Below are 113,602 nucleotides of genomic sequence, written 5' to 3' on the forward strand. Positions count from 1 at the left end.
AACGGATACTTTGCGGAATTCACCTGACCAGACATCTGTGAGCTTGCTGTAACGGTTTCCACATCGCCCAATAAACCAAGCACTTCGTCACCTACGAGTAGTGAATATGTCACCCCCTTTAACGGAACATTCAATGCTCCACGGATATGCACCCCGCTAATGGTGACAATGATGTGGTTGGTTTGAAAACGAGTTTGATACAGCAGAACGGGTATCTCATTTTCCGTATTTCTTGCGGGAGTAAGCAGCAAATTTGTATCAGCAATCACCGGAATTTGCTTAAGCAAGATCCGATTACCTGGCAGTGACGTACACCAAAGCTTCCCCTGTCGGATAATGATCAGCGTCCGCAAATGAGGGCGAAGTGCAGCTTCAGTTCCAAGTTGGTATTGCCCCTCCAGATCGCATTTTTTTTCGGCGATGTGCATAGCGGTTCGAGTTGCCTGGAAAGCTTCATCCAGTATGTTATCCATATTTTTGGCGGCATATCTGGCTCCTCCAAGGGTTTCTGTCGAAGAGGAATACCAAAGCTGCATATTAAGAATAAAAACACCTATCAAAAAAAGACACACCGCAGCGGTTACCGGTAAAAGTACTTTGCGCATTCTCATGTCCCGTGGCGAAAACTGATCAGTCGTTGCGATGAGCATTGACGTGTTCTAGTTTATCTCTACAGAGCATGGTAGATAGAATCAAAAGTCGCCATGCGCCCAGTCACACTTCCAAAGCCACAACATAAGAAATTGATTTTTATATAAAATTAACCCTGAAAAGATCATAACAATAATGACATCCCTCCTTCCGATTTTGCTATCATATGAATGTACTAATAAGAGGTAAGCAAATGAAAATCTTTATCACTGACAATGAAGGGAATCTCATTCCTGTTGACGGAAAAAGCGTCGTGATCGAATTGAATAGCGGCGGAACTATTGAGATCGCCGAGGAGTACAGTCGGGACGATGTTCCTGAAGGTATTAATCTGTGGGGAGGACGAGAACCTTCCCCTTCACTCTCATTCGAGGAAATTAAAGCTCGAACAGAAGGCCTTGGTGTTTACCCCATTGCAGCCAATGCCCTGCACGTATTCCCATACAAACTTTCATCAAAAGAATGATTGCATTCAGCAGGCGAAGCGTTTTTCTCAAACCAAAGTAAGGCCATTGTTATCATAAATACCTCTGGCCTTGGGGGGAGTCAACTCGCTAATATCTGTTACTTCTGATTGCAGTCCATGCTGGCGCTGCATTATTTCATCACTATATACAGAAAGAAAATAGGCTTTTGAGAGTGATTCCTGAGCATAAGCATTTGAATAATTAATAAATGATTATAATGTTAAGAAAATAAGCACTAAAGACAGTATGTACGTGGTCTAAAATATTAATCGTCATCATAATGCTTATGTTTCTTGCGATCACTCATAGACTCTTTAAAAGCTTCTGCTTGTGTATTAGCAGCCTGCAGTCGACTCATATTAGCACTGTAATTATTCCAATATTCTTTTTCTTCGTGATAACAAACATCACGGCTAATTCCCTTCGCTTCGCACTTTGCTAAGCGTTGTTCTTCTGATACGCAACCAGACATCAAAGAAACAGTAGAAAACGCAACCAGTATTATCATTAATTTATTCATATAGTAAGTTACATACATAACAAGGAGTCATGCTTTGAATTTTATTTCTCAAACATGTCGCCAAGATAAAAACAGAAAGGTAATAAAAAATCAATCGGGAAAAATGTTCTTTTTTGGACATTATTAGCATTCAGAATAATAATTTATCATAACATGTTGATAAAAACGGATTTAACATTAGAGTAAAATAACATTAAAACGCCACCACCTTTAATATACCCCCAATATTTTCTTGTTTTTAAAACGACTGTTTTACATATAATAATTAATAATATACAAACTCCGCTCAATTATATTTAGTTCTCATACCCGGATCGGTTTAAATAAATATTGAAAGATATGGATATTTTTTATCAATAAATAGAATTGTAATGACAAAGATAAAAATTAAATCTTTAGTGCTATTAAAATGAGTTTAATAGTCTGAGTGCCAGGAAAGCACTTTGCAGGTAAAAAAACGGGAACCAATCGGCTCCCATTCTTATACAACTCAGAATCTGGATTACATGTTTTCGATGATCGCGTCACCAAACTCTGAACATTTCAGCAAATTAGCGCCGTCCATCAGACGTTCGAAATCATAGGTTACGGTCCTGGCGTTGATCGCGCCTTCCATACCTTTAACAATTAAGTCAGCCGCTTCGGTCCAACCCATGTGGCGCAGCATTACATTGCTAAAATCATAGCAACCATTTGATAAAGTTGAAATTATCATCCTCTCTACTTTCAAATCAGCCAGTAGCTACCATTATAAACTCATTGATTGTCTAAACTTTGGTTTTAGTTTTGGGGAAGAGTTTTCGCCAAGAATCCAAGTTTTTCACGCCAGCACATTCATCACACTACCGCTAATGGCAAGCCTCGATGGTAAAGCTGTTGCTGCCGCAGAGGTCCGATTTGAGCGAAAACCGGACGCCCGCATAGCGTGAACAGACATCCGGTATTTTGAAGTGGCAGATTACTTAATCTGCTTACCCGTTTCGTCAATGACCTTCTCGCCATCCTCTTTGGTAAACGCTCCTTTCTGACCTTCCGGTAGGATATCCAACACTATTTCTGAAGGGCGGCAAAGACGAGTGCCAAGCGGCGTAACGACTACCGGCCGATTAATCAGGATCGGATGTTGAAGCATGAAATCAATTAACTGCTCATCACTAAATTTCTCTTCATCAAGACCCAGGTGTTCATAAGGCTCAACATTCTTACGCAGTAATGCACGCACCGTAATTCCCATATCTGAAATAAGTTGAATCAGCTCATCACGGGTCGGTGGCGTATCGAGATAATAAATTATCGTTGGTTCGTTGCCGCTGTTACGGATCATCTCCAGCGTGTTGCGAGAAGTGCCGCAGGCAGGGTTATGATAGATGGTAATGTTGCTCATATCTGTATCTCATTACAAAGTGATGGAGAGCCGCAACGCCAGCGCGGCCAGAGTGACAAACAGCACGGGCAGAATCATGATAATACCCGTGCGGAAGTAATATCCCCAGGTAATCGTTATATTTTTCTGGGCAAGCACATGCAGCCAAAGCAGGGTTGCCAGACTGCCAATCGGGGTGATTTTCGGGCCTAAATCGCAGCCAATCACATTGGCATAAATCATTGCCTCTTTGACGATGCCAGTCGCCGTGCTCCCGTCAATCGCCTGTGCGCCAATCAGCACCGTCGGCATATTGTTCATCACCGACGACAGGAACGCGGTCAGGAAGCCGGTGCCGAACGTTGCTGCCCATAACCCCTTTTCTGCCAGTAGGTTCAGCACGTCAGACAGATACTCCGTAAGCCCTGCATTGCGCAGGCCATAGACCACCAGGTACATACCCAACGAAAAAATAACGATCTGCCATGGCGCACCGCGGAGGACTTTTCCGGTGTTGATGGCATGACCTCTTTTCGCCACTATAAACAGTATTGCTGCGCCACTAGCCGCTATCGCACTGACCGGGATACCCAGTGGCTCCAGAACAAAGAAACCGACAAGCAGCAATAACAGGACAATCCAGCCCGCCCTGAACGTTGCCGGATCCTTTATCACACTGGCAGGCGTCTTCAGCAGCGAAACGTCATACGTCGCCGGAATGCCCCTGCGGAAGAAGAGATGCAGCATGACCAGAGTGGCCGCAATCGCTGCCACATCTACGGGGATCATAACGGAGGCATACTGCGTAAAGCCCAGACCGAAAAAGTCCGCCGAGACGATATTCACCAGGTTAGAAACAATTAGCGGCAGGCTGGCCGTATCTGCAATAAATCCTGCGGCCATGACAAACGCCAATGTCGTGCCCTGGCTGAATCCCAGTGCGAGCAGCATCGCAATTACAATCGGCGTTAGGATCAGCGCAGCGCCGTCATTGGCAAACAACGCAGCAACAGCGGCACCAAGCAAGACTATCCAGGTAAACAAAAGGCGGCCACGTCCGTTACCCCAACTGGAGACGTGCAGTGCGGCCCATTCAAAGAAGCCGGACTCATCGAGCAACAGGCTGATGATGATGACCGCAATAAATGCCGCTGTCGCGTTCCAGACGATATTCCAGACAACGGGAATATCTGCGATATGGATGACTCCGGTTCCCAGCGCCAGCGCAGCTCCGATACTCGCGCTCCAGCCAATACTCAGGCCTCTGGGTTGCCAGATCACCAGTACCAGCGTCAGTAAAAATATACTCCCTGCCAAAAACATTTCAGGCTCCGTTATATATGATTATGTAAATATGTTTTCCTGCCTCAGCAGGAGGTACAGGCCGACTTTGCCAACCATTCCCGCACATCCTCCCGAAGGCACAGCCAGGATGTCGTGATTGTCTCAGCGGCCCACGCCGGAATATGAGGTGACAGACGATAGTGGATCCATTTCCCTTCCCGACGATCAAGAACAAGCTTTGCCTCGCGCAGGACGGCCATATGGCGTGATATTTTGGGCTGTGATTCGGCGGTAGCTGCACAAATATCGCACACGCACAGTTCTCCGGACTCCCGCAGAAGCATGACAATGGCGAGACGTGTTTCATCTGACAGGATTTTGAAAAGCTGAACAGGTTGTAGCATTTTTCTCTCCGCTCCCTTTAGAATACACATATGGTAAATCATATGTATCAACTTTGAAATCATCTGCTCTCTCTGGAGGAGAAAAATGGAACAATTTCCTGCCCTGAATACTGCATGCTTTGATCAACACATCGCTGAACGCCTGAACGTGCAGGAGCCACCACGGATTCTGATCCTGTATGGTTCAGTGAGAGAGCGCTCCTACAGCCGCTTTGCCGCGGAGGAAGCCGGTCGCCAGCTGACGGCGATGGGCGCGGAGGTGAAACTGTTTAACCCCTCCGGTTTACCCCTGCCGGATGATGCGCCGGACACGCATCCCAAAGTCACCGAGCTGCGCGGTCTGGTCAGATGGTGTGATGGGATGGTGTGGAGTTCTCCGGAACGGCACGGTGCTATGAGCGCAGTCATGAAGGCGCAGATTGACTGGATCCCCTTAAGTGAAGGAGCGATTCGTCCTTCGCAGGGCAAAACACTTGCGGTAATGCAGGTCTGCGGTGGTTCACAGTCCTTCAATGCCGTGAACCAGATGCGTATACTTGGTCGCTGGATGCGGATGTTTACGATCCCCAACCAGTCCTCTGTAGCCAAGGCATGGCAAGAGTTCGACGAAAACGGACGAATGAAACCTTCTTCATGGTATGACCGCATCGTCGATGTAGCCGAGGAGCTGTTTAAAATCACGCTGCTGCTTAAGGGACAACCCAGTTATCTTGCAGATCGTTACAGCGAGCGAAAAGAGAGTCATCAGGAGCTTTCATCCCGTGTCAATCAGGACAAAATATAACGTATGTTCTTCGTGAATCCATACTGCATGAGCTTACCAATGTCCGCTTTGGCAGATTGATTATGCCGGATGATCTCTAAATGTGAACGGCACGATTATGCGGGCTACTTACAATTGCACATATCAGCAATGAGCCATCGCAGGCAGTAAGTGACGCATCCACAACAAACAGCGCCCCCTGAAGTATTCCTTCCCTGAAATGTGAACGCGATGCCCGCATGAAATAAGTCGCTGCGGGCTGGCTGATTAGTTGCTGATCGAGGGAGATTCGTGTTTCAACATAATCTGCCGCAGGTGAAGGAAAGCCCATGTTTATGCCCTCTGTTGAATACCGGATAAAAATACAGCACAAACACTGTATATCCATCCAGCAAAGAGGCGATAAGCAATGTTCGTGGAACTCGTTTATGACAAAAGGAATTTTGATGGTCTGCCCGGTGCAAAAGATATCATTCTGGGCGAATTGACCAAGAGGGTTCACCGGATTTTCCCCGAAGCTGATGTCCGGGTTAAACCGATGATGACATTGCCGGCGATCAACACTGACGCCAGCAAGCACGAGAAGGAACAGATAAGCCGTACTGTTCAGGAAATGTTTGAAGAGGCTGATATGTGGCTGGTTTCAGATTAAGTGCGTTCGATTCATCTTCCTTTACCCTATCCCGCTCAACTGTATTCTGCTGCTATACGCAGATAGCTGTCACAGCCGGGATTAAGTGCAGCAGTCAGTAATTCATCTGTGTTGAGGCCTGATTAAGCCGTATCGCGGTTAAATAGCCAAGGAACCTTAACTGGAGAAGCATTGATGGAGTGGGTAAACGCGTTGATGAGCCATTTCGCGCTTCATCCTTTCAGCCTGTGGGGCCTGCTTTTTGGAATAGCATTCGCAAAATCTACGTTCCTCATTTCAGCTGTATTACCGCCAGCATCTGTTATGTTGGTTGCTGTAATTTCCGTCGGCAAGGCGACTATTGCGCCATGGGAAGCGGGAATTGCTGTAATGATTGGCGCATGGTGCGGGACAATTGTTAATTATCACCTTGGAATGATGATGGGACATCTACCCTGGCTTGCACGCATCATGTCGCGTCATGCCGATACAGTAGTACGGGTTCGACGCCGGTTGCAAAACAGTTCTGTACCGATACTTTTTACTTCGCGCTTTATTGCCGTGCTGCGTTACATTGTGCCATTAGTTGCTGGAATGTTGCATCTTCATCCAGTGAAAGTGTATGCAGTCAGTCTGATCTCTGCGGCGACCTGGTCAGCGCTTTATGTCGGAGGCTTTAGTCTCGTTTTGCCTTTTTTTAGCTAAACCAAACATAAATAGACTACAACAAGCCCTGATACCCCCCTGGTACTGGGTGGATAAAAAGACAGGGAAAGAATTTATCAGGCACAAAAAAACGGGAACCAATCGGCTCCCGTTCTCATATAACCCAGAATGTGGATTACATATTTTCGATGATCGCGTCACCAAACTCTGAACATTTCAGCAGTTTAGCACCATCCATCAGACGTTCGAAGTCATAGGTTACGGTCTTGGCGTTAATCGCGCCTTCCATACCTTTAACAATTAAATCAGCCGCTTCGGTCCAACCCATGTGGCGCAGCATCATTTCAGCAGACAGAATGATAGAACCTGGGTTCACTTTATCCTGACCTGCATACTTCGGTGCAGTACCGTGGGTTGCTTCGAACAGTGCGCATTCGTCACCGATGTTTGCACCCGGCGCGATACCAATACCACCAACCTGTGCGGCCAGCGCATCGGAGATGTAGTCACCGTTCAGGTTCATACAGGCAATCACGTCATACTCAGCCGGACGCAACAGGATCTGTTGCAGGAATGCATCGGCAATGACGTCCTTAACCACGATCTCTTTACCGGTTTTCGGGTTCTTGATTTTCACCCATGGACCGCCATCGATCAGTTCGCCACCAAATTCTTCACGCGCTAACTGGTAACCCCAGTCTTTGAACGCGCCTTCGGTGAACTTCATGATGTTGCCTTTGTGTACCAAGGTAACTGAATCACGATCGTTGGCGATGGCGTATTCAATCGCTGCACGTACCAGACGTTTAGTCCCTTCTTCAGAACACGGTTTGATACCAATACCGCAATGTTCCGGGAAGCGTATTTTCTTCACACCCATCTCTTCGCGCAGGAATTTAATCACTTTCTCAGCATCGGCAGAGTCAGCTTTCCACTCGATACCCGCGTAGATATCTTCGGAGTTTTCACGGAAGATGACCATATCGGTCAGTTCAGGGTGTTTAACCGGGCTTGGTGTACCCTGATAATAACGCACCGGACGCAGGCAGACATACAGGTCAAGTTCCTGACGCAGAGCTACGTTCAGAGAGCGAATACCGCCGCCAACAGGGGTGGTCAGAGGGCCTTTAATGGCAACACTATATTCACGAATAAGATCTAAGGTTTCAGCAGGCAGCCAGACGTCCTGGCCATAAACCTGAGTGGATTTCTCGCCGGTGTAGATTTCCATCCAGGAGATTTTACGCTCGCCTTTATAGGCTTTCTCGACAGCAGCATCGACAACTTTGATCATCGGTGGGGTTACATCAACGCCGATACCGTCGCCTTCAATGAACGGGATAATCGGATTTTCAGGAACGTTGAGTTTGCCGTTTTGCAGGGTGATCTTCTTACCTTCCGCCGGAACAACTACTTTGCTTTCCATTCACCTCTCCTTCGAGCGCTTCTGGTTCTGCTCGTCTGTCATCGCGCTGCATGTGCGTTTGCGTCCTGCTGCACGAATGCGTTAGAGCAATTTTTTGTTAATGTTTTGTAATGAGCATGTCAATACTACCCTAATGTTCGCCGCCATGAAAGACACTCGTTCTTAGGCTATAATGCGGCAATTGATATAATCTGAAAATACCATGCAAAAAACTTCTTTTAGAAATCACCGGGTTGAGCGATTCAGCTCACGACAAGTCACTAAGCAGCGTAAAGAAAACCAGCCAAAACGCGTGGTTTTGTTCAATAAACCCTACGATGTTTTGCCACAATTTACTGACGAGGCTGGCAGAAGCACGTTAAAAGATTTTATTCCCTTGCCGGGAATTTATGCGGCGGGCCGACTCGACCGGGACAGCGAAGGGCTTTTGGTGCTGACCAATGACGGCGCACTGCAGGCGCGGTTAACGCAACCCGGTAAGCGTACCGGGAAAATTTATTACGTCCAGGTTGAAGGCGAGCCGACGACAGAAGCGCTGGACGCCCTGCGTACCGGAGTAACGCTCAATGATGGCCCCACGCTACCCGCAGGCATTGAGGTAGTAGAGGAACCCGTATGGCTGTGGCCGAGAAATCCGCCGATTCGGGAACGAAAAAACATTCCCACCAGTTGGTTGAAAGTCACCTTATATGAAGGCCGCAACCGCCAGGTACGTCGTATGACCGCGCATGTTGGATTTCCTACGCTGCGCCTCATCCGCTATGCCATGGGTGATTACACGCTGGAAAATCTCGCTAACGGCGAGTGGCGGGAACTGAAATCATAACCGTACGGTTTAACGTGAGTGTTAACAGGGAAGAATGAAAAATATGGATAAACAGCTTTTTGCAGCATTCATCCTGCTCGGCGTGTCACCGTTTTGTTCAGCAAAACTGGACTGTGAGGCGATTGCCGGAATTGCAGCAGGAGAGGCAAACTACCTTTATGAGTCTGCCAAAGTAAAAACCGACTCACGTCTGCATTTCTATTCTGCACCAGCAACAGAGTGTCAACTCCCCGCGTTCATGGTCAATGGCGACACTGTTGAGGTGCTCAGGAGTTCACAGCGCTACAAAAGCACGGGCATGCTTTCCAAAGATGAGCCTTATCGTTACGTACGTTATCGGGACGCTAAAGGAACCTTTGCCACCGGGTGGGTCTCGGCTGATGGATTAACACTGTTATCCAGCCCGCTTGCAGCAAGCGCGTCTTGCCAGTCATGGGCAAATAAAGAGATGTCACAGCGTGGGTACTTGCCCTACTCCTTCGCAAACCACTATCAGGTAATGGGAGACGCCCGCGCATGGTTCTATGCGATGCCAACCGAACAGTGTCGCAGCCCATCCGTATTTTTAGTGCCCGGCGACCTCGTCTCTGTACAAGAACAATCCAACGATGATTTTATGGAAGCGGTCTACTACACCACCGATCGCCATATCGTACGCGGCTGGTTAAAAAAGTCGCAGTTACAGGCTTTAAACAGCGGTGACCGCTATCGCGACGACATCAACCCGCTGTCGACAGACAAGGCAACGAGAGTCGCCACCCTTGGGCTACGTCACGACTATCAATGTATTTTTTATGAAAGCTGGAATGCTAAAAAGGCCATTGAGATTATCGTACGCGAGGATCATCAAACTGCATTGTGTCGCGGAGGGGCCGACCCACAAACGTCGCCTCCTGTGGCTTATATCAGTATCGACAAGACCAGCGGTGAAATTAGCTGGCCAGATGTTGCCGAAGGTTTTGCTGAGGAATAAGGGGGAAACATGTTCAAACCGCACGTCACGGTCGCCTGCATTGTGCATGCAGAAGATAAATTCTTAGTCGTTGAAGAAACGATCAATGGCAAAGCCTTGTGGAATCAACCCGCAGGACACCTGGAAGCCGACGAAACGCTGGTGCAAGCCGCAGCACGCGAACTATGGGAAGAAACGGGCATTAAAGCACAGCCACAGCATTTTGTTCGTATGCATCAATGGATTGCACCGGACAGAACGCCCTTTTTGCGTTTTCTTTTCGCTATCGAGCTTGCCAATATGTGCGCTACTGAACCCCATGACAGCGATATTGATTGCTGTCGTTGGGTCAGCGCAGAAGAGATTTTCTCTGCGCCAAACCTGCGTTCGCCGTTGGTTGCAGAGAGTATTCGCTGTTACCAGAGCGGCCAGTGCTACCCGCTGTCCATGATCGGTGAATTTAACTGGCCATTTACAGAGGGTGTCAAGTAAAGGGCTGCGTGCTAGAATATGCCGCCTTGAAGTTCAATGTTGTGAGTATTCCTATGTCTGAAAGCCCAAAAAAAGTGATCGTCGGCATGTCCGGCGGTGTCGATTCCTCCGTTTCTGCCTGGCTGTTACAACAACAGGGCTATCAGGTAGAAGGCCTGTTCATGAAGAACTGGGAAGAGGACGATGGCGAGGAATACTGCACAGCGGCCGCCGACCTTGCGGATGCACAGGCTGTCTGTGACAAACTCGGCATTGAACTGCATACCGTCAACTTTGCCGCAGAATACTGGGACAACGTCTTTGAACTGTTCCTTGAAGAGTACAAAGCGGGCCGTACGCCGAATCCGGATATTCTGTGTAATAAAGAAATTAAGTTTAAAGCCTTCCTTGAGTTTGCCGCCGAAGATTTAGGTGCCGATTACATCGCCACCGGTCACTATGTGCGTCGCGCAGATGTCGACGGCAAAAGTCGCCTGCTGCGTGGGCTCGATGGTAATAAAGACCAAAGTTATTTCCTCTATACGCTCGGCCATGAGCAAATCGCGCAAAGCCTGTTCCCGGTCGGTGAACTGGAAAAACCGCAGGTGCGTAAAATTGCCGAAGACCTTGGTCTGATTACGGCCAAGAAAAAAGACTCCACCGGCATCTGCTTCATTGGCGAACGTAAGTTCCGCGAATTTCTTGGTCGCTACCTGCCGGCTCAGCCAGGCAAAATCATCACCGTTGATGGTGAAGAGATTGGCCAGCATCAGGGGCTGATGTACCACACTCTGGGTCAGCGTAAAGGTCTGGGTATTGGCGGAACGAAAGAAGGGACAGAAGATCCATGGTATGTAGTGGATAAAGACGTTGAGAACAACATTCTGGTTGTCGCTCAGGGTCATGAACATCCACGTCTGATGTCTGTTGGCCTGGTGGCGCAACAGCTGCATTGGGTCGATCGCGAACCGTTCACTGGTACCATGCGCTGTACGGTGAAAACCCGCTATCGTCAGACCGACATTCCGTGCACCGTTAAAGCACTGGATGCTGAGCGTATTGAAGTCATTTTCGACGAGCCAGTCGCGGCGGTTACGCCGGGTCAGTCGGCTGTCTTTTACAATGGCGAAGTGTGCCTCGGCGGCGGCATTATCGAACAACGATTGCCTCTGCCTGTATAATTACTTACACATTTGATACAAGGAAGCAGTGAACGTGGCAAAGAATTATTATGACATCACCCTCGCCCTGGCAGGCATTTGCCAGTCGGCACGCCTGGTGCAGGAACTGGCGCACCAGGGGCATTGTGATGCCGATGCATTACACGTTTCACTGAACAGTGTCATCGACATGAATCCCAGCTCTACGCTGGGCGTGTTTGGCGGCAGCGAGGCCAACCTGCGTTTGGGGCTGGAAACAATGCTCGGCGTACTGAACGCCAGCAGTCGCCAGGGACTGAACGCTGAACTCACTCGTTACACGCTAAGCCTGATGGTGCTGGAGCGTAAGCTGTCAGCGGCCAAGGGCGCTATGGACACGCTGGGAGACCGTATCAGCGGCTTGCAGCGCCAGCTGGACCATTTTGATTTGCAGTCAGAAACGTTGATGAGTGCGATGGCTGGCATTTATGTTGACGTCATCAGCCCACTCGGCCCGCGTATTCAGGTCACGGGTTCCCCGGCCATCCTCCAGAGCCCGCAGGTACAGGCTAAAGTACGCGCTTCGCTGCTGGCTGGCATCCGTGCTGCCGTGCTCTGGCATCAGGTTGGTGGAGGCCGTCTGCAACTCATGTTTTCTCGTAATCGCCTGACGACTCAGGCAAAACAAATTCTTGCTCATTTAACCCCGGAGTTGTGATCTATGGAATTATCCTCACTGACCGCCGTTTCCCCTGTCGATGGACGCTACGGCGATAAAGTCAGCGCGCTGCGCGGGATTTTCAGCGAATACGGTTTGCTGAAATTCCGCGTACAGGTTGAAGTACGCTGGCTGCAAAAACTGGCCGCGCACGCAGCGATCAAGGAAGTTCCTGCTTTTGCTGCCGACGCAATCGGTTTCCTTGATGCGATCGTCGCTAACTTCAATGAAGAAGATGCTGCGCGCATCAAAACCATTGAACGTACGACCAACCATGATGTGAAGGCAGTTGAGTATTTCCTGAAAGAGAAAGTAGCGGATATCCCGGAACTGCACTCCGTTTCCGAATTTATCCACTTTGCGTGCACCTCAGAAGACATCAACAACCTGTCTCACGCGCTGATGCTGAAAACCGCACGCGACGAAGTGGTTCTGCCGTACTGGCGCCAGCTTATCGACGCGGTGAAAGATCTGTCTGTACAGTATCGCGATATTCCTCTGCTCTCCCGTACCCACGGTCAGCCAGCCACCCCGTCTACGCTGGGCAAAGAAATGGCTAACGTGGCCTACCGTATGGAGCGTCAGTATCGCCAACTCAATCAGGTTGAAATTCTTGGTAAGATCAACGGTGCAGTCGGTAACTATAACGCCCATATCGCCGCTTACCCGGAAGTTGACTGGCATCAGTTCAGCGAAGAATTTGTCACCTCGCTGGGCATCCAGTGGAACCCGTACACCACGCAGATTGAGCCGCACGACTACATTGCCGAGCTGTTCGACTGCATCGCCCGTTTCAACACCATCCTGATCGACTTTGACCGTGATGTCTGGGGCTACGTGGCACTGAACCATTTCAAACAGAAAACTATCGCGGGTGAAATCGGCTCTTCCACCATGCCACACAAAGTGAACCCTATCGATTTCGAAAACTCTGAGGGTAACCTGGGCCTGTCTAACGCGGTTCTGCAGCACCTGGCGAGTAAACTGCCGGTTTCCCGCTGGCAGCGTGATCTGACTGATTCTACCGTTCTGCGTAACCTGGGTGTGGGTATCGGCTATGCGTTGATCGCCTATCAGTCTACGTTGAAGGGGGTTAGCAAACTGGAAGTGAACCGCGATCATCTGCTGGATGAACTGGATCATAACTGGGAAGTTCTGGCAGAGCCGATTCAGACCGTGATGCGTCGCTACGGTATTGAGAAGCCGTACGAGAAGTTGAAAGAACTGACCCGTGGCAAGCGCGTTGACGCCGAAGGTATGAAGCAGTTTATCGATGGTCTGGCACTGCCGGAAGAAGAGAAAACTCGCCTGAAAGCAATGACGCCTGCCAATTATATTGGTCGCGCCATCGCCATGGTTGATGAACTGAAGTAATCAGCAACTCCCCAGATGCTGAACAGAAGCCGGATAAGCGTAAGCGATTCCGGCTTTTTATCGCCCGCTACATTATCCCTTCCCCCCCACCACATTTGCCCCCAAATAAGTAACAATCTATGGTGGTCTAAGCTACCACTAATTTATGCACGATCTGAAACTGCAGCCACCCGCAGAATGTTTAAACCACTCTGGCAGCATGGCCGTGCAATTTTCTTTGCTAATGGCTGGTACGAATGGAAAAAGGAAGGCGACAAGAAACAGCCCGGATTGCCGGAAAGGCCCCGTAAGTGATAATAAGCATCAAAACATTCACGTAAGGTCATTGGAATAACAATTTCTTAATCTCTCAACGAAAATAAGGATTTGTTAAGCTTCATACTTTATGGTCGATGCAACACACCCTTTGAGGAAACAATAATGATGAAATTCTCAAAACTTCAGATTCGCTTACACTGGCTGACTCTGATGTTAATAGCGATAACCTATGCAGCTATGGAGCTACGCGGCTGGTTTCCTAAAGGCAGCAACACCTACCTGCTCATGAAAGAAACACATTACAATGCCGGGGTATTTGTCTGGTTTTTAATGATAATACGATTAATTATTAAACATAAGTATCATGACCCAGCCATCACTCCGCCCCCACCGACCTGGCAGATGATGGCTGCTAAAATAATGCATATCCTGCTATACATTTCTTTTTTGACTCTGCCATTATTAGGTATTGCAATTATGGCTTACGGTGGGAAGGACTGGAGTTTCTTAAGTTTTAACATTGCACCTTTCGTTACTCCTGACGGGGAAACAAAATCACTTATTAAAGATATTCACGAAACACTGGCAAACGTCGGATACTTTTTAATTGCAGCGCATGCAGGTGCAGCGTTATTTCATCACTACGTCCAGAAAGATAACACTCTTTTGAGAATGATCCCTGACTGTAACGATAAAAAATAAATACAAATTTTAATGTTTAACATTACAGCAGGCACTCAGTGAATGCCTGCTGTAATCCTGGAGAATTGGTATCGCGCCTTTTGGTAGTTCTTTAGTGCGATCAATGGCTAATTCAACTCTCATAATTACCTCCGATGCATATACTGTTTTTTTATACAGCCCCCCCCCTGTAAGCAGAAATGATCAACGATTTAAGAGCACAAATTATTAATTTTTTTACGTAATGTATTTACACATCAGACATTCCGTTTTTTCGGGTCCTACACATTCTTGCCGCGACATTGGATTTAAATTACCAGGCTCATGCTCAACTTAATGTTAACATAATGTTGACTCGCCATACTGGTAAGACGCTAAAAGAGGTCTTCCTATGCGAATATTATCTCCTTATACGTTGCGCTGGCTTCCAGGTGAACGTGAGCAAAATGATATTTCAGAGTTTATTCGTGAAAGTTATTCTCAGTTTTATCATGCTTCTCTTCCGCGCTGCATGCCATGGTTGCTTGGAATGTTCGATGCTAACGGAGAATTAAAAGCAGCCTGTGGCGTCCAGCCGGCCTCAATGGGTAAGATATATCTCGAACACTATCTTGATGTCCCGGTTGAAGCCGTGCTGTTTGCACGATTGTCACATCCCGGTTCACGCGACTCGATTGTTGAAATTGGTAATTTTGCCGCGAGCGATGGGGCAAGCGCCCGAATAATGTATGCGGCTCTATGCCTGCTTCTCAATCAATACTGCTATTCGTGGATTGTCTTTACCGGAACTAAAAAAATACGCAATACCTTTTTCCGCCTGAATCTGCAACCAATCACATTGATGCCTGCTGACTCGACAAGGCTTGGCGAAGCTGCGCGTGAATGGGGGAGCTATTACGAACATGACCCGCAAATTATGGCGGGGGAGTTACATGGTGGGCAAACCACACTAAGTCAGAACAGCCTGTTGCTGGGAATGTTTGCTGATCCGCCTTCTGCTCCCTGGATAACCCCTTCCGGAGGATCTTATGCTTCTGAACACGCTTGAGAAACAGGCTGCGCTTCAACCAAATGCCATCGCCCTGCAGGGCGATTCTCGCTCGTGGAGCTGGCAGCAATACCATGATGCCGTTAAGGCAGTGGCCGAACAATTATCTGCCCTCAAGGTAAAACGGCTGGCACTTGAAATGGATAACAGCCCTGAATGGGCCATCATCGATCTCGCATGTCTGATAAGTGGAGTGGTGATCATCCCTGTCCCCTCCTTTTTCAGCGGGCAACAGAAAACTTGGGTACGATCATCAGCCTCAGTGGATGCACAAATCGGTGGGGAAATCCTGGCGGATTGGCAGGAACACGATTTTGTGCTCGGAAGACTGCAAATCCGTGCAGTAGAGGACCCCGTGACTCTGCCGGCAGGAACGGCAAAGATAACGTATACCTCCGGTACAACCGGAGAGCCAAAAGGCGTCTGTCTGAGTCTGGATGGTATGGTATGGATGGCTCAAACGTTAGCGACCGTATTGCACTCCCTGAAATTGGAAAAACACCTGGTGACACTGCCCCTCAGTATTCTGCTGGAGAATCTGTGCGGCGTTTACATCCCTCTGCTACTTGGCGCTGAGACGGTGATTCTCCCACCCTCCCGGATTGGGTTTGAAGGTTCCAGCCGCTTTAATCCAGCCCAGTTTCTTCAGGCGCTGGCCACCTGGTGCCCACAAAGTCTGGTGCTGGTACCAGAGTTGCTACGTGTGTTACTGCATCTGCACAAGCAGGTACCGGGCAGTACGCAATCTTTACGGTTTGTCGCCGCAGGCGGTGGCAAGGTTCCGGCTTCATTGCTGACGATGGCGATAACGAGTGGCTTACCTGTATATGAAGGATACGGTCTCTCCGAATGTGGCTCTGTCGTTGCCCTCAATCTGCCCGACGCTATAAAAGAGAACAGCGTCGGTCGGCCATTGCCAGGTATCCAGATCAATGTTGATGACCAGCAACAATTGTGTGTCACCAGCCCAGCCAACGCTTTGGGATATCTGGGATCCGCACCAGCCTCCCCAACAGTTGCTACCGGCGATCTTGGCAGTGTTGATGAACACGGGTTTGTTCGTATTCAGGGTCGCCTGAAGAATGTCCAGATAAACGCTTTTGGTCGTAATTTTTCACCTGAATGGCCTGAGGCAGAGGCCATGACCTGTCCAGCTGTACGCCGGATAGTGATTTTTGGAGAAGGCTTAAGGCATAACGTTGCACTCGTCGATGTCTTCGAGGGGCAACAGATGCAGGCCCGCGAGCAGTTGCTGGCCCTTTCAGCTCGCCTGCCTGATTATGCGCAGTTCCATCGCCTGTTATTCACTTCAGCTATATCAGAGCCTGGCATGCTCACTGCAAATGGCCGCCCACGCCGGGAACTCATCCGGCAATCCCTCTGGCAACACATTCTCACCTGTAGTGAAGAGGAGTCATCATGAGCTTTTATAACAAATTACAACAACAGACTGAGGCCGAACGCCGAGGTTTACTCTCCTCGCCTGTCATCGCACGCTGCCAGACTGGTGACATCTCGCGCGACCTGTATATCGCTTTTCTGACACAGGCTTACTATCACGTCAGCCATACCGTCCCCTTGTTGATGAGTGCTGGCAGCCGTTTGCCAGCCTCACATGAAGCCATTCGGGGCGCAATTGCTGAATATATTGACGAAGAGTACGGGCATCAGGAATGGATCCTGAACGATATTCAGGCTTGCGGCGGTGATGCGGAAAGCGTTCGCAATGGCACCCCAGGGATACCGATAGAAATGATGGTGGCCTGGCTCTACTACCGCATTGAACGGGTCAACCCTATGAGTATTTTTGGCATGGTACAGGTTCTGGAGGGAACCAGCGTGTCTATTGCTACCGCGATTGCAGCCCAGGTGGAACGGACACTGGGGTTGCCAGAACAGGCGACAACCTACCTGCGTTCACACGGTGAACTTGATCAAGGACATCTTAAATTTTTCGCCTCACTTATGGATACCGTGGCTGACGAGGCCGATCAGGCAGCCATTATCTATGCCACTCGTCGCGTCTATCACCTGTACACAGAGATGCTTAACCAACTGGGGCAGACCACGTATGAACCTGCATGATAAAACCGTTCTGCTGACTGGCGCCAGTGGTGGTATCGGACAAGAGCTGGCGCAAAGGCTGGCGCACAAAGGAGCCAGACTCTGCCTGGTTGGACGAAATGCACAGGCGATGACGCTTCTGAAAGAGATGCTTCCCTATCCGGAACGGCATCATATTGTGCTAATGAGCAGTTATACTGATGACGAAATCGTCGCGCTGGCCAGCAGATTCAAAGATGAGAACAAACTGGATATCCTGATCAACAATGCCGGAACCAGTCGTTTTGCACTGTTTGAACAACAGTCTTTTGACGATATTCGGGAACAGATTAGAACCAATATCGAAATCCCCACTCTGTTGACCCGCGCCATGCTGGATAAGTTTAATCCTCAGGGCATCATCCTAAACATTGGTTCGATATTTGGTGAGATTGGCCACCCTGCCTGGAGCGTGTATAGCGCCACCAAAGCGGCCACGCACCGTTTATCGGAAGCGCTGGGGCGCGAATTAAAGGGGAATGGTATCAGCGTACTGTATGCCGCGCCGCGTGCTACCGAAACGGCGCTCAACAGTGACGAGGTTTACGCGCTTAACCGCAAACTGGGCAACAGCAGTGATTCCCCACAATTTGTCGCCGTACGTCTGGTACATCTCCTTGAGACAGAGCAGAAACGCTACCGCTTCGGCGCGATGGAACGTCTGTTCGTTAAAATCAATGCCTGGTTTCCCGGTATGGTAGACAAAGCGCTGGGTAAAAAATTACCCGTGATCCAGTCCTATACCCAGGGCACATTCAAAGGTGAAGACAAATGAAAATTATGAAAACGTTGCTCCTGACAGCAGCTTTTCCCGCCTCTGCCATGGCGACTACCACGCTGGAAAACCTCCAGCACGACTGGTCCGTTTGTCAGTATCAGACCCTTGAAGCAAAAAAAGAGAGCTGCTTTACCACACTGAGTCAACGGGCCCATAGTGCGAGTCAGGCGAAAAATAATGCTGACGCAGCATTGCTTATTTGGTCGGCGATTATCGACAGTAGCTGGGCGGGGGCTAAAGGTGGGCTGGGTGCATTGAGTCTGGTCAAACAGGCCCGTAGCGATCTGGAAAAAGCGATCAGCATCGACCCCAATGCTTTACAAGGATCAGCCTGGACCAGCCTTGGGGCGCTATATTATCAGGTTCCCGGCTGGCCGATTGGGTTTGGTGATAAAAACAAAGCCGAAGAAATGCTGAAAAAAGCACTGGCGATAAATCCTAATGGCATCGACCCAAACTATTTTTATGGTGACTTTTTGCTGAAAGAGAAAAAGACTGGCGAAGGGAAACGCTATCTGGAAAAGGCTCTTAAAGCACCGGCTCGCCAGGGGCGTGAGATTGCCGACCAGGGACGCCATCGCGATATAGCAAAAGACCTGGAAAGTATTCAGTAAAATATTCAACCCCTGCGTTGTTATCACGCCAGGGGTTGTTGATCTGTAAATCCATGTCACCTTTCCTCAATTGGCGAACTCTCCGTGATGATTTACTCGGTAATGATCATAAGGGCATTTCAGTCCCCCCATACCCATCCCGTATGGTTTTAGGGTGTATTCAGGCAATCTTCGCGCGTTCATAACAAGCGAAATACAGCTCGGTAAGTTCGACTATGCGGAACGTTTCCCGGAATCCAAAGCGCTTAAGAAGTTCATCACAACCAAAAAAATCACCACGTTTAAAGAACTGAGTGATTTTTTTACAGACACCAAAGCCTTAGAGGTATCTGGTGCAACACTGCTATCGATGACTTCGGTCGTAAATACGTTACTGCGTGTAATCGGAGAAAATACCCGTCTGGTAGATATTGAGCATGCCGACATTTTGCATTACCGAAAGGAGTTATTGACCGGGACAATTATTAACCCGGCAATGCCGAATCTGGCCAGGCAGGGCCGCGCGCCCTCAACAGTCAATAAACAGATGGCAGTTTTATCAGAAATGCTTAAGCTCGCAAACCGAAGCCAGTTTATATTGCATGCTCCTTATGAAGGAGTGTCGCGACTCAAGTTATCTAAAAATGATCCCGACCCACTATTACTTCATGAGTACCAGGCACTGATAGCCGCCCTTCCCCGTAGCCAGGCATTAATCATCATTGTTGCCGTACATACGGGGATGAGGCCGGGCGAGATATGCGCCCTGGCATGGGAAGACATTGATTTGGTAAAAGGTGAAATCCACGTATCCAGAAGTTTTACGAATAAGCGAGTATTTGTACCCCCTAAGACAGATGCCGGAATAAGGACGATAACGTTGCTTAAACCTGCTCTGGATGCACTGAAGGAACAATACGAAGTCACCGGCGCTAATCCGAAGCAAGAAATTCGATTTCACCATCGGGAGATCGGAAAAACTGAGCAGCAATCTCTTCGCTTCGTTTTTTCACCGACAGCATATTCGTCAAAAAAAGGCAGTTACTTCTCCAAGAACTCGATTGCCTATGGCTGGAAACGAGGCACTAAACTTGCCAATATCCGCGAAAGGAATCCTTATCAGTCACGGCATACCTACGCATGCTGGACGTTGATGGCCGGAGCGAACCCGTCATTCATAGCGAGTCAGATGGGACATGAAGATGCGCGCATGGTGTACGAGGTTTACTCCAAGTGGATTGGCGACATGAACCAGGATCAGGTCAACATGCTGAACAATCAGATGCCAACAGCACTGCCCCCAGGACGCCCCCACGGGCAGGGGAGCATGAGAAAAGTTATTTAATTTCATAGCGCTGCTTTCAATCCACATAATCAGCGTTAAACTATTCATACCATTATTTTAGGGAGAAACGATGATGCGCGTACTGGTTGTCGAGGATAATGCTTTATTACGCCACCACCTCAAGGTTCAGTTACAGGATTTAGGGCATCAGGTGGATGATGCAGAAGATGCGAAGGAAGCGGACTATTATCTGAATGAGCATCTGCCGGATATCGCGATCGTTGATTTAGGGCTCCCCGATGAAGATGGTTTGTCGCTAATCCGCCGCTGGCGCAGTAATGAGGTTTCGCTGCCAATTCTGGTATTAACCGCGCGCGAAGGCTGGCAGGACAAAGTGGAAGTCCTCAGTGCAGGCGCTGACGATTATGTCACCAAACCGTTTCACATCGAAGAAGTGGCTGCACGCATGCAGGCACTGATGCGTCGAAACAGCGGTCTGGCATCGCAAATTATCTCCCTTCCGCCTTTTCAGGTGGACCTCTCCCGACGCGAGTTATCCGTCAATGATGAAGTTATCAAGCTCACGGCGTTTGAATATACCATTATGGAAACACTCATCCGTAATAATGGCAAAGTGGTCAGTAAAGATTCGCTCATGCTGCAGCTTTATCCGGATGCCGAGCTGCGCGAAAGTCACACCATTGATGTGTTGATGGGGCGTCTACGTAAAAAAATTCAGGCGCAATATCCGCATGAGGTGATCACTACCGTGCGTGGCCAGGGATATCTTTTTGAACTGCGCTAATGAATAAACTATTGCGTCATTTTTTCCCGTTATCGCTGCGGTTACGCTTTTTACTGGCAACTGCGGGCGTGGTGTTGGTGCTGTCGCTGGCCTACGGCATGGTTGCCCTGGTAGGTTACAGCGTCAGTTTTGATAAGACCACGTTCCGCCTGCTGCGGGGTGAAAGTAATCTATTCTATACCCTGGCAAAGTGGGAAAACGGCAAGATAAACGTCGAGTTGCCTGAAAATCTCGATATGCAAAGCCCAACAATGTCGCTGATCTATAACGAAAGCGGTGAGTTGTTGTGGGCGCAGCGCAATGTTCCCTGGTTGACGCAAAGTATCCAACCGGACTGGCTAAAAACGAACGGTTTTCATGAAATTGAAGCCAATGTAGACGCCACCAGTACCTTACTGGGCGAAGATCACTCCGCTCAGCAGCAGTTAAAAGAAGTCAGAGAAGATGACGACGACGCCGAAATGACCCACTCCGTGGCGGTAAACGTCTACCCTGCTACTGCCAGAATGCCGCAACTGACCATTGTGGTTGTCGATACCATTCCAATAGAGCTAAAGCGCTCGTATATGGTCTGGAGCTGGTTTATTTATGTGCTGGTCGCCAATCTGTTGCTGGTCATTCCGCTGTTATGGGTGGCCGCGTGGTGGAGCCTGCGGCCGATTGAATCGCTGGCGCGTGAAGTCCGTGAGCTTGAGGAACATCATCGTGAGATGCTAAACCCCGCCACCACACGCGAATTGACCAGCCTGGTTCGTAATCTCAATCGGCTGTTAAAAAGCGAACGTGAGCGTTATGACAAATACCGCACCACGTTAACAGACCTCACCCATAGTCTGAAAACACCACTGGCGGTATTGCAGAGTACTCTGCGCTCAATGCGTAATGAAAAGATGAGCGTCAGCGACGCAGAGCCTATCATGCTGGAACAAATCAGCCGTATTTCCCAACAGATAGGCTATTACCTGCATCGCGCCAGCATGCGTGGCAGCAGTGCCCTACTCAGCCGCGAACTGCACCCGATCGCGCCGTTGCTGGATAAACTGACCTCGGCACTGAATAAGGTGTATCAGCGTAAAGGCGTCAACATTAATCTCGATATCTCACCTGAAATCAGCTTTGTGGGCGAACAGAATGATTTTGTCGAAGTGTTGGGCAACGTACTGGATAACGCCTGTAAATATTGTCTGGAGTTTGTCGAGATTTCAGCGCAACTGTCTGAGGATCAGCTGCATATTCTGGTTGAAGATGATGGTCCTGGTATTCCGCAAAGCAAACGGGAAGTGGTGTTTGACCGTGGACAGCGCGTAGATACGCTACGTCCAGGACAAGGCGTCGGTCTGGCGGTGGCGCGAGAAATCACCGAACAGTATGACGGGCAGATTATTGCCGGTGATAGCCTGCTGGGTGGCGCGCGCATGGAAGTTATTTTTGGCCGCCAGCAGCCGGGCCAGAAAGACGAGTAATCGTCGCATGTAATAAATATGTACTGACTTCACGCTTGAGGTTAAGTATCCGTTATAATCGGTTGCAGATACCAGCCTGCGGGATGCTCATTATGGAATACCAACTCACACTTAACTGGCCCGATTTTCTTGAACGCCACTGGCAGAAACGCCCGGTGGTCTTAAAACGCGGGTTTAACAATTTTATTGATCCTCTCTCTCCTGACGAACTGGCTGGACTGGCAATGGAAAGCGAAGTCGACAGCCGACTCGTCAGCCACCAGGACGGAAAATGGCAGGTTAGCCACGGTCCCTTCGAAAGCTACGACCATCTTGGCGAGAACAACTGGTCTTTGCTGGTGCAGGCGGTCAACCACTGGCACGAGCCAACTGCCGCGCTGATGCGCCCGTTCCGTGAATTACCGGACTGGCGCATCGACGATCTGATGATTTCTTTCTCTGTCCCCGGCGGCGGCGTTGGCCCGCACCTGGATCAATACGATGTATTTATCATTCAGGGTACCGGTCGTCGTCGCTGGCGCGTAGGTGAAAAACTGCAGCTGAAACAGCACTGCCCTCACCCGGATCTCCTTCAGGTCGACCCGTTTGAAGCTATCATCGATGAAGAGCTGGAGCCCGGCGATATCCTGTACATTCCACCGGGATTCCCGCACGAAGGTTATGCGCTGGAAAACGCGATGAACTATTCGGTCGGTTTCCGTGCGCCAAACACTCGCGAGCTGATCAGCGGGTTCGCCGATTACGTTTTGCAACGCGAACTGGGTAGCACCTATTACAGCGATCCGGACCTGCCGCCGCGCGATCATCCGGCCGACGTTCTGCCGCAGGAGATGGATAAGCTGCGCGAAATGATGCTCGGGCTGATTAATCAACCAGAACATTTCCAGCAGTGGTTTGGCGAGTTTATTTCTCAGTCTCGTCATGAACTGGATATTGCCCCGCCGGAGCCACCGTATCAGCCAGACGAAATTTACGATGCCCTGAAGCAAGGTGATGTGTTAGTGCGTCTGGGCGGATTGCGTGTATTGCGTATTGGCGACGACGTCTACGCTAACGGTGAGAAAATTGATTCGCCGCATCGTCCTGCCCTGGAAGCGCTGGCCAGTCATATTGTGCTGACGGCTGAGAACTTTGAGGATGCGCTGGAAGATCCTTCTTTCCTTGCCATGCTTGCCGCGCTGGTCAACAGCGGGTACTGGTTCTTCGAAGGGTAATGCGAAGAGTGCCTGATGCGACGCTACGCGTCTTATCAGGCCTACTGGAGTGTAATAATGTAGGCCGGATAAGCGAAGCGCCATCCGGCAACTACACATACTTTATTTTTGTTGCGCGGCCAGTTCAGCAATACGCACAATCACCTGTACCGCTTTTTCCATTCCTTCCAGGGTTACAAACTCATGTTTACCATGATAGTTGTAGCCACCGGTGAACAGATTCGGACACGGTAATCCCATAAACGACAGCTGCGCGCCGTCAGTGCCGCCACGGATCGGTTTCAGCACCGGCTCAATATCGCAATCGCGCATCGCCTGCTGGGCGATATCCAGTACGTGCGGATGCTCAATCACTTTTTCGCGCATATTGTAGTAACTGTCTTCAATCACCAGTTCGATATAGCAGTCGGGGTGTAACCCTTTACCGACCTTCTTGGCGATATCCATGATCTTGCGTTTACGCGCTTCAAACTGCTTACGGTCAAAATCACGAATAATGTAGTGCATATCCGCCCGATCGACCGTCCCTTTCATGCTCGCCAGATGATAAAAGCCTTCGTAACCTTCCGTCTTTTCCGGGCTTTCATCTGCCGGAACCTCTGCATGAATACGCGCCGCCAGCGACAGCGCATTCACCATCACCCCTTTTGCGGTGCCGGGATGCACATTGTTGCCAACAATTTTAATATTAACCGACGCAGCGTTGAAGTTTTCAAACTCCAACTCACCTACGCCACCACCGTCAACGGTATAGGCCCACTGCGCATCGAATGCCGCAACGTCAAAATGCTTCGCCCCTTTACCCACCTCTTCGTCCGGTGTAAAGGCCACGCGGATATCACCGTGCGGAATATCTTTTTGGATAAGCACAGCCAGTGCGGTCATGATTTCCGCCACGCCTGCTTTATCATCCGCGCCCAGCAACGTTTTACCGTCTGTGGTGATCAGCGTCTGACCCAGAAGTTGATGCAGCACCGGGAACATCACTGGCGATAAAACTTCATCACCAATGCCTAACGCAATATCGCCACCGCGATAGTTTTCAACAATTTGCGGATTGACATTTTTACCGCTGAAATCCGGTGAGGTATCCACATGGGAAATAAAGCCGATCGCAGGAATATTGCCAGCAACGTTAGCGGGTAACGTTGCCATCAGCGTGCCTTTTTCGCTCAGTGAAATATTAACCAGTCCCATCTCTTCGAGCTGTTGTTTGAGCAGTTGTAATAATTTCCACTGTCCTTCGGTGCTGGGTACCTGCCGCACGCCCGATTTTGATTGGGTGTCCAGCGACACGTAGTGTAAAAAACGCTCAAGTAGTTTATCCATGCAGTCACCCTCACTTTTTGTGACAACATTATCAATAAGCAACAAAAGACAAATATTGCGTCAGGTCACTTTTATCCCCGCAAGTGAGAATATTTCGCCCTGACATCCCCTCTGACTATAGGGCTAAGTCAGTAATTCGCAACAAGGATTGGCGATTACAATGGTTTGCCGTAGAATAACGGCCCTCATTAAGAGTCATCAAGGTGGTTAACCACAAACCCCGCATCGGTCAGCCATCCGTTGCGTTTACATGGGACAGAGTAAAAAATTGAATAAACAACCGCGTTCGCTTTCTCCACTGGTGCAATTAGCGGGAATTCGCAAAAGTTTCGATGGCAAAGAGGTGATTTCCAGCCTGGATTTGACCATCAATAATGGCGAGTTTCTTACGCTGCTTGGCCCCTCTGGCTGCGGTAAAACAACCGTTCTTCGCCTGATTGCCGGTCTGGAAACGGTTGATTCCGGTCATATTATGTTGGACAACGAGGACATTACTCACGTTCCAGCGGAAAACCGCTACGTGAATACCGTCTTCCAAAGCTATGCGTTATTCCCCCACATGACCGTATTTGAGAATGTGGCCTTTGGTTTACGCATGCAAAAAACGCCCGCAGCCGACATTTCTCCCCGCGTTACCGAAGCCCTGCGCATGGTGCAACTGGAAGAGTTCGCCCAGCGAAAACCGCATCAACTTTCCGGCGGCCAGCAGCAGCGCGTAGCGATTGCCCGAGCTGTGGTCAACAAACCCCGCTTACTCTTGTTAGATGAATCCCTCTCTGCGCTGGACTACAAACTGCGTAAGCAGATGCAGAATGAACTGAAAGCGCTGCAGCGTAAGCTTGGTATCACTTTTGTCTTTGTCACACACGATCAGGAAGAAGCGCTGACTATGTCCGACCGCATCGTGGTGATGCGCGATGGTAAGATTGAGCAGGACGGTACTCCGCGCGAAATCTACGAAGAGCCCAAGAATCTGTTCGTCGCCGGGTTTATCGGCGAGATCAATATGTTTAACGCCACGGTGATTGAACGTCTAGATGAACAGCGAGTTCGTGCTAACGTTGAAGGCCGCGAGTGCAATATTTATGTCAACTTCGCGGTGGTTCCCGGACAAAAGCTGCACGTCCTGTTACGCCCTGAAGATTTGCGCGTAGATGAAATCAACGATGATAATCATATCGAAGGCCTGATCGGCTACGTGCGCGAACGCAACTACAAAGGCATGACGCTGGAGTCGGTTGTGGAACTGGAAAATGGCAAGATGGTGATGGTCAGCGAATTCTTCAATGAAGACGATCCTGACTTTGACCACTCTCTCGACCAGAAAATGGCGATTAACTGGGTAGAAAGCTGGGAGGTCGTACTGGCTGATGAAGAACACAAGTAAATTCCAGAGTGTGGTGATCGTCACCATTGTCGGTTGGCTTGTGTTATTTGTCTTTCTGCCCAACCTGATGATCATCGGTACCAGCTTTTTGACCCGCGACGACGCCAACTTCGTCAAAATGGTCTTTACGCTGGAGAACTATACGCGCCTGCTCGATCCGCTCTATTTTGAGGTGCTGGTTCACTCCCTCAATATGGCGCTGATTGCCACGCTCGCCTGTCTGGTACTCGGCTACCCGTTTGCCTGGTTTTTGGTGAAACTGCCGGAAAAAGTGCGCCCGCTGCTGCTGTTCCTGCTGATTGTTCCGTTCTGGACCAATTCACTTATTCGCATCTACGGACTCAAAATTTTCCTCAGTACCAAAGGCTATCTCAACGAGTTTCTGTTATGGCTCGGGGTTATCGATACACCCATTCGCATCATGTTTACCCCCAGCGCGGTGATTATCGGGCTGGTATACATCCTGCTACCGTTTATGGTGATGCCGCTCTATTCCAGCATTGAAAAGCTCGATAAACCGCTGCTGGAAGCCGCACGCGATTTAGGTGCCAGTAAACTTCAGACCTTCACCCGCATCATTATTCCGTTGACGATGCCGGGGATTATCGCCGGGTGCCTGCTGGTCATGTTGCCCGCAATGGGGCTGTTTTACGTTTCCGACTTAATGGGCGGCGCGAAAAACCTGCTGATTGGCAACGTAATTAAAGTTCAGTTCCTGAACATCCGTGACTGGCCGTTTGGTGCAGCCACCAGCATTACGCTGACCATCGTGATGGGTCTGATGCTGCTGATCTACTGGCGTGCCTCGCGCTTGCTGAACAAGAAGGTGGAACTCGAATGATCGGTCGACTGCTCCGCGGCGGTTTTATGACCGCTATCTACGCGTATCTGTATATTCCAATCATCATTCTGATTGTGAACTCCTTTAACAGCTCGCGCTTCGGCATCAACTGGCAGGGTTTTACTACCAAATGGTACGGCCTGCTGATGAATAACGACAGCCTGTTGCAGGCGGCGCAGCACTCGCTGACGATGGCGGTGCTATCCGCCACGTTTGCCACCTTGATCGGCTCACTCACTGCGGTTGCGCTGTACCGCTACCGTTTTCGCGGTAAACCGTTCGTCAGTGGCATGCTGTTCGTGGTGATGATGTCGCCAGATATTGTGATGGCAATATCTCTGCTGGTGCTGTTTATGCTGATCGGCATTCAACTGGGTTTCTGGTCGCTGTTGTTCTCACATATCACTTTTTGTCTGCCTTTTGTGGTGGTGACAGTTTACTCACGCCTGAAAGGTTTTGATGTACGCATGCTTGAGGCTGCTAAAGATTTGGGTGCCAGCGAAGTAACTATTCTGCGCAAGATTATACTGCCACTGGCTATGCCTGCGGTGGCTGCGGGTTGGTTGCTGAGCTTTACGCTGTCGATGGATGATGTCGTCGTTTCGTCCTTCGTTACCGGACCGGGTTATGAAATTCTGCCATTAAAAATCTACTCAATGGTCAAAGTCGGCGTATCACCAGAGGTGAACGCGCTGGCGACCATTTTGTTGGTTCTGTCGCTGGTTATGGTGATCGCCAGCCAGCTTATTGCACGTGATAAAACCAAGGGCCGCTGAGGCCCTTAATTCAGGGGACGTTAAATGATGAAAAAATGGTCACGCCACCTGCTCGCGGCGGGTGCTCTGGCACTGGGCATGAGCGCCGCTCACGCGAATGACAACAACACGCTCTATTTCTATAACTGGACCGAGTATGTCCCACCAGGGCTGCTGGAACAGTTCACCAAAGAGACCGGCATTAAGGTTATCTATTCGACCTACGAGTCGAACGAAACCATGTACGCCAAGCTCAAAACCTATAAAGACGGCGCATATGATCTGGTGGTTCCGTCCACCTATTACGTCGATAAAATGCGTAAAGAAGGCATGATCCAGAAGATCGACAAGTCGACGTTGACCAACTTCCACAACCTCGATCCGGAAATGCTCAACAAGCCGTTTGACCCGAACAATGACTACTCCATCCCGTATATCTGGGGTGCGACGGCCATTGGCGTAAACAGCGATGCTATCGATCCGAAAACCGTCACCAGTTGGGCCGATCTATGGAAACCGGAGTACAAAGGCAGTCTGCTGTTAACGGATGATGCGCGTGAAGTGTTCCAGATGGCGCTGCGCAAGCTGGGATACTCCGGCAATACCACCGACCCGAAAGAGATTGAAGCCGCCTATAACGAGCTGAAGAAACTGATGCCTAACGTCGCGGCGTTTAACTCTGACAACCCGGCCAACCCGTATATGGAAGGTGAAGTCAATCTGGGGATGGTATGGAACGGCTCCGCGTATGTTGCGCGTCAGGCAGGTACACCACTGGAAGTGGTATGGCCTAAAGAAGGTGGCATTTTCTGGATGGATAGCCTGTCTATTCCGGCTAACGCGAAAAACAAAGAAGGTGCGCTGAAGCTGATTAACTTCCTGCTGCGCCCGGACGTGGCGAAAGAAGTTGCGGAAACTATTGGTTATCCGACGCCAAACCTGGCAGCACGTAAGCTGTTAAGCCCTGAAGTCGCAAATGATAAAACCCTGTACCCTGACGCAGAAACCATCAACAAAGGGGAATGGCAGAACGATGTCGGTTCCGCCAGCGCTATCTATGAAGAGTATTATCAGAAGCTAAAAGCAGGACGTTAATTGCCCTCCTCATAGGCCGGATAAGACGCGCCAGCGTCGCATCCGGCGCATCATCACTGCCCGATGGCGCTACGCTTATCGGGCCTACGCCATCCGTGCTCACAGACCTTTCAATAACTTCTCAACAAACTCTGGCACCACCTGGCTTGCCGGACCGTAATACTTCTCTTCAAACTCGCTGCCAACCTGGCTCGGTTCGAGATTTAGTTCTACCGTATGTGCCCCATGCAGCCGCGCCTCATGCACAAAACCCGCAGCCGGATAAACATGTCCCGATGTGCCAATCGCAATAAATACATCCGCCATTGCCAGCGCCATGTAAATTTCATCCATGCCCAGCGGCATTTCACCAAACCACACCACGTGTGGTCGCAGCGGTGCCGGAAATTGACAGCAGTGACATTTATCTTCCGGAGTCACATCGTCCTTCCATTCCAGAATCTGCCCGCTTTGCGAGCAGCGAACCTTGAGCAGTTCGCCGTGCATATGGATAACGTTCTGGCTGCCCGCACGCTCATGCAGGTTATCAATGTTCTGCGTCACCAGTAAAAAACGGTCTCCCAGTTCGGCTTCGAGTTTTGCCAGTGCGATATGCGCCGCGTTGGGCTGGATTTCTGGCTGTTGCAATTGATGGCGACGGGCGTTATAAAACGACTGAACCAGTTCCGGGTTTCGACTAAATCCTTCCGGAGTCGCAACGTCCTCAACCCGATGTTCTTCCCAGAGACCATCCGCCGCGCGGAAGGTTCGAATTCCTGACTCAGCGGAGATTCCCGCTCCCGTCAGTACCAGCACTCTTGGTTTTTCCATCAATTCAGGCACCACTCTGTCTCTGAAAAAGATTCGTTGACGCAGGCGATCGCGCAAATGGCGTTTATTTTTACGAAAGCGGCTTAACCGATGACCCCGACGCGACAGCATAACAACCTCTTTGTATTAATCGGTAAGATGTAGGAAAGCAGCCCCGCGCATCCCGCCGGCATCACCGTGCCGTGCCTGCTCAATACGCGGTACCCGGGCAACCGGCAACAGATGACGAGGCAGTCGGTCCGTCAGTTGCGTCGTAATAGCGGTAAAATTCGATAAGCCTCCGCCAATCACCACCAAATCAGGATCGACGATAGTCAGGATATTCCCAAGACACACCGCCAGCAAATCCAGATAGCGTTCAACGTGTGCACGCGCATGTTCATCGCCTTGCTCCCACAACGCGATAATTTCACGGGCATCCAGCGGTTGATGGTAGTAATGCTGATACAACCACGCAAATCCACCGCCGGAAAGATAGCTTTCGATGCATCCCAGTTGGCCGCATCCGCAGCGACGCAGCGGGAAATCAAAGCCCATCAGCGTCAGCGCATCGACCGGCAAACGAATATGACCAAACTCGCCGGTGATATAGCTGCGTCCGGTGATGGATTTCCCGTTAAGCACCAGGCCGCCGCCAACGCCCGTACCGAGGATCAACCCCATCACCAGCGGATATTGGGTAAACTCGTCATCCCAGGCTTCGGAGAGAGCAAAACAGTTCGCATCGTTATCCAGACGCACATCGCGGTCAAGGCGAGCGCTAAGATCGGCGCGGAGCGGTTTGCCACTGGCGGCAGGAACGTTGGCCGCGTACAACGTGCCGTCTTCCGTTTCCGGCATGCCAGGAATCCCGATACCGACCGAACCTTTGATACCAAAACGCTGGTCAGCTTCCGTCACCAGATTGCAGACCGCATCAAGGAAAGCGTCGTAGCTGTCGCGAGGTGTAGGGACGCGAGTTTCCCATTGCAGACGACGTTGCTTATCAAACACGCCCAGCGCAATTTTGGTCCCGCCGATGTCAAATCCGTAATACATCACCGCTCCTTGATACACGTCATCCTTCAAGATGCCTCTGCGTTGGCTACGCCTTGATGCAGCATGAATGCTGTCGTGTATTATTGTTGTTATTGGCCGCTAAGTACTCTCGCAGGATCAATATTGCTGGCGCGACGCGCCGGATACCAACTTGCCAAAAGACTCAGCACGAGTGCTGTCGCCAGCACGTAAATCACATCCAGCCAGTGTAATTCCGATGGCAGGAAGTCAATGAAATAGATATCGCCGGACAGGAACTGATGACCGATAAGCGCCTCGATTCCGTTGATGATCGGCGTCAGTTGCAACGAGACAACCACCCCGATGACGACGCCTATCAGGCTACCAAACAGACCCGCCAGCAGGCCGTACCAGACAAAAATGGCACGGATCAACCCATCTTTCGCCCCGAGGGTTCTTAATACCGCAATATCGCCGCTTTTGTCTTTTACCGCCATCACTAACGTGGAAACGATATTAAAGCAGGCCACACCAATCACCAGCACCATCGCCAGATACATAATGGCGCGAATCATCTGGATATCGCGATACATATAGCCGTAAGTACCGATCCAGCTCTTAATATAAACATAGTTATTGGTCACTTCGCCCGCGTCCCGCACCAGCTTATTGGCGTTAAACACGTCGTTAACTTTCAGCGCAATCCCGGAAACGCTGGTTCCCATATCCAGATATTGCTGCGCATCTTCCATTGGGATCATGGCAAAGCTGTGATCGAGTTGGCCGCTCAGTTGCAGGATCCCAGTAACGTGTAAACGCACGCGTTTGGGCTGCTGTAACTTATGATCCGCGCTGGCGTTAGGGATCATAATCGACACCCAGTCGCCCTGTTTCACCTTCAGCGCATCGGCAATACCCTTACCAATGATGATTTGTTGTTCACCGGCTTTAAAATTATCCCAGGCATGGTTTTGCACGAAGGATGGCAGTGCGCTTAAACGCTGTTCCTGTTTCGGGTCAACGCCCTTCACCTGCACCGCGCGTAAATTCGCCCCACTCTCTACCAGTCCGGTAAAGTTGATATAAGGCGCCGCGGCGACAATACCCGGCACTTTTTGTACTTTGTCGAGCGCTTCCTGCCAGTTATTCCACGGCTGATTTACGGCTTCAATCTCTCCGTGTGGGACTACGGCCAGAATACGGTTGTTCAGCTCACGCTCAAATCCGTTCATGGCACTTAAACCAACGATCAACACCGCCACACCCAACGCGATGCCAACGGTGGAAATCACAGATATCAGCGAAACCATACCGCCGCGCCGCCGACCACGGCTAAAGCGCAGACCAATCAATAACGATAAAGGCGAAGCCATTACTCAGCTCCCATCAGGCTCAGTTCAGCCGTCAGGCGACCATCGCGCATTTCAAGCTGGCGGCTCATCCGCTTCGCCAGTTGCAGATCGTGCGTCACCACCAGAAATGCCGTGCCCTGAGAGCGGTTCAGCTCGCCCAGAAGCTCGAAAATGCTATCCGCGTTACGCGCATCCAGGTTACCCGTTGGCTCATCCGCCAGGACCAGACGCGGGTTATTCACCAGCGCACGAGCGATGGCCACACGCTGGCGTTCGCCGCCAGACAGTTCAGACGGGCGATGACTGGCACGATGATCCAGTCCTACGGCTTTCAGCATATCCCGTGCGCGCTCGGTTATTTCAGCCGGTTTTTTCTTGCCGATCAGCAGCGGCATCGCTACGTTTTCCAGCGCGGTAAAGTCCGGCAGTAAATGGTGGAACTGGTAAATAAAGCCCAGCTTCTGATTGCGCAGTTCCGCTTTCGCCGCCGACGAGAGCTTGCTCATTGGCTGACCGCTAAAAATCACGTCGCCGGAAGTCGGCGTATCCAATCCGCCCAGCAGATGCAGCAGCGTACTCTTGCCGGAGCCAGAGCTGCCGACAATCGCCATCATCTCACCTTCGCCGACGCTAAAACTGACATCGTGCAGGACATCGGTCTGCACAGTGCCTTCCTGATAGCGTTTGCACAGGTTGTCGCATTGCAACAGGATCTTATTCATAACGTAAAGCCTCAGCGGGTTGAGTGGCGGCAGCGCGCCAGGAAGGATAAAGCGTAGACAGCAGCGCGATGGCCATCGCCACCAGCGCAATGACGATAACCTGCAGCGGCTCGATAGCAACCGGCAGCGCCGCGCCATCCAGCAGCACACCAATAATTGGCATTAAATTGTTCAGTTGACTGGCGAGCAATGCGCCCAGCACCGCGCCAAGCAGCGCGCCGATAATCCCGGCACTGGCCCCCTGAACCATAAACACCATCATTATCTGCCGCGGCGTTAGCCCCTGCGTTTGTAGAATCGCCACTTCCCCTTGCTTCTCCATTACCATCAGACCCAGCGAGGTAATAATATTAAAAGCCGCCACAGCCACGATCAGGCTAAGCAGTAGCCCCATCATGTTCTTCTCCATGCGCACGGCCTGGAACAGTTCCCCTTTGCGCTCGCGCCAGTCCTGCCATTTGGTGCCCTGCGGCAGCGTTTGCTGGCTCAGCGTATCAACTTTTAACGGTTCGTTCAGCCACAGACGCCAGCCGGTAATATTGCCCACCGGATAGCGCATCAGGCGGGAAGCATCCTGAATGTTGGTCAGCATCTGGTAGCCGTCTACTTCGCTGTTGGCGGCGAAGGTGCCAATCACCGTAAACAGACGCTGGCTCGGCAAACGCCCCATTGGCGTAAACTGGCTGGCCGAAGGCACCATCACGCGAATTTGATCGCCACGGTTCACGCCCAACTGCCCGGCAAGCTGCTCGCCGAGGATGACATTATACTTACCCGGTTGCAGATCTGTTTGCTTCACATTGACCAGATACGGCGTTAACGGATCTTTTTGCGCCGGATCGATACCGAGCATCACGCCGACCGCCACGCTACGCGCGCTTTGCAGCACCACATCTCCCGTAGTTATGGGTGCAACTCGGTTGACGCCGTTCAACACCACCGCTTTTTCCGGCAGTTGTTGCGGGTTGAGGGAACCCTGTTCAGACGAGAGAACGGCCTGAGGCATCAGGCCAAGAATATTGTTTTGCAGCTCGCGCTCAAAACCGTTCATCACCGACAAAACCGTGACCAGCGCCATTACCCCGAGGGTAATGCCAATGGTGGAGAGCCAGGAAACGAAGCGACCGAAGCGATCTGCTGCACGCCCACGCATATAACGCAGGCCGATGAATAGAGCGACAGGTTGGTACATGAAATCCGTCTGGTTGCTGTTAGCAAAGTCACGAGTATATAAGCGAAAGCGGAATGGGTAAATGACTGAACCGTAAGTGTTCGTCAGCACTATTCCTAAAAGTATAAATAAATCAATTCGCTAAAGCTGTCCCTCTTCCCTTCCATCCTGGTCCCTGATCTTTATCTTAAAAAATCAAAATGCAGACAGTTACGCATTACAGCGCACAGCGGGTTGCGCAGGATGGCAGGCTATAACCAACAATATGGATACGCCGTCTCTATGAATAAAAAAGAACTATGGATTAATCAAATCAAAGGGTTATGTATTTGCCTGGTGGTGATTTACCACTCGGTAATCACATTTTACCCGCACCTCACTACTTTTCAGCATCCGCTTTCAGAGCTGCTGAGCAAATGCTGGATTTACCTCAATTTGTACCTGGCGCCGTTTCGCATGCCGGTATTTTTCTTTATTTCGGGATATCTGATCCGTCGCTACATTGATAGCGTCCCGTGGACCACCTGCGTGGATAAACGGATCTGGAGTATTGCCTGGGTGCTGATACTCTGGGGTGTGGTGCAATGGCTGGCGTTAGTGACGCTCAATAACTGGCTGGCCCCACAGCGCGATCTGAGCCATGCTGCCAACGCCGCTTATGCTGGTTCGATCGCAGGTTTTACCCACGGGATGCTGACCGCCAGTACCAGCTTGTGGTATCTGTACGCGCTGATTGTCTATTTTGTTCTGTGTAAAATTTTCAGCCGTTGGGCGGTGCCGCTGTTGGCGTTATTTGTGGCGCTGAGCGTGGCGATCAACTTTGTCCCGACGCCGTGGTGGGGAATGAACAGCGTGATTCGCAATCTGCCCTGGTACAGCCTCGGTGCATGGTTTGGCGCAACGCTGATGGTATGGATTAAGGAGGTGCCCCTGCGCCGCCATGCGCTCATTGTTCTGGTTAGCGCAATCGCCGCCATCGTCGCGTGGCTGGCAAATGTCTCACTATTACTTTCTCTTCTTTCCATTGTGCTGATCATGAAGCTGTTTTATCAATTTGAGCTGCGCTTTGGTATGCGTGAGTCCGGCCCGTTAAGCGTGATTGGTGCCAATACCATCGCCATCTACACCACCCACCGAATTCTGGTTGAGCTATTCAGCTTAACGCTAATCCCCAACATTAATCATGCCGCCTGGCCTGCATATGCAGAGCTGGCCCTGCTACTGGTGTATCCATTCGCTTGCCTGCTGCTGTGCACCTCGTTTGGCCTGTTGGTGCGTAAAATTTCACAAAAAACAGTGGCCGACCTGCTATTTTCCCCGCCTTCTTTATCGGTCGTTTCGCGCTAACCCCAACGCGCTTTTGCCCCCATCAGGGGGCGAATCAATTTGCTTATGAGAAACGATCACGGATAATAAAGAACATTGCTTATCAGATGTATATCTAAACGAGAACCTGACAACCGAATGCCTGAACAACATCGTTACACGCTCCCAGCGAAAGCTGGCGATCTGCGCCAGTTGGGTGAGCTTACCGGTGCCGCCTGCGCAACGCTGGTCGCCGAAATCGCCGAACATCACGCCGGTCCAGTGGTGCTGATCGCGCCGGACATGCAAAATGCTTTGCGCCTGCATGATGAAATTCGTCAGTTTACCGACCAGATGGTGATGAACCTGGCCGACTGGGAAACGCTGCCCTATGACAGCTTTTCTCCCCATCAGGAGATTATCTCTTCGCGTCTCTCTACGCTGTATCAACTGCCTGCCATGCAGCGAGGCGTACTGATCGTTCCGGTAAATACCCTGATGCAGCGTGTCTGTCCGCACAGCTATCTGCACGGGCATGCGCTGGTCATGAAAAAAGGTCAGCGGCTTTCGCGCGACGCCCTGCGCGAACAGCTGGATAGCGCTGGCTATCGCCATGTTGATCAGGTCATGGAACACGGCGAATACGCCACGCGCGGCGCGTTGTTGGATCTGTTCCCGATGGGCAGCGAGCTGCCTTATCGTCTGGATTTCTTTGATGACGAAATCGACAGCCTGCGTCTGTTTGATACCGACACCCAGCGCACGCTGGAAGAAGTCGATGCCATTAATTTGCTTCCCGCGCACGAATTCCCGACTGACAAAACGGCCATCGAGCTATTCCGTAGTCAGTGGCGCGATACCTTTGAGGTTAAACGCGACGCCGAACATATTTATCAGCAGGTCAGCAAAGGCACGTTACCTGCGGGTATTGAATACTGGCAACCGCTGTTTTTCAGCGAGCCGCTGCCGCCGCTGTTCAGCTACTTCCCCGCCAATACGTTATTGGTCAATACCGGTGATATCGAGACCAGCGCAGAACGCTTCCAGGCCGATACCCTGTCACGCTTTGAAAATCGCGGTGTTGATCCGATGCGCCCGCTTCTGCCGCCGGAATCGCTGTGGCTGCGGGTTGATGAGCTGTTTTCTGAACTTAAACGCTGGCCGCGCGTTCAACTGAAAACCGAGAGTCTGGCGAACAAAGCTGCGAATACCAACCTCGGGTTCCAGAAGCTGCCGGACATCGCCGTGCAGGCACAGCAAAAATCACCGTTAGATGCGTTACGTAAATTCCTTGAGGGCTTTACCGGCCCAGTGATTTTCTCGGTCGAAAGTGAAGGCCGACGTGAAGCGCTTGGCGAGTTGCTCGCTCGTATCAAAGTGGCACCGAAGCGGATATTGCGACTCGATGAAGCCGTAGATAACGGTCGTTATCTGATGATTGGCGCAGCTGAGCACGGCTTCATCGATAGCAAACGCAATCTGGCACTGATTTGTGAAAGCGATTTGCTTGGGGAACGCGTGGCGCGTCGCCGCCAGGATTCGCGTCGCACCATCAACCCGGATACCTTAATTCGTAACCTTGCAGAGCTGCATCCCGGTCAGCCGGTAGTGCATCTGGAACACGGCGTGGGTCGCTATGCCGGGATGACCACGCTGGAAGCGGGCGGTATCACCGGTGAATATCTGATGCTCACCTATGCCAACGACGCCAAACTGTACGTGCCGGTGTCGTCACTGCATCTGATCAGTCGCTATGCGGGCGGTGCAGAAGAGAATGCGCCACTGCATAAACTGGGCGGCGATGCCTGGTCACGCGCCCGACAGAAAGCCGCTGAGAAGGTGCGCGATGTCGCGGCAGAGCTGCTGGATATTTATGCCCAGCGCGCGGCGAAAGAAGGCTTTGCCTTTAAGCATGACCGTGAACAGTATCAGCTGTTTTGCGACAGCTTCCCGTTTGAAACCACGCCTGACCAGGCGCAGGCGATCAACGCTGTACTCAGCGATATGTGTCAACCGCTGGCCATGGACCGCCTGGTGTGCGGCGACGTCGGTTTTGGTAAAACCGAAGTCGCGATGCGTGCCGCTTTCCTTGCCGTAGAGAACCACAAACAGGTTGCTGTGCTGGTTCCGACTACCCTGCTCGCACAACAGCACTTCGACAACTTCCGCGATCGTTTTGCCAACTGGCCGGTACGCATTGAGATGTTGTCCCGTTTCCGTAGCGCCAAAGAGCAAGCGCAGATTCTGGAGCAGGTTGCCGAGGGGAAAATTGATATTCTCATCGGCACGCACAAACTGCTGCAAGCGGATGTGAAGTTAAAAGATCTGGGTCTGCTGATTGTCGATGAAGAGCACCGTTTCGGCGTTCGCCACAAAGAACGCATCAAGGCGATGCGCGCGGATGTCGATATTCTGACCCTGACGGCAACGCCTATTCCGCGTACGCTCAATATGGCGATGAGCGGCATGCGCGATCTGTCGATCATCGCCACGCCGCCCGCTCGTCGTCTGGCGGTCAAAACCTTCGTGCGCGAATACGACAGCCTGGTGGTACGCGAGGCGATCCTGCGTGAAGTTCTGCGCGGGGGACAAGTTTATTATCTGTTTAACGACGTCGAAAATATCCAGAAAACCGCTGACAGATTAGCAGAACTGGTGCCGGAAGCGCGTATTGGTATCGGCCACGGGCAAATGCGCGAGCGCGAGCTGGAACGCGTGATGAACGATTTCCACCATCAGCGTTTTAACGTGCTGGTGTGTACCACCATTATCGAAACCGGGATCGACATTCCGACCGCCAACACCATTATCATCGAACGTGCCGATCACTTTGGTTTAGCGCAATTGCACCAGCTACGCGGTCGTGTGGGACGCTCACACCATCAGGCGTACGCCTGGCTGCTGACGCCGCATCCAAAAGCAATGACCACCGACGCGCAAAAGCGTCTGGAAGCCATCGCCTCGCTGGAAGATTTGGGTGCAGGATTTGCGCTGGCGACCCACGACCTTGAAATTCGCGGCGCCGGGGAATTGCTGGGTGAAGATCAGAGTGGTTCCATGGAAAGCATCGGCTTCTCGCTGTATATGGAGCTGCTGGAAAATGCTGTCGATGCGCTCAAAGAGGGACGCGAACCGTCGCTGGAAGATCTCACCAGCCAGCAAACCGAAGTTGAACTGCGTATGCCGTCTCTGCTGCCGGATGACTATATCCCGGATGTAAACACCCGACTATCGTTCTACAAGCGCATTGCCAGTGCGAAAGGCGAAAACGAGCTGGAAGAAATTAAGGTCGAGCTGATAGACCGTTTTGGCCTGCTGCCCGACCCGGCTCGTACGTTGCTGGATATCGCCCGTTTACGCCAGCAGGCGCAGAAACTGGGGATCAGAAAGCTCGAAGGTCATGACAAAGGCGGTACCATTGAATTTGCCGAGAAAAACCACGTCAACCCGGTCTGGCTGATTGGTTTACTGCAAAAACAACCGCAACACTTCCGTCTGGACGGCCCAACCCGACTGAAATTTATGCAGGATCTGGGCGAGCGTAAAACGCGGATCGACTGGGTCCGCCAGTTTATGCGTCAGCTTGAAGAAAACGCCGTAGCATAGTGAACAGGCCGGGTGAGCACACCACTCACCCGGCCTGATGAATTTACAAACTCTTTGCACTTCCCTGCACTTCCAGACACAGCAAACCGCCATAATTCTCGTTTACTTTTACATAATAAAAACCACGTAAAAACAATGGATTTATGGTGATGTTAAACAATAAACGACTCTCTCGCTGGCTCGCGTTTTTTACGCTGGCAGCGACCTTCGCGTTAGCACTTCCGGCTCAGGCAAACACCTGGCCGCTGCCACCGCCGGGAAGCCGTCTGGTGGGCCAGAATACCGTTCACGTTGTTGAAGACAATGGCGGTTCTCTGGAAGCGATTGCGAAAAAATATAATGTCGGCTTTTTAGCGCTGCTGCAGGCCAACCCCGGCGTTGACCCTTACGTACCACGTCCGGGCAGCGTGCTGACTATTCCATTACAAACTCTGCTACCTGACGCCCCGCGCGAAGGTATTGTTATCAACCTCGCCGAACTGCGTCTTTATTATTACCAGCCGGGGACCAATTCGGTGACCGTTTATCCTATTGGTATTGGTCAGTTAGGTGGTGACACGCTGACGCCTACGATGGTAACCACCATTTCTGATAAACGCGCCAACCCCACCTGGACGCCGACGGCAAATATCCGCGCGCGATACAAAGCAAACGGAATTGACCTGCCTGCCGTTGTACCTGCCGGTCCGGATAACCCGATGGGCCATCATGCAATTCGCTTAGCGGCATACGGCGGCGTTTATCTGCTGCACGGCACCAATGCTGACTTTGGCATCGGCATGCGCGTCAGTTCCGGCTGTATTCGTCTGCGCGACGGTGATATCGAAACCCTGTTCCGTCAGGTAACGCCCGGAACTAAGGTCAATATTATCAATACGCCGATCAAAGCATCCGTTGAGCCTAACGGCGTGCGGTTAGTAGAAGTGCATCAGCCGCTGTCCGAAAAAATCAATGACGACCCGCAACTGTTGCCAATCGTGCTGAACGCGTCCATGCAGACATTTAAAAATGCGGCGCAAACAGATGCCGCCGTCATGGATCATGCGATGGAGATTCGCTCAGGCATGCCGGTCGATGTGACCCGTCATCACGACGTTGCTCAACAGCCGATGTAAACTCCGCACATAAAAAAACCCCCGCTGGATTTTATTCCGCGGGGGTTTTTTATTTAACTCGCAGTGGCATTGCGATGGGTTAAATCTTATTTGTAGATAACAGCAGTCCCATGAAGGGTGTTAGGGCCGGTAACGGAAGTAATACGGAAAGACTTCGCCCCCATCTCATCGGCTTTCTGCGCCAGTTGGTCTTCCAGTGAACCTAAGTTAGTCCCCGCATTCGCAGAAATAGTACCGACTTTCTCTTGACCCGCAGGTGTGGACTGAACTTCAACAGCGGCGAAGCTTGCAAATGACAGTGAGCTAAGAACAGCAGCAACAAACAGGGTTTTTACGTTTTTCATGATAGTGACCTTTAGCAGATGAATGGGTGTCGAAAAGATTAACTTAACGATCGATAGGTAAATCATAGATGTGATCCAGGTCACACGTCAACACTTTTTTATAATGATCGTTATATAAAATATAAAGGTCTTATTTTTCATACCAATAGCTATATTTTATTTTTATCGTGAATCCGCTGGAGTGTGCAGTCGAATATTTTTATAATGGTTGTTCAATAAACCCAACAAAGGTACATCGGCGCCATGACAACTGAAACGACAGGTTGTGCAAAAAAAAGCCGTGGCCGACCAAAAGTGTTCGACAGGGAAGCCGCGCTTGATAAGGCCATGACACTCTTCTGGCAGCACGGATATGAAGCGACCTCGCTCGCCGATCTCGTAGAAGCTACCGGCGCAAAAGCGCCCACGCTGTATGCGGAGTTCACCAATAAAGAAGGGTTGTTCCGTGCCGTACTGGACCGCTACATCACCCGCTTTGCGGCGAAACACGAAGCCCAACTGTTTTGTGAAGAAAAAAGCCTTGAGTCCGCACTGGAAGACTATTTCACCGCCATAGCGACCTGCTTTACCAGCAAGGACACCCCGGCGGGATGTTTCATGATTAACACTTCTGCGACGCTGGCAGCCTCTTCCCGTGATATTGCGCACACGGTGAAATCCCGCCATGCAATGCAGGAACAGACGCTTACTCAGTTTCTTCATCAACGTCAGCAACGAGGTGAAATCCCCGCCTACTGTGACGTGCAAAAACTGGCTGAATACCTGAACTGTATTTTACAAGGTATGTCGATCAGCGCCCGTGAAGGTGCAACGTTTGAAAAACTGATGCAGATCGCACGTACCACCCTGCGACTGTGGCCCGAACTCGTCAAAGCTTAACCCTTTCCCGCAATTCCCCCGCTGTACTAACACCCCCGGGAGCTGATAAAGCCCCCGGTTAGATTCCCGTTCCATTGTCCCTACATTTCTCATTGTTTTCATCGTGTTATCCGATCATTTTTTGTAAAGGGTATTGATAACGACAATTGTTATCAGCAATATTCGCATTTGTTTTAATGCCTGTTTCACAATGTAACCATCGGTTTCTCTACCGCCATAACAAAAACAGATCGACTCTTTTTAAAAGGAATACAAATGAATAAGCGTCTCTGGGTGCTCAATCCTCTCCTGTTGTCTTTAACCCTCCCGGCCATTGCGGCTGAGGAAGAGAACCTTATCGTCAGCGCCAACCGTAGCCAACGCACCGTGGCAGAAATGGCGCAAACGACCTGGGTTATTGAAGGAAGCGAGATTGAACAACAGGTTCAGGGGGGGAAAGAGTTCAAGGATGTTCTTGCTCAGTTAATCCCAGGAATCGATGTCAGTAGCCAGGGGCGTACAAACTACGGCATGAACATGCGTGGTCGCGCCATTGTCGTGCTCATTGACGGTGTCCGTCTGAACTCCTCACGAACCGACAGCCGTCAACTTGACTCCATTGACCCGTTTAACATTGCGCACATTGAAGTCATTTCAGGCGCAACCTCACTTTATGGCGGTGGCAGTACCGGCGGATTAATCAACATCGTCACCAAAAAAGGCCAGCCGGAGCGTGAAGTAGAACTCGAACTGGGGAGCAAAAGCGGCTTCAACAACAGTAACGATCATGATGAACGCGTTGCCGTGGCGGTGAGTGGAGGAACAGATCGCGCTTCCGGGCGTATGTCCGTCGCGTATCAACGATTTGGCGGCTGGTATGACGGTAATCACGATGCCCTGCTGCTGGATAACACCCAAACCGGGCTACAGCACTCCGATCGTCTGGACGTGATGGGCACCGGGACGATTGAACTTGACGACGACCGTCAGTTACAACTGGTTACACAGTATTATAAGAGCCAGGGAGATGACGATTACGGGCTGGATCTCGGCGAGAACATGTCCGCCGTAACCGGAAACGGTAAAGCTTATACCAGCAGCGGACTGAATTCCGATCGTATTCCCGGAACCGAACGTCATCTGATCAGCCTGCAATATTCAGATGCGGATTTTTTCGGCCAGAACCTGGTCAGCCAAATCTATTACCGCGACGAATCGCTGAAATTCTATCCTTTCCCGACGCTCAGCAAAGGTAAGGTCACCAGTTTCTCCGCATCTCAGCAGGACACAGACCAGTTTGGCGCCAAAATTACCCTCAACAGCCAGTTGATGGATAACTGGGAGCTGACGTGGGGTATCGATGCCGATCACGAGACCTTCGATTCCAATCAGAAATTCTTCGATCTGGCCTGGTCCCTGCCCTCCGGCGGCATGGATAACCGCACCGCTTATACCACCGGGCGTTACCCCGGTTACAGCATCACCAACTTTGCGCCTTTCCTGCAAAACAGCTATGACATTAACGACATCTTTACCCTCAGCGGCGGCGTGCGCTATCAATGGACCGAAAACAGGGTTGATGATTTCGTTGGCTATGCTCAACAGCAGGGAATCGCGACCGGGCTTGCGAACTCTGCCGATACCATTCCGGGCGGCAAAACCGATTACGATAATTTCCTGTTCAACGCCGGTATCCTCGCCCATCTGACTGACCGTCAGCAAACGTGGTTTAATTTCTCTCAGGGCGTGGAGCTTCCGGATCCAGGGAAATATTACGGTAACGGCACCTATTCGCTGGTTGGCGATCATTACCAGCTCCAGCGCAGCGTCAACGTGGCGGATTCACGTCTGGAAGGGATTAAAGTTAACTCGTACGAACTGGGATGGCGCTACACCGGCGATAGTCTGCGCACGCAACTGGCCGCTTACTACTCGACTTCGGATAAATCGATCGTTATCAACCGCAGCGATATGACCATTAACGTTCAACCCGACGATCGCCGCATTTATGGCCTTGAAGGCGCGGTGGATTATTTCATTGCGGATACGGACTGGAGCCTGGGCGGCAACTTCAATGTCATTAAATCGGAAGTGAAACAGAACGGTAAATGGCAAAAATGGGATGTGACTCTGGCCTCACCGTCGAAAGCAACCGCGTGGGTCGGCTGGGCACCAGAACCGTGGACCTTACGCGTACAGAGCCAGCAAACATTTGATCTGACCGACGCCAGCGGCAATAAGCTGGATGGCTATAACACCATGGACTTTATCGGCAGCTATCAGCTCCCGTTGGGTAAGCTGACCTTTAGCGTGGAAAACCTGCTGAATGAAGAGTACACCACGCTGTGGGGACAACGTGCGCCACTGCTGTACAGCCCAACCTACGGCAGTCCGTCACTGTATGAGTACAAGGGCCGGGGCCGCACCTTTGGTCTGAACTATGCCTTAACCTTCTGATAAAAAAAGCCCCCCAGCCTGAGCGAATGGGGGGCTAATGTTCAGGATAATGCTATTTTACGCTTTGTTATTCAGTATCAACTGTCCGTTGTTATCCAACGGAATTTGCGCGCCGGGGTCCTTATCCATACGGATTTTCCCCTGCTGATCGCCAATTTTGTACGTCACGTCGTAGCCCAGCATCTTTTCAGATTTGTCATACACCGTTTTACAACGCTGCTGCGTGGTGGTGTAAGTATCGTTTTCCTGCATCGAACCCTGAATCTGATTACCTGCATAGCCGCCGCCTAAAGCCCCGGCCACGGTAGCAATATCTTTACCACGTCCGCCGCCAAACTGATGGCCAATAACGCCACCCGCAACCGCACCCAATACGGAACCCGCAATACGGTTTTCATCTTGTACCGGCTTACGGTGCGTGACAGTTACGTTCCGGCACTCCTGACGCGGTGTTTTTACCGACTCTTTAATCGGTGTTGCAGAGACAACTTGCGCATACTGTGGGCCACGCTCGAAAACATTCAGACTGGCCACTGCTGCAACACCCAGCGCAGCAGCTACGCCAATCCCTATACCCGCCAACATTGATTTATTCACGGGACTTCCTCCTTTTTTGCTATTAGCAACAACTTTGCAACAGAAGGTAAGGAATGCCAATCAGATTACGGATGAAAATAGCAGGATGAGGCACGAACGCAGGATGATTCGGAGAACTCTGAAGGAAGGCGCCGGATGCGTAAAATCATCCGGCGCCACAAGTCGATATTAATGCAGTTTCAGACGCGGGCGAATCACCCGGTTGATACTGCCGACCAGCATCATCAGGCCGGTTTTGAAGTAGCCGTGCAAAGCAATCTGGTGCATGCGGTACAGTGAGATGTATACAAAGCGCGCAATACGCCCTTCCACCATCATCGAACCACGAGTCAGGTTGCCCATCAGGCTACCCACGGTAGAAAAGTTAGAGAGCGAGACCAGAGAGCCGTGATCTTTGTACTGATACGCTTTCAGTGGCTTGCCGTTCATCTGTGCCAGAATATTGTTCATCGCACAGGTCGCCATCTGGTGTGCTGCCTGAGCGCGCGGAGGCACAAAACCCCCTTCCGGGCGCGCGCAGGAAGCGCAGTCACCAATCGCGTACACGTCAGGATCGCGCGTGCTCTGCAGAGTTGGCTCAACCACCAGTTGGTTAATACGGTTCGTTTCCAGACCGCCAATGTCTTTCATAAAGTCTGGCGCTTTGATACCCGCCGCCCACACCATCAGGTCGGCTTTAATGTATTCGCCATCTTTGGTGTGCAGTCCGCCTTCGTCAGCGCTGGTGACCATCGTCTGGGTCAGTACGCGTACGCCCAGTTTGGTTAACTCATTATGCGCAGCACCGGAAATACGCGGCGGCAACGCAGGCAGAATGCGCTCGCCAGCTTCCACCAGCGTAACGTTCAGCGCATCGTTGGTCAGCCCTTTGTAACCATAGCTGTGCAGCTGTTTTACCGCATTGTGCAGCTCAGCGGAGAGCTCAACCCCCGTCGCACCACCGCCCACAATGGCGATATTCACTTTTCCGTTAGCGCCCAGATTCGCGGAATACTTCAGGAACAGATTCAGCATCTCCTGGTGGAAACGACGCGCCTGATGCGGGTTATCGAGGAAAATGCAGTTTTCTTTCACGCCAGGAGTGTTGAAATCGTTGGAGGTACTGCCCAACGCCATCACCAGCGTGTCATACGGCACTTTACGCTCAGGAACCAGCAGATCCCCCTTCTCATCGCGCAGCTCAGCGAGAGTAATGGTCTTCGCTTCACGATCGATATCTATCACCGAACCTAACTGAAACTGGAAGCCATGGTTACGGGCATGTGCCAGATAGCTCAGCGCATCCACGCCTTCATCCAGTGAACCCGTCGCCACTTCATGCAGTAACGGTTTCCACAAATGACTGTGGTTTCTGTCTACCAGTGTGATTTTGGCCTTTTTCTTACGCCCGAGTTTTTTACCCAACTGCGTCGCCATTTCCAGTCCGCCAGCACCGCCGCCGACAATCACGATCCTTTTCAATGGTGTAGTCAACGTGACCCCCTCAAATTTATTAACCAATTGTTAATTAAAAGTTATTGATATAGCTCTTAATTAACAACAAGTTACAGTAATGAAAATGTTCTTCGAGAGTGAGAATAACACGAACGGTGCATTGGTCATACCAAAATTGATGTGTATCAAGTTTTGATGCTGAAAAGATAGACAACCGGAACTTTAAGAACAAAAAAACCAGCCCGATGGCTGGTTTTTTACGCACTCAATAAGGATTAACCTAACGTCTTGAACGCTTTGATGCGCTGCAAATGCGGAGAGATATTCTTAAACTTATGCGTCTGCTCTTCGTCCCAGACTATCTCGTAAAAGTGATGCAGCTCTTCCGACGAACGCTGGCTATTGAGCGCTTCATCATGACGCGACAGGATAACCAGACAGCGATCGCGATTCTTTTCGCGGAAATTGGTCACGCATTTTGTTGCGATGTCTGCATACTCCTCAGGTCTGTCAATTTTGCCTTCCATGTTCTCATACGGGAACAAGTTAGGATTAAACACTACCTGACGAATATCACACAGAAAACCAATCCGTTCAGCCCAATATCCCCCGAGCCCCACACCACAAATCAGCGGACGGTCATCCACATTCAGCTGTAGCATTTTGTCCACTTCTTTTAGCAGATGCTGCATATCATGTTTGGGATGCCGCGTACTATAGCTAATCAGCCTGACATCCGGGTCGATGAATTGCAGCTGCAACACCTTCTCATGGTTGCCCGGGCTGTTAGAGTCAAAACCGTGTAAATAGATAATCATCGCATCCTCGCCAAACTTGCGTTAATGACCTGCTTTCTCTTCCTGCCAGCGCTCATGAAGCTGGTTTAGCTGAGCGCTTACCGTCTTCCAGCGTGCCGAATCCATCAGTTCCTGACGTGAAAATGAACCTTTATGATACAAACGTGTAACACGTTCTGCATTGATCGGCGACAGATTATCTAACACACTGACCGCTCCCTTACGATTATTGCAGACCAGGATCATATCGCAACCTGCATCCAGCGATGCCTGTCCACGCTGGGCATAGCTTCCCATAATCGCCGCCCCTTCCATCGACAAATCGTCGGAGAAAATGACACCATCGAAGCCAAGCTCCTGGCGCAGCACCGTTTTCAGCCAGTGAGGTGAGCCACTCGCCGGACGCGGATCTACATCACTGTAGATGACATGCGCAGGCATAATGGCATCCAGTTTGTTCTCAGTAATCAACGTCTGGAACACGGACATATCTTTCGCACGAATCTCGGCTTCTGAGCGAGGATCGGTTGGGGTTTCTTTGTGTGAATCCGCCGTCACGGCCCCATGACCAGGGAAATGTTTACCGGTCGTTTTCATGCCTGCGGCATGCATACCGTCAATGAAGCGGGTCGCCATCGCCAATGCTTTTAGCGGATCGGCGTGGTAAGAACGCTCGCCGATTGCGGCGCTGATATGGCCCACATCCAGTACCGGTGCAAAGCTGATATCAATGTCCATCGCGATCATTTCGCTGGCCATCAACCATCCGGCGTCCTGAGCCAGTTTGCCGCCCTCTTCCAGACCGTGCAGCGCGGCAAACGATTGAGCCGCAGGCAGGCGAGTAAAGCCTTCTCGAAAACGCTGTACACGTCCGCCTTCCTGATCTACCGCCACCACCAGATGGTTACGTGACGCAGTCCGGATTTGTCGCACTAATTCACGCAGCTGTTCCGGGTCATGATAATTTCGGGTAAAGAGGATCAACCCACCTACCAGCGGATGCGCCAGAATCTCACGCTCTTCTGCGTCCAGCTCATACCCTTCGACATCCAACATTACTGGGCCCACACTGCTCTCCTTATCCTTTCATTGTTAGCTGCCGCCAGGTTTCATCGGCCAGCCTGATAAATTGTCTATCACCGGTTTGCCGCCAGCGATACTCAAACCACCCCGCCTTCAGCATCATTATCCAGGGTTGCCATTGTCTGACTTGTCGCCACAAAACGTCTGGCTCAATGTGCGCTCGTTGAGCGTAGGTGCTAACCAGCTGTTGGTGCTGGGATTCATCGCTGACCCATACCGCCGCCAGCTCCAGAGCAATATCACCGTCTCCGGCGTATTCCCAGTCAATCAGCCGCAGCCCTGAGGCTGTGCGTACGATGTTGTCACCGTGAACATCCATATGCAGCGGCCCCAGACGCAAAGGTCGAGGCTCACCTCGTTTCCTTAGCCGCTTCAGCGCGCGCAGCCAGCATGGTGTACGACGCGCCGGATCGCCACACTGCCAGTACTGTTCAAGTAGCGGCAGCAAGCTGATTCGCCAGCCCAATCGGGGTTGCTGGTGCAGATGATACAGTAAGCCTGCGAGTTCGTCGGCGTCCGGTAATCTGGATTCTACCTTACCGTGAAAAAACTCGACGGCCATCCACCCACGCGTATAAAAATGAGGACGTGGCGCAAGGTTTTCTGGCAGGTGTTTTAACGCATGATATTGGCGTAAGAAATGCGATTCCGGCGCATCAGGGTCGTGATGACAACGCAGTACCAGCCGGTGAGAATGATGCTCAATGATGCAGCTCCCGCCGCTCAGGCCAGTTTGGCTGGCTGCGACGGGATGATACTGCGGGAAATAGCGCGACAACACTTCGCCGCGCGTGAGTCTGTTATTGTTGCTGAACGGCACCTTTACCTGACCAGATTATCTCGCCAGTTTGTACCAGCATTAATTGCATTTGCAGCGCAGGCGAATTGACGTTGCCGGATGCACTGGAATAAAGCACATACTGCGCGCCAACGTTACGGGCGATACCAATCGCTTTACTGCGCGTTCCCAGGCTATCGTTCGGCGACAGACCTAACTGCTGCTTGGCGACTGCCAGTTGCTGAGCGGAAACCAGAGTAAACTTACCGTTATTCGCCAGAGCATTACGTAAGGTTTCGGTGGCTTCACCCGCGTTTAACGAGCCGTTGGTGCGGTTATTCACGCTATCAACCAGCAGAACGCCGCCCGCTTTTACGCCGTCAGCCTGCAGCATTTTTCCGACCATCGGCTGCATAGCCCCGTTCCAGTCATAATGACGTTGACGTGGCGTCGGCTGCGCCGTTTGGTCCTCGTGCTCAATCGGACCCGGCTGCTGCGGTATGGTTGGCACCGTTGGCACTACCGGCACCGGCTGTTGCGGCTGCACAGGCTGTTCCGGCACTGGCTTGACTTCCTCTACCGGTGCGGGCTCTCGTTGCACCACACAGCCAGAGAGAAACATCGCCAGCGCGGCAACCAGTGCGTAGCGATTCATTTTGATCATCAAGATTCACCCCTTACAAATAAAGATAAAGTCTAACCTTGTGCGCCCCCAGAAAATTGGCGCTGCCGTACAGCGTCACCGACGAATGCGCCGGAATAGTCACGCTGCGCGGCGCTTCCAGAGGATGCATTTCCAGTCCTCTGGCGTCATACCAGTAAAACCGATAATGAACGGTGACGGATTCTTGTCTTTCGTTATAGAGTCGCGAGGATGCCGAGGCCTGAATATCAGACGTGGTTAACGTGGGCTGTTCTGCTGTTATACCTGCCGCCAGAATCGTTGACTCCATCACCAGCGACTGTTCATCACTTACCGGAATTTCTGGGTGTGTTCGACAACCCGCCAGTAGCAGCAAGCCCAGTGAAAGTGCAATGCATCCTCTGATCATGCCTACAGACCTTTATGCGCGAGCATTGGGCCAAGCGCACGGCCACCCAGCAGATGCATATGAATGTGATACACCTCCTGACCCCCGTGGCGGTTGGTGTTCATGATTAAGCGGTACCCATCTGCAGCAATGCCTTCCTGCTCAGCAATTTTCGCTGCAACGGTGATCATGCGGCCCAATGCCTGTTCATGTTCAGCCGTCACATCGTTGACGGTTGGGATCAGGATGTTAGGAATGATCAGAATATGCGTAGGTGCCTGAGGGGAAATATCACGAAACGCAGTGACCAGTTCATCCTGGTATACGATATCCGACGGAATTTCACGACGGATAATTTTGCTGAATATAGTTTCTTCTGCCACGACGTTTTCCTTTTTCATTAACAGCCCAAGCGTTTTGCCATGCTACGCCGGGTAACTCTGCGAGTATAGAGTATGAGCGAGTTACTCACGCTCTTTCAACTTTAACCCTCGATTTTTTAAGCGAAAACCCCGGTCAATGCTGCTCTTATAACCATTTCCCAGCGCTATTGCTCAAGCATAGTACTGAAACAATATTTCATTTATGTCGTAGCATCCGTTTACACATTAAGTACTAATGCGTATATTTCGCATTTGTATTTACATGCGCATTTAATAATTTACAACCAAAGGGCTCATCACAACTACCGGTGATTCGAACTTAATATTAATAATTATCAAGGACTTTTCGATGTCTTTCACAACACTCAACGGGAATATTCAACGCCAACCGGGGCTTGCCCCTTCTGCGCTGGCAGCCTGCATCACGCTTGCGCTTTTACCTTCCACCAGCCTCGCAGCCCCTGCTGAAGAGACAGTGATCGTGGAGGGTTCTGCTCCAGCCGCATCCAGCGACGAACAGGATTACAGCGTTAAATCGACAACCGCGGGCACAAAAATGCAGATGACACAGCGCGATATTCCGCAATCGGTCAGCATTGTCAGCCAGCAGCGCATGGAAGATCAGCAGTTGCAAACGCTGGGCGATGTGATGGACAACACGTTGGGGATAAGCAAAAGCCAGGCGGATTCCGATCGCAGCAGCTATTACTCGCGCGGATTTCAGATTGATAACTATATGGTCGATGGGATCCCGACCTATTTTGAATCCCGCTGGAATCTCGGTGACGCCCTTTCCGACACCGCCCTTTTTGAGCGTGTCGAAGTGGTCCGTGGTGCAAACGGACTGATGACCGGGACGGGTAACCCTTCAGCCTCCATTAACATGATCCGTAAGCATGCCACCAGCCGCGAGTTCACCGGTAATGTTTCTGCAGAATATGGCAGTTGGAACAAACAACGCTATGTGACCGATCTGCAAAGCCCGCTTACGGCAGACGGCAATGTGCGCGGTCGCATCGTGGCGGGTTACCAGAATAACGACTCCTGGCTTGATCGCTACAATAGCGAAAAAATGTTCTTCTCCGGGATTGTCGATGCCGATTTGGGTGACACCACCAGCCTGTCTGCAGGTTATGAATACCAGCGCATTGATATCAACAGCCCAACCTGGGGTGGATTACCGCGCTGGAATACCGATGGCAGTAAAAACAGCTATGACCGTTCGCGCAGCACTGCGCCGGACTGGGCTTACAACGATAAAGACTTCAACAAAGTGTTTGTCACCATCAAACAACGTTTTGCCGATACCTGGCAGGCGACCATGAACGCCACCCACTCCGAGGTCAAGTTCGACAGTAAAATGATGTACGTCGATGCCTATGTTAATAAGGCCGACGGCACGCTGATTGGCCCATATGGCAACTATGATCCGGGATATGACTACGTCGGAGGAACCGGCTGGAACAGCGGCAAACGTAAAGTGGATGCTGTCGATCTATTTGCCGACGGCGGTTACGATCTGTTTGGTCGTCAGCATAACCTGATGCTGGGCGGCAGCTACAGTAAACAGAATAACCGTTATGAAAGCTCGTGGGCGAACGTTTTCCCCAACGAAATCGGCAGCTTCTATACCTACGATGGTAACTTCCCGGAAACCAACTGGAACCCGCAGTCATTGGCTCAGGACGATACCACGCACATGAAATCGCTGTACGCCGCAACGCGTATTTCGCTGGTCGACCCACTGCATTTGATTGTCGGCGCGCGTTATACCAACTGGCGTATCGACACCCTGATCTACAGTATGGAGCAAAACCACACCACCCCGTACGCGGGCCTGGTGTATGACATTGACGATAACTGGTCTACCTACGCCAGCTATACCTCAATCTTCCAGCCGCAGAACAAGCGCGACAGTTCCGGTAAATATCTCTCTCCGATTACCGGCAACAACTATGAGCTTGGCCTGAAGTCCGACTGGATGAACAGCCGTTTAACCACCACGCTCGCGGTGTTCCGCATTGAACAGGATAACGTAGCGCAATCAACCGGCGTGCCAATCGCCGGTAGCAATGGCGATACGGCCTTTAAAGCGATGGATGGTACAGTCAGCAAAGGGGTCGAATTCGAAATTAACGGTGCGATCACCGATAACTGGCAGATGACGTTTGGCGCGACACGCTATGTTGCTGAAGACAACGAAGGCAATGCTGTAAACCCTAACCTGCCACGGACCACGGTAAAACTGTTCACCCGTTATCGCCTGCCAGCCATGCCGGAACTGACCGTAGGCGGCGGAGTCAATTGGCAGAATCGTGTTTACAGCGATACGGTCACGCCTTATGGCACATTCCGCGCGGAACAGGGAAGCTACGCCCTGGTAGATTTGTTCACCCGTTACCAGGTAACAAAAAACTTCTCAGTGCAGGGTAACCTCAATAACCTGTTCGATAAAACCTACGACACGAATATCGACGGTTCTATCGTTTATGGTGAGCCGCGCAACGTCAGCATCACCGCAAGCTATCAGTTCTGACACCAGGTATTGCGTAGAATTGCTAACCCGCTGACTTAGGTTGCAAATTCTCATCAAACTCCAGCCGCTTTCTGTCGGGTTCTACCGCAGTCAGCGGCTTCACTTCTGCAAGCGTCTTCTGGCAGCGCTCAACCAGCACCTGATATTCGCGAGTGCCCTGTTTTTTCCACACCAGCTCCTGCTCAGTTAACATGCGAATCGCTTTCGCCGGGCTGCCGACAATCAGATGGTTGGCAGGCATCTCGGCGCGCGCTTTCACAAACGCCGAAGCACCAACGATACTGTTCTCACCAATGGTCGCGCCATCGATAATCACCGCGCTCATGCCGACCAGCGCGTTACGCCCTATCACACAGCCGTGCAGAATCGCTCCGTGGCCGATATGTCCGTCCTCTTCCACCACCGTATCCTGGCCGGGAAATCCGTGCATTACGCAGTTATCCTGGATATTCGCCCCATCTTTAACCACGATACGCCCAAAATCTCCGCGCAGGCTGGCATTGGGGCCAACATAAACACCTTTGCCGAGAATGACATCGCCAATCAGCACTGCGGTTGGGTGAACATAGCTTTCCGCAGGAACTACCGGGATCATCCCGTCAATCTGGTAAATCGGCATGGCTTCTCCTGTTACGCCTCGGCTAATCCGCCGAAGCGTTGATAATAGAGCGGCCCTGGCGCGGGTAGTTCCCCCACCGAGCTCTCGCCTTTTTCGCTGACGAAAACCTGGGCGCCGGGCGCAACACGTTGATAAATATTAATACACAGCTGACGCGCCGTCTGCCCTAGCCAGTGAGCAGGCAACAATTCTTCCGGCAGCAGCGGATCTTTGAGCACAACCCGACGATAAAGGTGAATGAGCAACAGGCGGATCTGGAAGCAGCGCTCTGGCGTAAGTTCGTCCGGCCCGACGTCACGCAGCAACGGTAACAACGGACGGAACAGAGTGATAAACGCCTCGTACATGGCATTTTGTTCGGTTAAGTGCCAGCACCCTTCTACCCGCTCACGCAGCGCGGCGCGGGAGAGCGCCAACGGCGAATGCGCCTCAAAAACGATGACGTTTTCCGCCACCCCAGCTTCATGGAGCAGCGACTGGACGTCCGCCAGCTTTTGCGATGGTGACGCCAGCAGACTCGGCGCCAGTACGCCAAAACCTTGCCATAACAGCTGCTTTTTAACTTCGGCGAGGGTGTTTTTTTCCAGCCCTTCGGAGAGCAGCAGCAGCCAGGTACCGTCCCACTCAGGGGCGCTGGCACGGTAGATTTTGCTCTCGGCGCGACGCGTCAAGCGTAGCCCTTTATCGCTCAGGCGGTAGAAACTGCGTCGGCCGATACGTACCACGTCCAGCCATTCTTCTTTATTAAGGCGAAACAGTGCGGTACGTACAAAACGCTCACCGAAGCCAAGCCCTTCCAGCAGCGCGGCAACACTACCCAACCAGACTTCTCCACCGCGTTGCGATAAACAGTCCCCGTAAAGCGAGGCGATAAGCGAGGTGCCGCTGACCGGCATTGCGGTTACCGCCTGCTGAATAAAACTATCGAGCTTTTCCATATGATTCATACTGTTGTCTTTTTTGTGCTTTTTGAATCATAGCACAGGAATAGATCAGCGATACGCCAGGAGTTTGTAGGCCGGATAAGGCAACGCCGCCATCCGGCAGCGTTGCGCCATTGTGCCTGATGGCGCTACGCTTATCAGGCCTACGAGACTTAGCCGTTGGCGGCAGCTTTACGCAGGTCAAACACGCGGCAGGCCTTGCCTTCGGAGCGTGGAATGCTGCCGCAATTGACGATGCTGACATCCGTTGAAATGCCGACCATCGACTTAATGCGATGACGCAGATGGTGGCAAATCTGGCAGCGCTGCTCGTGGCTTAGCACCAGGCTACTCTCTTTAAGCTCCACGCGTACCGAAAGTGAATCAAGATGGCCACGGCGATCCACTTCAAGCTGATAATGCGGGGCCAGATGATCAATCTTGAGGATCTCTTCTTCCACCTGAGACGGGAATACGTTGACGCCGCGAATAATCAGCATGTCATCGCTGCGCCCGCTAATGCGATCCATACGACGCATCGTGCGCGCGGTTCCCGGCAGCAGGCGCGTCAGGTCGCGGGTACGATAACGAATGACCGGCAGTGCTTCTTTCGTCAGCGTGGTGAACAGCAGTTCGCCGTGCTCACCGTCAGCCAGTGGCGTACCGTCATCCGGATTGACCACTTCCGGGAAGAAATGATCCTCCCAGATTGTCGGACCATCACCCGTTTCGATGCACTCCATCGCCACGCCCGGTCCCATCACTTCCGACAGGCCATAAATATCGAGCGCCGTAATACCGAGGCGACGTTCGATCTCCGCGCGCATCCCCGTTGCCCACGGCTCTGCGCCAAAGACACCGGTACGCAGCGAACAGCCGCGCGCGTCACCGCCCATCTGGCGCTCCAGCTCTTCAATCAGGTTCAGGCAGTAGGATGGCGTAACCATGATCATGTCGGGCTTAAAATCACGGATCAGCTGTGCCTGTTTCTCGGTCTGGCCGCCGGACATCGGGATCACCGTTGCCCCTAAGCGTTCCGCGCCGTAGTGTGCGCCCAGTCCGCCTGTGAAAAGGCCATAGCCATAAGCGACGTGGATTTTATCTTTCGCGGTACCGCCTGCGGCACGTAGCGAACGGGCGACGATGTTAGCCCAGGTATCGATATCATTTTGCGTATAGCCCACCACCGTCGGTTTACCCGTGGTACCGGATGACGCATGGATACGCACTACCTGCTCCATCGGTACCGCGAAGGTATCAAACGGATAGTTATCGCGCAGGTCCTGCTTGGTGGTGCACGGGAATTTGCTCAGGTCGCTCAGCTCACGGAAATCATCCGGGTGAACCCCCGCCGCATCAAATTTGCGGCGGTACATCGGCACGTTTTCATAGGCGTGTTTGAGCGTCCACTTCAGGCGCTCGGTCTGCAGAGCGACTAATTCGTCACGCGATGCGGTTTCAATTGGATCTAATTTTGTTGTAGTGGTCATGTTGTAGGGTACTCGCAGGTCAATTAGCTCACACTCGCTCAAGGATCATGGCAATGCCCTGACCCACGCCAATACACATCGTACACAGCGCATAGCGTCCATTGCGTCGTTCCAGCTCCAGCGTCGCGGCCAGCGCTAACCGCACACCGCTCATCCCCAGCGGGTGACCTAAAGCGATAGCCCCCCCATTGGGATTTACGTGTTCTGCATCATCTGCCAGTCCAAGCTGTCTCATCACTCCCAACGCCTGGGCGGCAAAGGCTTCATTCAGCTCAATTACATCCATATCGTTAATATTCAGCCCGGCGCGCTCCAGCACTTTACGCACCGCCGGAACCGGCCCAAGCCCCATGTACTTCGGCTCAACGCCCGCGGTCGCCATGGCGACGATGCGCGCACGTGGCGTTAAGCCCTGCGCGGCGGCCTGCTGCTGGCTTGCGATAATCAGCGCCGCAGCACCGTCATTGACACCGGAAGCATTGCCCGCCGTCACCACGCCGCCCTTGCGGAACGGGGTTTTCAGCGAGGCCAGTTGCTCCAAAGTGGTTTCTGCACGCGGATGTTCATCTTCACGCACCGCGCTGACCGCACCTTTCTTACCAATAATCTGCACCGGCACAATTTCCTGCGCCAGAATGCCGTCGCGCTGCGCTTTCGCCGTACGCTGTTGGCTGCGGTACGCAAAGGCGTCCTGGTCCCTTCGGCTTACATTTAACAATTCGGCTACATTCTCTGCCGTTTCCGGCATGCTGTCAGTACCAAATTGTTGCTGCATGAGCGGGTTCACAAAACGCCAGCCGATGGTGGTATCAAACATTTCCGCCTGACGCTGGTACGGCGCGGTGGCCTTGCCCATGACGAACGGCGCGCGGGACATGGACTCCACGCCACCGGCAATCATCAGGTCCGCATCACCCGCTTTAATGGCCCGCGCGGCAAAGCCAATTGCGTCCAGACCAGAGCCGCACAGGCGGTTAATGGTGGTACCGGACACGCCGTACGGATAACCCGCCAGCAGGGTCGCCATATGCGCCACGTTGCGGTTATCCTCGCCCGCCTGGTTGGCGCAACCGAAGATCACATCGTCAATAACGCTGGCATCCAGGTGTGGGTTGCGGTTGAGTAATTCACGCAATGGAATGGCCGCCAGATCGTCGGCACGCACGCCTGCCAGCGCCCCGCCGTAGCGACCAATCGGGGTACGAATACCGTCACAAATAAATGCGTCACGCATTAGACTTCTCCTGTAATCGTGCCGCCGATGCGGTGCGATTTTCCGCGAAACAGGGCAACGGTTTTTTGCTGTTGATTAACAATCTCAATGTCGTAAACGCCGGTCAGCTTGCCCTGCTGTTTCACCCGCGCGGTGGCGGTCAGCAGATCGCCAGTGAAGGCCGGGCGCAGGAAATCGATGCTCGCCGCCGACGCCACCGCCGCCAGCCCCTGGCTGTTACAGGCGTAGGCAAAGGCGGTGTCCGCGAGCGAAAACAGCTGCCCGCCGTGACAGGTCTGGAGGCCGTTGAGCATCGATGGCAGCACCGCCATCGTCATCTGCGCATAGCCTTCATCCATTTCGATAATCTCGATGCCCAGTGCGCGGGCGCAGGTATCTTTCTCGTACATGGCGCGGGCGTTGCGCCAGGCTTCATTACTCATGACGCATCTCCATCAGCGCTTTCTGGCGCAGCAGCGCACTTGGGCGATAGCGTTCTTCGCCGTAGTGCTGTTGTAGGTTTTCCAGCAGGCGCAGCACGCGCCCCCAGCCAAGCGATTCACCCCAGGCAATCGGGCCGCGTGGGTAGTTGACACCCAGCCGCATGGCGGTATCGATATCATCCGCGTTAGCAACGCCTTTTAGCACCGCATCCAGCGCTTCGTTCGCCAGCATCGCTACCGTGCGCCATACCAAAAGCCCTGGATAGTCGGCAATACGCAGCACTTTTTTGCCCTGCTGCTGGAAGTAGTACACCGCTTTGTCGGTTGCCGACTGTGGATTGGTTTGCGCGCTCGCCAGTACGACCGTGTCGCCCGCCGCATGGTCATAAACCACCACCGGGCGCTGATGCTGCACGCTTAAAGCCAACGCGGTTTCACCAGTGGTTTCCAGCAGCAGCACATCATCCAGTTCAGTGACAACGTCACACTTAATGTTTTTTGCTGCATTTTCAGGCACTACCGCTGCAACAGCCAGATCAGGCGATACTTCAACAGGCCAGCGATAGACGCCGTGTCCGCTCTTCTTACCCAGACGCCCCGCCAGAGCGAGCTCCTGTTGCAGCAAAGACGGCAGAAAGCGGCGATCCTGCCAGAAGGCGTTAAATACCGAACAGGTAACGGCAAAGTTGACGTCCTGACCGATAAGGTCGGTCAGCGCCAGCGGCCCCATAGGGAAACCGCCGCCGTCGCGTAGCGCCGCGTCAATCACTTCCGCGGATGCCACCTGCTCTTCCAGCGCGCGCCAGGCTTCGGCGTAGAACGGGCGCGCCACGCGGTTGACGATAAAGCCCGGCGTGGAGCGGCAGCGTACCGGCTGTTTGCCCCAGGCGCTCACGCACTGGCAAAGCTGCTCCACCACTTCCGTGGAGGTGGCAAGGCCGCTGATGACCTCGACCAGCTTCATCACCGGCGCCGGGTTAAAGAAATGCAGCCCCGCCACCCGTTCCGGGTGCTTAATGCCCGCCGCAATGGCGGTAATGGAGATAGACGAGGTATTACTGGTCAGCAGCGTCGACGGCGAGCAAATCTCTGCCAGCTCGCTGAACAGCGCCTTTTTAATCTCAAGACGTTCGGACGCGGCTTCAATTACTAACTGCGCATCGGCTAGCTGTGTTAATTCGGTTGCTGGCGTAATGCGTGCCAGCAGCGCCTGCGCCTGCTCGGCGCTGACTTTGCCGCGGCTAACGCGGGCGTTGAGGCGCTCGGCAATGCCGTCGATAGCGCGGGTAATCGCCTCAGACGAAATGTCATACAGCCGCACCGCGTGTCCGGCACTGGCCGCCACTTCGACGATCCCGGCCCCCATGGTGCCGCCGCCAATCACGGCGACGGTGTGAAGAGTCTGGCTCATGGCTTATTTCCCGCTGAACTGTGGCTGACGTTTGGCGAGGAAGGCGCTGACGCCTTCGCGATAGTCGTCGCTGCGACCGGCCATGCGCTGGTAGTCGCGCTCAAGCTCAAGCTGCTGATCCAGCGTATTGGTTTCGGAAAGCTGCAAAGCTTTCTTAATTAACCCCAGCCCATAGGTCGGCTGCGTAGCAAAATGACGCGCCATGGCTAACGCGGTGTCTTTCAGTTCAGCGTCATCCACCACCTGCCAGATCATCCCCCACTGCGCGGCCTGTTCGGCGCTGAGGTTATCGCCCAGCATCAGTAAACCTACGGCGCGAGCGCGGGTGGTCACACGGGGCAGCAGCCAGCTACCGCCGCAGTCCGGCACCAGGCCAAGCTTGCTGAAGGCCATCACAAACTTCGCCGAACGCGCGGCCAGCACGATATCGCAGCCCAGCGCTAACGTTGCACCCGCCCCGGCGGCCACGCCGTTAACGGCGCAGATAACCGGTTTTGGCAACGCGGCTAAACGACGCACCAGCGGGTTGTAAAAGCGTTCCACCGACATGCCCAGATCCGGCGCGGGGCCGCTTGGGTCAACGTTACGGTCATTCAGATCCTGTCCGGCGCAAAAACCGCGACCGGCACCGGTAATCAGCAGGCAGCGAATGGTGTCGTCACGTTCGGCCTGTTTCAGGCAGTCGGCGAGCTGCTGGTGCATCACGTCATTAAAGCTGTTGAGTCGGTCCGGGCGGTTCAGGGTGATGGTCATGACGCCCTGTTCCACTTCGCTGAGAATGAATGCGTCCACGATTAGCGTCCTTTAAATTCCGGGGTACGTTTTTCTAAAAAGGCGCTCACGCCTTCACGACGATCTTCGGTACCGCTGAGCAGCGTAAATAACTGACGTTCCTGCACAAGACCGGCCTGTAAGCCCACTTCATGCGCCAGACGCAGCGACTGTTTCGCCGCACGCAGCGCCAGCGGCGAGTGGCGAGCGATGTTTGCAGCCAGCTTCAGGGCATATTCATCAGAGAGGTTCGCCGGGTGAATGTCGCTCACCAGCCCAGCCTGCTGTGCGCGTTCGGCGTCAATGCTTTCGCCGCTCAGCACCATCCGGCTCGCCAGCGCTTTACCAACGCTGCGGATAAGCCGCTGCGTACCACCCGCCCCCGGCATGGTGCCGAGGGTAATCTCCGGCAGGCCAAAACGGGCGTTATGGCCGGCAATCACCAGATCACACAGCAGCGCCAGCTCGCAGCCCGCCCCCAGCGCATAGCCGTTCACCACCGCTATCAGCGGCTTGTTGAAGGCATCGATGCGCGCCCACAAACGAGGACGAATATCGTCGAAGGTGGCGGGCAAGTCTTTTTCCGCCATTTCGTTGAGATCGGCACCGGCAGCGAAATAGCACGGGTTACCGCTAATCACGCAGACGCTCACCGTCGGATCGGCCGCCGCGCTTTCCAGCGCTTCGGCAAGCAGCAATAGCAGCGTATTGTTCAGGGCATTACGCGCCTGCGGGCGGTTCAGCGTCAGCTGCAGTACGCGGTCATGACGGGTAATCAGCAGTTCGCTCATGCCGTCCCCCGTGCGTCAAAATCGACCACCACATCCGCGCTTTTGGGCAGCGCCTGGCAGCTCAGTACGTAACCCGCCGCCACCTCATCGGCTTCAAGGCTGTAGTTGGCGGCCATTGCCACTTCGCCCTGCACCACTTTGCATTTACAGGTGGCGCACACGCCGCCTTTACAGGCAAACGGCAGGTCTGCGCCCTGACGCAGCGCGGCATCAAGAATGCTGTCATCTTCGGCGTTCAGCGAAATCAGGCGATCGCGGCCGTCCTGACGAATAGTGACCGTGCGGCCTTCCGCCTGCACGCCGGTGGCGCGTTTCACGCTGGTACCCGGCGTATTGAAGCGTTCGAGGTGAATGGATTTTTCCGGCACGCCCAGTTCTCGCAGCGCCACTTCGGCTTCGTCCATCATCGCCGATGGGCCGCAGATAAACGCATCATCAAAACGGCTGAAATCAAGCAGCGTTTTGCCCAGCGCATGCAGCTTGTCGCCGTCAATGCGCCCTTGCAGCAGGTCGCTGTCCATCGACTCCTGACTGAACAGATGCACCACCTGCAAACGCTGCGGGTAGCGGTCTTTCAGGTCGGCCAGCGCCTGACGGAACATCATGCTGTGGCTGCTGCGGTTGCCGTAAATCAGGGTGAACTGACTGGCCGGTTCGGTCGCCAGCGTCGCTTCAATAATCGCCATCATCGGCGTAATGCCGGAACCGGCGGCAATCGCCAGATATTCCGCTTCACGCTCGGCCTGCGGCTGGTAGCCAAAGTGCCCCTGCGGCACCATCACCTCAAATTCCATACCCTGCTGAATATCGCTCTGGGCATAGCGGGAGAAACGGCCGCCGTCGATGGCTTTGACCGCCACGCTGATTTCTGACGGCGAACGGCTGCGGCAAATGGAGTAGCAGCGGCGTAACTCTTCCCCGCCCAGGCGGGTTTTCAGCGTCAGGTGCTGGCCCGGACAGAAGGCGTACACGCTACGCAGCGCGTCGGGAATGGCAAAGGTAATGGTGACCGAATCACGGGTTTCCGGCTCAACGTTTGCCACGGTAAGCGAATGAAATGTTGTCATCGCAGCCTCAAATACATTTAAAGTAATCAAAGGGTTCACGGCAGCTATCGCAGCGATACAGCCCTTTACAGGCCGTGGAACCGAATTCACTAATCAGTGAGCTGTGGGTGCTGCCGCAGCGTGGGCAGACCACATCCTTTGGCATCTCGCCGGCGTGGCAGGCATGGGCATGCGGCGGGCTGATACCATACTGGCGCAAACGCTCGCGGGCATCAGGGCTCATCCAGTCGGTGGTCCACGGCGGGTCGAGCTGTAGCACAATATGTACCGGCGTGTAGCCATGCGTGGTCATCACCGTACGAATCTCACCCAACAGGTGCTCGGTAGCCGGGCAGCCCGAGTAGGTTGGCGTAAAGCCAATCACCCAGCCGTCGCCGAGGCGTTCAACCCGGCGTACCATCCCCAAATCGGTAATGGTCAGCACCGGCACTTCCGGGTCGGGGATTGCGCTTAACAGTCCCCACACGGTGCGCACTTCGGCGGGCGCGATATCGGCAAGACGTTGCATAGCCACCTCCTGTTACCACTGCTGTCCAGGGTACGAACGCTGTAAATACTGCATTTCTGCCAGCATCGGACCGAGATGCTCACTGTGCAGCCCCTGCTTACCGCCGCTGCGGAACGCCGCCTCCTGGGGAATTTGCAGGCCGGAATCAAGCAGCGCGGTGTGGACCGTTGCCTGCCATTCCGCCTGGAGCGTGCGCGGATCGACGGCGATCCCCTGCTCGCTCAGGTCAATTTCCAGCGCATCGGCAACGAACAGTTCACCGGTATAGCGCCACAGGTTATCGACCGCCTGCTGCATACGCTGCGTCGAGATCGCGGTGCCGTTGCCCAGACGTTCCAGCCAGCCGCGGCTGAAGCGCTGGTGATAACGCACCTCTTTCAACCCTTTGGCCGCAATGGCGGCGAGCTGCGCGTCGCGGCTATAGACCAGACGGCTGAACAGCGCCACGTGCCAGACGTCGATAAAGAACTGGCGGGCAATGGTGTCGGCAAAGTTGCCGTTCGGCTGTTCAACCAGCAACAGATTGCTGAACTGGCGTTCATCGCGGCCGAAGGCCAGCGTGTCTTCGTCGCCGTTACCGTTCAGTTCGGCGGCGTAGCTGAGAAAATTGCGCGCCTGTCCCAACAGATCGAGACCGATATTGGCCAGCGCCAGGTCGATTTCCAGCTCCGGTGCGTGGCCGCACCATGCGCCTAAACGCTGTGCCAGGATCAGGCCGTTATCGCCCAGACGCAGGGCATAGGTTGCAACGGGATTGAGAGTCGTCATCGTTGCCTCACATATGTTCCATGCCGTCCGGCACGGTGTAGAACGTCGGGTGGCGGTAGACTTTGCTTTCTGCCGGGTCGAAGAATTCACCGCGATCCTCCGGCTGCGAGGCAACAATTTCACTCGCCTTCACGACCCAAATAGAGCAGCCTTCGCTGCGGCGGGTGTACGCATCGCGGGCGTTCTCCAGCGCCATCTGGTCATCGGCGGCGTGCAGGCTGCCCACGTGACGATGCGACAGACCCTGCTTGCTGCGGACAAACACTTCGTATAACGGCCAGTATGTTTTGCTCATGGTTCTCTCCTTACGCCGCATCACGGGCCTGTTGTTTTTGGGCATGCGCCAGCGCAGCTTCGCGCACCCATGCCCCCTCTTCCCAGGCCTTGCGCTTGGCGCCCAGACGTTCGTGGTTGCAAATACCACGGCCGCTGATGACCTCATTCAATTCCTGCCAGTCAATCTCGCCGAAACGGTAGTGACCGGTTTCTTCGTCGTAGCGCAGATCGGCATCCGGTACGGTCATACCGAGAATCTCTACCTGCGGGACGGTGTTATCGACAAAGCGCTGACGCAGTTCGTCGTTGGAATGCAGTTTGATTTTCCACGCCATGCTGCGGGCGCTATTGGGTGAGTTGTCGTCGCTCGGCCCGAACATCATCAGCGCGGGCCACCAGAAACGATTGATCGCATCCTGGAGCATCTGGCGCTGTTCTTCGCTGCCCGCCGCCAGCGCCATACAGGCTTCAAAGCCCTGACGCTGGTGGAAGCTCTCTTCTTTGCAGATTTTGACCATCGCCCGGGCGTACGGCCCGTAGGACGTGCGGCACAGCGCCACCTGATTGACGATCGCCGCGCCGTCCACCAGCCAGCCGATCACGCCGATATCCGCCCAGGTCAGGGTTGGGTAGTTAAAAATGGATGAGTACTTCATCTTGCCGTCGAGCATTTTCTGATACAGGTCTTCACGGGCGCAGCCGAGGGTTTCGGCGGCGCTGTAGAGGTACAGACCATGTCCGGCTTCGTCCTGCACTTTCGCCAGCAGAATCGCTTTGCGGCGCAGGGTCGGCGCGCGAGTGATCCAGTTACCTTCCGGCAGCATGCCGACGATTTCCGAGTGCGCGTGCTGGCCAATCTGGCGGATTAGCGTTTTACGGTAGGCATCCGGCATCCAGTCCTGCGGTTCGATGGCTGTATCCTGCGCGATGCGCTGGTCAAAGCGTTGTTCTTCTGTTGTCACGTCATCACCTTATGATTCTTATAAATTCAACAAATCAATTTTTGTGAATCATTTTTGTTTTATGAAAGTTACATTCAGGTTAAATAAAACCACAAATTTTGTTTGTGGATTTTGTGACACGCTACGCAAAGCCTTTTAATTTATTGAGTAAAAACAGAATCATAATCAATTTAGATAAAGTGTTCGCGATCGCATTGTTAATAAATTATTAAAATCAGCTTGCTTTTCATGATTCATAAAATAACTATTAAAGGCATGCTTACGTAACATATCTGGAGATTTACGATGCAGCAGTTAGCCAGCTATTTATCCGGCGCCTGGCAGACCGGCCGGGGCCGCACCCGCACCATCCATCACGCCATTACCGGCGAGCCGCTTTGGGAAGTGACGAGCGAAGGACTGGATATGGCGCAGGCGCGCCGCTTCGCCATCGAGCACGGCGGCAAAGCGTTACAGGCAATGAGCTTTATTCAGCGCAGCGCGATGCTAAAAGCGGTGGCGAAGCATTTAATGGAACTGAAAGCCGATTTCTATGCCATATCCGCGCAAACCGGAGCAACACGCGGTGACAGCTGGGTCGATATCGAAGGCGGCATCGGCACGCTTTTCACCTATGCCAGCCTCGGCGGGCGTGAGCTGCCGGATGATGTGCTGTGGCCGGAAGATGAGCTGATTCCGTTGTCCAAACAGGGCGGTTTTGCCGCACGCCACATGCTGACCTCCAAATCCGGCGTTGCGGTACATATCAACGCCTTTAACTTCCCCTGCTGGGGTATGTTAGAAAAGCTGGCGCCGACCTGGCTTGCCGGCATGCCCGCGATCGTTAAACCGGCGACCGCCACCGCGCAGCTGACGCAGGCGATGGTCAAAGCCATTGTCGACAGCGGGCTGGTGCCGGACGGCGCAATAAGCCTGATCTGCGGCGGCGCGGGCGATCTGCTGGATAATCTGGATAGTCAGGACGTAGTGACCTTTACCGGCTCTGCGCATACCGGGCAGCAATTGCGCGTGCATCCGAATCTGGTGGCGAAATCTGTGCCCTTCACCATGGAAGCGGACTCGCTGAACTGCTGCGTACTGGGCGACGATATCACCCCGGAGCAGCCGGAGTTTGCGCTGTTTATTCGCGAAGTGGTGCGCGAAATGACCACCAAAGCCGGGCAGAAATGTACCGCCATTCGCCGCATTATCGTGCCGCAGGCGCAGGTGAAAGCCGTCAGTGAAGCGCTGATTGCCCGCCTGCAAAAGGTGGTAGTGGGCGATCCGGCGCAGGAAGGCGTGAAGATGGGGTCGCTGGTGAATAACGATCAGCGTCAGGACGTGCAGGATAATGTGAATCGTCTGGTTGAAGCCGGGTGTGAGGTGCTGCTGGGCGGAAAAGCAGATCTGAGCACCGCTGGAGCTTTCTTCCCGCCAACGCTGCTGTTTTGTCGGCAGCCGGATGAAATTGCCGCGGTACATGCAATTGAAGCCTTTGGTCCGGTCGCCACGCTGATGCCGTATCAGAACCGCGAACACGCCCTGACACTGGCACGCGCTGGTGAAGGCAGTCTGGCAGGAACGCTGGTGACGGCGAGCGGCGAACTGGCGCGAGAGTTTATCCTCGGTGCAGCCCGCGCCCACGGGCGTATTCACGTGCTGAACGAAGAATCCTCGGCGGAATCGACCGGCCACGGCTCTCCACTGCCACAGCTGGTCCACGGCGGCCCGGGACGTGCGGGAGGCGGCGAAGAGCTGGGCGGCCTGCGCGCGGTGAAGCACTACATGCAACGCACCGCCATTCAGGGCAGTCCAACCATGCTCGCTGCGGTAAGCCAACAGTGGGTGCGTGGCGCGCAGGTCACGGAAGATCGTATTCATCCGTTCCGTAAATACTTCGAAGAGATCCAGCCGGGCGACAGCCTGCTGACGCCACGTCGTACACTGACCGAAGCGGATATCGTTAACTTTGCCTGCCTCAGCGGTGACCACTTCTACGCCCATATGGACAAAATCGCCGCTGCCGAGTCTATTTTCGGCGAACGCGTGGTGCACGGCTATTTCCTGATTTCCGCCGCTGCCGGTCTATTTGTAGACGCGGGCGTTGGCCCGGTTATCGCCAACTACGGTATGGAAAATCTGCGCTTTATCGAGCCGGTTAAGCCGGGCGACACTATCCAGGTGCGTTTAACCTGCAAACGCAAAACGGTGAAACTTCAGCGCAATGCCGAAGAAAAAGCGACTGGCGTGGTGGAATGGGCGGTGGAGATTTTCAATCAGCACCAGCAGGCGGTGGCGCTGTATTCCATTCTGACGTTGGTTGCGCGTCAGCATGGGGATTTCCCGGCTTAAGAACCCGGTGTCGCTTCGCGCGACCAGACTTGAAACAAAAAGCAAAAAGCCTGCTTAGTTTCCTGAGCAGGCTTCTTAAATATGGCTCCTCTGACTGGACTCGAACCAGTGACATACGGATTAACAGTCCGCCGTTCTACCGACTGAACTACAGAGGAATCGTTGTGGAGGCTTATCTTAGCGGCGAAAAAATTTTTGTCAAACCTCATTTCTTCGAATGCGAATCAATTGATGCTTCTCTCGACAGTTTGTTGCATTTACAGACATTTTAAATAGAAAAAACTTTGCAGCTTTTTTGATTCTCCCTCATCATTTGAAATGAGGTTTCAACTTTCTTCGTTAAGGTCCACTTTGAACGTCTCCGCTGCCTTACGCCAGGTCGCTTCCCGCACGCCCTGGTATGCCAAACGCAAGAGTTATAAGGTTCTCTTTTGGCGCGAAATCACTCCGCTGGCTGTCCCCATTTTCCTGGAAAACACCTGTGTGCTATTGATGGGTGTTCTCAGTACTTTCCTGGTAAGCTGGTTGGGAAAAGAAGCAATGGCCGGTGTCGGACTCGCTGACAGTTTTAATATGGTCATCATGGCATTTTTCGCCGCCATCGATCTGGGTACCACCGTAGTTGTAGCATTTAGCCTCGGGAAACGAGATCGTCGACGGGCCAGAGCCGCAGCCAGACAATCGCTGGTGATCATGACAATTTTTGCTACCGTGCTGGCAGCGGTCATTCACTATTTTGGTCAACAGATTATTGACGTTGTCGCAGGTGAAGCAACGCCAGACGTTAAAGCTTTGGCACTTACCTATCTGGAGCTGACGGTGCTCAGCTACCCGGCGGCAGCCATTGCGCTGATCGGCAGTGGCGCACTACGTGGGGCCGGAAATACTAAAATACCGTTGTTGATTAACGGCGGTATGAACATCCTGAATATCATCATCAGTAGCATCCTGATTTACGGAATCTTTTCCTGGCAAGGTCTGGGATTTGTGGGAGCAGGCCTGGGACTGACCATTTCGCGCTACATCGGGGCGATTGCCATCATCTGGGTACTGATGATTGGTTTTAACCCCGCGCTGCGAATTCCCTTCAAAAGCTATTTTAAGCCACTCAATCTCGCCATTATATGGGAGGTGATGGGGATCGGCATTCCGGCAAGTATCGAGTCAGTGCTGTTCAATGGCGGTAAACTTTTGACGCAGATGTTTGTTTCAGGCATGGGAACCAGCGTTATCGCCGGGAACTTTATTGCATTTTCTATCGCCGCACTTATCAATTTACCGGGGAATGCTTTAGGTTCCGCGTCGACAATCATTACCGGCAGGCGTCTGGGAAATGGCCAGATTGCCCAGGCTGAAATCCAGCTACGGCATGTGTTCTGGCTGTCGACGATTGGGCTAACGGCAATTGCCTGGCTAACCGCACCTTTCGCCGGGGTGATGGCCTCATTTTATACCCACGATCAGGATGTAAAAGAGGTCATAGTCATCCTGATTTGGCTCAACGCAGCATTTATGCCGATATGGGCAGCCTCCTGGGTGTTACCAGCGGGCTTTAAAGGTGCGCGAGATGCACGTTTTGCTATGTGGGTATCGATGCTGGGCATGTGGGGCTGCCGCGTAGTCGCGGGCTACACTCTGGGTATCGTATTAGGATGGGGAGTTGTCGGCGTTTGGTTAGGTATGTTCTTCGACTGGGCCGTGCGCGCCGCGTTATTTTATTGGCGTATGGTCACAGGCCGCTGGTTGTGGAAATACCCACGCCCCGAACGCGAAAAGTGCATAAAACAACCGGTTGCGTCTGAATAATCGGCGAAATGAGGAATATTTCAGCAAACGATCGCATTTATCCATTCAGGCTTTGACAACGCTGAGCGGCATCGCTAATATTCGCCTCGTTCAAACGATTCCTCTGTAGTTCAGTCGGTAGAACGGCGGACTGTTAATCCGTATGTCACTGGTTCGAGTCCAGTCAGAGGAGCCATATTTAAGAAGCCTGCTTAGGAAACTAAGCAGGTTTTTTGCTTTTTCGGTCGCTATAAAATCCCCTCTGATAAGCACCCTGCCTGCTCTGCACCCCGTTACATGCCGCATCACAACGTTGATTAAAGTTATGTAAATGTAAATCGTTTAAACTTTGCAATTATTGTAAGTGCTAGTGATTATCATTTATTGTACGCGAGCCAAAGGAACGAGCCCTCGCTCGGTTCACTGTACGTTCCAATTACTCTGGGATATAAACGATGAATTCTCTGCCTCGCGCCGGACTGCGCCGTATCACACTTGCCTCTTCCCTGGTCTTCTCAGTTAGCCTACCGGCTTTCGCTCAGGAAACGTTAACGCTCTATACAACCCGCGAACCGGGTCTGATCCAGCCTTTACTTGATAGCTGGACCAAAACCAGCGGCATCAAAGTCAGTACGGTCTATATCAAGGACGGTATGCTTGAGCGCGTTAAAGCTGAAGGTAAAAATTCACCTGCCGACCTGCTGATGACCGTCGATGCCGGTAATCTCATTGATTTAGTGGAAGCGGGTGTAACTCAGCCAGTAGAGTCAGAAGCACTGAAAACCGCTATTCCAGCTAATCTGCGCGGTGCAGATAATCAGTGGTTTGCGCTGTCGATGCGTGCCCGCGTGCTGTATGCCGAGAAGTCACTGCCAATCGATAACTGGCATTACGAACAACTCGCCAGCCCTGAGTACAAAGGTAAAGTCTGTATTCGTTCCGGACAGCACCCGTATAACACGGCGCTGATCGCCGCAATGATTGCTCATCACGGCGAAGCAAAGACCGAAGAATGGCTGCGCGGTGTGAAAGCTAACCTGGCGCGTAAAGCTACCGGTGGCGATCGCGATGTTGCTCGCGATATCCTCGGCGGTATTTGCGATATTGGTCTCGCCAACTCCTATTATGTCGGCCATATGAAAAATGCCAAAGAAGGCAGCGATGCGCGTCAATGGGGCGATGCGATTAAAGTCGTTAAACCTACCTTTGAAAATGGCGGTACACACGTCAACATCAGTGGTGCAGCTGTAGCCCGCTATGCGCCAAATAAAGCCGATGCCGTTAAGCTGATGGAATATCTGGTTTCCGCACCTGCCCAGCAGCAATATGCGAAAGCGAACTTCGAATACCCGGTACTGAAAGGCGTGACGCTTGACCCGGTTATCAACGCAACTATTGGCGAAATCGACGTCGATAAAACACCATTAACCGAAATCGTTAAATATCGTAAACAAGCTAGTCTGCTGGTAGATAAAGTTGGATTCGATCAATAAACCTCTGCAGTTTCCGACGTTACGCGGCCTGGTTTCCGGGCCGCAGTCATTATTGACGCCGCTACATCTTGGCGCACTGTGCGTAGCGCTTGGCGTTCTGACACCGATCATTGCGCTGATTTGGCAGGCTACCCAGGCCGATTTATCTCACTGGGATAATCTCCTGACGTATGTACTACCTGCCGCACTAAAAAATACCGTGCTGTTATTAGCCGGCGTCGCGGTGATGGTCGGCGTGATTGGCGTAGGCAGCGCATGGGCGGTAACGGCATGGGATTTCCCTGGACGTAAAATACTTAGCTGGGCGTTACTGTTGCCGCTGGCGATGCCGACCTACATTGTGGCCTTTGCGTGGCTCGATCTGCTGCATCCGATTGGCCCCCTGCAAACCTTTATCCGTTTTTTACTGGGTTTTGACAGCCCAAGACAGTTCCGTCTGCCAGATTTGCGCTCACTTTCCGGCGCAATCATCCTACTCGGATTGGTGCTTTACCCATACGTGTATCTGACAACCCGCGCCATGTTTATTAGCCAACCGGCCCATTTACTGGAAGCCGCACGCACGCTGGGATGCAGCGCGACCGGAACCTTCTTTCGTGTTGCTTTGCCCATGGCCCGTCCGGCACTGGCCGTTGGGATCAGCCTGGCACTACTGGAAACGCTCAACGATATCGGCGCATCGGAGTTTCTCGGGGTACAGACGTTAACCGTTACCGTGTACACCACATGGATCTCGCGTTCTGATTTATCTGCCGCGGCACAAATTGCCTGCATGATGCTGATGTTCATATTCCTTATTCTGACGCTGGAATTTTATGGTCGCAGAAAACAAGGATTCAGCAGTCGCAGCCTACGGGAAATTCAACCTACGCGCGTGCAGGGCTGGCGTGGCTGGCTGCTCGGTGGCGTTATTTCACTGCCTGTCCTGCTGGGTTTTCTGGCTCCGGTTCTGTTTTTAATGTGGGAAAGCGCCAAACGCATAGGTGATGAGAATCCGCTTTCCTCTTCGTTACTGTCAGCATTACAAAATACGCTATCGCTGGCGGCGGGAACCACGCTGGTGGTGGTTTGCGTCAGTATGTTAGTGGCCTGGAGCGCGCGTCATAGTGCCGCCGACAACGCCATGCCAGGATTTCGTCGCGGCGTGATGCGTCTGGCTTCTTTAGGCTATGCGGTCCCCGGCACAATTCTGGCAATTGGTTTTTTGACACCCGCCATGGCGGTCGACCGCTGGCTGGCCGATTTACTGGATGTTCGTGGTCTGCCGCTGATGTCCGCCGGGATCCTGCTGGTAATTTGTTGTGCCATGCGATTCCAGGCGATTGCCATTGGTGCACTGGATTCTGGTCTGGGCCGTATCCCCCCCTCGCTGGAACAGGCGTCTCGTCTGTTGGGTGAGAATGGCGCGGGGACGTTTGCACGGGTCCATTTTCCCCTGCTGCGCCCAGCGTTAGTCAGCAGTGCCCTGCTGGTTTTTGCCGATGCCATGAAAGAACTGCCAACAACGTTGCTTTTGCGCCCGGTCAATTTCGAAACGCTGGCAACATTGTTGTATGCGGAAGCCGCCCGTGGAACCTATGAAGAAGGTGCTATCGCTGCGCTAATGATTGTGTTAGCTGGCACGCTACCGGTTATTTTGTTGGTGCATCATCAAATGACTCGCCGTGGTTAAGAGAGCAACAATGTCAGAAATTGCATTACGACTCCAGGATGTACACGTTACTTATGGCAACAGCCAGCAATCGGTACTGAGCGGATTTTCAATGTCGGTACATAAAGGTGAAATCGCCTGTCTGCTGGGCGCTTCAGGCTGCGGGAAAACCACGGTGCTACGCGCAGTTGCCGGATTTGAACGCCTGCAAAACGGAGAGATCTATGTGTCACAGCGCCGTGTTGCCGGTCCCGGCATTCATCTGCCACCGGAAAAACGTCATGTCGGCATGGTCTTCCAGGAATATGCGTTATTCCCCCATCTGACCGCGCAGCAAAATGTGGCCTTTGGATTGCGTCGCATGCCGCGTGAGGAACAACAGGCCAGAGTGACTGAGCTGCTGAAAATGGTGGAGTTACACAGCCATGCCAACCGCTATCCGCATGAGCTTTCAGGCGGGCAACAACAGCGTATCGCCCTTGCGCGCGCGTTGGCGCCACATCCGGAAATCCTGTTGCTCGATGAACCCTTCTCCAGCCTTGATAAGCGCACACGCGAACGTCTTGGCAACGAGGTACGGGATATTTTGCGCGCCGCCGGGCAAACGGCGCTGTTGGTTACCCACAGCGAACACGAAGCTCAACTAATGGCAGACCATATTGGCGTGGTAAAAATGGGGCAGTATCAAATAAAAAAAGCGCCCCATCCGACCTGAAGGTCACCAGGGTCGCCCTGAAAATTAATAATGTTTCTGTACCAGGCTGATGTTCACCGGCATACCGGAACGTCTTTCCAGCGCCTGGTTCCCACGGCTCACATCCACGTCATTCCCGCTGATAAAGGTACGCAGAGCGGGAGTGACTGGCAAAGGTACCTTTCTGTCAGACTCGTATTCCGAACGGTTTCGCGACAGCGGCTCATGCACTTCCACCCAACGACTACCGTCCGGCTCTTCGCTGTATTTCACCGGTCGGTCAATTAATTGTACACGGGTCCCTACAGGCACCGTATCAAACAGGTACTTGATGTCGTCATTCCGCAAACGGATACACCCCTGGCTTACCCGCAGACCAATACCGAAATTGGCATTTGTCCCGTGAATGGCATAAAGCCTGCCGATATAAATTGCATACAGGCCCATCGGATTTTCTGGCCCGGCAGGAACAAATGCTGGCAAGCTTTCCCCGCGAGCGGCGTATTCGCGTCGGGTATTTGGCGTCGGTGTCCAGCTTGGTGCTTCCTGCTTACGCTCTACCGCCGTCACCCAGTTGCGCGGCGTTTCTCTCCCCGCCTGACCAATGCCAATGGGTAAAACCTCAACCGTATTGCTGCCAGCAGGATAATAGTAAAGCCGCATCTCGGCGACGTTGATGACAATCCCCTCGCGTACGGTATCCGGTAATATCAGTTGCTGCGGCACAACCAGCGTTGAACCCGATTTAGGCAGAAAAACATCGACGCCCGGATTGGCTTCAAGCATATTGCTCAACCCCTGCCCGTACTGAGCGGCAAATGCCTCCAGCGGCTTGGTATTACCTGGTGGAACCGTAATAGTCAAAGGGCTACCCACCAGGCGACTGCCCTCTGGCGGCAGTGGATAACTCACCGCCTGCGCGCCCTGACTCGCAAGCAGCATAATGAGTGAACAAAGCAGTTTTACACGACGCATCTTTTTCCTTTCCTTCGTCGCAGCAGATATCCGTTAATTATAGCTTTTATTATCTGTTTTAGTGGGTTACGACATATTTGCGCATAAAAAAACCTCGCCAACAGGCGAGGTTCAGGTTGAGCGGTAACTACGCTTCCTTACCATCCGGAAGCACGATGTTACTGGCGGCTAACTGCCCCATATTGTTGTACATCGCACAAGCAGCCTCAATAATTGGCATCGCCAACGCGGCCCCACTGCCTTCGCCCAAACGCATCCCCATATTCAGATACGGATCCAATTCAAGATGCGCCAACGCGGTACGGGCGCCCTTCTCAGCGGAGAAATGTGACGGGATTAGGTAGGGTTTAATTTGTGGTGCAATCTGGCAGGCCGCCAGCGCAGCGGAATAAGAAAGAAAACCATCCAGCACGACCGGCAGGCCGCAGGAGGCCGCCCCCAACATAACCCCTGCCATGCCGACAAGATCGAACCCACCAACTTTAGCCAGCACATCGACACCGTCATGGCGATCCGGCTGATTGACGGCAATTGCCCGACGCACAACGTCTACCTTATTCCCCACCCGAGAAAGAGGAAGGTTAGCGCCAATACCCACGACTTCCTTAGCATCACTGCCGGTAAGCACGCTAACAATGGCCGCCGCAGGTGTAGTATTTGCCATACCAAGCTCACCGACACCAAACAGCGTCACACCGTCTTTGGCCAGTTCATGGGTATAGCGAATGACTTCCAGCAACAGCTCCTCGGCCTGTGAACGGCTCATTGCCGGGCCTTCGGCTATATTGCCGCAACCGCGTGCCACACGCATATTCACCACGCCGGGAATAGGTTCAGCATCAATCCCCACATCTATCACATGGACCTTCGCCCCCGCCTGAGCGGCGAGGACGCAGACGCCGGTCGTTCCACGCGTCATATTGGCAGCCTGTATAGCCGTGACAACTTTAGGTGAAACGGCAACCCCTTCATCCCACACGCCGTGATCGGCGCACATCACCAGCATCGCTTTGCCATTCACATGCGGCACACCCTTCAAGCCAGGCATCCCGGCCAATTGCACGGCGAGAGATTCGAGTCGCCCCAAGCTTCCCGGCGGCTTAAGCAAGCCGTCGATATGCTGCTGCGCGCGCAGCATCGCGGCACTGTCAGGTAATGGGATCGCGCGGAGTAAAGAGGTTAAAGTCTGCATAAGGGTTCCAGTATGTGGGCTGACTCAGAGCAGAGCCAGCAAGAAAATCAACTCGCCAAGTTCAATGGCAGCGCCCAGCGTATCGCCGGTTTGCCCACCCAACGTGCGTTTTAATAACTGCCCAAGAATAAAAATCGCCACCATTGTGACAACCAGCGCTGCCACGCCGCGCATGCCGGGAAGCAGCACGGCGGCAAGGATCGCCGCCAATCCCAACGTAACGCAGGTTTGACGCCCGGTGACTTTACCAATAAAAACGTTGCCCAGTCCTTCTTCGCGGGCATAGCGATGCCGATACATCAGCAACACCGCCGTTCCTCGCCCGGCGACACATGCCGCCGCCAGCGCAGCCAGCATCGGCGTGCCACGCAAAGCCAGTTCGCTCACCACCAGCACCTTCGCCAGTAAAACGAAAATTAACGCCAGTCCACCGTGGGTTCCCAGACGACTGTCGCGCATGATTTCCAGCATCCGCTCGCGTCGGCGCGCCGAAAAAATGCCGTCACAGGTATCCGCCAGACCATCCAGATGAAATCCCCCGGTCAATAACGCCAGCGTCAGCACCGCAAAAAGAGCGGCCAACGGTATACCGCACCAAGTCTGGAGCGCCATGAAGACCAGCCCCGTCAACCCTCCCAACACGACGCCAATCAGGGGGAACATCACAATACCGCGGGAATAATGCTCGAAATCCAGTCCTTGCGACCAGCGAGCAGGAACGGGCAAGCGACTGATAAAAGAGAGCATTGCCCAGAACAACTTACTCATTTAATTTTGACTCCAATTCCTGATACCACCAGCCAGACCTCATCAGCCGCCGCCGCCAGTCGCTGGTTCACGCGTCCTGCAATATCACGAAAATGCCGCGCCAGACGGTTCTCCGGCACAATCCCCATTCCCACTTCGTTAGTGACCAACACGATCTTTGCCGGGCAGCGCTGACAGGCTGCAATCAGTGAACGGATTTCACCTTCGATAGATTGCTCCATCGCCGCGTAATCCCAGCTGTCCGGATCGCTGTCACCGCCCAGCGCAAACAGCAGGTTGGTCACCATCGTAGTGATGCATTCAAGCAGAATGGCTTCCTGAGGATCGTTCGCGGCCGTAATCAGTTCATCAAGATGTTGCCAACGTTCGGCTGTACGCCAGTGCGCAGGACGTCCATCGCGATGATGCTGAATTCGCGCAGCCATCTCCTCATCAAAAATCTGCGAAGTCGCAATATACAAAACGTTTGGGGAATCAGCGATCAGCGCTTCCGCATGCCGACTCTTACCGCTTCGCGCGCCGCCAGTAACCAGAATCATCATACTGGCTCCCGGTGTTGCTGCATGATGGTATAAATTTTCTCAATATCGATGTGTTGCCGCATCGCATCCGCCAGCAGATCAAACTGCTGCGATTTATATTGCGCGTAATGGAAGGTGGAATCCAGCGGAGCTAACCCTTTACGTTCTCGCAGGCCATTGACCAACGCACGGGTGAAATCATCGCTGTCGAAAAGACCGTGAAGATAGGTGCCGAACGCCAGACCATCAGCAGTGACCGCGCCGTCAACAACGTTGCCGCCGTCTTTGTGCAACGTCATCACCGACTGACATTCATCGGTTAATGCTGTTTCACCCATATGAATTTCATAACCGCGAACGGATAACCCCGCCGTGCCCGCCAGCCAGTCAGGCAGCGATGAGGACATTTGCCCCTCAACCAGGGTCGTGGTTTTGTGCTGAGCAAAATGGGTGACAGTATTGAGCAAGCCCAGCCCCGGCAGCGTACCGAGTCCTGACTCCACTTCATCAATGATGGTATCGCCGAGCATTTGATAACCGCCGCAAATCCCCACCACCGGTACGTTATTACGATGCAATTGCACGACACCATGCGCCATCCCGCTTTCACGCAGCCACACCAGATCGCCAAGGGTATTTTTGCTGCCGGGCAAAATCACCAGATCGGCCCCCGCCAGCTCTTCAGGCTGGCGAACATAGCGCACACGCACATCCGGCTGCGCAGCAAGCGCATTGAAATCCGTAAAGTTAGAAATGTGCGGTATTTGCACAACGGCGATGTCGATGTCGCGTTTATCAGTGCGCAAATACTTGCCCTTTTGCAGCGCAACGCCATCTTCATCTTCCAGATCAACATCCAGCCATGGCATCACGCCCAGCACCGGAACACCGGTCAGCGCTTCAATTTGCTCGATACCGGAGTGCAGCAGCGTCACATCACCGCGAAACTTATTGATGATCACCCCTTTTACGCGTGCGCGTTCGTGATCGTGCAACAGCGCCAGCGTGCCGTAAATGGAGGCGAACACCCCACCACGATCGATATCCGCCACCAAAACGACAGGGCACTGCGCCATTTCTGCCATGCCCATATTGACGATATCGCGATCGCGCAGGTTAATCTCTGCCGGGCTCCCCGCACCTTCCAGCACCAGCACATCGAACTCCTGCGCCAGGCTGTTATAAACTGACAGGATCTGTTCCCGCAGACGTGGTTTGTACTCGTGGTAACTCACCGCGTCCATATCAGTCGCTACTTTGCCCATCAGCACTACCTGCGCTTTGCGATCGCTGGTCGGTTTAAGCAGAACCGGGTTCATACGCACATCTGGCGTAATACCTGCGGCTTCAGCCTGAAAAATTTGCGCGCGGCCCATTTCTTTTCCCTCTGGCGTAATGCCAGAGTTCAGCGCCATGTTCTGCGATTTGAACGGTGCGGTATGCAGTCCATCCTGATAAAAAATACGACACAGCCCGGCGACCAATACGCTTTTACCCACATCAGATGCCGTTCCCTGCAACATTATTGCCTGCGTCATGACGCCTCCTTCAGTGCGTTCTCTCGCATACAGCTAAAAAATTCAGCCTCTGTTTTACACAGCGGGAAGCCCAACTCGGTATGCAGCTTCACCAGCCAGGGCTGAGTTAATCCCGCTTGTTCAATAAGATCCGTACGGGCGAAAACGTCGCCTGGCGTGCCGTGCGTGAGTACTTCGCCCCGGCGTAAAACGTACACCGCATCGCTGACTTCATAGATAAGATCGATATCATGGCTTGAAATTACGACATGGTTTCCTTGCGCTACGATGCGTTTGATAATCTCAATCATCTGCGTGCGGCCTGACGGGTCGAGACCCGCAGTAGGTTCATCCAGCAGCAGATACTGCGCCTGCAACACCAACGCCCCGGCTATCGCTACGCGTTTTTTTTGCCCATGGCTTAAACACTGAATGGGCTGATGGCGAAAATGCTGGGCGTCGACCAGCGTAAGCGCATCTTCCACGCGTCGGGCGATTTCAGCCTCATCCACCCCGAGATTGCGCAGGCTAAAGGCGATATCGCTGTCGATATCGGTATAAAAGATTTGCTGATCGGGGTCCTGAAATACCGTTGCCACCTGTTGACGCAGCGCCAGCAGGCCGCGTTTGCTGTAATCCAGCGGTTTGCCCTGCCACATCACCGCGCCTTGCTGTGGGCGCAATAAGCCACTCAGGTTCATAAACAGCGTGGATTTCCCGCAACCATTAGCGCCTACCAACCCGGTGACGGCATGCGTAGAAAAATCCAGCGTTAGCCCTTTGAGGATCGGGTCATCCTGATAGCGAAACCAAAGCGCTGAGGTGGCAAGCATACTTTTCCTTACAGGTGAAAATCACCCTGATAAAGTTTGATATCCAGTGTGGTGGTCATTTGCTGGTAGCGGATCAACACGCGGGTGAACAGCAATCCCACCAGCATTGCCAGAGAGCGGTAGCCCAACGGCAAGCTACGATAACCAAAACGCAGCGTTTGTGCGCGGTGAATAGCCAGCGCCTCGTCTAAGAGAATAAAAATAAACCGCCAAGTCAGCAGGATCTGCTCAGTTAACAGGCGAGGAACGTGCGCGCGTTTGAGTAGGATAATTAATTGCGGAAACGGCAGATTCAGTACCAGCCAGAAGGTTGCCGCCAGCGCTGCAAGGCTGCGCCAGAACGTTTCATTCGCTGTCACCAGACCTGGTGCGCTGATTCCCAACCAGTAACTTCCCACAGGTATGCTGGCCAACAGCGTCTGTGGATCGCGGCTGATGCTAAACAGGATGGTCACTACGCCAACCGCCAGAAAACCAAACGGTAATGCCATCCAACGGCACCAGCGCCAGAATGAAATACGCAGCAGCCAGCAGCTCAGCGCGGCAATCAATAACAGCTCAATACCCTGCCCCAACGGGGGCAGAGTAAACGCCAGAATCATCATCACCAGCCAGAGCAGAAATTTCCGCACTGGCGAGACATGAACCCAACGGCTTTGATAGCTAAGCCTGTCAAGCCCGGTCATCACGGCGTTGCCTGCCCTTGGTATAACCCAGGATATAGAAAATCACGGCTGCACCCAGCGAGCCCTGAAGTGTAAACAGCAGACTTTCAATTTCACCGCTTGCCGGTTCATACAGCGGCTGGAACCAGGGTTCATAATGCGGGGCAATAGCCTGAATCTGACTCTCAGCCTCACCGTCTGAACCGCCGTACTCTCCACCGTGGTTGATAAAGAACGGCAGGATCACCAGCGCCACTACCATGCCCAATATAATCAGCGTCTTTTTCATCGTTAATGTCCTTGTGCGGTTATTAACTGGCGTTTGGTTAGCTGATCGTAAATCAGCACGGTGAGTAACCCTTCCGCAATCGCGATTGGGATCTGCGTCAGACAGAAAATCCCCATGAACTTAATGATTGAACCGGTAGCGCCAGCAGAGGGATCCGGGAACGCCACGCCCAGCTGTACCGACGTCACGAAATAGGTGACGAGATCCGCCAGCATCGCGCACAAGAAGACGCAAACATCACGACGCAGCCCTGCACGGCAGGCCATTTTCCACACCATGTAACCCACTACCGGGCCAATTACCGCCATCGACATGCCGTTCGCGCCGAGCGTCGTTAAACCACCGTGTGCCAGCAGCAGTGCCTGGAACAGCAGAACGATCGCCCCGAGGATGGCCACTACACCAGGTCCAAACAGGATAACTGCCAGGCCTACGCCGGTAGGGTGTGAACAACTTCCGGTAACGGAAGGAATTTTCAGCGCCGACAGCACAAAAATAAAGGCGCCGCACAGTGCCAGTAAAACTTTCTGGTGGTTATCTTCCTGCACGATTTGGCGCAGGCGCACCAGCCCGTACCACAGGCAGGGTAAAAACAACAGCCACCATGCCAGCGCCCACATCGGCGGCAAGAAACCTTCCATAATGTGCATGGCGAACGCTTGCTCAGGAACAATCATCAGTAATAGCGCCGCAGCCAACCCGCTGAAAGACAGCTGTTTTAGCTGTTGTTCAAGCTTCATTGTGCATACTCCCACTGTTTGTTGACCAGAATAGTCGAGAAATAAGGCAGCGGCTGATCGTCGCTCACCTCATCGAGATGACGCCAGCACTGTTCACCTGGCAGCGTGGCTTCAGACATCATTAATGCGCAGCCCAACAAACCTTCTTGTTGCAGCAGCGCTTTGATACGCGCAAAACGACCGTACACTTTCATCAACACCAGACTGTCATGCTGCTTTAACGCCTGCTGAATTTCAGCTTCCGGCGCGGTACAAGAGACCACTGCCAGCGATTGTTGCTCCATAGCGAGCGGGGTTTTCGAACGCGCGGCAATCGCAGCGAAAGAAGTCACGCCCGGGACGATTTCTAACCAGTCAGGCGAACCAATGCGCTGCAGTAAAAAGACCCAGGTACTGAACAGCATGGCGTCGCCGAGCGTAATAAAACCTACTTTTTTTCCAGCTTCGACTTCCTGAACCAGCGCGGTTGCAACCTCATCCCAGACGGCCTCTTTTTCCACGCTGTCGGCACTCATGGGAAAATGGCAGCAGCGGACCTCGGTCTGCTCGCCGATATACTCCCGTACAATCGACAGCGCCAGGCTATCGCCGCCTTTACGCCCGGCAGGCGCATAGAGAATATCCAGCATGCCAAGCGTACGTGCAGCACGTACGGTGATCAGATCGGAAGCGCCAGGTCCGGTGCTTAATGCGTACAGTTTCCCGCTCATGCTGCTTCCTCCAGCACCACATTAAGCGCCTGCTGTAAATGTGCCACGAACATGGCGCGAACCGCCGGATTCTCACCCAGTCCGCTGAGCCACGGCGTAGCCGTTATCCCGGCCGCATTGAACAATGTTTTCCACGAATCATCTTCGTCAGAGGCCATATCATTAATGGCATGGTCACCAGCAACTAACATCAACGGCATCAGATGCACCGCCGTCACCCCTTCCTGAGATAAACTTTCAATCAGCACATCCACTTCCGGATAGCTTTCCACCGCCCCAACCCGCGCCGGAAAGCGCTGCGCCGTCATCATATGGTCGAGACAGGCATAGGCGGCAAAGGCATGATGGCTGGCGCCGTGTCCCATAAATACCACTTTTTCATTTTCTCTAAGCGTCGGCATTTGCTGTTGCAGCGCCAGCATCAGCTGGGCGTAATCTTGATGGCTGCTCAGCAGTGGTACACCCAGCGTCAGGCGTGAAAACAGCGGGCGCATACTTTGCACTTCGCGGACAATTTTTTCGTATTCGTCACCATTGATAATGTGCAGCGACTGAATAGCCACATCCTGATACCCCTGCTCCGCCAGTTTTTGCAGCGCCTGCAGCGGTGTGTCGATTTCAATGCCGTCACGCTGCTTGAGCTTGCGGATAATCATCCCGGAGGTAAACGCCCGGAACAGGTCGCGATCAGGGCAACTGGCTGCGAGATCACGCTCACAGGCCACAATATTTTTTTCACAGGTGTCGTGATAGCTGGTGCCAAAGCTGACCACCAGAAGCGCCTTTTTCATCTCTAACTCCTTAAGCCGCGGCCAGCCAGCGCGTTAAACGCGCCGCAAAGGCGGCCTGACTTTCCAGTAACTCGTCTCCCGTCACCAACGGTGCCGGACGTGTAATCACGATGCAGGGGATACCGGCATCCAGACAGGGTTGAACTTTTTCCTGATAACCACCTTCAGCGCCTGAAGCCTTAGTGATCACCACATCAGCCTGACACTGGCGATAAAACGCGGCGTTGAACTCGGCGCTAAACGGCCCACACAGTGCGAAGATTTCACCGACGCCAAATCCCAGATCCGCACATTGCTGAATGACCTCAAGTACAGGCAGAACGCGCGCCAGCAGCGTTTTTTCAGGCAACCCTTCGCGCCAGATGGCCAGATCTTTACTGCCAGTCGTCAACAGCACGCGATCGCCGAAGCGTCGCGCCACCTCACAGGCTTGCGGAATACTTTGTACGGTATACAGCTGCGGGTGAGTTAATCCGCTCAACTGCTCAGGGCGCTGGTAGCGGCTCAGCAGTACGCCCGCCGCTTCGCAGGCATTCATGATGTTGCGACTCACCACTTCGGCGTACGGATGCGAGGCATCGATCACCCAGCGCGTCTGATTTTCCTGCAGCCAGGCAATCATTTGCTCGCGTTCCAGACGCCCGCAACGCACCTGGCCTTTGATGTCTCCCGCCAGCTGTTTCCCTGTTGGGGTTGCAACTGACAGGGTGTAGGCCACGTTTGCCGCATCCAGTTGCTGGCACAGCATGCGCGCGTCGCTGGTGCCGCCCATGACCAGCACATCACCATAATTCACAGCACATAACCTCGTGGCGTGATCATCAGGCCGTCCTGAACATAGGTTGTTTTATTGCCCACGATCACAAGACTGGTCATATCAACCGGCTCAAAGTCCATTTCACCCAGCGTGGTCAGCCATTTTTCCTGCTTTTTACGTCCGGCTGACTTCACAATACCAACCGGCGTTTGTGCGCTCTTGCTGGCAGATAACAGCTCAAATGCGCGCGCCAGATGTCCTTCGCGACCCCGACTGCGCGGGTTGTAGAAACAGATAACAAAATCGGCTTCACCAGCGGCAACGATGCGTTTTTCGATAACCGGCCACGGCGTTAACAGATCGCTTAAGCTGATGTGGCAGAAATCGTGCATCAACGGTGCCCCCAGCAAAGAGGCGGCGGCAATGCTGGCGGTCATCCCTGGGATTAGCCTGACCTCAACGTCCAGCTTTTGCTTACTGACCAGCTCGAGCACCAGCCCGGCCATACCGTAAATCCCCGCGTCACCGCTGCTGATCAGCGCCACGTTGTGCCCCGCCTGCGCCAGTTCGATCGCCGCCTGGCAGCGTTCAATCTCTTTGCACATCCCGGTTTTGATCACCTGCTTGTCGCCTGTGAACGCTTTTACCAGATGGGTGTAGGTTTTATAGCCAACGATGATTTCCGCTGCCTGCAGTGCTTCAACGGCTTCCATGGTCATCATTGCCTGCGAGCCAGGGCCAATTCCAATTACGCTTAACATCAGTGTGAAACTCCCAAAGTGATAGTGACGCCCTGTTCTCGCAGGGTCTCGCCTAACAGTTGTCCGTGGCTCAACAGCCAGGCTGCAGGACCAGAAACGCTTCCTGTACCCACCGTTTTGCGGACAAACGATGAGGCCGGAAAACGGTGCTCATGCTCACGCAGCGCGTCAGCAGTAAAGGTTTCGAAAGGAACGCGGCAGCATGAAGCCAGTTGGATAAGTCCCTGTTCATCTTTTTTCAGCGTGATGCTGCCAATCGCTTTTAGCGCCAGCGGATCGAGCTGTTGGGCTTCGAGTTGGCGGGCAAGCAGCGCAGCCAGCAGCGGGAACGGCGTATCACGGCGACAACCAATTCCGGCCACAACCCGCTGCGGCACCAGCTTCCAGTGCGGAACAGGCAGCTCAGGTAAATTGGTGCGTAAGGTGATGCACACCAAAGCATCCAGTTCAGGGAGCTGGTTGAGATCGGTGACCGTAATAAATCCGCGCCGGTCGCAATGGCTGACATCCTGCGTCAGTTCGTCATCCCACCACAGCCCAACCCGCTTATTGCTGACCAACATCTGATTGACGATCTTCACCGCCGAACGGAAATCACTCATTCGGGCATTCAGTTGAAATGCCAGCGTATCCAGTGCCGCCATATCGTTCACATCCGTCGCGGTGGTGATAACCGGGTCGGCACCCAACATGCCCGCCAGGTAACGAGCCAACGCATTAGCACCGCCCGCATGACCGGAGAGCAGGCTGATGACATGCTGGGCACGTTCATCAATGACCACCACCGCCGGATCGCAAAACTTGTCGTTGACCAGCGGGGCCAGTACGCGCACCGCAATGCCGGTCGCCCCGATAAAAATCAGCGCCGAATAATTCGTAAACGCTTCGCGAGCGGTATTCGCAAAGCCGTTTTCGAAGGGAATAAACCCCTCCTCCAGCAGCTTTTCACTGGTAAAACAGGTAACCGGCAGCATAGCTGCCAGACGTTTCGCCAGCACAACGCCGCCAGGAGTCAGGCAAAAAAGCGCAATTGACTCAGGCTTTACGGTATTCATGGCTAAAGTCCGCCGCATAGAGTTTGGAGTAGTGATACTCCGAGCCCAGGAAATTACCGACCAGAATAAGAGCCGTTTTACGGATGCCAGCATCGCGAACCTTGTCGCCAATATCCGCCAGGGTCCCGCGTACGGTCTGGCTTTCCGGCCAGGTCGCTTTATAGATCACCGCTACGGGCGTGGTCGCCGGATAGCCACCTTCAATCAGACGCTCAGCCACCCGATGAATACGCTGGACGGAAAGATATATCGCCATTGATGTCTGGTGGCTGGCAAAAGACTCCAGCTGTTCACGCTCTGGTACCGGGGTGCGGCCTTCCAGGCGCGTAATGATCAGGCTCTGTGACACTTCGGGCACGGTATACTCAACGCCCAGCTCCGCCGCCGCGCCGAGGAACGCGCTGACGCCGGGCACCACCTGCCAGTCAATCCCGCGTTTGGTCAGCTCCTCGCCCTGCTCGCGCACGGAACCATACAACGAGACATCGCCGGTTTGCAGACGCACGACGGTCTTACCCGCTTTCACTCCGGCTTCCATCAGATCAAGGATCTGCTCCAGATGCAGTTCGGCACTGTCGTGACATTCAGCACCAGCAGGGCAATACTCCAGCAGTTCGGTGTTAATCAGCGATCCGGCGTAGATAACAACCTGCGCCTGCTGCAGCAACCGGTAACCTTTGAGGGTAATCAGCTCGCGATCGCCAGGACCTGCGCCAACAAACCACACGCTACGGGGATCAAAAATCTCAGACATGGTTTCCTTCCTTCTGACAGGCGATAACAAATACGGGGTTATTCGGTTTAAAATAGTGACCACTGCCAAGCGCGGTAAGCGAGGAAACCTGTAGCTGCAGGCAATCCACTCCCTGTACGCCAAGATGGTCCAGATGTGTTAGCGCGGTGTTGAGGTTTTCCTGGAGGATAAATGTCATCACCAAACGCCCTGCGGGATGCAATTGGCGCATCGACCAGTCAATCAGGTCGGTCAGATGACCACCGCTGCCGCCCATAAAAATGGCATCGGCTTTTTCCGCGATGGTCATGGGAGCAACGCCGGGAAAAATATCGATATTTGCGCAGGCAAAATGCTGGCGGTTTTCATCCAACAACCTGAGCGCCGCCGGGTTACGTTCGATGGCCGTGACACGTAATCCGGGATATTGCAACGCCGCCTCTATCGACACGCTGCCGGTTCCGGCGCCTATATCAATCAGGTGACTGGCGCGGTGTAATTCAAGTTTTGAGAGGGCAAGTGCGCGTACCGCTTCTTTGGTCATCGGCACTTTCTCTCCACGCAGAAACAGCTCATCTTTCATCGAGGATCACCACTGCATTCATGTCATAGTCGGCGTTAACTTCACGCACAGGCAGGAAATGGATCTTTTCGTTTTCCATCGCCAGGTTTTCGCCAATCACCATCCAGCGATGCCCCTTGCCTCGGGCAATGAGCTGCTGCGCGATTTCACGCGGGCCACACAGCGCATCAGTCACCATCGCTACCTTGTTATGTCGCGCCAGCTCATCAAAACAGACGCTGCGGCCATGGCTACTGGTCAGCCACATATCGTTCATATCAATACCGGACTGCGCACACAGGTACTGCACCGCACTAATGCCGGGAATAATCCGCACATTCTCAATACCAAAATGCGCCACCATGCGCGTCCCGATGCCGTAAAACAGCGGATCGCCAGATGCCAGTACCACAACATGCTTCTCCTGGTGCGCGCTAATCCAGCTCAGGAGTTCCGGGATATTGGCGCCAAGAGCAAACTGTTCACCGGCAAAATCCAGGAATTGCTGCAAATGCCGCTTTCCACCGACCAGAACATCCGCCGCCGCGACCGCTTCACGTGCCGCAGGCGTCATCAAATGCAAACCGGCGGGGCCCATCCCTACAACGGTTAACATTGCATCTCCTCAGCAATTTCTGCGACCGGACGATTACTGCCAAGAACCTGATTATCAAAGGAAAACATGATGGCATCGCAGGTCGGTGGATTTTTGGTAAAGCGCAATGTTTGCAGAACACGCATACAAATGCGCTGAGCCAGATGGTCATAAATGTGCTGGAAACCGTATGCGTCGATATGCTCCATCGCCGCTTCGGTGGTATCGCACTCGCTGACCAGCGTCAGCAGTTCCAGCGGTGCGCCAAGTAATGCGAGGTGGGCCACCAGCGTTTCCATGCGGGCATCAGCAATATGGCTATGGGTATGGAAGATCCCCGCCGCGATTTTGACGAGCTTACCGGGATGTCCCACCAGCACAATTTGCCGGAATCCAAGACGTACGGCTTCTTCAATCATGTAGCCGACAAAGTTGCTCATGGTGACTACAACCTGGGTGTCGATACCCATCTGCTCGCGCACAAAACGCTCGCCGTGGTTTCCCGGCACCAGTACGACACGCTCCAGCCCAGCCGCCCGCTTAATTTCCAGCTCCAGCGACAGCGAACGTTTCCAGCTCTCTTCCGACATCGGCGTGACAATACCCGTGGTGCCGATAATCGAAATACCGCCCAGAATGCCAAGGCGGGAGTTGTAGGTTTTTTGCGCCCGTTCTTCTCCTTCTGGCGCGAAGATTTCAATCTGCGCCCCACGATTTGGGCCAATCGCTTCGCGGACGGCAGATTCAATGGTCTGGCGAGGTGTACGGTTAATCGCCGAGCTGCCGACCGGTAGGCCAATCCCTTTACGGGTTACCGTACCGACCCCTTCACCGCCCTGTAAGGCAATCACGCCACTATCGTCTAACGTCACGCGCGCAAAAATCAGCATCCCATGTGTGGCGTCCACATCATCACCACCGTCTTTGCGGATGGCGGCTATCGCCTGCTGCCCTTCGATATGTGGCGACTCAACATTCAGGCACAACGTCACCCCGGAAGGCGTGACGATGGAAACCTGATGGATGAGGTGTTGGCGTAATACCATCAACGCTGCCACTTTTGCCGCCGCCGTGGCGCACGATCCCGTGGTATATCCTTTACGCAGCGCTTTACCGTTGTGCCACACCGGCGTATCGAAGGCCTCGCTCATCGCGCCCCCTGCATGTGATAAAGCATGGCGTTCACGATAGCGGCAGCGACATTACTCCCCCCTTTACGGCCTAACGCGGCAATGGCGGGCAACTTGCTTTGGGTCAAGGCATCTTTCGACTCTTCTGCACCAACGAACCCGACCGGTACGCCAACCACACCGCTGACAGCGACATCATGCTCAAGCAGGCGAAACAGCGCTGTCGGCGCGTTGCCAAAGACAAACAGCTTTTCCCCCTCTTCCTTCACCGCAATGTCGACAGCAGCCATGGACCGGGTAATACCCTGCTCTTTTGCCGTACGCACAACCCGCGGGTCACTGATGTAACAGCGGCATTCACCGCCGAATTTTGCCAGCAGCGTTTTATTGATCCCGGAAAGCGCCATCGTGGTGTCGGTATAAATCACGCTCGAACGGCTAAGCGCCGCACAAAACTGCTCCAGCACATCACTGGAAAACCACAGAATGTCCAGCCAGTCGAAATCTGCCGTCGTGTGAATGACCCGCTTGATAATGGCTTCATGTAACGGACTGGCAAACTGATAGTCCGGACGGGTTTCACGGATGATCTCGCCAATAATGTCGAAACTTTTGGCTTCAATCGCCTGGGGTTGCTGGATATATTGCATTATGTTGTCCTCAGGCTACACCGGCCCACAGCCACCGCAGCGCAACAAACAGCGCCAGTGCCAGCGTCGATGCCACCCACATCAGTCGAATCGTATGGGAAATGTCGTCTACCGAAATGTCGCGTTGTGCATCACCGATCCACGGTTTCTCAACGCGCTCGCCAAAGTAGTCATTAGGACCACCCAGACGAATGCCTAATGCCCCGGCTACGGATGCCTCTGACCACGCACAGTTTGGGCTGCTGTGGTTGTAGCGATCGCGCCAGCCAATCTGTAAAGCTCGCGAGCCGTCTTTACGGCATAAAAATGCCGCCACGCCCAGCAGCAGCCAGCTCAGTCTTGCAGGAATAAAGTTCGCGACATCGTCCAGACGCGCGCTGACCATACCGATAGCGCGGTATTTTTCATGTTTGTAGCCCACCATGGAGTCAAGGGTGTTTACCGCTTTGTAGGCCATCGCCAGGGGCGCACCGCCGAGAAGGAGAAAGAACAGCGGCGCGATAATGCCGTCGACGGTGTTTTCAGCCACGGTTTCCACCACCGCGCGATTGATCTGTTGCGGTTGCAGTTGCGAGGTATCACGCCCCACTATCCACGACAGTTTTTCCCGACTCGCGGCAAGGTCACCGGCCCGTAGAGGACGTTCGACATCCTGTGCGGCATTCGCCAGGCATCGCCCGGCCAGCACGGTAAAGATCATCCATACCTCTACCACCCAACCCAACCAGGGATGAACAGATTTTGCCAGTACCAGCACGCCCCAGGACGCAGCCCAGGTCAGACCAACCACCACAATCCACATCACCGCGCCACCAATGCGCAGCGCACGGTCGCTATGACAATAACGCCGGATAATTCGCTGCACGGCAGAAATCAGATTGCCAATCCAGCGCACCGGATGCGGCCAGTTCTGCGGATCGCCGATGATAAAATCAAGCAGCCAGGCAACACACCACGCAAGGATCGTCATAGCGCGCTCCTCGCGGCTGTCAGCCAGTGGTTAAGCATCTGCGGACGTTGAGTAAAATGAACGTGTAGATAGCTGGCAAAGGTGTTTCCGACCTGCCAGCCGCCAGACCAGGCTTGCAGCGTTTTACCATCGCGCACTTTGCGACAGTTCATCACCGCTGGCGTTTCAGGGGCAAAATCGGAATAGTGGAATTCATGCCCGCGCAGCACTTCGCCTTCTGCTGCTAACAATGTTTGCTGTGCGGCCCGCGCTTCGCAGTAGCCAAATCGGGTCAGACGTTTTCCCATTTTGCTGTGGCCGGGAATGATATCCGCCATCAGCCAGGTATCGCCGTTACTGTCCTCAAGCGAACTGCCGAGATACATCAGCCCCCCACACTCTGCGTAAATCGCGACGCCACGTTGATGTGCCGCTCGCAGTTGCTTCAGCATCGAGACATTGCGAGCCAGCGCCGCAGCATGTAGCTCAGGATATCCACCACCTAACCAGATCATCTGACAGTCGGGTAAGCAGGTGTCGTGCAACGGGCTAAAACGAACAATATTAAGCCCCGTACGTTCCAGCAGCGTAATGTTGTCCGGGTAGTAGAAGTTGAAGGCTTCGTCATCGGCAATTGCAAGCGTTAGCCCTGCTCCGGCATCTGCGGCAGGCAGCGCGGGCCATTCGCCAGCAGGAAGATTGGTTGACTGGCTTAATGTCAGCAGTGCGTCAATATCAAGGGTTTGCTCCAGCGTCGCGGCAAACTCCTGCCACGGTTGCTGATTGATAACCGACTCACGTGCGGTGACTAAACCCAAATGTCGTTCGGGAAGGGCAACACCATCCATACGGGGTACGTAACCTAAGACGGGTACATCGCAGTAACGTTCGATTGCGACTTTCAGTAACTGGTAATGCGTTTCGCTGTTAACTCGATTAACAATAACGCCGGCGATGTTCAGAGTGGGATCAAAATGCTGAAAACCCATTACTGTTGCGGCGATTGAGGTGGAAACGGCTTTGCCATCAACCAGTAAGATGACCGGACAGCCTAACTGTTTAGCCATCGCGGCGGTGCTGCAGTAGTTTGGGTCGGTACCATAGCCGTCATACAACCCCATCACACCTTCAATAACGGCGATATCTGCATGTCGCATCTGCTCGTTGAATAGAGCGTTCAGCGTGGGGACGGGAAGCATAAAGCTATCAAGATTGCGGGAAGCGGTACCGCATACCGCTGTATGCCAGCCGGTATCAAGGTAATCAGGACCCACTTTGCAAGGCTGGACGCGCAAACCGCGTTTTTTCAACAAGCTCAACAAGCCCAGCGTCACCGTGGTTTTACCACAGCCGCTTCCGGTACCTGCAAGAACAAATGCGTGAAAATTGGCCGCCATACCCTGATCCTGTTCAGGGTGGTAGGGGTGTAGAGATACCCAGTCTCTCGACTGTATGCATCTGAACCACCCACTTCCCACCGAAGTTGTTGGTAGTCACTGACAGGCAGGTCTTCTGGCTTAGCGTCATCCTCACCCGTCCTTCCCAATCTTGCGATCAGTGGTCCATACGGGGTCGTCAGCATCACAGCAGCGGGGGCTGCGGGGGATTCTCACCCCCTTCCCTACCACAAATGTGGCAAACCTGTCAGTTCAAGAGCCTGGTTAATTAAGCTCTCTGTTATGAGGTAAATTCACGACCTCATGACAATAATTCAGTTTAATATCTTTCCGAATTCATTCAGCCAATTTCCTGGCCTTTTCCCACATATTCATACGTTCACTTTTTGAATGAAAGTATCAGCTAAGAATAAAGAAAGTCATTCACACAGACACTGTATCTCATCACAAAAATAAAAACTGGTGCAGTTTATCCCTCTAATACCATTATTTTGTTGCGCTATGACAATTTATTGGCAGCTGTCATTATTTTTCATTTTATAATGACGGGCATAGCGCCACATATCAAAAATCGGCAATAGCAAAATATTGCTATTTAAGCGGACTCTCCGCGTGAAATGACATTAATTTGCTGGCGAAATGCCTGCGGCGTAACCTGATACGTTTGACGGAACACTTTGCAAAAATAGCTGGTTTGCGAAAAGCCTAAATTACGCGCAATGCTGGCTATGCTCCAGTCACTGTGGCAAAGCAACTCTTTGGCACTTGCCATTCTCTGTTGGTTTACCCATGCGTTAAAACCGATACCCTGATATTTTTTGAACAATTTACTGAAATAGTACGGGCTAAGGAAAACATGAGAGGCAACATCTTCCAGACGCAGCTCGTCTGATAAATGCGCATCAATATAGCGCAGGGCTTTTTTCATTTTACTGTCATGGGGGTTGGTACTGCGGTTAGCGCGTACCGGCTCTGACTGCTGCGGGTTATCTTTGATAACAACAAAATTGAGTTGTTTCTTAAGGCAATTTTCGACGATGAGCTTGAGTAAATCCGCTGAGGCAATGACACGAGAATAGTCCATCTCAGGTACATTACGGAACTCGTTGACCAGCTCAGGATCGGCTTGCCAGCGGTCATCGACGTTCAGAATATCAACGAGGCCTACATCGTTACTTAAGCGTACTTGTCCACAAAGCACAAACCCTACCAGGTGTCCCGCGATGACCAGCGGAATTGAGAAATCGGTAAGCCCGGCATGGCAGCGATAAATGCAAGGTTGATCGGACTTAGAGGCTTCCAACCCGCCACAGCGGTCGCTCATACGACAACGCGTACTATGCTGAGGATGCTGGCGCATCAACTGGCAAAAAGGAGTGAAATTAAAAAGCTCAGAAATTTCATCACCGTGAATATTGACAACCACAACAGCCAGACTGGTGGCCTGTGCAAAATCCTGTGCGATTTTATTAATGAGTTCTGAGTTCAGGGCACTCGCAGAAATCATGATAAAACCTCTCAGTTAATTTATTGTTATAAATAAAACATATTATTCACACATTCATTTTCATCTCGCGATCCAGCGCTCTGATGAAAGTCAGCATTGAACATAACAAAAGTCTCCCATTCTTGGGAGACTTTTTAAGCCGTTCAGGAAACCGGATCACGAAAACAGTTTTTACCTTTCAATAATAAACATCTTTCATGAAGCTAGCTCTCGTTTTCCTCCAACTTACACGAATTACACGGTAAATTTTTGCCAATAAAATAACGATAAATTGCTGCGCCCGCACAGGCGCCGATGATGGGAGCCACAATCGGCACGATGAAATAAGGGATATCGCGCCCACCGGTCATCGCAACATCACCCCACCCGGCCATCCAGGCAAACAATTTAGGACCAAAATCACGTGCCGGGTTCATCGCAAAACCGGTAAGTGGACCGGTTGATGCGCCGATAACAGCAACCAGAATACCAATCAACAGTGGTGCCAGAGGGCCTTTGGGAACACCGTTACCGTCGTCCGTTAGCGCCATAATCATCCCCATCAGAATGGAGGTAATCACCACTTCGACCAGTGCGGCCTGCCAGACACTCAGTGCGGCGGCAGGATACGTGCTAAAAATACTGGCAAGTTGCAGGCTTTCCAGACTGCCGCGTACCATTTGGTGGGCTGATTCATACTCAATAAATAAACTGCCGTACAACAAATAGGCCAGCATAGCGCCACCAAAGGCACCCGCTATCTGAGCGACAGAATAAGGCAGTACTTTACGGCCAGGAAAACAGGCAAACAACCAAAGTGCGATGGTAATAGCGGGATTGAGATGGGCCCCAGAAATCCCGGCTGTCAGGTAAACTGCAAGCGAGATCCCCAAGCCCCATATGATGCAGATCTCCCACAATCCCAAACTGGCACCCGCGACCTTCAGGGCGCTCAGGCACCCAATACCAAAAAACAAAAATAGCCCGGTACCCAAAAACTCAGCAATACATTGCGCTCTTAGTGAATCGTTCATTGTGACACCTTCTAAGCAGAGTTCGTGTCTTTACCAGCGGACTCCTTGCTGGCAGGAAGGTTACTTCAAGACTTACTATAAAAATCTGTATCGGCAAATTGTTGGCAATCTGCAAGCGACATACCCTTAAAAATCGTGTTGTGATAGCAAATTTTTGCTATCACCTTTATTAAAACAGGCGACAAAACGTGGATTCACCCAATTAAAAGTACATTTTAAAAATAATAAAATATTGCGAACAGCAGAATTCCATTTTCAAACGATCATCACAATTTCATTTTTCTCGCATAGCAAATGATATTTAAACTGTCACTCAGAAAAGTGTAAATATGGAATTAACATAACCAAATAGTCATATCGATTAAGATTAAAATAACCAATAAAAACATAGCATTACAATAACACACAGCAATTTTATCTCACCGTTACCCCACTATTTTTTCACTCTTACTTTCAACTCAGCCATTCTTTTTCCTCGCTTCTTTTTATAGTCATGAAAATCGGGACAACCCAGGCGAGGTCTTTATGCAACAAGAAGCGTTAGGAATGGTAGAAACCAAAGGCTTAACTGCAGCCATAGAGGCCGCAGATGCAATGGTGAAGTCAGCCAATGTAATGCTGGTCGGCTACGAAAAAATTGGTTCGGGGCTGGTAACAGTTATTGTCCGCGGCGATGTCGGCGCAGTCAAAGCAGCAACAGATGCCGGTGCCGCCGCAGCCCGTAATGTGGGAGAAGTGAAAGCCGTACACGTTATCCCACGCCCGCATACCGATGTAGAAAAAATCTTACCGAAGGGAATTAGCTAATGAGCAGCAATGAACTGGTTGAACAGATCATGGCGCAGGTGATTGCTCGTGTGGCAACGCCAGAACAGCAGGCTATCCCAGAAAATAATCACCCAACACGAGAAACGGCTATGGCAGAGAAAAGCTGCAGTTTAACGGAGTTTGTCGGTACCGCGATTGGCGACACCGTCGGTCTGGTAATCGCCAACGTAGACAGTGCCCTACTGGACGCAATGAAACTTGAAAAACGCTATCGCTCCATTGGCATCCTTGGCGCCCGTACTGGCGCAGGCCCGCACATCATGGCCGCCGATGAAGCGGTGAAAGCCACCAATACTGAAGTCGTCAGTATTGAGTTACCACGTGATACCAAAGGCGGCGCAGGTCATGGCTCGCTGATTATTCTTGGCGGCAACGATGTTTCCGACGTGAAACGCGGCATTGAAGTCGCACTGAAAGAACTGGATCGCACCTTTGGCGACGTTTATGCCAACGAAGCCGGTCACATCGAAATGCAGTACACCGCACGCGCCAGCTACGCACTGGAAAAAGCCTTTGGCGCACCGATTGGTCGTGCCTGTGGCGTCATCGTCGGCGCACCAGCATCCGTTGGTGTCCTGATGGCTGATACTGCCCTGAAATCCGCCAACGTGGAAGTTGTGGCTTACAGCTCCCCTGCTCATGGCACCAGCTTCAGTAACGAAGCCATTCTGGTTATTTCGGGTGACTCTGGCGCTGTTCGTCAGGCTGTTATCTCCGCCCGTGAAATCGGTAAAACCGTACTCGGGACCCTCGGCTCAGAGCCGAAAAACGATCGTCCGTCCTACATCTGATATCAGTGAGGCTGATTCATGAGATCGAAAAGATTTGAAGCACTGGCGAAGCGCCCTGTGAATCAGGATGGCTTCGTTAAGGAGTGGATCGAAGAAGGCTTCATTGCGATGGAAAGCCCGAACGACCCCAAACCGTCGATTAAAATCGTCAACGGTACAGTCACTGAACTGGACGGTAAATCCGCCAGTGAATTTGACTTAATCGACCATTTCATTGCCCGCTACGGCATTAACCTGGCACGCGCTGAAGAAGTCATGGCGATGGATTCGGTCAAACTGGCCAATATGCTTTGCGATCCCAACGTGAAGCGCAAAGACATTGTGCCGCTGACCACCGCAATGACGCCGGCAAAAATCGTCGAAGTCGTGTCCCATATGAACGTCGTTGAGATGATGATGGCCATGCAGAAAATGCGTGCTCGTCGTACACCATCTCAACAAGCGCACGTCACTAATGTCAAAGATAACCCCGTGCAAATTGCCGCTGATGCCGCTGAAGGCGCATGGCGCGGGTTTGACGAACAGGAAACGACCGTTGCCGTTGCGCGTTATGCGCCATTTAACGCCATTGCGCTGTTAGTCGGTTCACAGGTTGGACGCCCGGGCGTGTTAACTCAGTGTTCTCTGGAAGAAGCAACCGAACTCAAACTCGGGATGCTAGGCCACACTTGCTACGCTGAAACTATCTCCGTCTATGGTACTGAACCCGTCTTTACCGACGGCGATGACACGCCATGGTCTAAAGGCTTCCTCGCCTCGTCCTACGCATCCCGTGGTCTGAAAATGCGCTTTACCTCCGGCTCAGGCTCAGAAGTTCAGATGGGTTACGCCGAAGGCAAATCGATGCTTTATCTGGAAGCCCGCTGTATTTACATCACCAAAGCTGCTGGCGTACAGGGTCTTCAAAACGGTTCCGTAAGCTGCATCGGAGTCCCTTCCGCCGTGCCGTCAGGAATTCGTGCTGTGCTGGCTGAAAACCTGATCTGCTCCTCTCTGGATCTGGAATGCGCCTCCAGCAACGACCAAACCTTTACCCACTCGGATATGCGTCGTACTGCGCGTCTGCTGATGCAGTTCCTGCCGGGTACTGACTTCATTTCTTCTGGTTATTCCGCAGTGCCGAACTACGACAACATGTTTGCGGGTTCGAACGAGGATGCTGAAGATTTTGACGACTACAACGTTCTCCAGCGTGACCTGAAAGTAGACGGTGGTCTGCGCCCGGTTCGTGAAGAAGACGTTATCGCCATTCGTAACAAAGCGGCGCGTGCGCTGCAGGCCGTCTTTGCCGGGATGGGATTACCGCCAATCACTGATGAAGAAGTGGAAGCGGCGACCTACGCCCACGGTTCGAAAGATATGCCGGAACGTAACATCGTTGAAGATATCAAGTTTGCACAAGAGATCATCAACAAAAACCGTAACGGTCTGGAAGTGGTGAAAGCCCTTGCTCAGGGCGGATTTACCGATGTCGCTCAGGACATGCTCAACATCCAGAAAGCCAAGTTAACCGGGGATTACCTGCATACCTCCGCCATTATCGTTGGCGACGGACAGGTGCTATCCGCTGTCAATGATGTTAACGACTATGCCGGTCCGGCAACAGGTTATCGCCTGCAAGGCGAACGCTGGGAAGAGATCAAAAACATCCCTGGCGCACTTGATCCCAACGAGCTTGGCTAAGGGGTGAAAAATGGAAATTAATGAAAAACTGCTGCGCCAGATAATTGAAGATGTGTTGTCTGAAATGCAGACCAGCGACAAACCCGTCTCTTTCCGCGCATCTACAGCGGCAAGCGCACCTCAGGCTGCTGCGGCACAGGACGACAGCTTTCTGACCGAGATTGGTGAAGCCAAACAAGGCCAGCAACAGGACGAAGTGATTATTGCCGTAGGGCCGGCGTTTGGCCTGTCACAAACCGTCAATATTGTAGGGATCCCGCATAAGAATATCTTGCGCGAAGTGATTGCCGGTATTGAAGAAGAAGGCATAAAAGCGCGCGTTATCCGCTGCTTTAAATCCTCCGATGTGGCGTTTGTTGCCGTTGAGGGTAACCGTCTGAGCGGTTCCGGGATCTCTATCGGTATCCAGTCAAAAGGCACGACGGTTATCCACCAACAGGGGTTACCACCGCTTTCAAACCTGGAGCTGTTCCCTCAGGCACCGCTTCTGACGCTGGAAACCTATCGTCAGATCGGTAAAAACGCCGCGCGTTATGCCAAGCGTGAATCTCCACAACCGGTCCCTACGCTGAATGACCAGATGGCTCGTCCTAAGTACCAGGCGAAATCAGCCATTCTGCACATTAAAGAGACCAAATACGTTGTGACAGGCAAAAACCCGCAGGAACTGCGCGTGGCGCTTTGATAAAGGATACCTCCATGAATACCGACGCAATTGAATCGATGGTTCGGGATGTGTTGAGCCGGATGAACAGCCTGCAAGGCGAGTCCGCGACTCCGCCCGCGGCGAGTTCATCAGCACATACCGCGAAAGTCACGGATTACCCTCTCGCGAATAAACATCCTGAGTGGGTAAAAACTGCGACCAACAAAACGCTGGACGACTTCACGCTTGAAAATGTTCTGAGCAACAAAGTGACCGCGCAGGACATGCGCATCACTCCTGAAACACTGCGCCTCCAGGCGGAAATCGCCAAAGATGCCGGACGTGACAGGCTGGCGATGAACTTTGAGCGCGCTGCCGAGCTAACCGCTGTTCCTGACGATCGCATTCTTGAGATCTACAACGCGCTGCGCCCGTACCGCTCAACAAAAGATGAGCTGATGGCTATCGCCGACGATCTCGAAAATCGTTATCAGGCAAAAATCTGTGCAGCTTTCGTTCGTGAAGCGGCAGCGCTGTACGTTGAGCGTAAAAAACTCAAAGGCGACGACTAACTCAGGGACAGGATCATGCGATATATAGCTGGCATTGACATAGGCAACTCATCAACGGAAGTCGCTCTGGCTACTCTGGATGAGTCTGGCGTGCTGAGCATCACCGGCAGCGCGCTGGCAGAAACCACCGGAATTAAGGGCACATTACGTAATGTGTTTGGCATTCAGGAGGCCCTTACGCTGGCGGCAAAAAACGCCGGTATCAATGTCAGCGATATTTCGCTCATCCGTATTAACGAAGCCACCCCGGTCATTGGCGACGTGGCGATGGAAACAATAACCGAAACCATCATCACTGAATCCACCATGATCGGCCATAACCCTAAAACACCGGGCGGTGTCGGGTTAGGCGTGGGCGTCACTATTACGCCGGAAGACCTTCTCAGTCGCCCGGCGGATACGCCCTATATTCTGGTGGTGTCATCGGCATTTGATTTCGCCGATGTTGCTACGATGATTAATGCCTCCGTCCGTGCCGGATACCAGTTGACTGGTGTTATTTTGCAGCAGGACGATGGTGTGTTGGTCAGTAATCGTCTGACTCATCCCCTGCCCATAGTCGATGAAGTCCTTCATATTGACCGTATCCCGTTGGGGATGCTGGCTGCCATTGAGGTCGCCGTACCAGGAAAGGTTATTGAAACACTTTCTAACCCCTACGGTATTGCAACTGTCTTTGGCCTCAATGCCGATGAGACTAAAAACATTGTTCCGATGGCACGGGCGCTGATCGGCAACCGTTCAGCCGTGGTGGTGAAAACGCCGTCAGGTGATGTGAAAGCGCGAGCGATTCCTGCCGGAAATCTGGAGCTACAGTCTCAGGGTCGTACAGTACGGGTCGACGTTGCAGCGGGCGCCGAAGCGATTATGAAAGCGGTTGGTGAATGCCCGAAACTGGATAACGTTACTGGAGAAGCTGGCACCAATATTGGCGGCATGCTGGAGCATGTGCGCCAGACGATGGCTGAATTAACCAATAAACCCAGTCATGAAATTTTTATTCAGGATCTGCTGGCGGTCGATACCTCGGTTCCTGTCAGCGTGACGGGTGGACTTGCCGGTGAGTTCTCGCTGGAACAGGCTGTCGGCATAGCCTCCATGGTGAAATCAGACCGCCTGCAAATGGCGATGATTGCCCAGGAGATCACGCAAAAGCTCAACATTGACGTCCAGGTTGGCGGGGCCGAAGCCGAAGCTGCCATTCTGGGGGCCTTAACTACTCCGGGCACCACGCGACCACTGGCTATTCTGGACCTCGGCGCGGGTTCAACCGACGCTTCTATCATCAATCCTAAGGGCGAAATTATTGCCACGCACCTGGCGGGTGCAGGCGATATGGTCACGATGATCATTGCCCGTGAACTGGGTCTGGATGACCGTTATCTCGCGGAAGAGATTAAAAAGTATCCGTTGGCGAAAGTTGAGAGCTTGTTCCATCTTCGCCACGAAGACGGCAGCGTTCAATTCTTCCCTACGCCTCTCCCGCCAACGGTTTTTGCGCGCGTGTGCGTAGTGAAGCCCGATGAACTGGTGCCACTGCCGGGTGAACTGGCGCTGGAGAAAGTACGGGCCATTCGTCGAAGTGCTAAGGAACGCGTTTTCGTTACTAACGCACTCAGAGCGCTACGTCAGGTGAGTCCGACCGGGAACATTCGGGATATTCCCTTTGTGGTACTGGTTGGCGGCTCATCCCTGGATTTTGAAGTTCCGCAGCTGGTCACCGATGCTCTGGCGCATTATCGACTGGTTGCCGGGCGCGGCAATATTCGTGGTACCGAAGGTCCGCGCAATGCGGTTGCGACAGGGCTGATTCTCTCCTGGCATAAGGCATTCGCTCATGGAAAGTAATCTCACCACGCCAGCCATCGTTATCTTCACCAGTGCTGACTGCGCTGACGTCTGGAATGACGTACTGCTGGGTATTGAAGAAGAAGGGATCCCCTTTGTGATTCAGGAGAATGACTCAACTGACGTTATCCACAACGCATGGTTGGCCGCCTGCCAATCGCCATTGCTGGTTGGTATTGGCTGTAGCCGTGAAAAACTGGTCGTGCACTACAAAAACTTACCCTCATCAGCACCGCTTTTTACGCTGACGTATCAACAAAATAGCCACGATCGCCGCAGCATTGGTAACAACGCTGCGCGGCTGGTTAAAGGCATTCCGTTCCGGGAATGCCACTCATAACCCACAGGAGAAAAGCAGTATGAATAACGCACTGGGACTGGTTGAAACAAAAGGGCTTGTCGGCGCTATTGAAGCCGCTGATGCCATGGTGAAATCCGCAAACGTGCAGTTGGTTGGTTACGAAAAAATCGGCTCTGGCCTCATCACCGTTATGGTTCGCGGTGATGTCGGCGCGGTGAAAGCAGCCGTAGATGCTGGAAGCGCAGCCGCAAGCGCCGTTGGCGAGGTGAAATCCTGCCACGTTATCCCGCGTCCGCACAGCGACGTTGAAGCCATTTTACCTAAATCCGCATAAGTTGTTGCAACCAAGGAGCACAGCGTGAAGCAATCACTGGGATTACTTGAAGTTAGTGGTCTGGCATTAGCCATCAGTTGCGCGGACGTCATGGCGAAAGCCGCCTCCATCACGCTGGTGGGCCTAGAAAAAACCAACGGCTCAGGCTGGACGGTGATCAAGATAATCGGGGATGTGGCCTCCGTCCAGGCGGCCATTTCCACTGGTGTCAGTTTCGCTGACCAGCTAGATGGACTGGTGGCTCACAAAGTCATTTCCAGACCCGGGGACGGGATCCTGTCGCATAGCGTTGTCCTGGAGCCTGAACCAACGCCCGAACCCATACCAGCCATACCGCATGAAGAGATATTTGTAGACCATGCGGCACCCGAAGCGCCGCAAGATGCAGAGTTGATTAGCTGCAATTTGTGTCTTGATCCTGCCTGCCCTCGCCAAAAAGGTGAGCCGCGCACACTTTGTCTTCACTCCGGCAAACGAGGTGAAGCGTGATGGATAAACAGCAACTGGAAACCACTGTCGCTAAGGTTCTGGATGAAATGCGCGAGCGCCCGATTCCGCTGGGGATCTCTAATCGGCATATTCATCTGTGCGCTGAAGATTACGGTCGCTTGTTTCCCAATCACCCAATTAGTGAGAAAAAAGAGCTGCTGCAGCCAGGACAATATGCAGCAGAGCAGACTGTCACGCTGGTGGGGCCAAAAGGTCAGTTAAAAAATGTGCGTTTACTCGGCCCGCTGCGCAATACCAGCCAGGTCGAAATTTCTCGTACCGACGCCCGCACGTTGGGAATTGCTGCTCCGCTGCGGATGTCGGGTAATATTCAGGGCACACCCGGTGTTCGTCTTGTCAGCCCATTTGCTGAACTGGAGTTAGCATCCGGGGTGATCGTTGCCCAACGGCATATCCATATGTCGCCGCTCGATGCTCTGATTCTGCGAGTTTCCCATGGTGATAAAGTCTCGGTCGCCATTAATGGCGATGAACGTCGACTGATTTTCGATAACGTCGCCGTACGCGTTTCGCCGGATATGCGCCTCGAAATGCATATCGATACAGACGAAGCCAATGCTGCAGGCGCTGATAATCCCCAGGCATTTGCCACACTGGTGACCTCACGATGAACAACGAACTGCTGCAACGCATTATCGAGGAGGTTGTTTCCCGATTAAAAAAACGCGCGGAAAGCACGCTCACTCTTAGCGTCGCGCAGTTACGGGAAATCGATTCACGGACAGTATGCAGCCAGTACTCGTCGCTCCATCTCCAGCAAGTGGACCTGCCATTTCTGGAGCAAATTGCCGAAGGCTGCCCAGTCAACATGTCGGTGGTAACGATTCACGACGCGCTGGCATGCGGAGTCCGCGTGAAGATTTCACTACAACACCGATTGTTACCCGCAATCCCCGTGAAAAAACTCGCACGTCTGCCACTGGAATTCAGTGATGAACTGGGGCGAATCATCTTTTTGCATCCTGAGAAGCTTCTCAGCTATGCCGACGTCGCCCAATTGAGGGATGGCGTACTGGTGTTACGCCGTCGATGTGTCGTGACGGCTCTGGCTCAGGAAGCTGTCAGTCTGCGAAATGTCCAACTAATTAAGCAGGAGTGAGCTATGCATCTGGCACGGGTTACAGGCGTTGTGGTTTCCACGCAAAAATCCCCATCACTGGTGGGAAAAAAACTGTTGCTGGTACGTCGGGTAAGTGCTGACGGAGAGCTTCCTGCGTCCCCAGTGAGTGGAGATGAAGTCGCTGTTGATTCTGTCGGCGCGGGGACCGGCGAACTGGTATTACTCAGCAGCGGGTCCAGCGCCAGACACGTATTTTCCGGCCCTAATGAGGCCATTGATCTGGCTATCGTCGGCATTGTCGACACGCTTTCTCGTTAGGAGGAACTATGGCGATTTATACCCGCACAGGTGATGCCGGAACAACAGCCCTATTTACCGGACAGCGCGTGAGCAAAACGCATCCGCGCGTGGAAGCCTACGGTACGCTGGACGAACTGAATGCGGCGCTTAGCCTATGCGTTTGCGTGGCGAAAAACCCTCAGCACCGGCAGTTACTTGAAAATATCCAGCTGCAGCTTTTTTGGTTCAGCGCCGAACTGGCAAGCGAAAGCGAAGAACCAACGCCAGAGCAGCGCTACATCAGCTCAGAAGAAATTGCGGCACTGGAAGCTGCCATCGATATCGTAATGGGAAGAGTACCGCCCCTGCGCAGCTTTATTTTACCAGGCCGCAGCGAAGCCGCCAGCCGACTGCACTTTGCCCGAACTCTGGCACGCCGCGCAGAGAGACGACTGGTCGAGCTGTCCACCGAAATCTCCGTCAGACACGTGCTGATGCGTTATATCAACCGCCTGTCCGACTGCTTATATGCGCTTGCACGAGCAGAAGATCATGACGCCCATCAAAACGAAATCATTCAGAAAGTGGCTGAGCGCTATCTCGCTGCCGTTCAACCACCAGCCGCAAAGGAGCCGACTATGTCTCTGTCTTTTCAGGAGCTCCACCAACTCACTCGCGCTGCGGTGACGAGAGCAGAAGAACTTCAGGTTCCGGTCGTCATTAGCATTGTTGATGCGAACGGGACCCAAACGGTGACCTGGCGCATGCCTGACGCATTACTCGTGAGTAGCGAACTGGCACCGAAAAAAGCATGGACTGCCGTGGCGATGAAAACCGCCACGCATGAGCTGACATCAGCAGTGCAACCAGGCGCCGCGCTTTACGGTCTGGAAAGCCATATGCAGGGAAAAGTCGTCACCTTCGGTGGCGGGTACGCATTATGGCGTGAGGGTTTACTCCTCGGGGGTCTTGGCATCAGCGGAGGAAGCGTTGAACAGGATATGGACATTGCAGAAACGGCCATTGCGGCGATTAACGTGAGAACACATCAATGAATACTTCAGAACTTGAAACCCTTATTCGTAACATTTTGAGTGAGCAACTCGCCCCGGCAAAAGCAGAAGTTAAGGGTAACGGTATTTTTCCGTCCGTTGGCGAAGCGATCGATGCCGCTCATCAGGCTTTTCTGCGTTACCAGCAATGTCCATTGAAAACCCGCAGCGCCATCATAAACGCCCTACGCGAAGAACTGACGCCTCATCTTGCTTCACTGGCCGCTGAGAGCGCTGCCGAAACGGGTATGGGCAACAAAGAGGATAAGTTCCTTAAAAATAAAGCCGCGCTGGACAACACTCCGGGTATCGAAGATCTCACCACCACGGCGCTAACCGGCGATGGCGGCATGGTGTTATTCGAGTATTCACCGTTTGGCGTAATTGGTTCTGTCGCCCCCAGTACTAATCCGACAGAGACCATTATTAACAACAGCATCAGCATGCTGGCGGCAGGGAATAGCGTTTACTTCAGTCCGCATCCGGGTGCTAAAAAGATTTCACTCAAGCTGATTGCCATGATTGAAGATATTGCTTTCCGTTGCTGCGGAATTCGTAATCTTGTCGTCACGGTCACAGAACCCACTTTTGAGGCTACCCAGCAGATGATGGCGCACCCTAAAATCGCAGTTCTGGCGATTACCGGTGGCCCAGGCATTGTTGCTATGGGCATGAAAAGCGGGAAAAAAGTCATCGGCGCAGGCGCAGGAAATCCACCCTGCATTGTTGATGAAACGGCCGACCTGGTTAAGGCGGCGGAAGATATCATCAATGGCGCATCCTTTGATTACAACCTCCCCTGCATTGCTGAGAAGAGCCTGATTGTTGTTGATGCCGTTGCCGAACGACTGGTTCAACAGATGCAGTCTTTTGGTGCGATGCTTCTCAATAGAGAAGAGGTAGACAAACTGCGAGCCGTCTGTCTACCAGAAGGCATAGCCAATAAAAAACTGGTAGGTAAAAGCCCGGCAACCTTACTGGAAGCAGCAGGAATACCAGTTCCGGCAAAAGCACCTCGATTACTGATAGGCATCGTCCAGGCCGACGACCCGTGGGTTACCAGCGAGCAACTGATGCCAATGCTCCCCGTCGTAACGGTGAGCGATTTTGATAGTGCATTAACGTTGGCCCTGAAGGTTGAAGAGGGATTGCATCACACGGCCATTATGCATTCGCAAAATGTGTCACGTTTGAACCTTGCCGCGCGCACGCTTCAGACCTCCATCTTTGTGAAAAATGGCCCCTCTTACGCCGGGATCGGCGTTGGTGGTGAAGGCTTTACAACCTTCACTATTGCGACGCCAACCGGTGAAGGAACAACATCTGCGCGCACTTTCGCACGCTCTCGTCGTTGCGTGCTGACAAACGGTTTTTCTATTCGTTAATGGGGCCGTTATGAATAGCTTTTCACTGCAAACTCGATTGTACAGCGGCCAGGGAAGTCTGGATGTGCTCAAGCGCTTCACGAATAAGCATATCTGGATTATTTGCGATGGTTTTCTCGCGCGTTCTCCCCTGATTGAAAAGCTGCGCAACGCTCTGCCAGCGGATAACCGCATCAGCATTTTCAGCGATATCACCCCCGATCCCACCATCAGCACTGTAGTTCAAGGGATTGCACAAATGCAGTCCCTGCGGCCGGACATCGTGATGGGTTTTGGTGGCGGCTCAGCACTGGACGCCGCAAAAGCCATCGTCTGGTTCAGCCGCCAGTTCGGTATTGAAATTGAAACATGTGTCGCAATTCCCACTACCAGCGGTACGGGCTCCGAGGTAACCAGCGCCTGCGTGATTAGCGATCCGGATAAAGGCATTAAATATCCATTGTTTAATAATGCGCTTTATCCAGACATGGCCATCCTTGATCCAACGCTGGTCGTCAGCGTACCGCCAGCCATAACCGCGAATACCGGCATGGACGTGTTAACGCATGCGTTGGAGGCATACGTGTCCACGAAGGCCAGCGACTTCACCGATGCACTAGCTGAAAAAGCGGCTCAAATCGTCTTCCAGTATCTGCCTGTCGCCGTCAGCAAAGGCGAATGCCTGGCAACCAGAGGGAAAATGCACAATGCGTCAACGCTCGCGGGAATGGCATTTAGTCAGGCTGGACTGGGGATCAATCATGCGATTGCCCATCAGTTGGGCGGTCAGTTTCATCTGCCACACGGACTTGCCAATGCGCTGCTGCTGACCCATGTCATTCATTTTAATGCTCGCGATCCGCGGGCTGCGAAGCGCTATGCCCGTTTCGCTAAAGCCTGCCATTTATGCCCGGATAACGCGAACGATACAGCGGCATTGAATGCGCTCATTCATCATATCGAGCTACTCAAAAAACAGTGTGCGTTGCCTTCTTTAGTTGACGCGCTTAAAGACGGAAAGCAAGCCTGGTCGCAACGTATCCCGTCGATGGTTCAGGCCGCGCTGGCTGATGTCACGCTGCAAACCAATCCTCGTGTTGCCGACGCCAGTGCCATGCAGGAACTGCTTGAGGAATTATTATGAAGACAGCCATGACGGCAGAGCCCACGCTCTATGATGCGCAGACAATTCGCGAACGCGTTCGCGCAGCGGGTGTTGTCGGAGCCGGAGGCGCAGGCTTTCCTGCTCACGTAAAATTACAGGCGCAGGTCGATACTTTTCTGGTCAATGCGGCTGAATGTGAGCCAATGCTGAAAGTTGACCAGCAGTTGATGGCCGTCCAGGCTGAGCGACTTATCCACGGCGTTCAATATGCCATGACGGCTACCGGAGCCAGTTCCGGAATTATTGCGCTCAAAGAGAAATACCAACAGGCTATCAATGCATTAACGCCCCTTCTGCCTGCCGGGATCCGCTTACATATTTTGCCCGATGTCTACCCGGCAGGTGACGAGGTTCTGACCATCTGGATGGCAACAGGCCGGAGAGTTCCGCCTGCCGCGCTGCCTGTCAGCGTCGGCGTAGTGGTCAATAACGTCCAGACAGTGCTCAACATCGCGAGAGCAGTTGAGCAGCAGTACCCGGTTACGCGTCGTACCTTGACCGTTAACGGCGCAGTCGCCAGTCCCATCACACTCACAGTCCCTATCGGAATGTCTTTACGTGACGTTCTGGCGCTGGCTGGGGGTGCAACCGTTGACGATCCCGGCTTTATTAACGGTGGTCCGATGATGGGCGGCCTGATTACTTCACTGGATACCCCAGTCAGCAAGACCACCGGGGGCCTGCTGGTTTTGCCTAAATCTCATGCGTTGATTCAGCGGCGGATGCAGGATGAACGTACCGTGCTTTCCGTTGCAAAAACCGTTTGCGAGCAGTGCCGTTTGTGTACGGATTTGTGCCCAAGGCATTTGATCGGTCATGAATTATCCCCGCATCTGCTGGTTCGTGCGGTTAATTATCAGCAGGCAGCCACGCCGCAATTGCTGCTCACGGCCCTGACCTGCTCAGAATGCAATGTGTGTGAAAGCGTTGCCTGTCCAGTTGGGATTTCGCCGATGCGAATCAACCGCATACTTAAACGCGAGCTGCGGGCGCTCAACCATCGTTATGAAGGGCCGCTAAATCCTGAGGATGAAATGGCGAAGTACCGGCTGATCCCGGTTAAGCGCCTTATTACCAAACTGGGCCTTAGCGACTGGTATCACGATGCGCCACTGGCTGAGACTGACTACTCCACAGACAAAACGACGCTGTTGTTACGTCAGCATATAGGTGCCAGCGCCATCCCATGTGTAGAACAAGGCGAACGCGTTGTTCGCGGTCAATGTGTTGCCGATGTACCGTCCGGTGCATTAGGCGCGCCTGTTCACGCCAGTATTGACGGTATTGTCAGCGAGATCACTGAGCAATCCATCACGGTAATAAGAGGTTAATCATGTCTCAGGCTATAGGGATTTTAGAACTCACCAGCATTGCCAAAGGAATGGAAGCTGGCGATGCCATGTTAAAAAGCGCGAATGTGAATTTACTGGTCAGCAAGACCATCTGCCCGGGAAAATTTCTACTCATGCTCGGTGGTGACGTAGGTGCCGTACAACAGGCGATTGCCACTGGAACATCTCTTGCTGGCGATATGCTCGTTGATAGTCTGGTACTCCCCAACATTCATGCCAGCGTACTCCCCGCAATCAGCGGACTAAACAGCGTAGATAGGCGTCAGGCAGTTGGTATTGTCGAAACATGGAGCGTTGCTGCCTGCATCTGCGCCGCCGACCGGGCTGTTAAAGCCTCCAACGTCACGCTGGTACGCGTCCATATGGCATTTGGTATTGGCGGCAAGTGTTACATGGTCGTAGCTGGCGATGTATCCGATGTGAATAACGCGGTGACGGTTGCCAGTGAAAGTGCGGGTGAAAAAGGCCTGCTGGTTTACCGCTCGGTCATCCCCCGTCCACACGAAAGCATGTGGCGACAAATGGTGGAAGGATAATGGAAAGACAACCCACCACGGATCGTATGATTCAGGAATATGTTCCTGGCAAACAGGTCACGTTGGCGCACCTTATCGCCAATCCCGGTAAGGATTTGTTCAAGAAATTGGGATTACCTGATTCGGTTTCAGCGATCGGTATTCTGACCATTACCCCTAGCGAAGCCTCAATCATCGCCTGTGATATCGCCACGAAATCAGGGGCGGTAGAGATTGGTTTTCTCGACCGGTTTACCGGCGCGGTGGTACTGACGGGCGATGTTTCAGCCGTTGAGTACGCGCTGAAACAGGTAACCCGAACGCTGGGCGAAATGATGCGTTTTACCGCGTGTCCCATCACCCGGACGTAATCTCATGAAACGTATCATGCTAATTGGTCCCAGCCAGTGCGGTAAAACGTCGCTCACGCAGTGCATGCGCGGAGAGGTGCTCCACTATCAGAAGACCCAGGCCATAGTCTGGTCTCCTACGACAATAGACACACCGGGTGAATATCTTGAGAACCGCTGCCTGTACAGTGCGCTGCTGGCCAGCGCCTGTGAAGCGGACATTATTGCGCTGGTACTCAATGCAGACGCGCCGTGGTCACCATTTTCTCCCGGTTTTACCGGACCAATGAACCGACCCGTTATTGGCCTCGTTACCAAAGCCGATTTAGCCAACCCGCAGCGTATTTCTCTTGTGGAGAGTTGGTTAGTTCAGGCTGGTGCGCAAGAAGTATTTGTCACCAGCGCGCTGGAGAATACCGGGGTCGATGAGATGTTCATTTTTCTGAATGCAAAGGAACCTTCATGTCTCACAAAATAATGGCCATTAATGCAGGTAGTTCCTCGCTTAAGTTTCAACTACTGGCGATGCCGCAGGGTGAAATGATCTGCCAGGGGTTGATAGAACGTATCGGTTTGTCTGATGCACAGGTCACCCTAAAAACACCAGCGCAGAAATGGCAGGAGACTTTGCCCGTAGCAGATCACCGTGAAGCCGTAACGTTGCTTCTGGAAAAACTGCTCAACCACCACATTATCAGCAGTCTGGAAGAGATCGACGGCGTGGGCCACCGCGTCGCACACGGCGGGGAATCCTTTAAAGACTCCGCGCTGGTAACTGATGAAACGCTGGCAGAAATCGAGCGACTCGCGGAACTGGCTCCTCTGCATAACCCAGTAAATGCGTTGGGGATCGCGGTATTCCGCCAGCTATTGCCCAAAACGCCAGCCGTTGCGGTGTTCGACACCGCGTTTCATCAAACGCTTGATGAGCCTTCTTTCATCTATCCCCTGCCCTGGCGTTACTATGTCGAGTTGGGTATTCGTCGTTACGGTTTTCATGGTACCAGCCACAAATACGTTAGCTCACAGCTTGCTGAAAAACTGGGTGTGCCACTCAGCGCCCTGCGCGTTGTTTGTTGTCATCTGGGCAACGGCAGCAGCATCTGCGCGATCAAAGGCGGACAATCGGTGAATACGTCAATGGGCTTTACACCACAGTCTGGCGTGATGATGGGCACGCGAAGTGGCGATATTGATCCATCCATTTTGCCCTGGATAGCCCTGCGAGAAGGCAAAACACCCCAGCAGCTCAACCAATTGCTCAACAATGAGTCCGGATTGCTCGGTGTTTCTGGCATCTCACCTGACTACCGCGACGTTGAACATGCCGCAGATACGGGCAATCACCAGGCTGCGCTGGCGTTGACGCTTTTTGCTGAGCGCATTCGTGCCACCATTGGTAGCTATATTATGCAGATGGGCGGTCTGGATGCCCTGGTTTTTACCGGTGGTATTGGCGAAAACTCCGCACGGGCGCGCGCTGCGATTTGTCGTAACCTGAATTTCCTGGGTCTGGCCGTTGATGAGGAAAAAAATCAGCGTAATGCCACCTTCATTCAAACGGAAAATGCGATGGTCAAAGTAGCAGTGATTAATACCAATGAAGAGCTAATGATTGCGCAAGACGTTATGCGTTTAGCGATATCTGAAACTGTGACATTGGGCATTCCTGCATAATACTGCAGCACCTCAAATTGCGGCAAATCATGGTAATAGCGCGATCGCCATGACACTATGCGCCGAGGATTGCTGATCACATAGGTGAAGACGTGGCTGTTGCGCAATGTCCCGCATCGTGCGGAGAACTTATCCAGGGCTGGATTCTGGGCAGTGAGAAATTGGTCTCCTGCCCGGTTGAATGGTATAGCACCGTTGAGGTCACTTCAGGTTCACCGCTGACAGATGAACGTCCACTTTCGCGAGCAATGGTTGAGAGGTTATTGCTGCACTGGCAATACCCGGCACACATGAGTCAGGATATCCGAATAGATGTCCAGTCAACCATTCCTGTCGCTAAAGGGATGGCCAGCAGCACAGCGGATATCGCCGCCACGGCAATCGCCACGGCACAGTATCTGGGGCATCAGCTAGACGAATCCACTCTGGCGCAGCTTTGCGTTTCGCTGGAACCTACCGACAGCACCGTTTTCCGCCAGCTTACGCTGTTCGATCATAACGACGCCTCCACGCAAATTGCCTGTGAATCCCAGCCTCAACTCGATCTGCTGGTTCTCGAAAGTCCGGAAATCTTGCTTACTGCTGATTATCACCGTACTCCACGTCAGTCAGGGCTACTGGCGGGTGCCCCAGCACTGAAACGCGCATGGGAAAAGGTACAGGAAGCCTGTATCAGTCAAAACCCTTATCGGATGGGCGAGGCCGCCACGCTGAGCGCGATCGCCAGCCAGTTGCTGTTACCTAAACCAGATTTTGATTCACTATTAGCACTGGTAGAAGAATGTGATTTATACGGTGTCAACGTCGCGCACAGCGGCAGCGTCGTCGGTCTGATGCTCGACAGAAAGCGTCATGATGTGGACTACATTAAATGGATGCTGACGCAGAAAAAATTAACATTGCACTGGCCGGAACAACATTTGTTGCGGATGGTAACTGGCGGGGTCGAACTGCAATAAGGGCCGCCGCTAAGCAGCGACCCAAACGAGCATAAAATCGTTACTCAGCTTTCGCATCGGCGTTTTTCACTTCGCCCATCGCTTTCAGCTTTTTAGAGATGTCGCGGCGCTCTTTAGAGATCTCAGCGTTTTTGATGATGTAATCATCAACACGATCTTCATAATCGCTTTTCATACTGGCGATAATGCCCTGAATCGCTTCCACGCTCATTCCAGGCTTGATGTAGTCGCTCAGGTTGTCCAACAGCAGAACGCGTTTCTGGTTGTCACGGATCTTTTTCTCAACGTCCTGAATTTCACGTTGCAGTTTGTTTTTACGACGGAACAGACGAACAAATTCCAGCACGTCCTGGAAAGAAGGCTTGGTAGTTTCCATTTTTACACCCCTGATAATGTGAGATTCGGATTCGTTAAAACAACGGCTAAAGTGGGTCAACATTACTTTCATGCCCGCCATACTTCAAGTTGCATCTGCATCGACAATGCATGGTTGAAACCTGAATTATCGAGGGTAAAGCCATTGCAGTTACCAATGGTTTTAGCCTTTTTCAGTATCATACCTCTAATCTTTGCTGAATCGAAGCAGCAGTAGAACCTATCGCCTCATCTGCTCTTTATTTGCGCAGCGCGCGACAGATTAAATGTGAGAGCAACTCCAGCTGTCGCGCCATTTCCATGTTCAACCAAACGTAGCCGTGAATGGGCGTTTCTGCGACATAATCGCCTTTATGCTCAGCAATGAGCTGACGTAACTCCGCCACGGTGTCATTGAGCTTTTCCGTATTGGCAAGCACCGGCTGCGGATTCCCTTCGTACAAGGCGTGGGTTATGGTCAGTAGCGCCTGCTGCGTCCTGAGCTGAGTTTCACGTAAAGTTTGCGCATTCAGCATGACAAAGTGGCTGGTGCGGCTGGCCCAAAGTGCATTAATTTGCAGCTCAAGCATGCAGACCAGATTGCGGTTAACCGTTTGAATAGCCTCAAAAATGGATTTTTGAATACGGGTTTCTTTACTGGCGGGAACGATGAGCCCGCGCATTTTGACAACGTCGCTTAAGAGCTGCTGTAAATGCTTCTCAAGCCGCGGTTGCTCAAGCAAATTAGGGGATAGCGCGGCCTGATACACCCGATTATATCCCGTCACACAATGTGCCAATTGGATACGCCAGTGTATAAATGCCCGCTGCGGCCAGATGCCGGTAAACAACATCGCCAGTAACGAGCCCAAAATAACATCGCCACCGCGCCATAACGCGGTATTCATATCTCCGGCAGGCGCCCCCACGACCACGGCAAGCGTAATGCCAATCAGCAGCGCCTGATACGGCCTTTTACCCAATGCCAACCAGCCACAGAGAAACATCGCCACCGCGCACCAGATCAGCATTAGCGGAAGCGAAAAGAGTTCCAGACGCAGGGCAATCAATCCAAGCACCGAGCCCAGGATCGTTCCGCCTATACGCTCAAACGCTCTGGGAACAACGTTACCCCAAAAAGAAATTGGCCCCATAATCACCACCAGCGTGATCAGAGGCCATGTACCTTCGGGAATGTTTAACAGGCGTACCAACAGAAAAGTAAGAAGAAACGCCAGCGCAATGCGAATGCCATGCACCACACGATAATGACGATACAAACGAATTTCAAAAGGACTCAGAGACTTATCTGCACGCACTCATGCACTCCGTCAGGGAATAGCAAAGAAGCGAATTGTACCTGTTTTTACGGTGAAAACATCATCCTGATGACCAGGACATTCATCCTGATTTACACCAAAAACAGTTACTTCAACTGTACCGGCACGTACATTTCAATGTCCCAGTAACCGTCCTCCATGCCGTTGTTCATATAAACTTCAAAACAGGGTTTAGCCGCTATCGCATACGTCGAATCCTGCATCAGGCGCTCAAAAAACTGATACCACGGCGTCGCGAAGTCATGATTTTCAACGCGCGCAACGGCTATAGCATAGTCGCCACCTGCCAGCTCGGTCTGGATCACGCCTTCGCTGTTTTCCGGGATCTCAAAACCTTCAGGCACAGACACCACGGTATCACAACGAAGTTTTTCCGCCGGAACAACGTCAGGATTGTCGTAATAAACGGCTATCCATTCCAGCGGTACGATCTGCTTACCGTCGACCCACATCATTAACTGTTCGAAACCTTGCTTTACCGTTTGTTCCCACGGTCCAACCATATGGAAACCGGCAATTATGCGTTTCTCGACCTGCTTTATCTCGTACTCCATATAACCTCCGTTATTACACTGTATTTATATACAGTGTAATTTTTAGGTATGACGGCCACAAGGAATCAGTGATTATTATGTGAGCAGATTCGCACTCTTGCCAGTCAGGCACATCAGGAAAACTACGCCTTATGGCGGAAGTAATCGCTCAAACGCGAGAAGACGCCACCTTCGTTGACAGACTCCAGCGTAACCAGAGGCCAGTGCGCCACCAGTTTATCCCGATCGTAGAGTTCAATTTCCCCCACACGTTGATGGGCTGCAATGGGGGCGACCAGTTCTTTCTTATCAAGAACATATTTTGCCTTGATATTCGCGACTTCGGCTTTAGGCAGGGCCATCCAGAAATCCTGCTCTGTGCCAAGGCTAATTTTTTCTTTATCGCCATACCAGATCCGTTCAATACCGACCTGCTTACCGCTACGTAAAACCTGCACGGTATCGAAGTTCTGTTGTCCCCATTGCAGCAGTTTTCTCGCCTGGTCTTCACGTCCTTTCGCACTCTCCGCCCCCATCACAACCGCAATCAGGCGGCGCTGCCCATCAACAGCAGAAGCAATCAGGTTGAATCCAGCGCCGGAGGTATGCCCAGTCTTCAGACCGTCGACGTTCATGGTTTTATCCCACAACAAACCGTTACGGTTTTGCTGCGTGATTCCGTTCCAGGTAAGGCTTTTTTCACTGTACATATGGTAGAAATCCGGCTCTCCATGGATGATAGCTCGCGACAGCACGGCCAGATCGTAAGCTGAGCTATGCTGACCTGGCGCATCCAGACCATGTACCGTTTCAAAATGCGTGTCCCGCAGGTTCAGCTTTTGCACATAGTTGTTCATCATCGCGACAAACTGCGGCTGCCCTCCGGCGATGTAATCCGCCAGCGCCACACAGGCATCATTACCGGAATCAACAATTAACCCACGACTCAGGTCGCGCACAGAAACGCGATCCCCTTCTTTCAGGAACATTAAGGATGAACCGACGAATACCGGATTATCTTTCGCCCAGGCGTCGCGCCCAACGGTGACAATATCTGTCGGACTAATACGCTTGCTGTCGATTGCGCGATCGACAACATAGCCAGTCATCAGCTTGGTCAGGCTGGCAGGGTTGCGCTGCTGGTGTTCATTTCCGGCTGTCAGGATTTGGCCCGTGGTGTAATCCATTAATACCCACGCTCCGGCATTAATCGCGGGTGGCTGTGGGGAAAAGCTTACGACCTCGGTCGCGTAAGCGGGCGAAAAACTCATCGCAAAGAGTGAAGCGGCAATAAACAAACGGCGTTTCAACAGCATGTCCTCAGGAAATGGAAAAATAGCCGTTCTTTTTACGGAAGTTCTGGCGAACAAACATGGATAAATTGCAAGAAAATGTGACATAAGGCACATTTTCTTGCTGTAAGGAAAGGTTTTCAGATATCAACCGCGGCGGGCATTACCCTTTGCGCGGTGCTGTCTCTGCGCGATGGGTGCGATGACGATGATAGCCATCTATCATGCTGCGGAAAATTTGCCCCGGTGTGTCACCCAGCGTGCACAGGTAAATATGTGCACAGATGAACAGTAAGCCGACAATCGCCAACACCATATGCAGCACCAGCATCACAGGCCCTGCCCCTATTACCTGCGGGTAGAGACATAACAACCCGGTAATGATCAACAGCGGAACCAGCGCATACATGATGGCCAGATAAGCCAACTGTTGTAGCGGGTTAAATTTACTCTCTGCCGTTGCTGCAAACGGGTGCGGCTCACCTTTCATGATGCCATACAGATAAAAACGCGTTTGCAACAAGCAGCGTGATATCAACCCGTTAAACTTCACCCGATAATGACAACCGTTGCCGCTGGTTGCGTTGATTAGCACAAAACCAACCCAGAAGGCCAACAGGGCGAAACCGCACCAGGTATGTACCTGCACCATCAATGCCACCGGTCCGACAGAGAAGTGCCCAAACAGGCCACTCAGCAGAAGCAGGATAAAAAGCAGCGCATTACCCCAGTGCCAGCGGCGAACTGCCAGCGAATAGAGGTAATCCCGATGTTCTTCTCCAGTTGCTGTTTTGGGTGACAACATCCGACGTAACAGCGCGTG

The 113,602-nt window shown here is 52.7% G+C and carries 118 protein-coding genes, 2 tRNA genes, 4 pseudogenes and 1 riboswitch (2 of these 125 only partly in view); of the genes and pseudogenes, 59 read left to right on the forward strand and 65 right to left on the reverse strand.

The genetic code is table 11. From position 1 onward, the window contains the following. Positions 1 to 605 carry the beginning of a cyclic di-3',5'-guanosine monophosphate phosphodiesterase PdeG gene (gene pdeG, locus OGV74_RS13015; RefSeq protein ID WP_086504262.1) on the reverse strand. Its footprint begins 919 nt before the window's first position, so only the first 605 of its 1,524 coding nucleotides appear in the window; its start codon is at positions 603 to 605; its stop codon lies off the left edge, out of view. A gap of 239 nt (positions 606 to 844) precedes the next feature. Here pdeG and OGV74_RS13020 point away from each other — a divergent pair, with 239 nt between their 5' ends. Both OGV74_RS13020 and OGV74_RS13025 read left to right on the forward strand, forming a co-directional pair. Next, on the forward strand, positions 845 to 1,117 hold the full coding sequence (locus OGV74_RS13020; RefSeq protein ID WP_003030757.1) for a hypothetical protein: 273 nt from the start codon (positions 845 to 847) through the stop codon (positions 1,115 to 1,117). A gap of 104 nt (positions 1,118 to 1,221) precedes the next feature. After that, positions 1,222 to 1,323: pseudogene (locus OGV74_RS13025) on the forward strand (cytochrome b); the annotation flags it as partial. Positions 1,324 to 1,383: 60 nt separating this feature from the next. Here OGV74_RS13025 and OGV74_RS13030 read toward each other — a convergent pair. From OGV74_RS13030 to OGV74_RS13050, 5 genes and pseudogenes are all read right to left on the reverse strand, one after another. Further along, positions 1,384 to 1,638 (reverse strand): hypothetical protein, encoded by a 255-nt coding sequence (locus tag OGV74_RS13030; RefSeq protein WP_071696957.1) that lies wholly within the window; start codon positions 1,636 to 1,638, stop codon positions 1,384 to 1,386. Between the two features lie 502 nt (positions 1,639 to 2,140). Then, positions 2,141 to 2,314 (reverse strand): annotated as a pseudogene (locus OGV74_RS13035) (isocitrate/isopropylmalate family dehydrogenase); the annotation flags it as partial. A 282-nt stretch (positions 2,315 to 2,596) separates the two neighbouring features. Continuing rightward, positions 2,597 to 3,022, reverse strand: coding sequence for a glutaredoxin-dependent arsenate reductase (gene arsC / locus OGV74_RS13040; RefSeq protein ID WP_003030760.1), 426 nt, complete (start codon positions 3,020 to 3,022; stop codon positions 2,597 to 2,599). A gap of 12 nt (positions 3,023 to 3,034) precedes the next feature. Next, complete coding sequence (locus OGV74_RS13045) at positions 3,035 to 4,324, reverse strand: arsenic transporter (RefSeq protein WP_286520915.1); 1,290 nt, start codon at positions 4,322 to 4,324, stop codon at positions 3,035 to 3,037. Positions 4,325 to 4,368: 44 nt separating this feature from the next. Then, positions 4,369 to 4,689 (reverse strand): transcriptional regulator, encoded by a 321-nt coding sequence (locus OGV74_RS13050; RefSeq protein ID WP_003030762.1) that lies wholly within the window; start codon positions 4,687 to 4,689, stop codon positions 4,369 to 4,371. Positions 4,690 to 4,774: 85 nt separating this feature from the next. Between OGV74_RS13050 and arsH the strand changes: the two genes are divergently transcribed. Then, positions 4,775 to 5,473 carry an arsenical resistance protein ArsH gene (gene arsH / locus OGV74_RS13055; protein WP_086504265.1) on the forward strand — a complete coding sequence of 233 codons (699 nt, stop codon included), beginning with the start codon at positions 4,775 to 4,777 and terminating at the stop codon, positions 5,471 to 5,473. A 112-nt stretch (positions 5,474 to 5,585) separates the two neighbouring features. Here the strand turns inward: arsH and OGV74_RS13060 are convergent. After that, positions 5,586 to 5,783: pseudogene (locus OGV74_RS13060) on the reverse strand (S24/S26 family peptidase); the annotation flags it as partial. 78 nt (positions 5,784 to 5,861) lie between these two features. Between OGV74_RS13060 and OGV74_RS13065 the strand changes: the two are divergent. Then, a complete protein-coding gene (locus OGV74_RS13065) occupies positions 5,862 to 6,104 on the forward strand; it encodes a DinI family protein (protein WP_264859054.1) in 243 nt (80 codons plus the stop codon). A gap of 174 nt (positions 6,105 to 6,278) precedes the next feature. Then, positions 6,279 to 6,788 (forward strand): DedA family protein, encoded by a 510-nt coding sequence (locus OGV74_RS13070; protein ID WP_003030767.1) that lies wholly within the window; start codon positions 6,279 to 6,281, stop codon positions 6,786 to 6,788. 136 nt (positions 6,789 to 6,924) lie between these two features. Here OGV74_RS13070 and icd read toward each other — a convergent pair whose 3' ends face one another. Next, positions 6,925 to 8,175 (reverse strand): NADP-dependent isocitrate dehydrogenase, encoded by a 1,251-nt coding sequence (gene icd, locus OGV74_RS13075; protein WP_286520919.1) that lies wholly within the window; start codon positions 8,173 to 8,175, stop codon positions 6,925 to 6,927. 202 nt (positions 8,176 to 8,377) lie between these two features. On the opposite strand from icd, the gene rluE reads away from it, so the two are divergent. From rluE to roxA, 17 genes and pseudogenes are all read left to right on the forward strand, one after another. Beyond that, a complete protein-coding gene (gene rluE, locus OGV74_RS13080; protein ID WP_032949070.1) occupies positions 8,378 to 9,001 on the forward strand; it encodes a 23S rRNA pseudouridine(2457) synthase RluE in 624 nt (207 codons plus the stop codon). 34 nt (positions 9,002 to 9,035) lie between these two features. Continuing rightward, a complete protein-coding gene (locus tag OGV74_RS13085) occupies positions 9,036 to 9,974 on the forward strand; it encodes a hypothetical protein (protein ID WP_044702841.1) in 939 nt (312 codons plus the stop codon). 9 nt (positions 9,975 to 9,983) lie between these two features. Then, on the forward strand, positions 9,984 to 10,445 hold the full coding sequence (locus tag OGV74_RS13090; protein WP_046670539.1) for an NUDIX hydrolase: 462 nt from the start codon (positions 9,984 to 9,986) through the stop codon (positions 10,443 to 10,445). A 53-nt stretch (positions 10,446 to 10,498) separates the two neighbouring features. After that, the gene (mnmA, locus tag OGV74_RS13095; protein WP_003832402.1) at positions 10,499 to 11,605 is read left to right on the forward strand and encodes a tRNA 2-thiouridine(34) synthase MnmA; all 1,107 of its coding nucleotides are present in this window, start codon (positions 10,499 to 10,501) and stop codon (positions 11,603 to 11,605) included. A gap of 34 nt (positions 11,606 to 11,639) precedes the next feature. After that, a complete protein-coding gene (hflD, locus tag OGV74_RS13100; protein WP_003841885.1) occupies positions 11,640 to 12,281 on the forward strand; it encodes a high frequency lysogenization protein HflD in 642 nt (213 codons plus the stop codon). Positions 12,282 to 12,284: 3 nt separating this feature from the next. After that, complete coding sequence (gene purB / locus OGV74_RS13105; protein WP_086504267.1) at positions 12,285 to 13,655, forward strand: adenylosuccinate lyase; 1,371 nt, start codon at positions 12,285 to 12,287, stop codon at positions 13,653 to 13,655. A gap of 15 nt (positions 13,656 to 13,670) precedes the next feature. After that, positions 13,671 to 13,922: pseudogene (locus OGV74_RS23295) on the forward strand (SOS response-associated peptidase family protein); the annotation flags it as partial. A 153-nt stretch (positions 13,923 to 14,075) separates the two neighbouring features. Continuing rightward, on the forward strand, positions 14,076 to 14,615 hold the full coding sequence (locus OGV74_RS13115; RefSeq protein ID WP_071696760.1) for a cytochrome b: 540 nt from the start codon (positions 14,076 to 14,078) through the stop codon (positions 14,613 to 14,615). Positions 14,616 to 14,985: 370 nt separating this feature from the next. Then, positions 14,986 to 15,642: a thermostable hemolysin gene (locus OGV74_RS13120; RefSeq protein ID WP_286520921.1), complete on the forward strand. Its 657-nt coding sequence runs from the start codon at positions 14,986 to 14,988 to the stop codon at positions 15,640 to 15,642. Beyond that, entirely contained in the window at positions 15,623 to 17,065 is a 1,443-nt protein-coding gene (locus tag OGV74_RS13125; protein WP_071696758.1) for an AMP-dependent synthetase/ligase, read from the forward strand. The genes OGV74_RS13120 and OGV74_RS13125 overlap by 20 nt, the downstream gene beginning before the upstream one ends. Then, positions 17,062 to 17,727: an iron-containing redox enzyme family protein gene (locus tag OGV74_RS13130; RefSeq protein WP_086504268.1), complete on the forward strand. Its 666-nt coding sequence runs from the start codon at positions 17,062 to 17,064 to the stop codon at positions 17,725 to 17,727. Before OGV74_RS13125 ends, OGV74_RS13130 begins: the two co-directional genes overlap by 4 nt. Then, on the forward strand, positions 17,714 to 18,520 hold the full coding sequence (locus OGV74_RS13135; RefSeq protein ID WP_071696756.1) for an SDR family oxidoreductase: 807 nt from the start codon (positions 17,714 to 17,716) through the stop codon (positions 18,518 to 18,520). The genes OGV74_RS13130 and OGV74_RS13135 overlap by 14 nt, the downstream gene beginning before the upstream one ends. Beyond that, positions 18,517 to 19,137 (forward strand): hypothetical protein, encoded by a 621-nt coding sequence (locus tag OGV74_RS13140; protein ID WP_086504269.1) that lies wholly within the window; start codon positions 18,517 to 18,519, stop codon positions 19,135 to 19,137. The genes OGV74_RS13135 and OGV74_RS13140 overlap by 4 nt, the downstream gene beginning before the upstream one ends. 154 nt (positions 19,138 to 19,291) lie before the next feature. Then, positions 19,292 to 20,461, forward strand: a complete 1,170-nt coding sequence (locus tag OGV74_RS13145; RefSeq protein WP_086504270.1) for a tyrosine-type recombinase/integrase — start codon at positions 19,292 to 19,294, stop codon at positions 20,459 to 20,461. Between the two features lie 73 nt (positions 20,462 to 20,534). Beyond that, positions 20,535 to 21,206, forward strand: a complete 672-nt coding sequence (gene phoP, locus OGV74_RS13150) for a two-component system response regulator PhoP (protein ID WP_003030783.1) — start codon at positions 20,535 to 20,537, stop codon at positions 21,204 to 21,206. Further along, on the forward strand, positions 21,206 to 22,669 hold the full coding sequence (gene phoQ, locus OGV74_RS13155; protein WP_003030784.1) for a two-component system sensor histidine kinase PhoQ: 1,464 nt from the start codon (positions 21,206 to 21,208) through the stop codon (positions 22,667 to 22,669). The genes phoP and phoQ overlap by 1 nt, the downstream gene beginning before the upstream one ends. A 92-nt stretch (positions 22,670 to 22,761) precedes the next feature. After that, on the forward strand, positions 22,762 to 23,883 hold the full coding sequence (gene roxA / locus OGV74_RS13160; protein WP_003030786.1) for a [50S ribosomal protein L16]-arginine 3-hydroxylase: 1,122 nt from the start codon (positions 22,762 to 22,764) through the stop codon (positions 23,881 to 23,883). Positions 23,884 to 23,985: 102 nt separating this feature from the next. On the opposite strand, the gene pepT is transcribed toward roxA, so the two are convergent. Continuing rightward, positions 23,986 to 25,212 (reverse strand): peptidase T, encoded by a 1,227-nt coding sequence (pepT, locus tag OGV74_RS13165; RefSeq protein ID WP_016150059.1) that lies wholly within the window; start codon positions 25,210 to 25,212, stop codon positions 23,986 to 23,988. A 250-nt stretch (positions 25,213 to 25,462) separates the two neighbouring features. On the opposite strand from pepT, the gene potA reads away from it, so the two are divergent. From potA to potD, 4 genes are read left to right on the forward strand one after another with little or no spacing between them, the layout of a single operon-like run. After that, positions 25,463 to 26,599, forward strand: a complete 1,137-nt coding sequence (gene potA, locus OGV74_RS13170) for a spermidine/putrescine ABC transporter ATP-binding protein PotA (RefSeq protein WP_003030791.1) — start codon at positions 25,463 to 25,465, stop codon at positions 26,597 to 26,599. Then, entirely contained in the window at positions 26,583 to 27,440 is an 858-nt protein-coding gene (gene potB / locus OGV74_RS13175) for a spermidine/putrescine ABC transporter permease PotB (RefSeq protein WP_003030793.1), read from the forward strand. Before potA ends, potB begins: the two co-directional genes overlap by 17 nt. Continuing rightward, complete coding sequence (potC, locus tag OGV74_RS13180; RefSeq protein ID WP_003030794.1) at positions 27,437 to 28,216, forward strand: spermidine/putrescine ABC transporter permease PotC; 780 nt, start codon at positions 27,437 to 27,439, stop codon at positions 28,214 to 28,216. The genes potB and potC overlap by 4 nt, the downstream gene beginning before the upstream one ends. A gap of 27 nt (positions 28,217 to 28,243) precedes the next feature. Further along, positions 28,244 to 29,290, forward strand: a complete 1,047-nt coding sequence (gene potD, locus OGV74_RS13185) for a spermidine/putrescine ABC transporter substrate-binding protein PotD (protein ID WP_003030797.1) — start codon at positions 28,244 to 28,246, stop codon at positions 29,288 to 29,290. A gap of 99 nt (positions 29,291 to 29,389) precedes the next feature. Here potD and cobB read toward each other — a convergent pair whose 3' ends face one another. The 5 genes from cobB to lolC form a co-directional block, all read right to left on the reverse strand. Next, entirely contained in the window at positions 29,390 to 30,211 is an 822-nt protein-coding gene (cobB, locus tag OGV74_RS13190; RefSeq protein ID WP_003030799.1) for a Sir2 family NAD+-dependent deacetylase, read from the reverse strand. Positions 30,212 to 30,226: 15 nt separating this feature from the next. Continuing rightward, the gene (gene nagK / locus OGV74_RS13195) at positions 30,227 to 31,138 is read right to left on the reverse strand and encodes an N-acetylglucosamine kinase (protein ID WP_003030802.1); all 912 of its coding nucleotides are present in this window, start codon (positions 31,136 to 31,138) and stop codon (positions 30,227 to 30,229) included. An 89-nt stretch (positions 31,139 to 31,227) separates the two neighbouring features. Further along, positions 31,228 to 32,472: a lipoprotein-releasing ABC transporter permease subunit LolE gene (gene lolE / locus OGV74_RS13200; RefSeq protein ID WP_048219081.1), complete on the reverse strand. Its 1,245-nt coding sequence runs from the start codon at positions 32,470 to 32,472 to the stop codon at positions 31,228 to 31,230. Continuing rightward, positions 32,472 to 33,173 carry a lipoprotein-releasing ABC transporter ATP-binding protein LolD gene (gene lolD, locus OGV74_RS13205; protein WP_003030805.1) on the reverse strand — a complete coding sequence of 234 codons (702 nt, stop codon included), beginning with the start codon at positions 33,171 to 33,173 and terminating at the stop codon, positions 32,472 to 32,474. Before lolD ends, lolE begins: the two co-directional genes overlap by 1 nt. Continuing rightward, a complete protein-coding gene (lolC, locus tag OGV74_RS13210; RefSeq protein WP_003030806.1) occupies positions 33,166 to 34,365 on the reverse strand; it encodes a lipoprotein-releasing ABC transporter permease subunit LolC in 1,200 nt (399 codons plus the stop codon). Before lolC ends, lolD begins: the two co-directional genes overlap by 8 nt. Before the next feature lie 261 nt (positions 34,366 to 34,626). On the opposite strand from lolC, the gene OGV74_RS13215 reads away from it, so the two are divergent. The 3 genes from OGV74_RS13215 to ldtC all read left to right on the forward strand — a co-directional run bounded on the left by OGV74_RS13215 (position 34,627) and on the right by ldtC (position 40,370). Continuing rightward, positions 34,627 to 35,691 (forward strand): acyltransferase family protein, encoded by a 1,065-nt coding sequence (locus OGV74_RS13215; RefSeq protein ID WP_003030807.1) that lies wholly within the window; start codon positions 34,627 to 34,629, stop codon positions 35,689 to 35,691. A gap of 117 nt (positions 35,692 to 35,808) precedes the next feature. Continuing rightward, positions 35,809 to 39,255, forward strand: coding sequence for a transcription-repair coupling factor (gene mfd / locus OGV74_RS13220; protein WP_086504272.1), 3,447 nt, complete (start codon positions 35,809 to 35,811; stop codon positions 39,253 to 39,255). Between the two features lie 149 nt (positions 39,256 to 39,404). Beyond that, positions 39,405 to 40,370: a L,D-transpeptidase LdtC gene (gene ldtC, locus OGV74_RS13225; protein WP_016149995.1), complete on the forward strand. Its 966-nt coding sequence runs from the start codon at positions 39,405 to 39,407 to the stop codon at positions 40,368 to 40,370. 86 nt (positions 40,371 to 40,456) lie between these two features. On the opposite strand, the gene bhsA is transcribed toward ldtC, so the two are convergent. Next, positions 40,457 to 40,714, reverse strand: coding sequence for a multiple stress resistance protein BhsA (bhsA, locus tag OGV74_RS13230; RefSeq protein ID WP_003030810.1), 258 nt, complete (start codon positions 40,712 to 40,714; stop codon positions 40,457 to 40,459). Positions 40,715 to 40,957: 243 nt separating this feature from the next. On the opposite strand from bhsA, the gene comR reads away from it, so the two are divergent. Next, positions 40,958 to 41,593 (forward strand): TetR family copper-responsive transcriptional repressor ComR, encoded by a 636-nt coding sequence (gene comR / locus OGV74_RS13235; protein WP_003030812.1) that lies wholly within the window; start codon positions 40,958 to 40,960, stop codon positions 41,591 to 41,593. 255 nt (positions 41,594 to 41,848) lie between these two features. Beyond that, complete coding sequence (locus OGV74_RS13240) at positions 41,849 to 44,029, forward strand: TonB-dependent siderophore receptor (RefSeq protein ID WP_286520927.1); 2,181 nt, start codon at positions 41,849 to 41,851, stop codon at positions 44,027 to 44,029. A 57-nt stretch (positions 44,030 to 44,086) separates the two neighbouring features. Here OGV74_RS13240 and OGV74_RS13245 read toward each other — a convergent pair whose 3' ends face one another. The 8 genes from OGV74_RS13245 to hinT form a co-directional block, all read right to left on the reverse strand. Then, on the reverse strand, positions 44,087 to 44,626 hold the full coding sequence (locus OGV74_RS13245) for a glycine zipper 2TM domain-containing protein (RefSeq protein ID WP_032936150.1): 540 nt from the start codon (positions 44,624 to 44,626) through the stop codon (positions 44,087 to 44,089). 168 nt (positions 44,627 to 44,794) lie between these two features. Next, positions 44,795 to 46,099, reverse strand: coding sequence for an NADH-quinone dehydrogenase (ndh, locus tag OGV74_RS13250; RefSeq protein WP_003030815.1), 1,305 nt, complete (start codon positions 46,097 to 46,099; stop codon positions 44,795 to 44,797). Positions 46,100 to 46,335: 236 nt separating this feature from the next. Continuing rightward, on the reverse strand, positions 46,336 to 46,878 hold the full coding sequence (gene ycfP / locus OGV74_RS13255) for an alpha/beta hydrolase YcfP (protein ID WP_003030817.1): 543 nt from the start codon (positions 46,876 to 46,878) through the stop codon (positions 46,336 to 46,338). A 21-nt stretch (positions 46,879 to 46,899) separates the two neighbouring features. Then, a complete protein-coding gene (nagZ, locus tag OGV74_RS13260; RefSeq protein WP_003841848.1) occupies positions 46,900 to 47,925 on the reverse strand; it encodes a beta-N-acetylhexosaminidase in 1,026 nt (341 codons plus the stop codon). 10 nt (positions 47,926 to 47,935) lie between these two features. Beyond that, positions 47,936 to 48,760: a thiamine kinase gene (gene thiK / locus OGV74_RS13265; RefSeq protein WP_003841846.1), complete on the reverse strand. Its 825-nt coding sequence runs from the start codon at positions 48,758 to 48,760 to the stop codon at positions 47,936 to 47,938. Beyond that, positions 48,741 to 49,382 (reverse strand): penicillin-binding protein activator LpoB, encoded by a 642-nt coding sequence (gene lpoB, locus OGV74_RS13270; RefSeq protein WP_003030820.1) that lies wholly within the window; start codon positions 49,380 to 49,382, stop codon positions 48,741 to 48,743. The genes thiK and lpoB overlap by 20 nt, the downstream gene beginning before the upstream one ends. A gap of 13 nt (positions 49,383 to 49,395) precedes the next feature. After that, the gene (locus tag OGV74_RS13275; RefSeq protein WP_003841845.1) at positions 49,396 to 49,770 is read right to left on the reverse strand and encodes a YcfL family putative periplasmic lipoprotein; all 375 of its coding nucleotides are present in this window, start codon (positions 49,768 to 49,770) and stop codon (positions 49,396 to 49,398) included. Between the two features lie 2 nt (positions 49,771 to 49,772). After that, a complete protein-coding gene (hinT, locus tag OGV74_RS13280; RefSeq protein WP_003030826.1) occupies positions 49,773 to 50,132 on the reverse strand; it encodes a purine nucleoside phosphoramidase in 360 nt (119 codons plus the stop codon). A gap of 349 nt (positions 50,133 to 50,481) precedes the next feature. Here hinT and fhuE point away from each other — a divergent pair, with 349 nt between their 5' ends. After that, positions 50,482 to 52,668 carry a ferric-rhodotorulic acid/ferric-coprogen receptor FhuE gene (gene fhuE, locus OGV74_RS13285; protein ID WP_086504276.1) on the forward strand — a complete coding sequence of 729 codons (2,187 nt, stop codon included), beginning with the start codon at positions 50,482 to 50,484 and terminating at the stop codon, positions 52,666 to 52,668. 22 nt (positions 52,669 to 52,690) lie between these two features. Here fhuE and paaY read toward each other — a convergent pair whose 3' ends face one another. The 13 genes from paaY to paaA form a co-directional block, all read right to left on the reverse strand. Then, entirely contained in the window at positions 52,691 to 53,287 is a 597-nt protein-coding gene (gene paaY / locus OGV74_RS13290) for a phenylacetic acid degradation protein PaaY (RefSeq protein WP_086504277.1), read from the reverse strand. An 11-nt stretch (positions 53,288 to 53,298) separates the two neighbouring features. Next, positions 53,299 to 54,225 (reverse strand): phenylacetic acid degradation operon negative regulatory protein PaaX, encoded by a 927-nt coding sequence (paaX, locus tag OGV74_RS13295; RefSeq protein ID WP_161799265.1) that lies wholly within the window; start codon positions 54,223 to 54,225, stop codon positions 53,299 to 53,301. A 158-nt stretch (positions 54,226 to 54,383) separates the two neighbouring features. Continuing rightward, positions 54,384 to 55,700, reverse strand: coding sequence for a phenylacetate--CoA ligase PaaK (gene paaK, locus OGV74_RS13300; protein ID WP_286520931.1), 1,317 nt, complete (start codon positions 55,698 to 55,700; stop codon positions 54,384 to 54,386). A 28-nt stretch (positions 55,701 to 55,728) separates the two neighbouring features. Continuing rightward, a complete protein-coding gene (gene pcaF, locus OGV74_RS13305; RefSeq protein WP_048219087.1) occupies positions 55,729 to 56,934 on the reverse strand; it encodes a 3-oxoadipyl-CoA thiolase in 1,206 nt (401 codons plus the stop codon). After that, positions 56,934 to 57,356, reverse strand: coding sequence for a hydroxyphenylacetyl-CoA thioesterase PaaI (paaI, locus tag OGV74_RS13310; protein ID WP_048219088.1), 423 nt, complete (start codon positions 57,354 to 57,356; stop codon positions 56,934 to 56,936). Before paaI ends, pcaF begins: the two co-directional genes overlap by 1 nt. Beyond that, entirely contained in the window at positions 57,349 to 58,767 is a 1,419-nt protein-coding gene (locus OGV74_RS13315; RefSeq protein ID WP_286520934.1) for a 3-hydroxyacyl-CoA dehydrogenase, read from the reverse strand. Before OGV74_RS13315 ends, paaI begins: the two co-directional genes overlap by 8 nt. A gap of 3 nt (positions 58,768 to 58,770) precedes the next feature. Beyond that, positions 58,771 to 59,559 carry a 2-(1,2-epoxy-1,2-dihydrophenyl)acetyl-CoA isomerase PaaG gene (gene paaG, locus OGV74_RS13320; RefSeq protein WP_061547871.1) on the reverse strand — a complete coding sequence of 263 codons (789 nt, stop codon included), beginning with the start codon at positions 59,557 to 59,559 and terminating at the stop codon, positions 58,771 to 58,773. Between the two features lie 2 nt (positions 59,560 to 59,561). Then, entirely contained in the window at positions 59,562 to 60,329 is a 768-nt protein-coding gene (gene paaF / locus OGV74_RS13325) for a 2,3-dehydroadipyl-CoA hydratase PaaF (protein WP_086504278.1), read from the reverse strand. After that, complete coding sequence (gene paaE, locus OGV74_RS13330; protein WP_003030840.1) at positions 60,326 to 61,396, reverse strand: 1,2-phenylacetyl-CoA epoxidase subunit PaaE; 1,071 nt, start codon at positions 61,394 to 61,396, stop codon at positions 60,326 to 60,328. The genes paaF and paaE overlap by 4 nt, the downstream gene beginning before the upstream one ends. A gap of 7 nt (positions 61,397 to 61,403) precedes the next feature. Beyond that, the gene (gene paaD, locus OGV74_RS13335) at positions 61,404 to 61,904 is read right to left on the reverse strand and encodes a 1,2-phenylacetyl-CoA epoxidase subunit PaaD (RefSeq protein WP_086504279.1); all 501 of its coding nucleotides are present in this window, start codon (positions 61,902 to 61,904) and stop codon (positions 61,404 to 61,406) included. A 12-nt stretch (positions 61,905 to 61,916) separates the two neighbouring features. Next, positions 61,917 to 62,672 carry a 1,2-phenylacetyl-CoA epoxidase subunit PaaC gene (gene paaC / locus OGV74_RS13340; RefSeq protein WP_086504280.1) on the reverse strand — a complete coding sequence of 252 codons (756 nt, stop codon included), beginning with the start codon at positions 62,670 to 62,672 and terminating at the stop codon, positions 61,917 to 61,919. Between the two features lie 7 nt (positions 62,673 to 62,679). Then, a complete protein-coding gene (gene paaB, locus OGV74_RS13345) occupies positions 62,680 to 62,967 on the reverse strand; it encodes a 1,2-phenylacetyl-CoA epoxidase subunit PaaB (RefSeq protein WP_003030843.1) in 288 nt (95 codons plus the stop codon). 10 nt (positions 62,968 to 62,977) lie between these two features. Next, positions 62,978 to 63,910: a 1,2-phenylacetyl-CoA epoxidase subunit PaaA gene (gene paaA, locus OGV74_RS13350; RefSeq protein WP_086504281.1), complete on the reverse strand. Its 933-nt coding sequence runs from the start codon at positions 63,908 to 63,910 to the stop codon at positions 62,978 to 62,980. Positions 63,911 to 64,195: 285 nt separating this feature from the next. Here paaA and paaZ point away from each other — a divergent pair, with 285 nt between their 5' ends. Beyond that, positions 64,196 to 66,241, forward strand: a complete 2,046-nt coding sequence (gene paaZ / locus OGV74_RS13355) for a phenylacetic acid degradation bifunctional protein PaaZ (RefSeq protein ID WP_086504282.1) — start codon at positions 64,196 to 64,198, stop codon at positions 66,239 to 66,241. Positions 66,242 to 66,323: 82 nt separating this feature from the next. Here paaZ and OGV74_RS13360 read toward each other — a convergent pair. Continuing rightward, positions 66,324 to 66,399: transfer RNA gene (locus OGV74_RS13360), tRNA-Asn, on the reverse strand. A gap of 160 nt (positions 66,400 to 66,559) precedes the next feature. Here OGV74_RS13360 and OGV74_RS13365 point away from each other — a divergent pair. The 5 genes from OGV74_RS13365 to OGV74_RS13385 all read left to right on the forward strand — a co-directional run bounded on the left by OGV74_RS13365 (position 66,560) and on the right by OGV74_RS13385 (position 71,885). Next, entirely contained in the window at positions 66,560 to 68,047 is a 1,488-nt protein-coding gene (locus OGV74_RS13365; RefSeq protein ID WP_003846749.1) for an EmmdR/YeeO family multidrug/toxin efflux MATE transporter, read from the forward strand. Positions 68,048 to 68,146: 99 nt separating this feature from the next. Continuing rightward, positions 68,147 to 68,222: transfer RNA gene (locus OGV74_RS13370), tRNA-Asn, on the forward strand. A gap of 259 nt (positions 68,223 to 68,481) precedes the next feature. Then, positions 68,482 to 69,519 (forward strand): extracellular solute-binding protein, encoded by a 1,038-nt coding sequence (locus OGV74_RS13375; protein ID WP_003030303.1) that lies wholly within the window; start codon positions 68,482 to 68,484, stop codon positions 69,517 to 69,519. Beyond that, a complete protein-coding gene (locus OGV74_RS13380; protein ID WP_071697581.1) occupies positions 69,503 to 71,191 on the forward strand; it encodes an ABC transporter permease in 1,689 nt (562 codons plus the stop codon). Before OGV74_RS13375 ends, OGV74_RS13380 begins: the two co-directional genes overlap by 17 nt. Positions 71,192 to 71,201: 10 nt before the next feature. Continuing rightward, entirely contained in the window at positions 71,202 to 71,885 is a 684-nt protein-coding gene (locus OGV74_RS13385) for an ABC transporter ATP-binding protein (protein ID WP_086504283.1), read from the forward strand. A 24-nt stretch (positions 71,886 to 71,909) separates the two neighbouring features. On the opposite strand, the gene ldtA is transcribed toward OGV74_RS13385, so the two are convergent. The 23 genes from ldtA to pduF form a co-directional block, all read right to left on the reverse strand. Beyond that, complete coding sequence (gene ldtA, locus OGV74_RS13390; protein WP_003839047.1) at positions 71,910 to 72,839, reverse strand: L,D-transpeptidase; 930 nt, start codon at positions 72,837 to 72,839, stop codon at positions 71,910 to 71,912. 127 nt (positions 72,840 to 72,966) lie between these two features. Next, positions 72,967 to 74,031 (reverse strand): nicotinate-nucleotide--dimethylbenzimidazole phosphoribosyltransferase, encoded by a 1,065-nt coding sequence (gene cobT / locus OGV74_RS13395; protein ID WP_061548021.1) that lies wholly within the window; start codon positions 74,029 to 74,031, stop codon positions 72,967 to 72,969. A gap of 24 nt (positions 74,032 to 74,055) precedes the next feature. Next, positions 74,056 to 74,799: an adenosylcobinamide-GDP ribazoletransferase gene (gene cobS, locus OGV74_RS13400; RefSeq protein ID WP_003844226.1), complete on the reverse strand. Its 744-nt coding sequence runs from the start codon at positions 74,797 to 74,799 to the stop codon at positions 74,056 to 74,058. Further along, positions 74,796 to 75,341 (reverse strand): bifunctional adenosylcobinamide kinase/adenosylcobinamide-phosphate guanylyltransferase, encoded by a 546-nt coding sequence (cobU, locus tag OGV74_RS13405; protein ID WP_003030294.1) that lies wholly within the window; start codon positions 75,339 to 75,341, stop codon positions 74,796 to 74,798. The genes cobS and cobU overlap by 4 nt, the downstream gene beginning before the upstream one ends. Beyond that, positions 75,338 to 76,858 (reverse strand): cobyric acid synthase, encoded by a 1,521-nt coding sequence (locus OGV74_RS13410; protein ID WP_003844229.1) that lies wholly within the window; start codon positions 76,856 to 76,858, stop codon positions 75,338 to 75,340. The genes cobU and OGV74_RS13410 overlap by 4 nt, the downstream gene beginning before the upstream one ends. Next, positions 76,855 to 77,670, reverse strand: a complete 816-nt coding sequence (locus OGV74_RS13415) for an energy-coupling factor ABC transporter ATP-binding protein (RefSeq protein WP_003839037.1) — start codon at positions 77,668 to 77,670, stop codon at positions 76,855 to 76,857. Before OGV74_RS13415 ends, OGV74_RS13410 begins: the two co-directional genes overlap by 4 nt. A gap of 8 nt (positions 77,671 to 77,678) precedes the next feature. Further along, the gene (locus OGV74_RS13420) at positions 77,679 to 78,356 is read right to left on the reverse strand and encodes an energy-coupling factor ABC transporter transmembrane protein (RefSeq protein ID WP_003030290.1); all 678 of its coding nucleotides are present in this window, start codon (positions 78,354 to 78,356) and stop codon (positions 77,679 to 77,681) included. Further along, positions 78,343 to 78,624: an energy-coupling factor ABC transporter substrate-binding protein gene (locus OGV74_RS13425; protein ID WP_003030289.1), complete on the reverse strand. Its 282-nt coding sequence runs from the start codon at positions 78,622 to 78,624 to the stop codon at positions 78,343 to 78,345. The genes OGV74_RS13420 and OGV74_RS13425 overlap by 14 nt, the downstream gene beginning before the upstream one ends. Positions 78,625 to 78,626: 2 nt before the next feature. Then, entirely contained in the window at positions 78,627 to 79,364 is a 738-nt protein-coding gene (cbiM, locus tag OGV74_RS13430) for a cobalt ECF transporter S component CbiM (protein WP_003834098.1), read from the reverse strand. After that, positions 79,361 to 80,074 (reverse strand): cobalt-factor II C(20)-methyltransferase, encoded by a 714-nt coding sequence (locus OGV74_RS13435; RefSeq protein WP_086504285.1) that lies wholly within the window; start codon positions 80,072 to 80,074, stop codon positions 79,361 to 79,363. The genes cbiM and OGV74_RS13435 overlap by 4 nt, the downstream gene beginning before the upstream one ends. Further along, positions 80,071 to 80,865, reverse strand: coding sequence for a sirohydrochlorin cobaltochelatase (gene cbiK / locus OGV74_RS13440; protein WP_086504286.1), 795 nt, complete (start codon positions 80,863 to 80,865; stop codon positions 80,071 to 80,073). Before cbiK ends, OGV74_RS13435 begins: the two co-directional genes overlap by 4 nt. Positions 80,866 to 80,875: 10 nt before the next feature. Beyond that, positions 80,876 to 81,661, reverse strand: coding sequence for a cobalt-precorrin-6A reductase (locus OGV74_RS13445; RefSeq protein WP_086504287.1), 786 nt, complete (start codon positions 81,659 to 81,661; stop codon positions 80,876 to 80,878). Next, complete coding sequence (locus tag OGV74_RS13450) at positions 81,658 to 82,383, reverse strand: precorrin-3B C(17)-methyltransferase (RefSeq protein ID WP_003030278.1); 726 nt, start codon at positions 82,381 to 82,383, stop codon at positions 81,658 to 81,660. The genes OGV74_RS13445 and OGV74_RS13450 overlap by 4 nt, the downstream gene beginning before the upstream one ends. Beyond that, positions 82,383 to 83,438 (reverse strand): cobalt-precorrin 5A hydrolase, encoded by a 1,056-nt coding sequence (gene cbiG / locus OGV74_RS13455; protein ID WP_003030276.1) that lies wholly within the window; start codon positions 83,436 to 83,438, stop codon positions 82,383 to 82,385. The genes OGV74_RS13450 and cbiG overlap by 1 nt, the downstream gene beginning before the upstream one ends. Further along, positions 83,419 to 84,192: a cobalt-precorrin-4 methyltransferase gene (locus OGV74_RS13460; protein ID WP_003030275.1), complete on the reverse strand. Its 774-nt coding sequence runs from the start codon at positions 84,190 to 84,192 to the stop codon at positions 83,419 to 83,421. Before OGV74_RS13460 ends, cbiG begins: the two co-directional genes overlap by 20 nt. Beyond that, the gene (locus OGV74_RS13465; RefSeq protein ID WP_003030273.1) at positions 84,185 to 84,754 is read right to left on the reverse strand and encodes a decarboxylating cobalt-precorrin-6B (C(15))-methyltransferase; all 570 of its coding nucleotides are present in this window, start codon (positions 84,752 to 84,754) and stop codon (positions 84,185 to 84,187) included. Before OGV74_RS13465 ends, OGV74_RS13460 begins: the two co-directional genes overlap by 8 nt. Further along, a complete protein-coding gene (locus tag OGV74_RS13470; RefSeq protein WP_086504288.1) occupies positions 84,744 to 85,349 on the reverse strand; it encodes a cobalt-precorrin-7 (C(5))-methyltransferase in 606 nt (201 codons plus the stop codon). Before OGV74_RS13470 ends, OGV74_RS13465 begins: the two co-directional genes overlap by 11 nt. Further along, entirely contained in the window at positions 85,343 to 86,479 is a 1,137-nt protein-coding gene (cbiD, locus tag OGV74_RS13475) for a cobalt-precorrin-5B (C(1))-methyltransferase CbiD (protein WP_003030269.1), read from the reverse strand. Before cbiD ends, OGV74_RS13470 begins: the two co-directional genes overlap by 7 nt. Further along, a complete protein-coding gene (locus tag OGV74_RS13480) occupies positions 86,476 to 87,108 on the reverse strand; it encodes a cobalt-precorrin-8 methylmutase (protein ID WP_003030267.1) in 633 nt (210 codons plus the stop codon). The genes cbiD and OGV74_RS13480 overlap by 4 nt, the downstream gene beginning before the upstream one ends. Before the next feature lie 10 nt (positions 87,109 to 87,118). Next, the gene (cbiB, locus tag OGV74_RS13485) at positions 87,119 to 88,078 is read right to left on the reverse strand and encodes an adenosylcobinamide-phosphate synthase CbiB (protein ID WP_032949565.1); all 960 of its coding nucleotides are present in this window, start codon (positions 88,076 to 88,078) and stop codon (positions 87,119 to 87,121) included. Further along, positions 88,075 to 89,454, reverse strand: coding sequence for a cobyrinic acid a,c-diamide synthase CobB (locus OGV74_RS13490; RefSeq protein WP_086504289.1), 1,380 nt, complete (start codon positions 89,452 to 89,454; stop codon positions 88,075 to 88,077). Before OGV74_RS13490 ends, cbiB begins: the two co-directional genes overlap by 4 nt. Before the next feature lie 88 nt (positions 89,455 to 89,542). After that, positions 89,543 to 89,717, reverse strand: a riboswitch (cobalamin riboswitch). Between the two features lie 332 nt (positions 89,718 to 90,049). Next, positions 90,050 to 90,961 (reverse strand): transcriptional regulator PocR, encoded by a 912-nt coding sequence (gene pocR, locus OGV74_RS13495; RefSeq protein ID WP_003030260.1) that lies wholly within the window; start codon positions 90,959 to 90,961, stop codon positions 90,050 to 90,052. A 203-nt stretch (positions 90,962 to 91,164) separates the two neighbouring features. After that, a complete protein-coding gene (gene pduF / locus OGV74_RS13500; protein WP_003030258.1) occupies positions 91,165 to 91,974 on the reverse strand; it encodes a propanediol diffusion facilitator PduF in 810 nt (269 codons plus the stop codon). A gap of 525 nt (positions 91,975 to 92,499) precedes the next feature. Between pduF and pduA the strand changes: the two genes are divergently transcribed. The 21 genes from pduA (at position 92,500) to OGV74_RS13605 (ending at position 109,260) form a co-directional block, all read left to right on the forward strand. Further along, complete coding sequence (gene pduA / locus OGV74_RS13505) at positions 92,500 to 92,781, forward strand: propanediol utilization microcompartment protein PduA (RefSeq protein ID WP_003030255.1); 282 nt, start codon at positions 92,500 to 92,502, stop codon at positions 92,779 to 92,781. Further along, complete coding sequence (gene pduB, locus OGV74_RS13510; RefSeq protein ID WP_003030252.1) at positions 92,781 to 93,593, forward strand: propanediol utilization microcompartment protein PduB; 813 nt, start codon at positions 92,781 to 92,783, stop codon at positions 93,591 to 93,593. The genes pduA and pduB overlap by 1 nt, the downstream gene beginning before the upstream one ends. Positions 93,594 to 93,611: 18 nt before the next feature. Then, positions 93,612 to 95,276 carry a propanediol dehydratase large subunit PduC gene (gene pduC, locus OGV74_RS13515; RefSeq protein ID WP_003030249.1) on the forward strand — a complete coding sequence of 555 codons (1,665 nt, stop codon included), beginning with the start codon at positions 93,612 to 93,614 and terminating at the stop codon, positions 95,274 to 95,276. 10 nt (positions 95,277 to 95,286) lie between these two features. Next, positions 95,287 to 95,961, forward strand: a complete 675-nt coding sequence (gene pduD / locus OGV74_RS13520) for a propanediol dehydratase medium subunit PduD (RefSeq protein WP_047415494.1) — start codon at positions 95,287 to 95,289, stop codon at positions 95,959 to 95,961. A 14-nt stretch (positions 95,962 to 95,975) separates the two neighbouring features. Next, positions 95,976 to 96,494, forward strand: a complete 519-nt coding sequence (gene pduE / locus OGV74_RS13525) for a propanediol dehydratase small subunit PduE (RefSeq protein ID WP_003030243.1) — start codon at positions 95,976 to 95,978, stop codon at positions 96,492 to 96,494. A gap of 15 nt (positions 96,495 to 96,509) precedes the next feature. Then, complete coding sequence (locus OGV74_RS13530) at positions 96,510 to 98,342, forward strand: diol dehydratase reactivase subunit alpha (protein WP_003839013.1); 1,833 nt, start codon at positions 96,510 to 96,512, stop codon at positions 98,340 to 98,342. Continuing rightward, positions 98,332 to 98,682, forward strand: a complete 351-nt coding sequence (locus OGV74_RS13535) for a glycerol dehydratase reactivase beta/small subunit family protein (protein WP_003844243.1) — start codon at positions 98,332 to 98,334, stop codon at positions 98,680 to 98,682. Before OGV74_RS13530 ends, OGV74_RS13535 begins: the two co-directional genes overlap by 11 nt. A gap of 19 nt (positions 98,683 to 98,701) precedes the next feature. Next, positions 98,702 to 98,977, forward strand: coding sequence for a propanediol utilization microcompartment protein PduJ (gene pduJ, locus OGV74_RS13540; RefSeq protein ID WP_001057752.1), 276 nt, complete (start codon positions 98,702 to 98,704; stop codon positions 98,975 to 98,977). Positions 98,978 to 99,001: 24 nt separating this feature from the next. Beyond that, the gene (locus OGV74_RS13545) at positions 99,002 to 99,466 is read left to right on the forward strand and encodes a BMC domain-containing protein (protein WP_086504290.1); all 465 of its coding nucleotides are present in this window, start codon (positions 99,002 to 99,004) and stop codon (positions 99,464 to 99,466) included. Continuing rightward, complete coding sequence (locus OGV74_RS13550; protein WP_003030214.1) at positions 99,466 to 100,098, forward strand: phosphate propanoyltransferase; 633 nt, start codon at positions 99,466 to 99,468, stop codon at positions 100,096 to 100,098. The genes OGV74_RS13545 and OGV74_RS13550 overlap by 1 nt, the downstream gene beginning before the upstream one ends. Next, a complete protein-coding gene (pduM, locus tag OGV74_RS13555; RefSeq protein ID WP_286520951.1) occupies positions 100,095 to 100,586 on the forward strand; it encodes a microcompartment protein PduM in 492 nt (163 codons plus the stop codon). The genes OGV74_RS13550 and pduM overlap by 4 nt, the downstream gene beginning before the upstream one ends. Positions 100,587 to 100,589: 3 nt before the next feature. After that, positions 100,590 to 100,865: a EutN/CcmL family microcompartment protein gene (locus OGV74_RS13560; RefSeq protein ID WP_003030211.1), complete on the forward strand. Its 276-nt coding sequence runs from the start codon at positions 100,590 to 100,592 to the stop codon at positions 100,863 to 100,865. A gap of 8 nt (positions 100,866 to 100,873) precedes the next feature. Then, positions 100,874 to 101,881, forward strand: a complete 1,008-nt coding sequence (gene pduO, locus OGV74_RS13565) for a two-domain cob(I)yrinic acid a,c-diamide adenosyltransferase PduO (protein ID WP_286520953.1) — start codon at positions 100,874 to 100,876, stop codon at positions 101,879 to 101,881. Next, on the forward strand, positions 101,878 to 103,263 hold the full coding sequence (gene pduP / locus OGV74_RS13570) for a CoA-acylating propionaldehyde dehydrogenase PduP (protein ID WP_044701542.1): 1,386 nt from the start codon (positions 101,878 to 101,880) through the stop codon (positions 103,261 to 103,263). The genes pduO and pduP overlap by 4 nt, the downstream gene beginning before the upstream one ends. A 10-nt stretch (positions 103,264 to 103,273) precedes the next feature. Beyond that, positions 103,274 to 104,386 (forward strand): 1-propanol dehydrogenase PduQ, encoded by a 1,113-nt coding sequence (locus tag OGV74_RS13575; RefSeq protein ID WP_003838997.1) that lies wholly within the window; start codon positions 103,274 to 103,276, stop codon positions 104,384 to 104,386. After that, a complete protein-coding gene (gene pduS / locus OGV74_RS13580) occupies positions 104,383 to 105,738 on the forward strand; it encodes a cobalamin reductase PduS (protein ID WP_086504293.1) in 1,356 nt (451 codons plus the stop codon). Before OGV74_RS13575 ends, pduS begins: the two co-directional genes overlap by 4 nt. A gap of 2 nt (positions 105,739 to 105,740) precedes the next feature. Further along, positions 105,741 to 106,295, forward strand: coding sequence for a propanediol utilization microcompartment protein PduT (pduT, locus tag OGV74_RS13585; protein ID WP_016150580.1), 555 nt, complete (start codon positions 105,741 to 105,743; stop codon positions 106,293 to 106,295). Then, positions 106,295 to 106,645 carry a propanediol utilization microcompartment protein PduU gene (pduU, locus tag OGV74_RS13590; protein ID WP_003030198.1) on the forward strand — a complete coding sequence of 117 codons (351 nt, stop codon included), beginning with the start codon at positions 106,295 to 106,297 and terminating at the stop codon, positions 106,643 to 106,645. Before pduT ends, pduU begins: the two co-directional genes overlap by 1 nt. A gap of 4 nt (positions 106,646 to 106,649) precedes the next feature. Then, a complete protein-coding gene (gene pduV / locus OGV74_RS13595) occupies positions 106,650 to 107,102 on the forward strand; it encodes a propanediol utilization protein PduV (protein WP_071697568.1) in 453 nt (150 codons plus the stop codon). Continuing rightward, entirely contained in the window at positions 107,087 to 108,301 is a 1,215-nt protein-coding gene (locus OGV74_RS13600; protein ID WP_003030191.1) for an acetate/propionate family kinase, read from the forward strand. The genes pduV and OGV74_RS13600 overlap by 16 nt, the downstream gene beginning before the upstream one ends. Before the next feature lie 92 nt (positions 108,302 to 108,393). Further along, positions 108,394 to 109,260, forward strand: coding sequence for a GHMP family kinase ATP-binding protein (locus OGV74_RS13605; RefSeq protein ID WP_057063971.1), 867 nt, complete (start codon positions 108,394 to 108,396; stop codon positions 109,258 to 109,260). A 40-nt stretch (positions 109,261 to 109,300) separates the two neighbouring features. Here the strand turns inward: OGV74_RS13605 and OGV74_RS13610 are convergent, their stop codons facing one another. From OGV74_RS13610 to phsC, 5 genes are all read right to left on the reverse strand, one after another. Further along, positions 109,301 to 109,636 carry a DUF496 family protein gene (locus OGV74_RS13610; RefSeq protein ID WP_003030187.1) on the reverse strand — a complete coding sequence of 112 codons (336 nt, stop codon included), beginning with the start codon at positions 109,634 to 109,636 and terminating at the stop codon, positions 109,301 to 109,303. 238 nt (positions 109,637 to 109,874) lie between these two features. Next, positions 109,875 to 110,933 (reverse strand): FUSC family protein, encoded by a 1,059-nt coding sequence (locus OGV74_RS13615; RefSeq protein WP_003030186.1) that lies wholly within the window; start codon positions 110,931 to 110,933, stop codon positions 109,875 to 109,877. A gap of 107 nt (positions 110,934 to 111,040) precedes the next feature. Continuing rightward, positions 111,041 to 111,508, reverse strand: a complete 468-nt coding sequence (gene sbmC / locus OGV74_RS13620) for a DNA gyrase inhibitor SbmC (RefSeq protein ID WP_003030184.1) — start codon at positions 111,506 to 111,508, stop codon at positions 111,041 to 111,043. Positions 111,509 to 111,630: 122 nt separating this feature from the next. Next, the gene (dacD, locus tag OGV74_RS13625; RefSeq protein ID WP_032935099.1) at positions 111,631 to 112,803 is read right to left on the reverse strand and encodes a serine-type D-Ala-D-Ala carboxypeptidase DacD; all 1,173 of its coding nucleotides are present in this window, start codon (positions 112,801 to 112,803) and stop codon (positions 111,631 to 111,633) included. A gap of 139 nt (positions 112,804 to 112,942) precedes the next feature. Then, a protein-coding gene (gene phsC / locus OGV74_RS13630; protein WP_003030179.1) for a thiosulfate reductase cytochrome B subunit crosses the window boundary here: on the reverse strand, positions 112,943 to 113,602 show its 3' portion. Its footprint extends 108 nt past the window's final position; the window shows 660 of its 768 coding nt (coding positions 109–768); the start codon falls outside the window, past its right edge — the gene reads right to left on this strand; it ends in the stop codon at positions 112,943 to 112,945.

The organism is Citrobacter sp. Cf116 (genome assembly GCF_030336505.1).
Classification (GTDB): domain Bacteria; phylum Pseudomonadota; class Gammaproteobacteria; order Enterobacterales; family Enterobacteriaceae; genus Citrobacter; species Citrobacter freundii.

Excerpts from the sequence above, each read along its gene's own strand:
- OGV74_RS13020 (WP_003030757.1), top strand. The coding sequence starts at position 845 with ATGAAAATCTTTATCACTGACAATGAAGGGAATCTCATTCCTGTTGAC.
- OGV74_RS13030 (WP_071696957.1), bottom strand. The coding sequence starts at position 1,638 with ATGAATAAATTAATGATAATACTGGTTGCGTTTTCTACTGTTTCTTTG.
- arsC (WP_003030760.1), bottom strand. The coding sequence starts at position 3,022 with ATGAGCAACATTACCATCTATCATAACCCTGCCTGCGGCACTTCTCGC.
- OGV74_RS13045 (WP_286520915.1), bottom strand. The coding sequence starts at position 4,324 with ATGTTTTTGGCAGGGAGTATATTTTTACTGACGCTGGTACTGGTGATC.
- OGV74_RS13050 (WP_003030762.1), bottom strand. The coding sequence starts at position 4,689 with ATGCTACAACCTGTTCAGCTTTTCAAAATCCTGTCAGATGAAACACGT.
- arsH (WP_086504265.1), top strand. The coding sequence starts at position 4,775 with ATGGAACAATTTCCTGCCCTGAATACTGCATGCTTTGATCAACACATC.
- OGV74_RS13065 (WP_264859054.1), top strand. The coding sequence starts at position 5,862 with ATGTTCGTGGAACTCGTTTATGACAAAAGGAATTTTGATGGTCTGCCC.
- OGV74_RS13070 (WP_003030767.1), top strand. The coding sequence starts at position 6,279 with ATGGAGTGGGTAAACGCGTTGATGAGCCATTTCGCGCTTCATCCTTTC.
- icd (WP_286520919.1), bottom strand. The coding sequence starts at position 8,175 with ATGGAAAGCAAAGTAGTTGTTCCGGCGGAAGGTAAGAAGATCACCCTG.
- rluE (WP_032949070.1), top strand. The coding sequence starts at position 8,378 with ATGCAAAAAACTTCTTTTAGAAATCACCGGGTTGAGCGATTCAGCTCA.
- OGV74_RS13085 (WP_044702841.1), top strand. The coding sequence starts at position 9,036 with ATGAAAAATATGGATAAACAGCTTTTTGCAGCATTCATCCTGCTCGGC.
- OGV74_RS13090 (WP_046670539.1), top strand. The coding sequence starts at position 9,984 with ATGTTCAAACCGCACGTCACGGTCGCCTGCATTGTGCATGCAGAAGAT.
- mnmA (WP_003832402.1), top strand. The coding sequence starts at position 10,499 with ATGTCTGAAAGCCCAAAAAAAGTGATCGTCGGCATGTCCGGCGGTGTC.
- purB (WP_086504267.1), top strand. The coding sequence starts at position 12,285 with ATGGAATTATCCTCACTGACCGCCGTTTCCCCTGTCGATGGACGCTAC.
- OGV74_RS13115 (WP_071696760.1), top strand. The coding sequence starts at position 14,076 with ATGATGAAATTCTCAAAACTTCAGATTCGCTTACACTGGCTGACTCTG.
- OGV74_RS13120 (WP_286520921.1), top strand. The coding sequence starts at position 14,986 with ATGCGAATATTATCTCCTTATACGTTGCGCTGGCTTCCAGGTGAACGT.
- OGV74_RS13125 (WP_071696758.1), top strand. The coding sequence starts at position 15,623 with ATGCTTCTGAACACGCTTGAGAAACAGGCTGCGCTTCAACCAAATGCC.
- OGV74_RS13130 (WP_086504268.1), top strand. The coding sequence starts at position 17,062 with ATGAGCTTTTATAACAAATTACAACAACAGACTGAGGCCGAACGCCGA.
- OGV74_RS13135 (WP_071696756.1), top strand. The coding sequence starts at position 17,714 with ATGAACCTGCATGATAAAACCGTTCTGCTGACTGGCGCCAGTGGTGGT.
- OGV74_RS13140 (WP_086504269.1), top strand. The coding sequence starts at position 18,517 with ATGAAAATTATGAAAACGTTGCTCCTGACAGCAGCTTTTCCCGCCTCT.
- phoP (WP_003030783.1), top strand. The coding sequence starts at position 20,535 with ATGCGCGTACTGGTTGTCGAGGATAATGCTTTATTACGCCACCACCTC.
- phoQ (WP_003030784.1), top strand. The coding sequence starts at position 21,206 with ATGAATAAACTATTGCGTCATTTTTTCCCGTTATCGCTGCGGTTACGC.
- roxA (WP_003030786.1), top strand. The coding sequence starts at position 22,762 with ATGGAATACCAACTCACACTTAACTGGCCCGATTTTCTTGAACGCCAC.
- pepT (WP_016150059.1), bottom strand. The coding sequence starts at position 25,212 with ATGGATAAACTACTTGAGCGTTTTTTACACTACGTGTCGCTGGACACC.
- potA (WP_003030791.1), top strand. The coding sequence starts at position 25,463 with ATGGGACAGAGTAAAAAATTGAATAAACAACCGCGTTCGCTTTCTCCA.
- potB (WP_003030793.1), top strand. The coding sequence starts at position 26,583 with ATGAAGAACACAAGTAAATTCCAGAGTGTGGTGATCGTCACCATTGTC.
- potC (WP_003030794.1), top strand. The coding sequence starts at position 27,437 with ATGATCGGTCGACTGCTCCGCGGCGGTTTTATGACCGCTATCTACGCG.
- potD (WP_003030797.1), top strand. The coding sequence starts at position 28,244 with ATGAAAAAATGGTCACGCCACCTGCTCGCGGCGGGTGCTCTGGCACTG.
- cobB (WP_003030799.1), bottom strand. The coding sequence starts at position 30,211 with ATGCTGTCGCGTCGGGGTCATCGGTTAAGCCGCTTTCGTAAAAATAAA.
- nagK (WP_003030802.1), bottom strand. The coding sequence starts at position 31,138 with ATGTATTACGGATTTGACATCGGCGGGACCAAAATTGCGCTGGGCGTG.
- lolE (WP_048219081.1), bottom strand. The coding sequence starts at position 32,472 with ATGGCTTCGCCTTTATCGTTATTGATTGGTCTGCGCTTTAGCCGTGGT.
- lolD (WP_003030805.1), bottom strand. The coding sequence starts at position 33,173 with ATGAATAAGATCCTGTTGCAATGCGACAACCTGTGCAAACGCTATCAG.
- lolC (WP_003030806.1), bottom strand. The coding sequence starts at position 34,365 with ATGTACCAACCTGTCGCTCTATTCATCGGCCTGCGTTATATGCGTGGG.
- OGV74_RS13215 (WP_003030807.1), top strand. The coding sequence starts at position 34,627 with ATGAATAAAAAAGAACTATGGATTAATCAAATCAAAGGGTTATGTATT.
- mfd (WP_086504272.1), top strand. The coding sequence starts at position 35,809 with ATGCCTGAACAACATCGTTACACGCTCCCAGCGAAAGCTGGCGATCTG.
- ldtC (WP_016149995.1), top strand. The coding sequence starts at position 39,405 with ATGTTAAACAATAAACGACTCTCTCGCTGGCTCGCGTTTTTTACGCTG.
- bhsA (WP_003030810.1), bottom strand. The coding sequence starts at position 40,714 with ATGAAAAACGTAAAAACCCTGTTTGTTGCTGCTGTTCTTAGCTCACTG.
- comR (WP_003030812.1), top strand. The coding sequence starts at position 40,958 with ATGACAACTGAAACGACAGGTTGTGCAAAAAAAAGCCGTGGCCGACCA.
- OGV74_RS13240 (WP_286520927.1), top strand. The coding sequence starts at position 41,849 with ATGAATAAGCGTCTCTGGGTGCTCAATCCTCTCCTGTTGTCTTTAACC.
- ycfP (WP_003030817.1), bottom strand. The coding sequence starts at position 46,878 with ATGATTATCTATTTACACGGTTTTGACTCTAACAGCCCGGGCAACCAT.
- lpoB (WP_003030820.1), bottom strand. The coding sequence starts at position 49,382 with ATGATCAAAATGAATCGCTACGCACTGGTTGCCGCGCTGGCGATGTTT.
- OGV74_RS13275 (WP_003841845.1), bottom strand. The coding sequence starts at position 49,770 with ATGATCAGAGGATGCATTGCACTTTCACTGGGCTTGCTGCTACTGGCG.
- fhuE (WP_086504276.1), top strand. The coding sequence starts at position 50,482 with ATGTCTTTCACAACACTCAACGGGAATATTCAACGCCAACCGGGGCTT.
- paaY (WP_086504277.1), bottom strand. The coding sequence starts at position 53,287 with ATGCCGATTTACCAGATTGACGGGATGATCCCGGTAGTTCCTGCGGAA.
- paaX (WP_161799265.1), bottom strand. The coding sequence starts at position 54,225 with ATGGAAAAGCTCGATAGTTTTATTCAGCAGGCGGTAACCGCAATGCCG.
- paaK (WP_286520931.1), bottom strand. The coding sequence starts at position 55,700 with ATGACCACTACAACAAAATTAGATCCAATTGAAACCGCATCGCGTGAC.
- pcaF (WP_048219087.1), bottom strand. The coding sequence starts at position 56,934 with ATGCGTGACGCATTTATTTGTGACGGTATTCGTACCCCGATTGGTCGC.
- paaI (WP_048219088.1), bottom strand. The coding sequence starts at position 57,356 with ATGAGTAATGAAGCCTGGCGCAACGCCCGCGCCATGTACGAGAAAGAT.
- OGV74_RS13315 (WP_286520934.1), bottom strand. The coding sequence starts at position 58,767 with ATGAGCCAGACTCTTCACACCGTCGCCGTGATTGGCGGCGGCACCATG.
- paaF (WP_086504278.1), bottom strand. The coding sequence starts at position 60,329 with ATGAGCGAACTGCTGATTACCCGTCATGACCGCGTACTGCAGCTGACG.
- paaE (WP_003030840.1), bottom strand. The coding sequence starts at position 61,396 with ATGACAACATTTCATTCGCTTACCGTGGCAAACGTTGAGCCGGAAACC.
- paaD (WP_086504279.1), bottom strand. The coding sequence starts at position 61,904 with ATGCAACGTCTTGCCGATATCGCGCCCGCCGAAGTGCGCACCGTGTGG.
- paaC (WP_086504280.1), bottom strand. The coding sequence starts at position 62,672 with ATGACGACTCTCAATCCCGTTGCAACCTATGCCCTGCGTCTGGGCGAT.
- paaB (WP_003030843.1), bottom strand. The coding sequence starts at position 62,967 with ATGAGCAAAACATACTGGCCGTTATACGAAGTGTTTGTCCGCAGCAAG.
- paaZ (WP_086504282.1), top strand. The coding sequence starts at position 64,196 with ATGCAGCAGTTAGCCAGCTATTTATCCGGCGCCTGGCAGACCGGCCGG.
- OGV74_RS13365 (WP_003846749.1), top strand. The coding sequence starts at position 66,560 with ATGAGGTTTCAACTTTCTTCGTTAAGGTCCACTTTGAACGTCTCCGCT.
- OGV74_RS13375 (WP_003030303.1), top strand. The coding sequence starts at position 68,482 with ATGAATTCTCTGCCTCGCGCCGGACTGCGCCGTATCACACTTGCCTCT.
- OGV74_RS13385 (WP_086504283.1), top strand. The coding sequence starts at position 71,202 with ATGTCAGAAATTGCATTACGACTCCAGGATGTACACGTTACTTATGGC.
- ldtA (WP_003839047.1), bottom strand. The coding sequence starts at position 72,839 with ATGCGTCGTGTAAAACTGCTTTGTTCACTCATTATGCTGCTTGCGAGT.
- cobT (WP_061548021.1), bottom strand. The coding sequence starts at position 74,031 with ATGCAGACTTTAACCTCTTTACTCCGCGCGATCCCATTACCTGACAGT.
- cobS (WP_003844226.1), bottom strand. The coding sequence starts at position 74,799 with ATGAGTAAGTTGTTCTGGGCAATGCTCTCTTTTATCAGTCGCTTGCCC.
- cobU (WP_003030294.1), bottom strand. The coding sequence starts at position 75,341 with ATGATGATTCTGGTTACTGGCGGCGCGCGAAGCGGTAAGAGTCGGCAT.
- OGV74_RS13410 (WP_003844229.1), bottom strand. The coding sequence starts at position 76,858 with ATGACGCAGGCAATAATGTTGCAGGGAACGGCATCTGATGTGGGTAAA.
- OGV74_RS13415 (WP_003839037.1), bottom strand. The coding sequence starts at position 77,670 with ATGCTTGCCACCTCAGCGCTTTGGTTTCGCTATCAGGATGACCCGATC.
- OGV74_RS13420 (WP_003030290.1), bottom strand. The coding sequence starts at position 78,356 with ATGACCGGGCTTGACAGGCTTAGCTATCAAAGCCGTTGGGTTCATGTC.
- OGV74_RS13425 (WP_003030289.1), bottom strand. The coding sequence starts at position 78,624 with ATGAAAAAGACGCTGATTATATTGGGCATGGTAGTGGCGCTGGTGATC.
- cbiM (WP_003834098.1), bottom strand. The coding sequence starts at position 79,364 with ATGAAGCTTGAACAACAGCTAAAACAGCTGTCTTTCAGCGGGTTGGCT.
- OGV74_RS13435 (WP_086504285.1), bottom strand. The coding sequence starts at position 80,074 with ATGAGCGGGAAACTGTACGCATTAAGCACCGGACCTGGCGCTTCCGAT.
- cbiK (WP_086504286.1), bottom strand. The coding sequence starts at position 80,865 with ATGAAAAAGGCGCTTCTGGTGGTCAGCTTTGGCACCAGCTATCACGAC.
- OGV74_RS13450 (WP_003030278.1), bottom strand. The coding sequence starts at position 82,383 with ATGTTAAGCGTAATTGGAATTGGCCCTGGCTCGCAGGCAATGATGACC.
- cbiG (WP_003030276.1), bottom strand. The coding sequence starts at position 83,438 with ATGAATACCGTAAAGCCTGAGTCAATTGCGCTTTTTTGCCTGACTCCT.
- OGV74_RS13460 (WP_003030275.1), bottom strand. The coding sequence starts at position 84,192 with ATGTCTGAGATTTTTGATCCCCGTAGCGTGTGGTTTGTTGGCGCAGGT.
- OGV74_RS13465 (WP_003030273.1), bottom strand. The coding sequence starts at position 84,754 with ATGAAAGATGAGCTGTTTCTGCGTGGAGAGAAAGTGCCGATGACCAAA.
- OGV74_RS13470 (WP_086504288.1), bottom strand. The coding sequence starts at position 85,349 with ATGTTAACCGTTGTAGGGATGGGCCCCGCCGGTTTGCATTTGATGACG.
- cbiD (WP_003030269.1), bottom strand. The coding sequence starts at position 86,479 with ATGAGCGAGGCCTTCGATACGCCGGTGTGGCACAACGGTAAAGCGCTG.
- OGV74_RS13480 (WP_003030267.1), bottom strand. The coding sequence starts at position 87,108 with ATGCAATATATCCAGCAACCCCAGGCGATTGAAGCCAAAAGTTTCGAC.
- cbiB (WP_032949565.1), bottom strand. The coding sequence starts at position 88,078 with ATGACGATCCTTGCGTGGTGTGTTGCCTGGCTGCTTGATTTTATCATC.
- OGV74_RS13490 (WP_086504289.1), bottom strand. The coding sequence starts at position 89,454 with ATGGCGGCCAATTTTCACGCATTTGTTCTTGCAGGTACCGGAAGCGGC.
- pocR (WP_003030260.1), bottom strand. The coding sequence starts at position 90,961 with ATGATTTCTGCGAGTGCCCTGAACTCAGAACTCATTAATAAAATCGCA.
- pduF (WP_003030258.1), bottom strand. The coding sequence starts at position 91,974 with ATGAACGATTCACTAAGAGCGCAATGTATTGCTGAGTTTTTGGGTACC.
- pduA (WP_003030255.1), top strand. The coding sequence starts at position 92,500 with ATGCAACAAGAAGCGTTAGGAATGGTAGAAACCAAAGGCTTAACTGCA.
- pduB (WP_003030252.1), top strand. The coding sequence starts at position 92,781 with ATGAGCAGCAATGAACTGGTTGAACAGATCATGGCGCAGGTGATTGCT.
- pduC (WP_003030249.1), top strand. The coding sequence starts at position 93,612 with ATGAGATCGAAAAGATTTGAAGCACTGGCGAAGCGCCCTGTGAATCAG.
- pduD (WP_047415494.1), top strand. The coding sequence starts at position 95,287 with ATGGAAATTAATGAAAAACTGCTGCGCCAGATAATTGAAGATGTGTTG.
- pduE (WP_003030243.1), top strand. The coding sequence starts at position 95,976 with ATGAATACCGACGCAATTGAATCGATGGTTCGGGATGTGTTGAGCCGG.
- OGV74_RS13530 (WP_003839013.1), top strand. The coding sequence starts at position 96,510 with ATGCGATATATAGCTGGCATTGACATAGGCAACTCATCAACGGAAGTC.
- OGV74_RS13535 (WP_003844243.1), top strand. The coding sequence starts at position 98,332 with ATGGAAAGTAATCTCACCACGCCAGCCATCGTTATCTTCACCAGTGCT.
- pduJ (WP_001057752.1), top strand. The coding sequence starts at position 98,702 with ATGAATAACGCACTGGGACTGGTTGAAACAAAAGGGCTTGTCGGCGCT.
- OGV74_RS13550 (WP_003030214.1), top strand. The coding sequence starts at position 99,466 with ATGGATAAACAGCAACTGGAAACCACTGTCGCTAAGGTTCTGGATGAA.
- pduM (WP_286520951.1), top strand. The coding sequence starts at position 100,095 with ATGAACAACGAACTGCTGCAACGCATTATCGAGGAGGTTGTTTCCCGA.
- OGV74_RS13560 (WP_003030211.1), top strand. The coding sequence starts at position 100,590 with ATGCATCTGGCACGGGTTACAGGCGTTGTGGTTTCCACGCAAAAATCC.
- pduO (WP_286520953.1), top strand. The coding sequence starts at position 100,874 with ATGGCGATTTATACCCGCACAGGTGATGCCGGAACAACAGCCCTATTT.
- pduP (WP_044701542.1), top strand. The coding sequence starts at position 101,878 with ATGAATACTTCAGAACTTGAAACCCTTATTCGTAACATTTTGAGTGAG.
- OGV74_RS13575 (WP_003838997.1), top strand. The coding sequence starts at position 103,274 with ATGAATAGCTTTTCACTGCAAACTCGATTGTACAGCGGCCAGGGAAGT.
- pduS (WP_086504293.1), top strand. The coding sequence starts at position 104,383 with ATGAAGACAGCCATGACGGCAGAGCCCACGCTCTATGATGCGCAGACA.
- pduT (WP_016150580.1), top strand. The coding sequence starts at position 105,741 with ATGTCTCAGGCTATAGGGATTTTAGAACTCACCAGCATTGCCAAAGGA.
- pduU (WP_003030198.1), top strand. The coding sequence starts at position 106,295 with ATGGAAAGACAACCCACCACGGATCGTATGATTCAGGAATATGTTCCT.
- pduV (WP_071697568.1), top strand. The coding sequence starts at position 106,650 with ATGAAACGTATCATGCTAATTGGTCCCAGCCAGTGCGGTAAAACGTCG.
- OGV74_RS13600 (WP_003030191.1), top strand. The coding sequence starts at position 107,087 with ATGTCTCACAAAATAATGGCCATTAATGCAGGTAGTTCCTCGCTTAAG.
- OGV74_RS13610 (WP_003030187.1), bottom strand. The coding sequence starts at position 109,636 with ATGGAAACTACCAAGCCTTCTTTCCAGGACGTGCTGGAATTTGTTCGT.
- sbmC (WP_003030184.1), bottom strand. The coding sequence starts at position 111,508 with ATGGAGTACGAGATAAAGCAGGTCGAGAAACGCATAATTGCCGGTTTC.
- dacD (WP_032935099.1), bottom strand. The coding sequence starts at position 112,803 with ATGCTGTTGAAACGCCGTTTGTTTATTGCCGCTTCACTCTTTGCGATG.